Source organism: Pantoea sp. X-Soil-YNGN-844 (assembly GCF_059730595.1).
On the sequence record NZ_AP036008.1, the window covers coordinates 338,668 to 454,010 of the forward strand.

The 115,343-nt window shown below is 54.9% G+C and carries 102 protein-coding genes and 1 riboswitch (2 of these 103 only partly in view); of the genes, 47 read left to right on the forward strand and 55 right to left on the reverse strand.

The window, feature by feature from the left end:
- The 3 genes from AC6I8C_RS20415 to AC6I8C_RS20425 all read left to right on the forward strand — a co-directional run.
- Positions 1–1,076, forward strand: the 3' portion of a protein-coding gene (locus AC6I8C_RS20415) for a diaminobutyrate--2-oxoglutarate transaminase (protein ID WP_135910834.1). The gene continues 310 nt to the left of window position 1, outside the view; only the last 1,076 of its 1,386 coding nucleotides appear in the window; the start codon falls outside the window, past its left edge; the stop codon is at positions 1,074–1,076.
- Positions 1,077–1,090: 14 nt separating this feature from the next.
- A complete protein-coding gene (locus AC6I8C_RS20420) occupies positions 1,091–2,557 on the forward strand; it encodes a pyridoxal phosphate-dependent decarboxylase family protein (RefSeq protein ID WP_497823619.1) in 1,467 nt (488 codons plus the stop codon).
- Between the two features lie 704 nt (positions 2,558–3,261).
- The gene (locus tag AC6I8C_RS20425; protein WP_013196210.1) at positions 3,262–3,396 is read left to right on the forward strand and encodes a hypothetical protein; all 135 of its coding nucleotides are present in this window, start codon (positions 3,262–3,264) and stop codon (positions 3,394–3,396) included.
- Positions 3,397–3,509: 113 nt separating this feature from the next.
- On the opposite strand, the gene AC6I8C_RS20430 is transcribed toward AC6I8C_RS20425, so the two are convergent.
- The gene (locus AC6I8C_RS20430) at positions 3,510–4,823 is read right to left on the reverse strand and encodes an MFS transporter (RefSeq protein ID WP_497823620.1); all 1,314 of its coding nucleotides are present in this window, start codon (positions 4,821–4,823) and stop codon (positions 3,510–3,512) included.
- A 207-nt stretch (positions 4,824–5,030) separates the two neighbouring features.
- On the opposite strand from AC6I8C_RS20430, the gene AC6I8C_RS20435 reads away from it, so the two are divergent.
- Positions 5,031–5,342, forward strand: a complete 312-nt coding sequence (locus AC6I8C_RS20435) for a VF530 family protein (RefSeq protein ID WP_497823763.1) — start codon at positions 5,031–5,033, stop codon at positions 5,340–5,342.
- Positions 5,343–5,413: 71 nt separating this feature from the next.
- Here AC6I8C_RS20435 and mqo read toward each other — a convergent pair whose 3' ends face one another.
- Complete coding sequence (mqo, locus tag AC6I8C_RS20440) at positions 5,414–7,063, reverse strand: malate dehydrogenase (quinone) (protein WP_497823621.1); 1,650 nt, start codon at positions 7,061–7,063, stop codon at positions 5,414–5,416.
- 306 nt (positions 7,064–7,369) lie between these two features.
- Here mqo and AC6I8C_RS20445 point away from each other — a divergent pair, with 306 nt between their 5' ends.
- Positions 7,370–9,004 carry a sensor histidine kinase gene (locus AC6I8C_RS20445; RefSeq protein WP_497823622.1) on the forward strand — a complete coding sequence of 545 codons (1,635 nt, stop codon included), beginning with the start codon at positions 7,370–7,372 and terminating at the stop codon, positions 9,002–9,004.
- Positions 9,001–9,720 carry a two-component system response regulator DcuR gene (gene dcuR, locus AC6I8C_RS20450; RefSeq protein WP_497823623.1) on the forward strand — a complete coding sequence of 240 codons (720 nt, stop codon included), beginning with the start codon at positions 9,001–9,003 and terminating at the stop codon, positions 9,718–9,720. Before AC6I8C_RS20445 ends, dcuR begins: the two co-directional genes overlap by 4 nt.
- Here dcuR and AC6I8C_RS20455 read toward each other — a convergent pair.
- Together AC6I8C_RS20455 and AC6I8C_RS20460 are read right to left on the reverse strand one after the other, a co-directional pair.
- Positions 9,714–10,676, reverse strand: a complete 963-nt coding sequence (locus AC6I8C_RS20455; RefSeq protein ID WP_497823624.1) for an FAD:protein FMN transferase — start codon at positions 10,674–10,676, stop codon at positions 9,714–9,716. The two genes, dcuR and AC6I8C_RS20455, sit on opposite strands and share 7 nt — an antisense overlap.
- 62 nt (positions 10,677–10,738) lie before the next feature.
- Positions 10,739–13,519, reverse strand: a complete 2,781-nt coding sequence (locus AC6I8C_RS20460; protein WP_497823625.1) for a flavocytochrome c — start codon at positions 13,517–13,519, stop codon at positions 10,739–10,741.
- A gap of 589 nt (positions 13,520–14,108) precedes the next feature.
- Between AC6I8C_RS20460 and AC6I8C_RS20465 the strand changes: the two genes are divergently transcribed.
- The 4 genes from AC6I8C_RS20465 to AC6I8C_RS20480 all read left to right on the forward strand — a co-directional run bounded on the left by AC6I8C_RS20465 (position 14,109) and on the right by AC6I8C_RS20480 (position 18,327).
- Complete coding sequence (locus AC6I8C_RS20465) at positions 14,109–15,617, forward strand: anion permease (RefSeq protein ID WP_497823626.1); 1,509 nt, start codon at positions 14,109–14,111, stop codon at positions 15,615–15,617.
- Between the two features lie 156 nt (positions 15,618–15,773).
- The gene (gene fumA / locus AC6I8C_RS20470; RefSeq protein ID WP_135910840.1) at positions 15,774–17,420 is read left to right on the forward strand and encodes a class I fumarate hydratase FumA; all 1,647 of its coding nucleotides are present in this window, start codon (positions 15,774–15,776) and stop codon (positions 17,418–17,420) included.
- A gap of 249 nt (positions 17,421–17,669) precedes the next feature.
- A complete protein-coding gene (locus tag AC6I8C_RS20475; RefSeq protein ID WP_497823627.1) occupies positions 17,670–18,041 on the forward strand; it encodes a type II toxin-antitoxin system RelE/ParE family toxin in 372 nt (123 codons plus the stop codon).
- Positions 18,028–18,327 carry a helix-turn-helix domain-containing protein gene (locus AC6I8C_RS20480; protein ID WP_497823628.1) on the forward strand — a complete coding sequence of 100 codons (300 nt, stop codon included), beginning with the start codon at positions 18,028–18,030 and terminating at the stop codon, positions 18,325–18,327. Before AC6I8C_RS20475 ends, AC6I8C_RS20480 begins: the two co-directional genes overlap by 14 nt.
- 176 nt (positions 18,328–18,503) lie before the next feature.
- Here the strand turns inward: AC6I8C_RS20480 and AC6I8C_RS20485 are convergent, their stop codons facing one another.
- Entirely contained in the window at positions 18,504–19,160 is a 657-nt protein-coding gene (locus AC6I8C_RS20485) for an SDR family oxidoreductase (protein ID WP_497823629.1), read from the reverse strand.
- A gap of 86 nt (positions 19,161–19,246) precedes the next feature.
- Positions 19,247–20,314 carry an SDR family oxidoreductase gene (locus AC6I8C_RS20490; protein ID WP_497823630.1) on the reverse strand — a complete coding sequence of 356 codons (1,068 nt, stop codon included), beginning with the start codon at positions 20,312–20,314 and terminating at the stop codon, positions 19,247–19,249.
- 100 nt (positions 20,315–20,414) lie between these two features.
- On the opposite strand from AC6I8C_RS20490, the gene AC6I8C_RS20495 reads away from it, so the two are divergent.
- The 4 genes from AC6I8C_RS20495 (at position 20,415) to iolG (ending at position 25,020) form a co-directional block, all read left to right on the forward strand.
- Positions 20,415–21,317 carry a LysR family transcriptional regulator gene (locus tag AC6I8C_RS20495; RefSeq protein ID WP_107320384.1) on the forward strand — a complete coding sequence of 301 codons (903 nt, stop codon included), beginning with the start codon at positions 20,415–20,417 and terminating at the stop codon, positions 21,315–21,317.
- A 321-nt stretch (positions 21,318–21,638) separates the two neighbouring features.
- On the forward strand, positions 21,639–23,081 hold the full coding sequence (locus AC6I8C_RS20500) for a sugar porter family MFS transporter (protein ID WP_278498464.1): 1,443 nt from the start codon (positions 21,639–21,641) through the stop codon (positions 23,079–23,081).
- A gap of 91 nt (positions 23,082–23,172) precedes the next feature.
- Entirely contained in the window at positions 23,173–24,000 is an 828-nt protein-coding gene (locus AC6I8C_RS20505) for a TIM barrel protein (RefSeq protein ID WP_497823631.1), read from the forward strand.
- A gap of 9 nt (positions 24,001–24,009) precedes the next feature.
- Complete coding sequence (gene iolG / locus AC6I8C_RS20510; RefSeq protein WP_497823632.1) at positions 24,010–25,020, forward strand: bifunctional inositol 2-dehydrogenase/D-chiro-inositol 1-dehydrogenase; 1,011 nt, start codon at positions 24,010–24,012, stop codon at positions 25,018–25,020.
- A 135-nt stretch (positions 25,021–25,155) separates the two neighbouring features.
- Here iolG and yfiB read toward each other — a convergent pair whose 3' ends face one another.
- From yfiB to malT, 4 genes are all read right to left on the reverse strand, one after another.
- A complete protein-coding gene (gene yfiB, locus AC6I8C_RS20515) occupies positions 25,156–25,629 on the reverse strand; it encodes an outer membrane lipoprotein YfiB (protein ID WP_497823633.1) in 474 nt (157 codons plus the stop codon).
- A gap of 2 nt (positions 25,630–25,631) precedes the next feature.
- Entirely contained in the window at positions 25,632–26,840 is a 1,209-nt protein-coding gene (dgcN, locus tag AC6I8C_RS20520) for a diguanylate cyclase DgcN/YfiN (protein WP_497823634.1), read from the reverse strand.
- Between the two features lies 1 nt (position 26,841).
- Entirely contained in the window at positions 26,842–27,402 is a 561-nt protein-coding gene (gene yfiR / locus AC6I8C_RS20525; RefSeq protein WP_497823635.1) for a regulatory sequestration protein YfiR, read from the reverse strand.
- 363 nt (positions 27,403–27,765) lie between these two features.
- Positions 27,766–30,468 (reverse strand): HTH-type transcriptional regulator MalT, encoded by a 2,703-nt coding sequence (gene malT, locus AC6I8C_RS20530; protein WP_497823636.1) that lies wholly within the window; start codon positions 30,466–30,468, stop codon positions 27,766–27,768.
- 282 nt (positions 30,469–30,750) lie between these two features.
- Here malT and malP point away from each other — a divergent pair, with 282 nt between their 5' ends.
- On the forward strand, positions 30,751–33,153 hold the full coding sequence (gene malP / locus AC6I8C_RS20535; protein ID WP_497823637.1) for a maltodextrin phosphorylase: 2,403 nt from the start codon (positions 30,751–30,753) through the stop codon (positions 33,151–33,153).
- An 8-nt stretch (positions 33,154–33,161) separates the two neighbouring features.
- On the forward strand, positions 33,162–35,228 hold the full coding sequence (gene malQ, locus AC6I8C_RS20540; protein ID WP_497823638.1) for a 4-alpha-glucanotransferase: 2,067 nt from the start codon (positions 33,162–33,164) through the stop codon (positions 35,226–35,228).
- 162 nt (positions 35,229–35,390) lie between these two features.
- On the opposite strand, the gene AC6I8C_RS20545 is transcribed toward malQ, so the two are convergent.
- The 5 genes from AC6I8C_RS20545 to malK form a co-directional block, all read right to left on the reverse strand.
- A complete protein-coding gene (locus tag AC6I8C_RS20545) occupies positions 35,391–35,774 on the reverse strand; it encodes a type II toxin-antitoxin system death-on-curing family toxin (RefSeq protein ID WP_497823639.1) in 384 nt (127 codons plus the stop codon).
- Complete coding sequence (locus tag AC6I8C_RS20550) at positions 35,771–35,992, reverse strand: type II toxin-antitoxin system Phd/YefM family antitoxin (RefSeq protein ID WP_013196184.1); 222 nt, start codon at positions 35,990–35,992, stop codon at positions 35,771–35,773. The genes AC6I8C_RS20545 and AC6I8C_RS20550 overlap by 4 nt, the downstream gene beginning before the upstream one ends.
- A 194-nt stretch (positions 35,993–36,186) precedes the next feature.
- Positions 36,187–37,122: a maltose operon protein MalM gene (gene malM / locus AC6I8C_RS20555; RefSeq protein WP_497823640.1), complete on the reverse strand. Its 936-nt coding sequence runs from the start codon at positions 37,120–37,122 to the stop codon at positions 36,187–36,189.
- A 97-nt stretch (positions 37,123–37,219) separates the two neighbouring features.
- Positions 37,220–38,521 carry a maltoporin gene (locus AC6I8C_RS20560; protein ID WP_013196182.1) on the reverse strand — a complete coding sequence of 434 codons (1,302 nt, stop codon included), beginning with the start codon at positions 38,519–38,521 and terminating at the stop codon, positions 37,220–37,222.
- Positions 38,522–38,564: 43 nt separating this feature from the next.
- On the reverse strand, positions 38,565–39,674 hold the full coding sequence (gene malK, locus AC6I8C_RS20565; protein WP_150015485.1) for a maltose/maltodextrin ABC transporter ATP-binding protein MalK: 1,110 nt from the start codon (positions 39,672–39,674) through the stop codon (positions 38,565–38,567).
- A gap of 362 nt (positions 39,675–40,036) precedes the next feature.
- Between malK and malE the strand changes: the two genes are divergently transcribed.
- From malE to malG, 3 genes are read left to right on the forward strand one after another with little or no spacing between them, the layout of a single operon-like run.
- The gene (gene malE, locus AC6I8C_RS20570; protein WP_497823641.1) at positions 40,037–41,227 is read left to right on the forward strand and encodes a maltose/maltodextrin ABC transporter substrate-binding protein MalE; all 1,191 of its coding nucleotides are present in this window, start codon (positions 40,037–40,039) and stop codon (positions 41,225–41,227) included.
- Between the two features lie 58 nt (positions 41,228–41,285).
- Positions 41,286–42,812 (forward strand): maltose ABC transporter permease MalF, encoded by a 1,527-nt coding sequence (gene malF, locus AC6I8C_RS20575; protein WP_497823642.1) that lies wholly within the window; start codon positions 41,286–41,288, stop codon positions 42,810–42,812.
- Between the two features lie 32 nt (positions 42,813–42,844).
- Entirely contained in the window at positions 42,845–43,735 is an 891-nt protein-coding gene (malG, locus tag AC6I8C_RS20580; RefSeq protein ID WP_013196178.1) for a maltose ABC transporter permease MalG, read from the forward strand.
- Positions 43,736–43,820: 85 nt separating this feature from the next.
- On the opposite strand, the gene AC6I8C_RS20585 is transcribed toward malG, so the two are convergent.
- The 11 genes from AC6I8C_RS20585 to AC6I8C_RS20635 form a co-directional block, all read right to left on the reverse strand.
- The gene (locus tag AC6I8C_RS20585; RefSeq protein WP_497823643.1) at positions 43,821–44,429 is read right to left on the reverse strand and encodes a TetR/AcrR family transcriptional regulator; all 609 of its coding nucleotides are present in this window, start codon (positions 44,427–44,429) and stop codon (positions 43,821–43,823) included.
- Positions 44,404–45,021 (reverse strand): NAD(P)H-dependent oxidoreductase, encoded by a 618-nt coding sequence (locus AC6I8C_RS20590; RefSeq protein ID WP_497823644.1) that lies wholly within the window; start codon positions 45,019–45,021, stop codon positions 44,404–44,406. Before AC6I8C_RS20590 ends, AC6I8C_RS20585 begins: the two co-directional genes overlap by 26 nt.
- A 97-nt stretch (positions 45,022–45,118) precedes the next feature.
- Positions 45,119–46,189, reverse strand: coding sequence for an iron-containing alcohol dehydrogenase family protein (locus AC6I8C_RS20595; protein ID WP_497823645.1), 1,071 nt, complete (start codon positions 46,187–46,189; stop codon positions 45,119–45,121).
- 9 nt (positions 46,190–46,198) lie between these two features.
- Positions 46,199–46,867: a methionine ABC transporter permease gene (locus tag AC6I8C_RS20600; protein WP_013196174.1), complete on the reverse strand. Its 669-nt coding sequence runs from the start codon at positions 46,865–46,867 to the stop codon at positions 46,199–46,201.
- Positions 46,855–47,643, reverse strand: a complete 789-nt coding sequence (locus AC6I8C_RS20605) for a methionine ABC transporter ATP-binding protein (protein ID WP_497823646.1) — start codon at positions 47,641–47,643, stop codon at positions 46,855–46,857. The genes AC6I8C_RS20600 and AC6I8C_RS20605 overlap by 13 nt, the downstream gene beginning before the upstream one ends.
- Positions 47,636–48,439, reverse strand: a complete 804-nt coding sequence (locus tag AC6I8C_RS20610; protein WP_497823764.1) for a MetQ/NlpA family ABC transporter substrate-binding protein — start codon at positions 48,437–48,439, stop codon at positions 47,636–47,638. Before AC6I8C_RS20610 ends, AC6I8C_RS20605 begins: the two co-directional genes overlap by 8 nt.
- 34 nt (positions 48,440–48,473) lie before the next feature.
- Positions 48,474–49,493, reverse strand: coding sequence for an isopenicillin N synthase family dioxygenase (locus AC6I8C_RS20615; RefSeq protein WP_497823647.1), 1,020 nt, complete (start codon positions 49,491–49,493; stop codon positions 48,474–48,476).
- A 130-nt stretch (positions 49,494–49,623) separates the two neighbouring features.
- Positions 49,624–51,939: a molybdopterin-dependent oxidoreductase gene (locus AC6I8C_RS20620; protein WP_497823648.1), complete on the reverse strand. Its 2,316-nt coding sequence runs from the start codon at positions 51,937–51,939 to the stop codon at positions 49,624–49,626.
- Between the two features lie 3 nt (positions 51,940–51,942).
- Positions 51,943–52,611: a methionine ABC transporter permease gene (locus AC6I8C_RS20625; protein WP_497823649.1), complete on the reverse strand. Its 669-nt coding sequence runs from the start codon at positions 52,609–52,611 to the stop codon at positions 51,943–51,945.
- Positions 52,604–53,629, reverse strand: a complete 1,026-nt coding sequence (locus AC6I8C_RS20630; RefSeq protein ID WP_497823650.1) for a methionine ABC transporter ATP-binding protein — start codon at positions 53,627–53,629, stop codon at positions 52,604–52,606. The genes AC6I8C_RS20625 and AC6I8C_RS20630 overlap by 8 nt, the downstream gene beginning before the upstream one ends.
- Complete coding sequence (locus tag AC6I8C_RS20635) at positions 53,626–54,438, reverse strand: MetQ/NlpA family ABC transporter substrate-binding protein (protein ID WP_497823651.1); 813 nt, start codon at positions 54,436–54,438, stop codon at positions 53,626–53,628. The genes AC6I8C_RS20630 and AC6I8C_RS20635 overlap by 4 nt, the downstream gene beginning before the upstream one ends.
- 218 nt (positions 54,439–54,656) lie before the next feature.
- Here AC6I8C_RS20635 and AC6I8C_RS20640 point away from each other — a divergent pair, with 218 nt between their 5' ends.
- Positions 54,657–55,850: an aminotransferase class I/II-fold pyridoxal phosphate-dependent enzyme gene (locus tag AC6I8C_RS20640; protein WP_497823652.1), complete on the forward strand. Its 1,194-nt coding sequence runs from the start codon at positions 54,657–54,659 to the stop codon at positions 55,848–55,850.
- 295 nt (positions 55,851–56,145) lie between these two features.
- Positions 56,146–57,612 carry a glycine betaine/L-proline transporter ProP gene (gene proP / locus AC6I8C_RS20645; RefSeq protein WP_095708080.1) on the forward strand — a complete coding sequence of 489 codons (1,467 nt, stop codon included), beginning with the start codon at positions 56,146–56,148 and terminating at the stop codon, positions 57,610–57,612.
- Between the two features lie 53 nt (positions 57,613–57,665).
- Here the strand turns inward: proP and AC6I8C_RS20650 are convergent, their stop codons facing one another.
- Positions 57,666–58,253 carry a CGNR zinc finger domain-containing protein gene (locus tag AC6I8C_RS20650; protein ID WP_497823653.1) on the reverse strand — a complete coding sequence of 196 codons (588 nt, stop codon included), beginning with the start codon at positions 58,251–58,253 and terminating at the stop codon, positions 57,666–57,668.
- 177 nt (positions 58,254–58,430) lie between these two features.
- Between AC6I8C_RS20650 and AC6I8C_RS20655 the strand changes: the two genes are divergently transcribed.
- The gene (locus tag AC6I8C_RS20655; protein WP_497823654.1) at positions 58,431–59,297 is read left to right on the forward strand and encodes an alpha/beta fold hydrolase; all 867 of its coding nucleotides are present in this window, start codon (positions 58,431–58,433) and stop codon (positions 59,295–59,297) included.
- A 52-nt stretch (positions 59,298–59,349) separates the two neighbouring features.
- On the opposite strand, the gene AC6I8C_RS20660 is transcribed toward AC6I8C_RS20655, so the two are convergent.
- Positions 59,350–59,898 (reverse strand): YbhB/YbcL family Raf kinase inhibitor-like protein, encoded by a 549-nt coding sequence (locus tag AC6I8C_RS20660; protein WP_497823655.1) that lies wholly within the window; start codon positions 59,896–59,898, stop codon positions 59,350–59,352.
- Positions 59,899–60,142: 244 nt separating this feature from the next.
- Between AC6I8C_RS20660 and AC6I8C_RS20665 the strand changes: the two genes are divergently transcribed.
- Positions 60,143–61,021, forward strand: coding sequence for a LysR family transcriptional regulator (locus tag AC6I8C_RS20665; protein WP_013196161.1), 879 nt, complete (start codon positions 60,143–60,145; stop codon positions 61,019–61,021).
- A gap of 5 nt (positions 61,022–61,026) precedes the next feature.
- Here the strand turns inward: AC6I8C_RS20665 and AC6I8C_RS20670 are convergent, their stop codons facing one another.
- On the reverse strand, positions 61,027–62,664 hold the full coding sequence (locus AC6I8C_RS20670; protein ID WP_497823656.1) for a dihydroxyacetone kinase subunit DhaK: 1,638 nt from the start codon (positions 62,662–62,664) through the stop codon (positions 61,027–61,029).
- Positions 62,665–62,916: 252 nt separating this feature from the next.
- On the opposite strand from AC6I8C_RS20670, the gene fucO reads away from it, so the two are divergent.
- The 5 genes from fucO to glsB all read left to right on the forward strand — a co-directional run bounded on the left by fucO (position 62,917) and on the right by glsB (position 67,220).
- Positions 62,917–64,065: a lactaldehyde reductase gene (gene fucO, locus AC6I8C_RS20675; protein ID WP_061060854.1), complete on the forward strand. Its 1,149-nt coding sequence runs from the start codon at positions 62,917–62,919 to the stop codon at positions 64,063–64,065.
- Positions 64,066–64,385: 320 nt separating this feature from the next.
- The gene (locus AC6I8C_RS20680) at positions 64,386–64,559 is read left to right on the forward strand and encodes a GhoT/OrtT family toxin (RefSeq protein ID WP_008924737.1); all 174 of its coding nucleotides are present in this window, start codon (positions 64,386–64,388) and stop codon (positions 64,557–64,559) included.
- Between the two features lie 104 nt (positions 64,560–64,663).
- The gene (locus AC6I8C_RS20685; RefSeq protein ID WP_497823657.1) at positions 64,664–64,834 is read left to right on the forward strand and encodes a hypothetical protein; all 171 of its coding nucleotides are present in this window, start codon (positions 64,664–64,666) and stop codon (positions 64,832–64,834) included.
- A gap of 174 nt (positions 64,835–65,008) precedes the next feature.
- A complete protein-coding gene (locus AC6I8C_RS20690; protein ID WP_497823658.1) occupies positions 65,009–66,208 on the forward strand; it encodes a CynX/NimT family MFS transporter in 1,200 nt (399 codons plus the stop codon).
- Positions 66,209–66,299: 91 nt separating this feature from the next.
- Entirely contained in the window at positions 66,300–67,220 is a 921-nt protein-coding gene (gene glsB / locus AC6I8C_RS20695) for a glutaminase B (protein WP_497823659.1), read from the forward strand.
- A 137-nt stretch (positions 67,221–67,357) separates the two neighbouring features.
- Here glsB and AC6I8C_RS20700 read toward each other — a convergent pair whose 3' ends face one another.
- Together AC6I8C_RS20700 and AC6I8C_RS20705 are read right to left on the reverse strand one after the other, a co-directional pair.
- Positions 67,358–68,299 (reverse strand): Rpn family recombination-promoting nuclease/putative transposase, encoded by a 942-nt coding sequence (locus AC6I8C_RS20700; RefSeq protein WP_497823660.1) that lies wholly within the window; start codon positions 68,297–68,299, stop codon positions 67,358–67,360.
- 215 nt (positions 68,300–68,514) lie between these two features.
- A complete protein-coding gene (locus tag AC6I8C_RS20705) occupies positions 68,515–69,453 on the reverse strand; it encodes a D-2-hydroxyacid dehydrogenase (RefSeq protein WP_497823661.1) in 939 nt (312 codons plus the stop codon).
- Between the two features lie 218 nt (positions 69,454–69,671).
- On the opposite strand from AC6I8C_RS20705, the gene AC6I8C_RS20710 reads away from it, so the two are divergent.
- The 3 genes from AC6I8C_RS20710 (at position 69,672) to AC6I8C_RS20720 (ending at position 72,674) form a co-directional block, all read left to right on the forward strand.
- The gene (locus AC6I8C_RS20710) at positions 69,672–70,094 is read left to right on the forward strand and encodes a DUF2946 domain-containing protein (RefSeq protein WP_497823662.1); all 423 of its coding nucleotides are present in this window, start codon (positions 69,672–69,674) and stop codon (positions 70,092–70,094) included.
- Between the two features lie 45 nt (positions 70,095–70,139).
- On the forward strand, positions 70,140–71,870 hold the full coding sequence (locus AC6I8C_RS20715) for a DUF2534 family protein (RefSeq protein ID WP_497823663.1): 1,731 nt from the start codon (positions 70,140–70,142) through the stop codon (positions 71,868–71,870).
- A gap of 126 nt (positions 71,871–71,996) precedes the next feature.
- Positions 71,997–72,674 (forward strand): pirin family protein, encoded by a 678-nt coding sequence (locus AC6I8C_RS20720; RefSeq protein WP_497823664.1) that lies wholly within the window; start codon positions 71,997–71,999, stop codon positions 72,672–72,674.
- Positions 72,675–72,716: 42 nt separating this feature from the next.
- Here the strand turns inward: AC6I8C_RS20720 and AC6I8C_RS20725 are convergent, their stop codons facing one another.
- Entirely contained in the window at positions 72,717–72,944 is a 228-nt protein-coding gene (locus AC6I8C_RS20725) for a hypothetical protein (protein WP_033735577.1), read from the reverse strand.
- A 171-nt stretch (positions 72,945–73,115) separates the two neighbouring features.
- On the opposite strand from AC6I8C_RS20725, the gene AC6I8C_RS20730 reads away from it, so the two are divergent.
- From AC6I8C_RS20730 to crtB, 6 genes are all read left to right on the forward strand, one after another.
- Positions 73,116–73,646 carry a YtfJ family protein gene (locus AC6I8C_RS20730; RefSeq protein ID WP_497823765.1) on the forward strand — a complete coding sequence of 177 codons (531 nt, stop codon included), beginning with the start codon at positions 73,116–73,118 and terminating at the stop codon, positions 73,644–73,646.
- 219 nt (positions 73,647–73,865) lie between these two features.
- On the forward strand, positions 73,866–74,774 hold the full coding sequence (locus AC6I8C_RS20735) for a polyprenyl synthetase family protein (RefSeq protein ID WP_497823766.1): 909 nt from the start codon (positions 73,866–73,868) through the stop codon (positions 74,772–74,774).
- A gap of 9 nt (positions 74,775–74,783) precedes the next feature.
- Positions 74,784–76,079, forward strand: a complete 1,296-nt coding sequence (locus tag AC6I8C_RS20740; RefSeq protein WP_497823665.1) for a glycosyltransferase — start codon at positions 74,784–74,786, stop codon at positions 76,077–76,079.
- Entirely contained in the window at positions 76,066–77,226 is a 1,161-nt protein-coding gene (gene crtY / locus AC6I8C_RS20745; protein ID WP_497823666.1) for a lycopene beta-cyclase CrtY, read from the forward strand. The genes AC6I8C_RS20740 and crtY overlap by 14 nt, the downstream gene beginning before the upstream one ends.
- Positions 77,223–78,701, forward strand: coding sequence for a phytoene desaturase (locus AC6I8C_RS20750; protein WP_497823667.1), 1,479 nt, complete (start codon positions 77,223–77,225; stop codon positions 78,699–78,701). Before crtY ends, AC6I8C_RS20750 begins: the two co-directional genes overlap by 4 nt.
- Positions 78,698–79,627, forward strand: coding sequence for a 15-cis-phytoene synthase CrtB (crtB, locus tag AC6I8C_RS20755; RefSeq protein ID WP_497823668.1), 930 nt, complete (start codon positions 78,698–78,700; stop codon positions 79,625–79,627). The genes AC6I8C_RS20750 and crtB overlap by 4 nt, the downstream gene beginning before the upstream one ends.
- Here the strand turns inward: crtB and AC6I8C_RS20760 are convergent.
- The 6 genes from AC6I8C_RS20760 to AC6I8C_RS20785 all read right to left on the reverse strand — a co-directional run bounded on the left by AC6I8C_RS20760 (position 79,566) and on the right by AC6I8C_RS20785 (position 86,051).
- Positions 79,566–80,093, reverse strand: a complete 528-nt coding sequence (locus AC6I8C_RS20760) for a sterol desaturase family protein (protein WP_013196143.1) — start codon at positions 80,091–80,093, stop codon at positions 79,566–79,568. The genes crtB and AC6I8C_RS20760 overlap by 62 nt on opposite strands.
- A 210-nt stretch (positions 80,094–80,303) precedes the next feature.
- On the reverse strand, positions 80,304–81,413 hold the full coding sequence (locus tag AC6I8C_RS20765; protein ID WP_497823669.1) for a fimbrial protein: 1,110 nt from the start codon (positions 81,411–81,413) through the stop codon (positions 80,304–80,306).
- A gap of 16 nt (positions 81,414–81,429) precedes the next feature.
- Positions 81,430–83,880 (reverse strand): fimbria/pilus outer membrane usher protein, encoded by a 2,451-nt coding sequence (locus AC6I8C_RS20770; protein WP_497823670.1) that lies wholly within the window; start codon positions 83,878–83,880, stop codon positions 81,430–81,432.
- A 123-nt stretch (positions 83,881–84,003) separates the two neighbouring features.
- On the reverse strand, positions 84,004–84,672 hold the full coding sequence (locus AC6I8C_RS20775) for a fimbrial biogenesis chaperone (RefSeq protein WP_497823671.1): 669 nt from the start codon (positions 84,670–84,672) through the stop codon (positions 84,004–84,006).
- Positions 84,673–84,726: 54 nt separating this feature from the next.
- A complete protein-coding gene (locus tag AC6I8C_RS20780) occupies positions 84,727–85,317 on the reverse strand; it encodes a fimbrial protein (RefSeq protein WP_497823672.1) in 591 nt (196 codons plus the stop codon).
- A 464-nt stretch (positions 85,318–85,781) separates the two neighbouring features.
- Positions 85,782–86,051 (reverse strand): hypothetical protein, encoded by a 270-nt coding sequence (locus AC6I8C_RS20785; protein ID WP_150015387.1) that lies wholly within the window; start codon positions 86,049–86,051, stop codon positions 85,782–85,784.
- Positions 86,052–86,368: 317 nt separating this feature from the next.
- Here AC6I8C_RS20785 and AC6I8C_RS20790 point away from each other — a divergent pair, with 317 nt between their 5' ends.
- Positions 86,369–86,911 carry a DsbA family protein gene (locus AC6I8C_RS20790; RefSeq protein WP_497823673.1) on the forward strand — a complete coding sequence of 181 codons (543 nt, stop codon included), beginning with the start codon at positions 86,369–86,371 and terminating at the stop codon, positions 86,909–86,911.
- A gap of 223 nt (positions 86,912–87,134) precedes the next feature.
- Complete coding sequence (locus AC6I8C_RS20795) at positions 87,135–87,548, forward strand: ASCH domain-containing protein (protein WP_497823674.1); 414 nt, start codon at positions 87,135–87,137, stop codon at positions 87,546–87,548.
- Between the two features lie 9 nt (positions 87,549–87,557).
- Here the strand turns inward: AC6I8C_RS20795 and AC6I8C_RS20800 are convergent, their stop codons facing one another.
- The 7 genes from AC6I8C_RS20800 to AC6I8C_RS20830 form a co-directional block, all read right to left on the reverse strand.
- A complete protein-coding gene (locus tag AC6I8C_RS20800; RefSeq protein WP_497823675.1) occupies positions 87,558–88,526 on the reverse strand; it encodes a ThiF family adenylyltransferase in 969 nt (322 codons plus the stop codon).
- Between the two features lie 9 nt (positions 88,527–88,535).
- A complete protein-coding gene (locus AC6I8C_RS20805; RefSeq protein ID WP_497823676.1) occupies positions 88,536–89,291 on the reverse strand; it encodes a thiazole synthase in 756 nt (251 codons plus the stop codon).
- 2 nt (positions 89,292–89,293) lie between these two features.
- Complete coding sequence (gene thiS / locus AC6I8C_RS20810; RefSeq protein WP_497823677.1) at positions 89,294–89,491, reverse strand: sulfur carrier protein ThiS; 198 nt, start codon at positions 89,489–89,491, stop codon at positions 89,294–89,296.
- The gene (locus tag AC6I8C_RS20815) at positions 89,475–90,419 is read right to left on the reverse strand and encodes an FAD-dependent oxidoreductase (protein WP_497823678.1); all 945 of its coding nucleotides are present in this window, start codon (positions 90,417–90,419) and stop codon (positions 89,475–89,477) included. The genes thiS and AC6I8C_RS20815 overlap by 17 nt, the downstream gene beginning before the upstream one ends.
- A gap of 131 nt (positions 90,420–90,550) precedes the next feature.
- Positions 90,551–90,670: riboswitch (TPP riboswitch) on the reverse strand.
- Between the two features lie 146 nt (positions 90,671–90,816).
- Positions 90,817–91,131 (reverse strand): ArsR/SmtB family transcription factor, encoded by a 315-nt coding sequence (locus tag AC6I8C_RS20820; protein ID WP_497823679.1) that lies wholly within the window; start codon positions 91,129–91,131, stop codon positions 90,817–90,819.
- A gap of 16 nt (positions 91,132–91,147) precedes the next feature.
- Positions 91,148–92,266: an alkene reductase gene (locus AC6I8C_RS20825; RefSeq protein WP_497823680.1), complete on the reverse strand. Its 1,119-nt coding sequence runs from the start codon at positions 92,264–92,266 to the stop codon at positions 91,148–91,150.
- 207 nt (positions 92,267–92,473) lie between these two features.
- On the reverse strand, positions 92,474–93,202 hold the full coding sequence (locus tag AC6I8C_RS20830) for a hypothetical protein (protein WP_497823681.1): 729 nt from the start codon (positions 93,200–93,202) through the stop codon (positions 92,474–92,476).
- 439 nt (positions 93,203–93,641) lie between these two features.
- On the opposite strand from AC6I8C_RS20830, the gene AC6I8C_RS20835 reads away from it, so the two are divergent.
- Positions 93,642–94,190: a P-loop NTPase family protein gene (locus tag AC6I8C_RS20835; protein ID WP_497823682.1), complete on the forward strand. Its 549-nt coding sequence runs from the start codon at positions 93,642–93,644 to the stop codon at positions 94,188–94,190.
- 15 nt (positions 94,191–94,205) lie between these two features.
- On the opposite strand, the gene AC6I8C_RS20840 is transcribed toward AC6I8C_RS20835, so the two are convergent.
- Together AC6I8C_RS20840 and AC6I8C_RS20845 are read right to left on the reverse strand one after the other, a co-directional pair.
- The gene (locus AC6I8C_RS20840; protein ID WP_497823683.1) at positions 94,206–94,634 is read right to left on the reverse strand and encodes a GFA family protein; all 429 of its coding nucleotides are present in this window, start codon (positions 94,632–94,634) and stop codon (positions 94,206–94,208) included.
- Between the two features lie 131 nt (positions 94,635–94,765).
- Positions 94,766–95,395 carry a LysE family translocator gene (locus tag AC6I8C_RS20845; RefSeq protein ID WP_497823684.1) on the reverse strand — a complete coding sequence of 210 codons (630 nt, stop codon included), beginning with the start codon at positions 95,393–95,395 and terminating at the stop codon, positions 94,766–94,768.
- A 558-nt stretch (positions 95,396–95,953) separates the two neighbouring features.
- Here AC6I8C_RS20845 and AC6I8C_RS20850 point away from each other — a divergent pair.
- Positions 95,954–97,063, forward strand: a complete 1,110-nt coding sequence (locus AC6I8C_RS20850; protein ID WP_497823685.1) for an efflux RND transporter periplasmic adaptor subunit — start codon at positions 95,954–95,956, stop codon at positions 97,061–97,063.
- Positions 97,060–100,146, forward strand: a complete 3,087-nt coding sequence (locus AC6I8C_RS20855) for an efflux RND transporter permease subunit (protein ID WP_497823686.1) — start codon at positions 97,060–97,062, stop codon at positions 100,144–100,146. The genes AC6I8C_RS20850 and AC6I8C_RS20855 overlap by 4 nt, the downstream gene beginning before the upstream one ends.
- Positions 100,147–100,368: 222 nt before the next feature.
- Here AC6I8C_RS20855 and AC6I8C_RS20860 read toward each other — a convergent pair whose 3' ends face one another.
- The 3 genes from AC6I8C_RS20860 to AC6I8C_RS20870 form a co-directional block, all read right to left on the reverse strand.
- Positions 100,369–101,400: a methionine synthase gene (locus tag AC6I8C_RS20860; RefSeq protein WP_033735535.1), complete on the reverse strand. Its 1,032-nt coding sequence runs from the start codon at positions 101,398–101,400 to the stop codon at positions 100,369–100,371.
- A 27-nt stretch (positions 101,401–101,427) separates the two neighbouring features.
- The gene (locus AC6I8C_RS20865) at positions 101,428–102,408 is read right to left on the reverse strand and encodes a DUF1852 domain-containing protein (protein WP_497823687.1); all 981 of its coding nucleotides are present in this window, start codon (positions 102,406–102,408) and stop codon (positions 101,428–101,430) included.
- A 458-nt stretch (positions 102,409–102,866) separates the two neighbouring features.
- Positions 102,867–103,577 (reverse strand): IclR family transcriptional regulator, encoded by a 711-nt coding sequence (locus AC6I8C_RS20870; protein WP_013196119.1) that lies wholly within the window; start codon positions 103,575–103,577, stop codon positions 102,867–102,869.
- Positions 103,578–103,750: 173 nt separating this feature from the next.
- On the opposite strand from AC6I8C_RS20870, the gene AC6I8C_RS20875 reads away from it, so the two are divergent.
- Positions 103,751–104,443, forward strand: a complete 693-nt coding sequence (locus AC6I8C_RS20875) for an RraA family protein (protein WP_497823688.1) — start codon at positions 103,751–103,753, stop codon at positions 104,441–104,443.
- Entirely contained in the window at positions 104,443–105,390 is a 948-nt protein-coding gene (locus AC6I8C_RS20880; RefSeq protein WP_497823689.1) for a hydroxyacid dehydrogenase, read from the forward strand. Before AC6I8C_RS20875 ends, AC6I8C_RS20880 begins: the two co-directional genes overlap by 1 nt.
- Before the next feature lie 210 nt (positions 105,391–105,600).
- On the opposite strand, the gene AC6I8C_RS20885 is transcribed toward AC6I8C_RS20880, so the two are convergent.
- Entirely contained in the window at positions 105,601–106,401 is an 801-nt protein-coding gene (locus tag AC6I8C_RS20885) for an alpha/beta hydrolase (protein WP_497823767.1), read from the reverse strand.
- A 1,103-nt stretch (positions 106,402–107,504) separates the two neighbouring features.
- On the opposite strand from AC6I8C_RS20885, the gene AC6I8C_RS20890 reads away from it, so the two are divergent.
- Entirely contained in the window at positions 107,505–108,143 is a 639-nt protein-coding gene (locus AC6I8C_RS20890; protein ID WP_497823690.1) for an acyl-homoserine-lactone synthase, read from the forward strand.
- A 13-nt stretch (positions 108,144–108,156) separates the two neighbouring features.
- On the opposite strand, the gene AC6I8C_RS20895 is transcribed toward AC6I8C_RS20890, so the two are convergent.
- Together AC6I8C_RS20895 and AC6I8C_RS20900 are read right to left on the reverse strand one after the other, a co-directional pair.
- Positions 108,157–108,849: a LuxR family transcriptional regulator gene (locus AC6I8C_RS20895; RefSeq protein ID WP_497823691.1), complete on the reverse strand. Its 693-nt coding sequence runs from the start codon at positions 108,847–108,849 to the stop codon at positions 108,157–108,159.
- A 1,226-nt stretch (positions 108,850–110,075) separates the two neighbouring features.
- Positions 110,076–111,416 carry an MFS transporter gene (locus AC6I8C_RS20900; protein ID WP_033735529.1) on the reverse strand — a complete coding sequence of 447 codons (1,341 nt, stop codon included), beginning with the start codon at positions 111,414–111,416 and terminating at the stop codon, positions 110,076–110,078.
- A gap of 470 nt (positions 111,417–111,886) precedes the next feature.
- Here AC6I8C_RS20900 and AC6I8C_RS20905 point away from each other — a divergent pair, with 470 nt between their 5' ends.
- Positions 111,887–112,357 (forward strand): DUF1203 domain-containing protein, encoded by a 471-nt coding sequence (locus AC6I8C_RS20905; RefSeq protein WP_497823692.1) that lies wholly within the window; start codon positions 111,887–111,889, stop codon positions 112,355–112,357.
- 80 nt (positions 112,358–112,437) lie between these two features.
- Here AC6I8C_RS20905 and AC6I8C_RS20910 read toward each other — a convergent pair whose 3' ends face one another.
- The gene (locus AC6I8C_RS20910; protein WP_497823693.1) at positions 112,438–114,021 is read right to left on the reverse strand and encodes a methyl-accepting chemotaxis protein; all 1,584 of its coding nucleotides are present in this window, start codon (positions 114,019–114,021) and stop codon (positions 112,438–112,440) included.
- Between the two features lie 197 nt (positions 114,022–114,218).
- A complete protein-coding gene (locus tag AC6I8C_RS20915) occupies positions 114,219–114,692 on the reverse strand; it encodes an Lrp/AsnC family transcriptional regulator (protein WP_497823694.1) in 474 nt (157 codons plus the stop codon).
- Positions 114,693–114,961: 269 nt separating this feature from the next.
- Here AC6I8C_RS20915 and AC6I8C_RS20920 point away from each other — a divergent pair, with 269 nt between their 5' ends.
- Positions 114,962–115,343 carry the 5' portion of a LysE family translocator gene (locus AC6I8C_RS20920; RefSeq protein WP_497823695.1) on the forward strand. 245 nt of this gene lie beyond the right edge of the window, so 382 of the gene's 627 nt are visible here — the first part of the coding sequence; its start codon is at positions 114,962–114,964; its stop codon lies beyond the right edge, outside the window.

Genomic DNA, 115,343 nt, shown 5'->3' on the forward strand with positions numbered 1-115,343 from the left:
AGGATGAGTTCTCTGAGTACCTGCTCTCGTTATTACCGGGTCAGGGCAAAGAGTACTGCCTGCAGTTTACCGGCCCGTCCGGCGCAGATGCCGTTGAAGCGGCGCTGAAACTGGCGAAAAAGCACACCGGTCGTTCCGGTATCATCAGCTTCTCGGGTGCCTATCACGGTATGACCCACGGCGCGCTGTCGGTCACCGGCAACCTGTCACCGAAAGAAGCCGTAGACGGCATGATGCCGGAAGTGCAGTTCATGCCTTATCCGCACCTTTATCGCTGCCCGCTGGGCATTGGCGGTGAAGCGGGCGTGAAAGCGCTGACCTACTACTTCGAAAACCTGATTAATGATGTTGAAAGCGGCGTTCGCAAACCTGCGGCGGTGATTCTGGAAGCGGTTCAGGGTGAAGGCGGGGTTAACCCGGCACCGGCTGAGTGGCTGCAGCGCATCCGCAAAGTGACCAAAGAGCACGGCATTCTGCTGATCATCGACGAAGTCCAGGCGGGTATTGCCCGTACCGGTAAATTCTTCGCCTTTGAGCACGCGGGAATCGAGCCAGATATCATCGTGATGTCCAAAGCAGTCGGCGGCGGTCTGCCACTGGCGGTACTGGGCATTAAGAAAGAGTTCGATGCCTGGTCTCCGGGTCACCACACCGGCACCTTCCGTGGCAACCAGCTGGCGATGGCTACCGGCCTGACCACGCTGAAGCTGCTGAAAGACAACAACATCGCTGACAAAGTCGCGGCACAGGGCGAATGGCTGAAAGGCAAACTGGGCGAGCTGCAGCAGCGCTATCCGGTTATCGGCAACGTGCGTGGTCTGGGTCTGATGATCGGCATTGAGCTGGTGAAACCCGACGAGCCTGCTGACCACATGGGCAGCTTCCCGGCAGATGGTGAGCTTTCTGCGCTGGTACAGAAAAAATGTTTTGAGAACGGCCTGATTCTGGAGCGTGGCGGACGTCACGGCAGCGTATTACGTCTGCTGCCTTCCCTGCTGATCACAGATGCAGAACTGGACGTGTTCATGGATAAATTTGAAAACGCCCTGCTGTCCGCTGGCGTGAAAGCAGTTTAAGTGGAGTGAATGCAATGTCCCGGTTAAACCCGATTCTGGCGGCCTCAGCACAGAGTACCGAGGCCTACCAGCAGGCGATTGCCCAGAGTAGCGCGGCCGTCGTTAAGTGGCTGGAACAACCTGAGATGTATCAGGGAAAAACCGTCGCAGAACTGCGCGAGCGCATCACGCTGGACTTCAATCCTCAGGGCCTGGGTAACCAGGCCGCGATTGAACGCGCCATTGAGTACTTCCTCAAAGACAGCCTGTCGGTGCATCACCCGCAGTGTGTGGCGCACCTGCACTGTCCGAGCCTGGTCATCAGCCAGGCGGCGGAAGTGCTGATCAACGCCACCAACCAGAGCATGGATTCATGGGACCAGGCACCGTCTGCCACCCTGATTGAGATGAAGCTGATTGAGTGGCTGCGCACCCAGGTCGGTTATCAGCCTGGCGACGCGGGCGTCTTCACCAGCGGCGGCACCCAGAGCAACCTGATGGGTCTGATGCTGGCGCGTGACGCCTGGTTTGCGCGTCAGGGGCATTCTGTTCAGCAGGATGGCTTAACCGGCGATCTGAAGAAGATTAAAGTCTTCTGCTCAGAGAACGCGCACTTCTCCGTACAGAAGAACATGGCGCTGCTGGGTCTGGGCTATCAGTCCGTCACGCAGGTGAAATGTGATCAGTTTGCCCGCATGGATATGAATGACCTGCGTCAGAAGCTGGCCGCATCCAAAGCTAACGGCGAAAACATCCTGGCGATCGTTGCCACGGCGGGTACTACCGATGCCGGTGCAATCGATCCACTGCGTGAAATCGCGGCGCTGGCGGCGGCAGAGAACATCTGGGTGCACGTTGATGCGGCCTGGGGCGGCGCGCTGCTGCTTTCAGAGAAGTATCGTGACTATCTGGATGGCATTGAGCTGGTCGACTCCATTACGCTGGACTTCCACAAGCAGTTCTTCCAGACCATCAGCTGTGGTGCCTTCCTGCTGAAGGAAGCACGTCACTATGAGCTGATGCGCTACCAGGCGGCCTATCTGAACTCGGAGTTTGATGAAGCACAGGGCGTGCCGAATCTGGTCTCCAAATCGCTGCAGACCACCCGTCGTTTTGATGCACTGAAACTGTGGATGGGTCTGGAAGCGCTGGGTCAGAAGCAGTATGCCGAAATTATCGATCACGGTGTGACGCTGGCACAGCAGGTGGCACAGTACGTTGAAGAGCAGCCTGCACTGGAGCTGGTGATGAAACCGCAGCTCGCCAGCGTGCTGTTCCGCTATCGTCCGACGCATCTTGCGCACCTCAGCAGTGCGGATATCGCTCTGCTGAACCAGCGCATCGGGGATGCCCTGCTGGAGTCAGGCCGCGCTAACGTCGGCGTGACCGAGCATGATGGCGTGACCTGCCTGAAGATGACCCTGCTGAACCCAACGGTAACGCTGGAAGATATCAAGGTGTTGCTGACGCTGGTGGAAACGACGGCACAGCAGCTGGTGTAATTCATTACATCGGTTCACACCAAAGAGGCGCCTGCGGGCGCCTTTTTATTTTTCTGCCGCGCTCTTTGCTTTCAATATCATGGTGACCTGTTCATCCCTGATCACTCCGATCCGTTACCTGGCCTCTTCATCTCAGGTCCTGTAATGACTGATCCATTCGGTAAAAAAATCAAAGTTGAGGTAGTAATAATGAATGAACTGCGTGATCCCGAAATACGCAGCGTCTTAAAACAGCACCGCATTTAATTATTTATCGTGCGCAGACGCCCGATGTCACCCATTCACAGCAGGTCGAAAAACCTGGTGCCGGTATTATTGTCGCTAGCGTATTTGATAAGGTCGGCATTATACCCGCCGCATTATCATTACCTTTAGAAATGTCCCCAGGATGGCTGACAATGTGAAGATTCCGGTGCAGGCAGCCGTTGGCATGGGTGACGTGCGGAGTATACAGTCAGAGCTGGCCTCACGCGCAGAAGGTGTCAGGAAGAGAAACCGACGGGTATAATGATTCTGTTTAGCGCGCGTTTAATATAGAACCCGCACAGACTCTTTATTTCGTCTTATATGGATAAACCGCATCACGATCAAAAAATAACGTTTACCTTTCAGCCATAATAGACCAATATTCAAATTAACTCTTTGATTAAGCCACAATAACGGCTCTTCACCTGGGTTAGTTAATTCAACAGGAGTAATGGCTTATGCTGCTGCGTAAATTAATCATCATTATTATGGGCCTGATTATGGCGGCCGTGATTATCATTGCCGATAACCATGCTGATAAAGTCCGCTCGCGCGATCAGGTTTTCAGTTTATCGTCATCGCAGGATCGTTAATCTGTTCTTAATAACCAACGCCTGCACCCTCGCGGGCGTTCACGCTAACAGGCAGCCTGATGCACAGGCAGCCTGCCGCATTATCCTTTACCGCTCAATTCACCATCCAGAACTTAGCGCGACGGTGGCTCATCCAGCAGTCGCAGATGGTCGTTTTTATTCAGCGTCATCAGCGCAACAATACTGACCAGCGCAGTCGCCATCACATACCAGGCGGGGATATCAGGATTACCGGTCTGTTTAATCAACCCGGTGATGATCAATCCGGCACAGCCAGAAAATACTGCGTTAGAAAGCGAATAGGCCAGACCCAGTCCGGTATAACGCACCCGCGTCGGGAACATCTCTGACAGCATTGCAGGCCCCGGTCCGGCCAGCAACCCGACTACTCCGCCCGCGATAAACACCACCAGCGCTTTCAGCAGCAGTCCAGTGCTCTCTGCCTGAAGTATGTTAAGCAGCGGCAGAGAGAGCACCAGCAGCAATACCGCCGCCGTCACCATAACCGCACGGCGGCCAATCCTGTCGCTCAGCATCCCGGCCGGAATGATAGTGGCGGCAAAGCCGAGGTTCGATATCACCGCTATCAGCAACGCCTGGTTAAATCCGGTGTGCAGCGAGGCCTGCAAATACGTCGGCATGATCACCAGCCAGGTGTAACCGGCCGCCGACCACACCATCAGACGACAGATACCCAGCAGAATCGTTTTCAACGTGTCGCCCAGGCTGGCGCCAACTTTTGCCACGGGTTGTGACTGCTGCTGAATAAACGCCGGCGTCTCTTCCATCTGTACCCGCAGCCAGAGCGCCAGAACACCCAGCGGCAGCGCGACAAAGAACGGGATGCGCCAGCCCCAGCTCAGCATCTGCTCCGGCGTCAGCAGTACCGAGAGCAGCGCGACAATGCCCGCGCCTGCCAGTAATCCCAGCGCCACGGTAAAGGATTGCCACGCGCCATACAGACCCCGCTTACCTCGCGGCGCAAACTCGGTCATCAGTGAAACCGCCCCACCATACTCGCCCCCGGCAAACAGCCCCTGCAGAATACGCAGGCCGGTCACGATCAGCGGCGCCATGATGCCCAACTGGGCGTAGGTGGGCACCAGGCCGATCGCAGCTGTCGCCAGCGTCATCATAATCAATACAAAAATCAGTGTGGGTTTTCGCCCGATGCGATCGCCCATCCGGCCAAAAACAATCGCACCCAGTGGACGGAAGAAAAAAGCGATGGCGAACGACGCGTAGGTCAGCAGCAGCCCGGTCAGCGCAGACTCGCCTTCCAGCCGGAAAAAGTTCTGCGCAATCACCGTGGCCAGAAAGCCATAGACCGCGAACTCATACCATTCAATGAAATTACCGACCGAACCGGCAAGCAGAGCACGTTTGCGGCTGGCGGAAGAGAGCAGATTATCAGCAGGAGCAGACATGGCAGGCGATCCTTTTTAAAGCCTCATCAGTCGCTTATGATTAGCACAATCGCTGCTCATCTGCGCAAACGTCTGCCCGTCGCGTTACTTCAGGCACATAAATCTGCGGTTGCAGACCCCCACACGCTCTTTTTCACCTTCAGTTCTTGCACAACCGCTTTGCGATTGTCAGGATACGCGGCATTGAATGAATCAGGCGGATAGATGATGAACGCACACACCTCAAAAGATCCTCTGCATGGCATCACGCTGGAGATGCAGATAAACAGTTTAGTCGCGCAGTATGGCTGGGCAGAGCTGGCAAAACGGATCAACATTAACTGCTTTAAAAGCGATCCCAGCGTTAAATCGAGCCTGAAGTTTTTACGCCGTACGCCGTGGGCGCGGGCTGAAGTCGAAGCGCTCTATCTGGCCTCGTTAAACGCACAACCGGCAGCACGCGACGAAGCGGCTGAAGAAGCCGATCGGCCACCTGCTGAAGATCCGTGGGGCAAGTGGCGCGGGAACACGCCGGAGTAACATCGAAAACGAAGCAATAAAAAAGCCCGCGCAGGTAGACCTGGGCGGGCTTTTTTCACTTCCGGCTGCTGTTACAGCGCCATGTCGTGTTTCGCTGAAGGCGCAGCCTGCTGAGGCTGTGCTCCCGGCGCGTCTGCGGTTTTGCCTTCCATGTTGATCACGGGCGGCGTGGTCAGCTGCAGGGTCGCTGCGGTCTCATTCCAGACCTGCTGCAGCAACGGCACGTTATCATTCAGTTTCTGACCGTAGCCTGGGATCATTTTGTGGATCTTCGCCTGCCATTCCGGTGACTTAAACTCTTCCGGGAACAGTTTCTGCATAACGCTCAGAGAGATTGGCGCTGCGGTTGATGCACCAGGAGAAGCACCCAGCAGAGCCGCCACGGTTTTCTGCTGATCGGTCACAATTTCTGTACCCAGTTTCAGCACGCCACCTTTGTCAGCATCTTTCTTGATGATCTGCACACGCTGACCGGCCTGAATCAGTTTCCAGTCCTCTTTCTTCGCGTCCGGATAGTATTCCTGCAGCGCTTTGAAGCGATCTTCATCACTCAGCATCACCTGGCCAATCAGGTATTTCACCAGATCGAAGTTATCCATGCCCACATCGGTCATCGGCACGATGTTATGGGTGGTGGTGGTGCTCAGCAGATCAAACAGCGAACCATTTTTCAGGAACTTGGTTGAGAAGGTCGCAAACGGTCCAAACAGCACGACGCGTTTGCCATCCAGATAACGGGTATCCAGATGCGGAACGGACATCGGCGGTGCACCGGTTGACGCCTGGCCGTAGACTTTCGCCAGATGACGATCGGCGATAGCACTGTTTTCGGTGACCAGGAAAGAACCACCGACCGGGAAGCCTGCATAGTTATCGGCTTCCGGGATGCCGGTTTTCTGCAGTAATTTCAGCGCGCCGCCGCCTGCACCGATGAAGACATATTTCGCGTCAACCGCACGTTCGTTGCCGTTTTTGGCATCTTTAATCGTGACGTGCCAGGAGTTGTCGCCGTTACGTTTGAAGTCGGTCACTTCCGATGAGGTTTCCAGACGGAAGTTATCATTCTTCTTCAGGCTGCCGATCAGCTGACGGGTAATTTCACCGTAGTTAACGTCGGTACCCACTGGTGTCCAGGTGGCAGCCACTTTCTGCTGGGGATCACGACCTTCCATTACCAGCGGTGCCCACTGCGCGATCTGTTTGTGATCGGTAGAGAACTTCATCCCCTGGAACAGCGCAGTTTTCTGCAGTGCCGCATAGCGTTTGGTCAGGAAATCGACATTGTCGCCCCAGACAAAGCTCATGTGTGGCGTTGAGTTGATGAAAGAGCGCGGGTCGTGCATTACGCCCTCTTTAATCTGAGAGCTCCAGAACTGGCGAGAGACCATAAAGGCTTCGTTGATCTCCAGCGCTTTGGACACGTCGATCGAGCCGTCTTTACGCTCAGGCGTATAGTTCAGCTCCATGTTGGCAGAGTGACCGGTACCGGCGTTATTCCAGCCGTTAGAGGATTCCAGCGCCACGCCATCCAGCTTCTCGACCATGATCTGTTTCCAGCCAGGCTGCAGCTCTTCCAGCATGGTGCCCATAGAGGCGCTCATAATGCCGCCGCCAATTAACAGGACATCGGTTTTCTCTGGTGAGGTTTCAGCGTGGAGGGCTGAAGAAACTAACAAGGCCGCGAGGGAAAGGGTGGGAATAACTTTCTTTGAATTCATCATTTTAATCTACAGCTCAGACGGTACTGGTTAAAAAAAGTCCTTAAAGTTTAAAATAATGTTATTTATGAGTTAATGTGAAAATAGTTATAAAATTAAAAATACCAATTTAGCCTTATTTTAATTACAAAAGGCTTACCGAATTGCTCACATATTTTAACCACACATTAAGGGTGTCCTTTGAATTATACAATCCCCTAACCCAAATATTGTTATTGCGCTGTCGCCCGCGCGCAGACTGCTAAAACTGTACTGATGCGGTGAGTTAGCGTATGTTTCCAGCCGATCCCCCACCCGTGCTGAACATCGATGACAAGCCAACCACAGAACCGACATGCCGTGACGAAACGACCCATGAAACTCAGTACCCTGACCACCCTCATGATGACTGCGGTGATCGTTACCGTGCTGCTCGCTGTCCATCTGCTCTATTTCGTTCAGATTGATAACTTTGCCCAGTCGCATCTTAAAGATAAAGCGATGGCCGTGGCGCGAACGCTGGCAGACAGCCCGGAAGTGCAGCGCGGGTTAATGTTGCCAGACGGCAGCAGCCAGATTCAGCCGCTGGCGGAAGCCGCGCGCAAACGCAACGGCCTGCTTTTTGTGGTGGTGACGGATATGCGCGGCATTCGCTTTTCACATCCCAATGCCGCGGTGATCGGCAAACATTTTGTCGGCAATGACATCTATCCCACGCTGAGTGGCCGGGAAAATGTGGCGGTCAATCATGGCGTGCTGGTGGAGGCACTGCGGGTGTTTACGCCGGTCTATAACGCACAGCATCAGCAGATTGGCGTGGTGGCAATCGGCATTGCGCTGAATGATGTGGCGGCCCAGATTGCGAAGAGCCGCTGGAATATCGTCTGGACCGTCCTGTTTGGCGGTGTGGTCGGGTTACTGGGTATTCTGATTCTGGTCACCCGACTCAAGAAAATATTGCTGGGGCTGGAGCCGCACGAAATCTCCAGCCTGTTTGAACAGCGCCAGGCGATCCTGAATTCCATTAAAGAAGGGGTGATTGCGGTCGATGATCAGTCACGCGTTAGCCTGATTAACCACGCGGCTCAGCAGCTGCTGCATGAAACCACCCGCAGGATGCCGTTAAGCGGTGACCTGATTGCTGAGGAGAGCGTCATGCATCGCCATCAGCAGGATGCGCTGCATGCGGGTAAAGCCTGGCACGATCAGGAGCTGACGCTGGGTAATCGCATCCTGATCAGCAACACCGTTCCGGTGCGCAGTCGTGACCGCATTATCGGTGCGGTGACGACGTTCAGGGATAAGACCGAAATCAGCCAGCTGATGCAGCGTCTGGACGGCATGGTAAACTACGTAGATGCGTTACGTGAGCGGTCCCATGAGTTCATGAATAAGCTGCATGTGATTCTGGGCCTGCTGCATATGAAAAATTATGCACAGATGGAAGAGTACATTCTGAAAACCGCTAACGCCTATCAGACGGAGATCGGTTCGCTGCTGCAAAAGATCAAATCGCCGATCATTGCCGGTTTCCTGCTCAGTAAAATCAACCGGGTAACCGATGAAGGTCATCAGCTGATTATCGATGAGGCGAGTTTTCTGCCCGACTGTGGCAGCGAGGAACAGAGCGCGGTTCTGATTACCGTGCTGGGCAATTTAATTGAAAATGCCCTTGAGGCGCTGGACCCGGAAACCGAAGGGGAAATTCACCTCATGCTGCATTATCAGAACGGCTGGTTAGCCTGCGAAGTGAGTGACGACGGGCCAGGTATCGACAGCTCGCAGCTCAACGCTATTTTTGAGCGCGGCGTCTCGTCAAAAGGTGACGATCGCGGTGTCGGACTGTTTCTGGTTAAGCAGCAAACCGAAAGCCTGGGCGGTAATGTCAGTGTTGAGTCGGAACCCGGTGTATTTACCCAATTTTTAGTGCAACTTCCGTGGGAGAGAGGAATGATTACCCAATGATCAATGTGTTAGTTGTCGATGATGACGCCATGGTAGCCGAGCTGAATCGCTGTTATATCGGACAGATCCCAGGCTTCACCTGCTGCGGCACGGCCTCAACCTTACAGCAGGCCAAAGAGCGGCTGGCCGAGGCTGAACCACAGGTTGATCTGATCCTGCTGGATATCTATATGCAGCAGGAAAACGGTCTCGACCTGCTGCCGGAGCTGCGCAGCGCCGGACGCCCGGTTGACGTGATTATCATCTCGTCAGCGGCGGATGCCGCCACGATCAAGACCTCGCTCAACTATGGCGTGGTGGATTATCTGATTAAGCCTTTCCAGTTTGCCCGCTTTGAAGAGGCGCTGACCGGCTGGCGTCAGAAAAAATCGCTGATGGACAATCATCAGTTCTATCAGCAGTCGGACGTTGATCAGCTGTTGCATGGTAACCCGCCCGGTGCCAGCGAACAGAAACGCCTGCCGAAAGGATTAACGCCGCAGACGCTGCGTACCCTGAGCCTGTGGATCGACGCCCATCCGGGCACCGAGTTCTCTACCGACGAACTGGCGACCGAAGTGAATATTTCCCGCGTTTCGTGCCGTAAATACCTGATCTGGCTGGCGCAGATTAATATTCTGTTCACCAGCATTCATTATGGGGTCACGGGCCGTCCGGTTTACCGCTATCGCCTGCAGCCGGAGTATCACACCTTACTCAAACAATACTGTCAGTGAACCAGCCGGTAGTCCGTGTCGAGTAACTGAAACGAAAAGTGACGTTGTGACGAGCAGAAGATCTGCCTGTCACGGGTCACAAAGATAGCTTCAATGCCCGGTTTGTCGGCCAGGCAGGCGATGCCCTTTTCAACGCCCAGTCCATACAGCAGCGTCGTGTAGATGTCGCCATCCAGCGAGCGATCGGAAATCACGGTCACGCTCAGCAGCTCGTTATCCAGCGGATAACCGGTCTGTGGATCAAGGATGTGGTGATAACAGACCTCATCCAGCTCGAAATAGCGCTCATAGATACCGGACGTCACGACCGAGCGGTTATTTACACCGATGACACCGATCAGCGCATCGGCCTCACCAAACGGCTTTTTCAGACCGATTGCCCAGCCTGCCTCTTCAGGCGGCGCGCCCACCGTCTGAACATTGCCGCCCAGATTGATCAGCGCACTGCTGACCTGCTGCTGACGCAAAAAGGCCTGGACTACGTCGGCGATATAGCCTTTGGCGATGGCACCCAGGTCAATCTCCATTCCTGGCCGTGCCAGCATCACGCTGCGGGTGGCAGCATCAAGGATCACGTCCTGCGGATTAGTCAGCGTCATGCGCGCCTGAAGATCGGCTTCTGACGGAACGCTGTGGCCCTGAAAACCAATTTTCCAGCACTTCACCAGCGGACCGATAGCCAGATTAAACAGGCTGTCGGGCAGCAGGCTCACCGCATGCGCACAGGCGATCAAATCAAACACGGGCTGACTGACGACCACCGCATGCTCTCCTGCCGCGTGGTTAATCGCCATGACTTCCGATGCCGCGCGATTGACCGTGAAGAGATTCTCCTGCTGTTTGATCAGGCGAAAAACCTGCCTGGCCAGCATCTGGTTGTCTTCGAAGAGTTTGAGCAGGATAGGCGAACCCATTAATACAGCGGAGTAAGCATAGACACGCGCATCAGTTAACATAGGCGACTCTGCTTTAAAAGGAAAAACCGGCACCCGCAGGATGCGGATGCCGGAGACTGCCGTTAACGTCGGGCGTAGGCGGCGGCGTTACCGCCAGCCAGGATACCGAAGATGATGATATCTGCAACGGCGTTACCGCCAATACGGTTCGCGCCATGAATGCCGCCAACCACCTCGCCACACGCCCAGGCACCGTTAATTACCTGTTTCTGGCTGTCCAGCACCGCGGTGGTGGTGTCGATGGTGACGCCGCCCATAGTGTGGTGCACGCCCGGAGCGACACGAATCGCGTAGAATGGCGCTTCGCTCAGCGGATGACGCAGCGCAGTCTGGCGACCGAAATCTTCGTCTTTCTGCATAATGACGAAGTTGTTGTAACGGGCCAGCGTCGCTTCCAGCGTGTGATGCTCACTCATGTTAAGTTTCACCGCCAGTTCCGCCACGGTTGGCGCGCTGACCACAAAGCCTTTGGCGATATATTCATCAGCCGCTTTGTTGTTCATACGCACCTGCTCGTCAAACACAATCCAGGCACTCTTCTCTGGCAGCGCAATAATCTGCGCCGAGACTTTGTCACGGGTCTCCATTTCGTTGTAGAAACGCTTGCCAGCCTGACTGACCAGGATAGCACCGCCGCCACGAATCGATTCAGAGACCAGATAAGAGGTGGTCTGCTCAACCGTTGGGTGAATCTGGATTTCCTTCATATCCACGGTACCGGCACCAATTTTCTCCAGCATCGCAATACCGCTGCCGGTCGCACCTTTGTGGTTGGTGGTGACAAAGCCATCCAGTTCAGGACGGTATTTCACCACCAGCTCACGGTTCGCACTGAAGCCACCGGTTGCCACAATCACGCTTTTAGCGTTCAGGATACGGCTGTCGTTATATTCATCGACTACTTTCACGCCCGCGACTGCGCCATTCTCATAGAGGATCTCAGCAACCGAGGTTTCCAGCAGGACTTCGATGTTGCGGCTGTTGATGTTTTTCACCAGGCCGCTAATCAGGAAGCCACCCACCGCTGAGCGGTCAGCCGGGCGGTGCGTACGGTCGATGCTCATCCCGCCGGTAATGGTGATGTCGTTAAGCTCAATGCCTTTACCCGCCAGCCACTCTATCGCCTCAGGTGCCAGGTCAACAAACTCACGCAGCAGCACCGGATTGTTTTTGAACTGACCGCCCTTCAGCGTCTCTTCGTAAAACAGCTCTTTGCTGTCTTCGATGCCTTTCAGTTTCTGGAAACGGGTTTCAGCCGCGTTCATGCCCACAGATGCTTTGATGGTATTGCCGCCGATGGTCGGCATCTTCTCGATGATGACCACGCGTGCGCCTTCATCATGCGCCTGAATCGCGGCCGCCAGACCGGCACCGCCGCTGCCCACAACCACCACATCATAGTTCTGCGGTGCGTTAGGGTTACCACCCTCTTCAATCACATGCTCTTTACTGGAGGTGGTCAGCGCACGGGAAACCGCTTTTTTCAGCGCCTCACTCTGGGTGGTCGCGCCGGTAATCGCATCAACGTGGGGACTGTTAGCCACCAGAATGCGGTTACGCAGGCTTTCAAAGGTGGTGGTGAAGTCCACATCCAGCGTGTCGTCCGGCACCAGCGAGATGTCGGTAATACGGTCGGTATCCAGTGTGACGTTGATTTTCAGCTTCAGCGCTTCGGCTTCCACTTTCTCCTGGTAAACACCCGCTTTGTATTTGCGGCCCGATTCGCTCATGTCGCGGATCATCGCGTCAACCAGTGAGAAGCGCCACAGCGGTTCCGGGATCTGCAGCTCTTCGCGTTTATTGCTGTCGATGTAGAGTTCGAGATGTTCGTTATTGATGATGCGGTCAGCCCAGTTCGGATAGGCGATACAGGCTTTACCAATCGCTACCAGATCGTAGCCTTTTTCCAGCGCCAGCTCGGCGTCGGCTTTATTCACCACGCCGCCCACACCAATCACCGGCACTTTTGCCAGCACAGGCGAACGCATCGCAACGAATTTCTCGATCAGCGGCGTCGGGTCCTGCGTATCAACAATGGACGGGCGCAGCAGCTGACCGACAGAGAAGTGAACATAGTCGAGTCCGCGCGCAGCCAGTTTTTCCAGCAGATAGAGGGTGTCATCAAAGCGGATGCCAGGGACTTCGATCTCTTCCGGCGAGAAGCGATAGCCGATGATGAACGAATTATGGGCGAAGCGCTCCGCCATCTTGTGGGTGATTTCCAGCACTTCCAGCGGGAAGCGTGCGCGGTTATCGCGGCTGCCGCCCCACTTGTCATCGCGCTGGTTAGAATTCGGAGAATAGAACTGCTGAATCAGATAGGTGTTTGCACCATGAATTTCGACGCCGTCGAAACCGGCCTTGATAGCACGGTTCACCGCATCACCAAATTTGGTGATCATGGTTTCGACTTCTTCTGCGCTCAGCGCAAGGGGTTTAGTTGCCCCTTCACGCGGTGCGGCAATGGCGCTCGGCGCAACCGGTGTTTTCCCGCCGATCAGTTCCGGCTCGACCATGCGGCCACCGTGGTAGATCTGCAGAATGGCCGTAGAGCCTTCAGATTTAATCGCGTCCGCGATGCGTTTCAGACCGGGAATTTTGTTGTCGCTGTCGATAGCAATGGCACCCGGAAACGCCGGGCCGCGGTTATCAATGAAGCAGCACTCGACGATTACGGTTCCGATGCTGCCTGCACGTGCGCGGTAATATTCGACCAGTTCGCTGGTGACCGTTCCGTCATAAAAACCGGTACAGGTGGTCATAGGAGCCATCACCAGTCGGTTTTTCAGCACAGCGCCGCCAGGCAGGGTAAGGGGATTAAGGATGGGGGTGAGAGATTTCATTGCGATAAACTCCAAGATTTAAAAGTCTGGAAATTTTTTAGCGGACGCAAATTATCGCTTAATTAAGTGGTCCGATGTCATGCGTCTAATATACCCTTTTCTTTGCTTTCATAAGCGATAAATTTACTTTTTTAACTTTTAAACGATTCAGAGTTTTTATTTGCTGAATTCAGGAAGTGAAGTTATATTAATTGTTAACCATGGGTAATTAAAAATCAACCATTCATTTACATAAATAATTTATCCTTCATGATCAGGATGTTAAGATGGATGCTTCGGCTCAGGCCTTCCGTAGATTTGCCGATCAGCTTCACAAAACTGTCAGAATTTCGATGTCAGAAATATAAATAAAAAATAAATGTTAAAAATGGAGAATAATGAATAAATTTCTTTGATCTGGATCAAAATCTATATTTTCAAAAATCGCATCATATTTACATGGATTTAAATATGCTGCTCAATAGTCCAGCAGCAGATTAAAAAAATCAGTGCATCGCGGTTTATTCACACTATTAAGAATAAATAAGAAAGTCATCAGTGAAGGTCCGGGGCGCAAATCGCATTCTTCTCAACTTGCAGATAAAATACTATGAAACCACTCTCAGCTGTAACTGAACCCCCTAAAACCGCACCTGCGGCGGCGGGTAAAAAGAAAGCTATCATGCTGGCGCTTCCAGTCATCGTTGCCGTGTTGCTGTTGCTGGTGCCGACGCCGGCCGGTCTCGAACCCTATGCATGGCACTTCTTCGCCATCTTTGTCGGCGTGATTGTCGGATTAATCTTTGAACCGCTGCCGGGTGCCGTTATCGGCCTGACCGGCGTTGTGGCCATCGCCCTGTTCAGTCAGTTTGTCCTCTTCAGTCCGGCGGAACTGGCTGACCCGAAATTCAAAGTCGCCAGTGAGTCCTTCAAGTGGGCGGTCAGCGGTTTCGGCAACTCCACGGTCTGGCTCATCTTCGGTGCCTTTATGTTCGCCGCCGGATATGACAAGACGCAGTTTGGTCGTCGTCTGGCCCTGATTCTGGTGAAGTATCTGGGTCGCCGCAGCCTGACCCTGGGTTACGCCATTACCTTTGCTGACCTGCTTCTGGCACCGTTTACCCCCTCAAACACCGCGCGCAGTGGCGGTACTATCTATCCGATTATCGCTAACCTGCCTCCGCTTTACGGCTCTAAACCCAACGACCCGAGTGCCCGTAAGATCGGTTCGTATCTGATGTGGGTTGCCATCACCGCAGCCTGTATTACCAGCTCAATGTTTCTGTCAGCGCTGGCACCTAACCTGCTGGCACTGGCGCTGGTGAAAAGCATCATCGGTTTCGATATCTCATGGGGTATGTGGTTCCTGGCCTTCCTGCCGCTGGGTGTGCTGCTGATTCTGACTATGCCGCTGCTGGCTTACTGGTTCTATCCGCCTGAAGTCAAAATCAACGATGAAGTGCCGAAATGGGCTATCGCTGAACTGGAAAAACTGGGCCGCCTGACCCGTAACGAAATCCTGCTGCTGATGTTTGTGGTCTGTGCCCTGCTGATGTGGATCTTCGCCACCTCGTGGATTGAGCCTGCGATGGCTGCCCTGCTGGTGGTGGTACTGATGCTGTGGACCGGCGTCCTGAACTGGAACGACATTACCAGCAATAAACCGGCCTGGAACACCTTTGCCTGGTTCGCAACGCTGGTGGCGCTGGCTGATGGTCTGGCCCGTGTCGGCTTCATCGCCTGGTTAGGTAAAGAAGGCGGCATGCTGCTGCAGGGTTACGACCCGCAGATTTCAGCTGTGGTCTTGTTGATTGCCTTCTTCCTGCTGCACTACCTGTTTGCCAGTACCACCGCGCATACCACCGCCCTGTTACCGGCCATGCTGACCATTGCAGCCTCAATCCCGGGCATCAATATGCCGGTCTTCTGCCTGATGCTGTGTACCTCTCTGGGTGTGATGGGCATCATCACCCCTTACGGCACTGGCCCAAGCCCGATTTATTACGGCAGCGGTTATCTGCCGACTAAAGATTACTGGCGTCTGGGTACCATCTTCGGTGCCATCTTCCTGGTCTCCATGATGGTGATTGCTTATCCGTGGATGGTGTGGATGTTCTGACGGATACAACATGCAGATCAACGCGTTATAAGATACCATTCCTTCACTTCCCCGCCGCACCCGCAGCGGGGAAGCATAATAAACAATGAATTCGCCTATGATGTTGCGCCCCGCAGCCTGCCCGCGGAGGTTCAGCCGGTCATTAAGTGAGAAAAAATGTCGAACAAACCTTTTGTCTATCAGAACCCTTTTCCGCTGTCCCACGAAGATACTGAATACTATTTGCTGACTCGTGAGCATGTCTCGGTCGCCGAGTTTGAGGGTCAGGAGATCCTGAAAGTCGATCCGCAGGCGCTGACCCTGCTGAGCCAGCAGGCGTTCCATGACGCCTCTTTCATGTTGCGTCCGGCCCACCAGCAGCAGGTGGCTTCCATCCTTCATGACCCGGAAGCCAGCGACAATGACAAATATGTCGCCCTGCAGTTTTTAAGAAACTCTGAAATTGCCGCCAAGGGCGTGCTGCCAACCTGTCAGGATACCGGCACCGCGATCATCATGGGCAAAAAGGGCCAGCGCGTCTGGACCGGCGGCGGCGATGAGGCCGCGCTGTCACAGGGTATCTACAACACCTACATCGAAGACAACCTGCGCTATTCACAGAATGCCGCGCTGGACATGTACAAAGAGGTGAACACCGGCACTAACCTGCCGGCCCAGATCGACCTCTACAGCGTCGATGGCGATGAGTATAAATTCCTCTGTATCGCCAAAGGTGGCGGCTCCGCTAACAAAACCTATCTCTATCAGGAAACCAAAGCGCTGCTGAGTCCGGGCAAACTGAAGAATTACCTGGTAGATAAGATGCGTACTCTCGGCACCGCAGCCTGCCCGCCTTACCATATTGCGTTTGTTATCGGCGGCACCTCGGCTGAAAGCACCCTGAAAACCGTTAAGCTCGCCTCGACGCACTATTACGACGGTTTACCGACTGAAGGCAACGAGCACGGTCAGGCGTTCCGGGACGTTCAGCTTGAGCAGGAGTTGCTGGAAGCGGCGCAGCAGCTCGGCCTTGGCGCGCAGTTTGGCGGCAAATATTTCGCGCACGACATCCGCGTGGTGCGTCTGCCGCGTCACGGTGCCTCCTGCCCGATCGGCATGGGCGTCTCCTGCTCGGCTGACCGTAATATTAAAGCGAAGATCAACCGCGAAGGTATCTGGATTGAGAAACTGGAAGCCAACCCAGGCCGCCTGATCCCGGAAGCGCTGCGTCAGCAGGGCGAAGGTGAAGTGTTACAGGTTGATCTCAACCGTCCAATGGAGCAGATTCTGGCGCAGCTTTCTGCGTATCCGGTCTCTACCCGTCTGTCACTGACCGGCACCATTATCGTGGCGCGAGACATTGCTCATGCCAAACTCAAAGAGCGCATCGATAACGGCGAAGGATTACCGCAGTACATTAAAGATCATCCGGTCTATTACGCCGGTCCGGCCAAAACGCCTGAAGGTTATGCATCCGGTTCACTCGGCCCGACTACCGCAGGCCGCATGGACTCCTACGTTGATCTGCTGCAGGCTCACGGCGGCAGCAAGATCATGCTGGCAAAAGGTAACCGCAGCCAGCAGGTGACGGATGCCTGTCATAAACATGGCGGCTTCTATCTGGGCAGCATCGGTGGCCCGGCCGCGGTGCTGGCGCAGCAGAGCATCAAGAGTCTGGAATGCGTGGAGTATCCTGAGCTGGGAATGGAAGCGATCTGGAAAATCGAGGTGGAGAACTTCCCTGCGTTTATCCTGGTCGATGACAAAGGTAATGACTTCTTCCAGCATATTGAGCGCGCACACTGCGCGAAATGCGTGAAGTAAAAACTGCGTCAGATAAGAAAAAAGCCCCGTTTTTGGGGCTTTTTTTATGAGGAAAATCAGGCCACTTAGCTGTCAGAGAGATCCTGCACATACTGATCCTCGTGGTGCCAGGTCTGAAGCTCAAACTTGATTGTCAATCCAGACAAAATGGTTCTTTACCCACCAATTTTGCACTCATGATAATTTGCCATTATACCTCACAGGTTATAAGCTAATCATAGCTTGCAGGTTATAGATGGAGATGGATTAATGACATGGGAAGTCATCACAAGAACGCTGTTTGATGTCTGGTATGAAAAGCAGACCGACGATGTTCAGGAAGAGATTGCAGCCTACTTGCAGATACGTGAAGAGATTGGCCCTCAATTAGGGCGTCCGCATGTGGATCAGGTTAAAGCGTCTGAATATAAAAACATGAAAGAGTTGCGAGTACAGGTTGGCGGACATCCATTTCGCGCGTTCTTCGCCTTTGATCCTGAACGCAAGGCGATTGTCCTGTGTGCAGGAGATAAAAAAGGTGAAGATGAAAAACTGTTCTACAAACGTATGATTAAAATTGCAGATGCCGAGTTCACCTCGTATCTGGCATCACCGGAGATTAAAGACGATGGCAACGCTTAAAAAAATGATGGCTAAACGCTCCCCGCAGAGCCGTGCGCGTATAGAATCCCGTGCTGCTGAAATCCGTCAGGAGATCACACTTGCCAGACTGCGTGAGGAATTATCTGTTTCGCAGACGCATTTAGCTGAAGTTTTAGGCGTCAAACAACCTTCTGTTGCTAAAATAGAAAACGTTGATAACGATCCTAAGCTCTCAACGCTGAGGCGCTATATTGCCGGTCTGGGAGGAGAGCTGACTCTCGATGTCACGTTACCCGACGGCAAGCGTATTGCTCTGAGTCTTTAACAGACTCTGCTTCAGGCCGCATCCTCACTCCGCTACGGTGGGGTTGTTAATGGCTGCCCTCATAAAGTGACAAGCTGAGAATAACGACAGAAATGTCCTGAATTTAGAGAGTTAAAAATAGCCGGCGCTTACATTCATTTGCAGTCACTGAATGAAAGCGCCGCTATCGGACCCTGTTAACCGCGCTGCAACCGCTGCAACGCCACATCGATCTGCTCATCGCCTTTGGTGAGTTCGATGATTTGATACTTAATCGCCGGATTCTCAATCAGCCCGACCAGCGTCGCCGCCACATCTTCGCGCGGGATCTCACCATAGGGGATCGCAAGGTCTGCATGCACCCGGCCCGTACCAGCCTCATCGGTCAGCGTTCCCGGCCGCAGGATCACCCACTCCAGCTTGCTCGCCACCAGCTCCGCATCCGCCAGACGCTTCACCCGCATGTAGTTCTCAAATCCCTCAGACGACGTTTTACCGCGGCCTGCATCCGGAAAAGCGGATACCAGCATAAAACGCGACACGCCAGCCTGCTCTGCGGCGGTGACAGCCAGCTTCAGCCCTTCACCATCGATGGCATTGGTCAGCGCGATACCGGCACCGCCCGCACCCGCTGTAAAGACCGCCACGTCGTGACCGGTCATCAACGCTGCCAGCGCCGTCACGCTAAGCTGCTGAATATCGCCCGCGACAGGCTTAGCGCCTGCGGCCTGCAGGGTCTCAGCCTGTTCCGGCTTGCGGTGCAATGCCGTGACAGTGTGTCCTTTGCTGCTGAGCTGACGGGTCAGCTTTTGGCCCACCTTGCCTGCTGCGCCGATAATGAAACATGTCGCCATAGGATCTCCTCCATTCACTGATCAGGTGTCAGAGTATAGCTATCTGCCAGAAACGAAACAGGCGCCTGATGCGGCGCCTGCTGGGTTTATTCCGGAATCACTTTTTCCGCTTTCAGCTTATCAAACAGCTGCGTAAAGGAGTCCAGCGTACTGCGATAGCCGGTAAAGCCCGCTTTACGGCTCTTACTCATGTCGGTAAAAGCCTCCATCGGACGGCCCAGGTCGGCATCGGTATGCCACCATGAAGCCAGCTTGGTGACATCGGCCTCACGCAGCTGACGCTGTTCTGCAATCGCCCGCCATGCGCTCTCAGCTTCCTGCATGCGATTTTCCAGCGGCATCATCTGCGCCGGGTAGGCTGCGGCTTCAATGCCGAAGTAGTCAGCCAGTTTTGGCCACATCCAGTTCCAGCGGAACACATCGCCGTTGACTGCGTTGAAATCCTGATTAGCGGCGTTCGGTGACGTTGCCGCCCAGTGCAATTGCTCTGCCAGCAAACCTGCATCGGTCATATCCGCCACACCATTCCACTGCTCTGGCGAACCCGGGAAGATAAACGGCCAGCCCTTCTCTTTGCACAATGTTGCATAAACCGCCAGCGTCTGCCCCATGTTCATCGCGTTGCCTACGGCATAGCCGATGATGGTGTGCGGACGGTGCACGCTCCAGCGGTAGTCATACTTCTCTGCGCCCGCGAACACTTCATCTTCCTGCGCATAGTAGAAGTTATCGACCGGCTGACGCCCCTGCTCTTCACGGAACGGCGTAACCGGCACGGCACCTTTGCCGTACGCTTCAAACGGACCCAGGTAGTGTTTCAGCCCGGTCACCAGCGCGACGTGCGAACCTTTGAGACGATTGCCCAGTGCTTCAATCACGTTGCGAACCATGCCGCCGTTAACGCGGATGTTCTCTTTCTCATTTTCCTGACGCGCCCAGACGCTGAAAAACAGCGCGTCCGGTTTGACCTCTTTCAGTGCGTCACGCACAGCATCTGCATCGGTCAGATCGGCGGTCAGGCTGGTTGCGCCTTCAGGTACTGCACCACGTCCGCGTGACAGGCCACTGACCTGCCAGCCTTCCTGCTGTAATTTATCTGCCAGTGCGCGACCAATAACGCCGCTGATGCCCACAATCAAAGCGTGCTTTTTCATTTGATTTCTCCTCGTTTTGAGTAATGCTAAGCCTAATAGAGAATTCAGTTCTTATCTCTGGCATTTATTCACAGCATTCTCAACCTGAGTTCACTAATCGATGCACGATCATCGCCTCAAAGATATTCTGCCCTTTGTCGCCAGCGTGGAGTGCGGCAGCTTTACCGCCGCAGCTGAACGTCTGCACGTGACCGGTTCGGCGGTCAGCAAAAGCGTCAGCCGCCTGGAGACGCGCTTAGGCTCGCGGCTGCTGGAGCGCACCACGCGTAGCCTGAATCTGACCGACGCGGGCAGCGCCTATTATCAGACCTGTCTGCGGGTGCTGGAGGATCTGGCCGAAGCCGAGGCGGTACTGGCCGCCCAGCGCACCATTCCATCCGGCCGTCTGCGTCTGGCAGTACCCACCACCTTTGGACGCCTCAACGTCATGCCGGTGCTGATGCCCTTCTGCCAGCAAAATCCGGAGCTGGCACTGAGCCTGAGTTTGTCCGATCGCTTTGTTGACCTGTTTGAGGAAGGCGTGGATGTGGCAGTGCGGATCGGCGGTGCGCCCGACCTTCCCGCATCGCTAGGCTGGCGTAATATGGGTCGCGAAAAGATGCAGTTCTGTGCCTCTCCCGCCTATCTTGACCGCGAAGGCCGTCCTGAAAATGAAGCAGCGCTGCTGAACCATCCTGCCATTCTTTATGAGCGCGTGGATGGCACAACCAAACCCTGGCTGTTTACCACCGAAGATGGTCAGCCCCACTGGCGCGACGTGCCCTACCGGCTGGCGCTGGGCGACGTCGATGCTCAGCTTCAGGCAGTCATTGCCGGGCTGGGTGTCGCGCAGATGCCCTCCTGGCTGATTCAGCGCGCCGTGGCCGCCGGTGAACTGGAAATTATTATGCCGCAGTTACAACCCGACGGGCTGACGCTGAGCGTGGTGTGGCCACGCCGCAAACAGTTCCTGCCAAAAGTGGATGCATTATTGTCGGCACTCAACGCCCTCGCCATTCGCTGACACAGGCTTACTTCTGATTAGTACGGTTGGGAAATTTCATCCTGACCCTGTTCCTCTGTTCTTTTCGTCCCGGCATTCGTGCCCATTTTCCCCTGCCTGACATATCCGCAATCTTTTATCCCCACAATTAAACCCTTTAAGTTTAATGCCTTTATTTTTGATTTGATGGAATCCCATCAAAATAAAAAGCGCGGAAGGCTTGAACTCACATAATGAAAACTAAGTTTCAAATATAATTTAACCCGAAATAAAAATATCAGTAGGGTGATGGCTTCTTCATGTTCTGACGTTTTGTCTTTGTTGTTATTACCAGGAGTTTTCATGGAAAAAGAACTTTATATTTCGTCGAACCCGGCCTCCGGTCCAAATAGCGCCACCCGCACCGAGCCTTTTGTGAAGATTATTGCGCTGGTCGCTACCCTGGGTGGATTGCTATTTGGTTATGACACCGGCGTGGTCTCGGGCGCGCTACTGTTTATGCGCGGCGATTTGCATCTCACCCCGTTTACCACCGGGCTGGTCACCAGCTCCCTGCTGTTTGGTGCCGCCTTTGGCGCGCTGGCGGCCGGTCATCTGGCAGATGGCCTGGGCAGACGCCGCATCATCATTGCGCTGGCGCTGATCTTCGCCTTTGGCGCTATCGGCTCTGCCCTGGCGCCGGATGTGACCTGGATGATCGCCTCGCGCCTGTTCCTGGGCTTTGCCGTGGGCGGTGCCGCGGCCACCGTGCCGGTTTACATCGCAGAGATCGCCCCCGCCAATAAACGCGGCCAGCTGGTCACCCTGCAGGAGCTGATGATCGTCAGCGGTCAGCTGCTGGCGTATATCTCAAACGCCACCTTTAACGATATCTGGGGCGGCGAAAATACCTGGCGCTGGATGCTGGCGCTGTCGATAGTCCCCGCCGCTCTGCTCTGGATCGGCATGATATTTATGCCTGAAACCCCACGCTGGCATGTGATGAAAGGCCGCAGCCAGGCTGCGCGTGAGGTGCTGGAAAAAACGCGCGCCGCTGAAGATGTTGAGTGGGAACTGGAAGAGATTGAAGAAACCATTGAAGAGAACCGCCAGCGGGGTAAAGGCCGCCTGCGCGATCTCGCGACGCCCTGGCTGATGAAAATCTTCCTGCTGGGCGTCGGCATCGCTGCGATTCAGCAGCTGACCGGCGTCAATACCATCATGTATTACGCGCCGACCATGCTCACCGCCGCCGGGCTGAGCAACGATGCCGCGCTGTTCGCCACCATCGCCAACGGGGTAATTTCAGTGGTGATGACGCTGGCCGGCATCTGGTTAATCGGCAAAACGGGCCGTCGCCCGCTGGTGTTAATCGGACAGATGGGTTGCACCTGCTGCCTCTTCTTTATCGGGCTGGTCTGCTGGCTGATGCCGGAATATCTCAACGGCGCGGTAAACCTGGTTCGGGCTTATCTGGTGCTGGCGGGCATGCTGCTGTTTCTCTGCTTCCAGCAGGGCGCACTGTCACCGGTCACCTGGCTGCTGCTGTCGGAAATCTTCCCGGCCAGGATGCGCGGCATCTGTATGGGCGGCGCGGTCTTCTCGCTGTGGATTGCGAATTTTGCCATCTCCATGGCCTTCCCGCTGTTATTAGCCGCATTTGGTCTGGCTGGTGCCTTCTTTATATTCGCCGCAATCGGCATCGGCGGCTCTGTTTTTGTCGTGAAGTTTATTCCCGAGACCCGGGGAAGAAGTCTTGAGCAGGTCGAGCACTATTTCTATGCGCTCTATAACGGCAACAAATAACCCCTGCTCGCTGTGAATGAAATAAAAAATGTCATGAGGCATGACTACCCGATCGCCTTTAACACCGCACCCATAATTTAAGGAAACTGTTATGAGCCTGAATATTCCCAATGCGCGTTTTTGCGTCAATCGTAAAATAGCGCCCGGCCTGAGCATCCCGCAGTTTTTTAAGCTGGTCAGCCACCTCGGTATTCACAATGTCGAATTGCGCAATGATATGCCCGGCGGACGCGTCACCGACGATCTCAGCGGCGATGAGGTAAAAGCGCTGGCGCGTGAGTCAGGCATCCGGATTGTCACCATCAACGCGCTCTACCCGTTTAACCAGCTGAATGAAGAGGTGCTGCAACGCGCCCGCCAGCTGTTAAGCGATGCGCAGGCCGTCGGCGCAGAATCACTGGTGCTCTGCCCGCTCAATGACGGCACACCCTTCAGCGCCGCCGACACCATTAGCGCGCTGAAAACGCTGGCCCCGCTGTTCGCCGACGCAGGCATTCAGGGGCTGGTTGAGCCGCTCGGCTTTCCACAAAGCTCACTGCGTTCAGCAACCCAGGCGCAGACGCTCATCCGCGAAGCGGGCGTGCCGTTCCGCTTGCTGATCGACACCTTCCATCATCATCTGTTTGAGGATGCGGAGCAGACCTTTGAGCAGGAAATCGACATTCAGCAAATCGGTCTGGTTCACCTCTCCGGCGTCACCGACCCGCGCCCGATCAGCGAACTCACCGACGAAGAGCGCATCATGCTCACCGCAGATGACAGATTGCGCAGCAAACAACAGGTAGAGCGGCTGGAGAAGATGGGCTACACCGGCCTTTATGCCTTTGAGCCGTTCTCCTCCCTGATGAACAGCTGGCAGGAAGCGGACATCACCCGCGAAATTCGCAACAGCATCCAGCTGTTAAACCACTCAGCGTAAGGAATCATTATGACCATTAACATTGGTGTTATCGGCACCGGCGCAATCGGCCGCGAACATATCCGCCGTTGCAGTACCGTTTTACAGAATGCGCGCGTGGTGGCACTCAACGACATCAACCGCGAAAACTGCCAGCAGATTGTTGACGAACTGACGCCGGAAGCGCGCATTTATGACAATGCGATTGATCTGATCAACGACCCGCAGGTTAACGCGGTGCTGGTCACCTCCTGGGGTCCGACGCATGAAGCCTTTGTGCTGGCCTGTATTGAGGCGGGCAAAGCGGTGTTCTGCGAGAAGCCACTGGCCGTTACCGCGCAGGGCTGTATGAATATCGTGGAAGCGGAGATCAAAGCGGGACGTCAGCTGGTGCAGGTCGGCTTTATGCGTCCTTACGACAGTGGCTATCGTGCGCTGAAAGCGGTGATCGACAGCGGCGAGATTGGTGAGCCTTTAATGCTGCACTGCGCGCACCGCAACCCGGAAGTGGGCGACAGCTACACCACCGACATGGCGATCACCGACACGCTGATCCACGAACTCGATGTGCTGCGCTGGCTGCTGAATGATGACTATGCCAGCGTGCAGGTGATCTTCCCGCGTAAAACCCGTAAGGCATCGTCCCACCTGCGTGACCCGCAGATCGTGCTGCTGGAGACCGCCAAAGGCGCGCGCATTGATGTCGAAATTTTCGTGAACTGTGAATATGGTTACGACATTCAGTGTGAAGTGGTGGGTGAAAGCGGCATTGCGCGCCTGCCGGAGCCGGTATCGGTGCAACTGCGCAGCGCGGCAAAGCTCTCGACCACCATTCTGACGGACTGGAAAAAGCGCTTTATCGATGCCTATGACGTGGAGTTACAGGCCTTTATCAACAACGTCATCAGCGGTGAGATGACCGGTCCCTCCGCGTGGGATGGCTATGCCGCTGCCGTAGCCGCCGATGCCTGCGTTGCAGCGCAGACGTCCGGCGGGATCGTGCCGGTTACTATGTCAGCCAGACCAGCCTTCTATCGCTGACAGGAAAAGTGCACGGTGGAATTACACCGTGCACTTCCCTGTCCCGCCCCCTTTTCAGTAACGCTTCCCGCTATGGGTAATCTGCTGACCTGATATGTTAAATGCGGGCCGCAAAATTACGCGGACACTGAATAGTTACGGCGCGGTGATGACAATGGCCACGCGCCGGTTCTGCGCACGACCCTGCGCGCTATTGTTGCTGGCAACCGGTGAACTCATGCCCAGGCCACGCGTCACAATATTCTCACGCGGTATCGCCGCGCCTTCCGCCCACTGAGCCGCGACCGCGTTCGCTCTTTTTAGCGACAGCTGCTGGTTATAATCGGGTTTACCGTAATTATCGGTATGCCCATCAATGCGGACATGTTTAATACCGGTCGACGCCAGATTTTTCGCCATCCCCTGAATGGTGAGCTTGCTGGAGGGGGTCAGCTCTGATTCGTTTACACCAAACAGGATCTTATCGGATAAGCCTAACCCCCAGCCTTCCATATTTTGCGTGAATCCGGCATTTTTCATCGCTGCGATTTGCGCGTCACTGAAACGCGCTTTCGACTGACAACCGACCAGCGCCAGCGTAAGTAATAGCAGGGAAAGGTTTCTCTTCATATTTACGCCCTATTTTTTCGCTTATTTTTGTACATGTTCATATCGGCACGTTCGAGGATCGATTCAACCGTATCACCAGGCTGTGACCACGCGTAGCCAATGGTCACAGAGGTCGTAACCGGCATGCCCTCTGCAATAAGAATGTGTTCCCCGATGGTGTCGTCAATGCGCTGCATAAGCTGCTGTAACTGCGCTTCACTGGTCCGGCTGCTGACCAGCATGGCAAATTCATCCCCACCTAAACGCGCGACTAAATCCTGCTCAGACGCCAGCGATAAAAGACGCGAGCCTATCGCTTTTAATACTTCGTCTCCGGCGGCATGACCCCAGTTATCATTGATGCTCTTGAAGCGATCACCATCCAGAAACAGCAGCGCAAAGCGTTCGTGCTCTTGTGGCTGGTCAAGGCGCTGAGTCAGGCGAGCAGAGAAGGCGCTGCGGTTAGCAAGACCGGTCAGCGGATCGGACAGCGCTTTCGCTGCCAGCGAGCGATTATCACGAAGCAGCGACGCCTTGAGCGACTGCATCTCCATCAGCAGAGAGTTGAGGTCATCGGAAAAGAGCTGAAATTCCCTGATCGGGCCACCCGGAATACGCAGGGAAAAATCACCCGAGTGAATCACATAGTGAATCGAACTGGTAATGGTGCGGAGCGACGCAATAATACCCCGATGCAGAAATTCACTCAGCATCAGTGAAATAATCAGTACGCAGAGCATCCCGACAGAGAGGATCATGAATGAGTATTGAAGGAAACTCACCGCGCCGGTCACGGTGCCTTCCAGCGTCAGGGTGCCGACAACGACGTCAGCATGAATGATATTGACGTTAAGCGGTTTGAGGTAAATCCACTCACGCAGCAACCGTGAAAACCAGCCTGTCTGTTCCCGCTGTGCATTCCACTTAGCCAGAACAATGTTATCGCGGGTAACCAGCTTTGCAGAGTCATACATGCCCTCATTGCCAAACCGTTCAATTTTATTACGCGCATCGTAGCTGTCGGCAAATACGGTTGCCGCAGTGAGCGTGGTGCTCAGCGTCGAGCCGATTAAATCAAGATTACATTTCTCGTAGTTTTTAATAAAAATGAGCGACGTCGATGACAGCAACAGCCAGCACAACAGTAATATCACCGCCGAATTGATGGTGCTTATTTTCCGCAGTTTATTGCGGATGGATGATTTATCGTGCTTGAGTTTATCGAATTTCATTTCATTCACTTCCCTCGCGGGAGAGTAAAAGCACATCCGGATTCACTCTGACACCGCTTCTGGCAAGTGAATCGAGATTAACGGAAAAGTGCGTATGGTCCGGTTGAAAAATCAGGCAAAAAGCGGCACCCACGGTGCATTCCGCATTGTTCTCTGCCAGGGTAAGCACCGCTCTTCCCTTCAGCTGCTCAATCATGTCCACCTGCTGCTGCGGTGTCTGATCGCCGAAATATAGGGCGTCGCAGCGATGCGACGCGAGATCACCAGCACCCGCAAGATAGACAACGGTGAATGTCGCTGCTGCAGCGGCGCTGTTTTCCGGCAAAGAGAGATGGCGCGCTGAAGTAAAAACACATAATTCAGGCGGTTTATTTAAATTTTGCCAGTGGGTAAAACTGAGGATGCCGCTGACGATACGATTAGCCTTGTTATCCTTTATCCCGGCCAGCGCAACAGAGGGATGAAGACTCAGCAGAATAAGTAACATTAAGGCGATCTGGCAGATGCGGCGCAGCAGAAGCAGCACATCGACGTCATGATGAAGGTGATATTTATCGGTCATACTGCGTTCCAGTAATACTACGCACGGCAGGAGAGCTGAATAAGCACACAAATATTAACATAGCGCGGGTTACGCTTGCACACAGAATTTTCTTAGGTATAGATCATTCTGCTTATACTTTCAGACAGGCTTATTCACGGAATAGTCTTCGGTGGTAACGGCCTTTAACAGAGACAGCCGGCAGAGGATTAACGCATTTCACCGGCTATTTGTGGTGCGTAATTACGTCTCTCTTCCGGTGCAGCAATCCGCTCAGCTATTCTTTTTAAGGCACAGACTGGATAAAGAGGTCAGAATAAACGTGATGCTGATAATGCATCGCGCCAGCGATATTCCGCAATTAACCTATGCCCCTTAATACCCTCAGACATACCCCATCATTTTCAGCAGCGACTGCACCTGATTCATCGCTTCGCTGCGATGTGACACGCCCAGTTTCTGATAGAGATTGCGGATATGGGTTTTGATCGTGGTAGACGCCACCGCCAGCTCACCGGCAATCTGATCGTTGCTGTAGCCCGAATAGATTAACCCCAGCACCTGCCATTCGCGCTGCGTCAGCGGGCTGGTGCGGATCAGTTCCGGCACGTCAGGATGGTTAAGCAACCGGCTGACAAAGCCTTCATCGAAATGGGCGAACTTGTGACGGTGATATTTGTTGATCTCCAGCAGGATGCGGCGGGCGCGGTGGCTGTCCAGCTCATTCAGGGTATTAAGCTGTATCAGCTGCCGCAGTTGCTGCGCCATCATCTCGCCTTCAATGACAAAGTGGCTGATAAAGCCGGTGCTGCGCGCCAGTTTCAGCGCCTCGATCAGCACGCGCTGCGCCTCCGCCTTGCGGTCGGTCTGCCAGTAGATCTGATTCAGCAGCAGCAGATTACGGTTCAGGTCGCTCATCAGGCGCAGGGCGCGGGCGTTCTCATTCAGCTCCTCCAGCACCACTTCCGCCTGACTGACATCGCCCAACAGAATCTGCGCGCGGGCAATGTTCCGCCACTGGCCCTGCAGAAAATGGTTGTTGGCGAAGGCGGGTTTAGGTGTCTGCCGCATCCAGTCGCGGGCGTTCTGGCTTTCGCCGGTCATCTGCCAGTAAATCACCCGCACCTTGTCGGCATTGGCGATCCAGTCGCTGTGCCAGTAGCCGTTGTTCAGCAGGTTTTCCAGCCGGTTCAGATAGCTGCGGGCGTTATCGAGATTGCCGCGCGCCAGCGAGCACTGCACCAGTAATCCCAGACACTGGATCTGCTGCTGCGGCTGGTAACCGTTCAGCACCTTGATGCCTTCGCGCGCCGCCTGCTCTGCCTCTTCCAGACGCCCCCAGGCCCAAAGCAGCTGGGCACGTATGCGCAGCAGAAACTCATGCAGCGGGAACTGCGCCAGATGCTGCTCTTCCACCAGCACAAAGGCGCGGCTCTGGATCTCATAAGCCGCCTGCAAAAAGCCCTGCGCAAACAGAATTTCGCTCTGCTGAATCAGGCTCCAGAGCGCGTAGTGCCACACTTCATCGCGACGCGCCATCTGTTCGGTCTGCCGCATCAGTTTAAGTGAATCGTCCAGCTCGCCTTTGCAGTGCATCACCTCACCATGCACCGAGGTTGCCACAATGCGGCTGTAGTGACGGCTGGCTGGCAGGGTATCAAGCGCCACTTTCGCCAGCCGCTCCGCTTCATCAGTCTTGCCATCGTTGATCGCCACCTGAGCGCGCAGCGCATTAAATTCACCGCGCAGTGCCGCGTCAATCTCGCAGTGGCTGGCCTGCTCAAAACGCGCCAGCAGGCTGTCGACTTCTGAGAAGCGATGCTGAGTCTGCATCAGCCACGCCTGCAATAGCACCAGCATCGGGTTGTCGAGCATCATCTCCCACGGCAGCGCTTTTAAAGAGTTCTCCAGCAGCGGCAGCTCACTTTGATTAAACAGCGTCCAGGCGTGTTTCAGCAGCACGTCCCGCAGCATGGTAGCGTCACCCGACGCAAGCGCATGGTGAATCGCCTCGCCAGGAAAGCCCTGCGCCATCCAGCTCTCGGCTGCAGCCCGATGCAGCGCAGGCAGCTCTGCCGCCAGTTCCCACTGACAGCGCTGACGCAGGAAGTTGCCAAACAGCGGATGGTAGCTGAACCAGCAGCCGGAATCGTCCATGCGCTGCAGAAACAGTCCCTGGCGCTCTATCTCCTCCAGCCGCATCTGACCGTTCTCTTCGCGGGTCACGCAGGCGATCAGTTCATCGTTCATTGAGCGCAGCAGCGCGGTTTTCAGCAAGAAATGGCGGGTCGGCAGATCGACGTTATCCAGCACCTCTTCCACCAGATAGTCGGCGAGATGGCTGGCATTAATGCCGGAGAGACGCCGGGCGGAATGCTGCGCCGAACTGGCTCCCTGGCGTGCCGATAGTACAATCAGCTGCAGCGCCGTCGCCCAGCCCGCGACATCATCACAGAGGCGACTGCTCTCTTCGCTTTCCAGCGGGGCCGCCAGACGGCAGTCAAAAAACTGGCGCGCTTCCTGATGGGTGAAAGCCAGCTGCTGACTGCCCAGTTCGATCAGCTGTTCCCGCACCCGCAGGTTAGCGATACCGAGCTGCGGCAGGTTACGAGACATCAGAATCAGGGTCAGATTTTCAGGCTGATGGCGCAGGAAAAAGCGCATCGCGTCATGGATCACCGGATTGGTGATCAGATGGTAGTCATCAACGATCAGCCACAGCGGCTGCTGCCACTCCACCAGCTCGATAAACAGCTGGGAAAACAGCGCATTGAGATTCACATATTGCCGCTTCTGCGCCAGCAGCTCACTGCGGGGACAGCCGCCGTGTGTTGCCTGTTGCAGTGCCGCGATCAGGTAATCGGCGAAGCGTTCCGGCTGATTATCACCCTCATCTAAAGAAACCCAGCCCAGATCGCTTTTTCCCGCCGCCCACTGTGACACCAGTGTGGTTTTACCGTAGCCCGCCGGACTGGTCACCAGCACCAGCCGATAGTTACCGGCAGCGGTGAGCTTTTGCAGCAATCTCTCGCGGATCACGGTGCCTTCAAGACGCACCGGGCGACTGAGTTTGGCGGGTATTAACATGGGCGCGCGTTTCTCCATTTGTCGAGCGCATCATTATTTTACGCTTCGTAATTATTCCTTACACAGGTTCAGCATTTCGTCAGATGAATGCAAGCAAACCCATTAATTAAACTTTACAAAAGCGGGCGCAATCACACTCCTGCGACGATTTCGGATTAGCCTCATCCTCTCCACCCTCCCTATCCTCCTGCCCTAATTCTTTTCAGGAGGATGAGCAATGATTTCGGCGCGGGCAGACTGTCGCCACATTGACCCATTTTCTGTTTTTACAGGACATCAACCATGACACAGCCCGATTTCAACCCGACTCAGTTCCACGCGGCCCTGACCCGTCAGTGGCAGCGTTTTGGCCTGCGCGATGCGCAGGAGATGACCCACGCACAGTGGTGGCAGGCACTCAGCGGTGCGCTGGCCGATATGCTAGCCGCACAGCCTGCTCCCCCGGTCCCGACAGACCTGCGCCATGTTAATTATCTGTCGATGGAGTTTCTGATTGGCCGCCTGACCGGCAACAACCTGCTGAACCTGGGCTGGTATGACGCGGTTAACGACGCGCTCTCGGCCTGGAACATTTCACTGACCGACGTGCTGGAAAACGAAACGGATCCGGCGCTGGGAAACGGCGGCCTGGGTCGGCTGGCGGCCTGCTTCCTGGATTCCATGGCGAACGTGGGTCAGCCTGCGACGGGCTACGGTCTGAACTATCAGTACGGACTGTTCCGCCAGCGCTTTGAACAGGGCGCACAGATTGAAGGCCCGGATGACTGGCAGCGCGATCGTTACCCGTGGTTTAACCACAACGCCGCGCTGAATGTGCGGGTCGGGCTGGGCGGTAAAGTGGTGACCGTTGACGGGAATCCGCAATGGCAACCGGCGTTTGAACTGGTTGGTGAAGCCTGGGATCTGCCGGTGGTCGGTTATGAGAATGGTATCAGTCAGCCACTGCGTCTGTGGCAGGCGAAACATGCGCAGCCGTTTAATCTGGGTCGCTTCAATGACGGTGACTTTCTGCGCGCGGAACAACAGGGCATTGATGCAGAAAAACTGACCAAAGTGCTCTATCCCAATGACAATCACCAGAACGGTAAAAAGCTGCGTCTGATGCAGCAATATTTCCAGTGCGCCTGCGCGCTGGCTGACATTCTGCGTCGCCATCATCTGGCCGGACGCAGCATTGAAACCCTGGCCGATTACGAAGTGATCCAGCTGAACGACACCCATCCGACGCTGGCGATTCCGGAGCTGATGCGTCTGCTGCTGGACGAGCATCAGCTGAGCTGGGATCGCGCGTGGCAGATCACGCAGCACACCTTCGCCTACACCAACCACACCCTGATGCCGGAAGCGCTGGAGTGCTGGGATGTCCGGCTGGTGCGCAGCCTGTTGCCGCGCCATATGATGATTATCAACACCCTGAACGCGCAGCTGAAAACGGCTGTCACGGCGCGCTGGCCGGACAATGACGCAAAATGGGCAAAACTGGCGCTGGTGCATAACAACCAGCTGCGGATGGCCAATCTCTGCGTCACCAGCGGCTTTGCCGTTAACGGCGTGGCAGCGCTGCATTCGAAACTGGTGGTGCAGGATCTCTTCCCGGAGTATCACCAGCTGTGGCCGGAGAAATTCCATAACGTCACCAACGGCATTACGCCGCGCCGCTGGATTAATCAGTGCAACCCGGCGCTGAGTGCGCTGATCACCCGAACGCTGAACAAGCCGTGGCTGAACGATCTCGATGCCCTGCAGGGACTGGAAGCCTTTGCGGATGACGCCGCCTTCCGCGCGGACTATCGCGCCATCAAGCAGCAGAACAAACAGGCGCTGGTCGGCTGGATCAAAAACCGCACCGGTATCGAAATCGACCCGACCGCGCTGTTTGATGTGCAGATTAAGCGCCTGCATGAGTACAAACGTCAGCATCTGAGCCTGCTGCACATCATTGCGCTGTGGCAGACGCTGGTCACCGATCCGCAGGCGAATCGCGCGCCGCGCGTGGTGCTGTTTGGTGCCAAAGCCGCGCCGGGCTATGCGCTGGCAAAAAATATCATCTACGCCATCAACAAAGTGGCTGAGGTGATTAATCAGGATCCGCGTATTGGCGACCGGCTGAAAGTGGTGTTTATTCCCGATTACAATGTCTCCGTTGCCGAGCGGCTGATTCCCGCCGCCGATCTCTCTGAGCAGATCTCTACCGCCGGTAAAGAAGCCTCCGGCACCGGTAATATGAAGCTGGCGCTTAACGGTGCGCTGACCATCGGCACACTGGATGGCGCCAACGTTGAAATCGCTGAGCAGGTCGGCAACGAGAACATCTTTATCTTCGGGCATACCGTGGAACAGGTGAAGGCGTTAAAAGCAGAGGGCTATGCCCCGGCGCAGTGGCGCAAAAAAGATCCGCAGCTCAATCAGGTGCTACAGGCGCTGGAAGATGGCACCTTCAGCCAGGGCGACCTGCACGCGTTTGACGCGATGCTGCACAGCCTCGGTCCGGAAGGCGGCGATCCTTATCTGGTGCTGGCTGACTTCCAGCCCTACCTGGATGCGCAGGCGCAGGTGGAACTGTTGTGGAGCGATCAGGAGGCCTGGACGCGTGCCACCATCCTCAATACCGCGCGCTGTGGCATGTTCAGCTCCGATCGCGCGATCCGCGATTACCAGCAGCGCATCTGGCAAGCGAAACGCTAAGGAACGCCATGAAAGTTTTGGATGAATTTTCCCTTGCAGGCATCGCTGCTGAGTATATCAATGCACACGGCAAGCCACAGGCGATTCCGACCCTGACCCGCCAGCGGTTGCTGGCGGTGATGCAGCCTTCCCATCCGCTAAGCGCGCCGCTGCCACCGGCGGTTATTTTTCGCAGCGGCGAGTCGCTCAGCCTCTCGCCGCAGCTGAGCGACGATGCCCATTGGCATCTCATCAGCGAGGCGGGTGAGATTAGCTCTGGTCGCTGCCAGCCCGCCCAGCCGCTGCATCTGCCGCCGCTGCCCGAAGGCTATCATCAGCTGACGCTGCAACAGGGCGCGCAGCAGTGGTCATGCCGGGTGATTATTGCCCCCGCCCGCTGTTATGAACCGCCGGCACTGCTGGCGGGGGAATCCTTGTGGGGCGCCTGCGTGCAGCTCTATACCCTGCGCTCGGCCGGGAACTGGGGCATTGGCGACTTTGGCGATCTGCGCCGGATGCTGCCGGAGGTGTCCGCACGCGGCGGCGCGTTTATCGGCCTTAATCCTGTTCATGCGCTGTTTCCCTCCAGCCCGGAGAGCGCCAGTCCTTACAGCCCGTCGTCCCGGCGCTGGCTTAATGTGCTCTACATCGATGTGAGCGCCGTGCCTGATTTCCAACGGAGCGCCGCCGCGCAGGCCTGGTGGCAGTTGTCAGAGACGCAGCAGACGCTGGCGCAGGCTCGCGCAGCCGAATGGGTCGATTATGCGGCGGTGACGCGGCTGAAGATTCAGGCGCTGAGCCTGGCGTGGCCGCAGTTTACCCAGCGTGACGCCATCGATCCTGAGGTGCAGGCGTTTAATGCTTTTGTCAGGGAAGGCGGCGAGAGCCTGCTGCATCAGGCGCTGTTTGATGCGCTGCATGCGGATCAGATGGCGCAGGACAGCGGACGCTGGGGCTGGCCGGTCTGGCCGGAGGCGTTACAGCATCCCGGCAGCCCGGCGGTGCAGACGTTTTTAAATCAGCATCAGGATCAGGTGCGTTTCTGGCTCTGGCTGCAGTGGCTGGCCGCGCAGCAGTTTGAAAGCTGCTGGAACTGTTGCCAGCAGCAGCAGATGCCGATCGGACTCTACCGCGATCTGGCAGTAGGCGTCGCCCAGGGTGGCGCAGAGACCTGGAGCGAGCGCGATCTTTACTGCATGGCGGCCAGCATCGGTGCGCCACCCGATATTCTCGGCCCGCGCGGTCAGGACTGGGGATTGCCGCCCATGGATCCGCAGGTAATGCGTCAGCGCGCGTGGGAGCCGTGGATCGCCCTGCTACGCGCCAGTATGCGCCACTGCGGTGCGCTGCGTATCGATCATGTAATGGCGCTGATGCGGCTGTGGTGGATCCCGGCTGGCGAAAGCGCGATGCATGGGGCTTATGTGCACTATCCCATCGACGATCTGCTGGCGATTCTGGCGCTGGAAAGCCAGCGTCATCGCTGCATGGTGATTGGCGAAGATCTCGGCACCGTGCCAGAGGCGATAGTGGATAAACTGCGGGATGGCGGGGTTTACTCCTACAAAGTGCTCTGGTTCGAACAAACCTCAGAAGCCGGTTTTCGTCCGCCCGCCAGCTGGCCACGTCAGGCGATGGCTGTCGCCACCACGCACGATCTCCCGACGCTGCGCGGCTGGTGGCAAAGTGACGATCTGACGACCGGCGCGCAACTCGGTCTTTATCCCGACAAAGTGGTGCTGGCCGGGCTGTATCAGGATCGACTCCGGGCGAAACAGGCGCTGCTGAACAGTCTGCATCGGGTCGGTGCGCTGCCGAAACGTGCCGGACGCGATGCACGCCGCACCGGGATGAGTAAAGCACTGAACCAGGCGATGCAGCGCTATCTGGCGGACAGCCACAGCGCCCTGCTGGGTCTGCAACCGGAGGACTGGCTGGATATGGCCGCGCCGGTCAACATTCCCGGCACCAGCAACGAATACCCGAACTGGCGACGCAAGCTGAGCGTAACTGTTGAGGCGCTGTTCAGCGATGCGGAAACTGAGGTGTTGTTAAGGGATTTAACGACTCGCCGTAAGCGACTGCTGCGGGGTTAAGGCTGGAGTTAAGATTAAAAGAGAAAACCCCGAAATTTTCGGGGTTTGTTCATTTGATAGCAAATCCTGTCGTCATCATTTCCAGACGAAAACCTGCTCCCGGATTATTACTTTTAGTCTGAGAAAATTTCAAACATGCAGGGCTGACAACAAAAATGACTCTTACGGAGACAAAAACGATAATCGCCGCAATACAGCAGCAATGACCTCAGTCGTAGCATCACCAGTAGCGGCAGATACCGTTAATTCTTCGAGTTCATTATCTTCATCACGTATAGCTATGCCGTTACGATTCAAAAAAACCATCGTGACGAAAAATGCAGTTCGCTTATTACCATCATTAAAAATGTGTCCCCGGGATATAGCGATGAGGTAGATGGCGGCTAATACAAAAATATCTTCCACACCTTCATAATAGAGCTGGTTCTGTACCCTATAAATGATAGCTTCTGCTCTCTTGGGTTCTGGCATACCCTTGATACCTGGCAGAACAACCAGCAAACGATCATGAAAAGCTATCACCTCCTGGGCGCTAACCCATTTCATCGGTCAGCCAGTGCCTTCACCGTACGTGAATGTCGCCCCATAATGTCGGCAAATTCGGCATCCAGTTTTGCTTCCTGCCAGGCATTAAAATCGTCGCGACTGATAAGCACAGCAGAAGAACCATCGCGCCGGGTTATTTCTACAGGCTCACCGGCCGTTGCTGTGTCCATGACTTCAGCAATGTTTTGTCGGGCCTCAGTGGTGGTGTAACTACGCATATAGCCTCCTGAAATCAGATAATGAAATGTACATCAGTTACGTACAACTCGCAACTTCAGAGCATTATGTTTGCTCACCCGTGTTTATACAGATTGCTCAGCCAGACAACACCAGGGCAAGGGTGCGTGTCGCAACAAAAAAAGGTGCGCCAGAGCGCACCAGATGGAACAACATCAATAGCGTCGGGGCAGCATCACCCCTTGCCTTTAACACTACTGATAAAGGTTTGCCTCGCAGAGGTGGAACCCAGCCGCTCGGCTTCATCCAGCAGTTTCAGCGCCTTGTCGATGTTGCCGCTGTTCACTGCCTGGGTGATCTTCTGATTAAAGTAACGCTCGGTGTCGCTCATGATCGGTTCAGCACGGGCTTTTGGCGCGGCCGCGGCGGCCGGAGCAGGCGCTGCGCTGTAAGCCGTTGTCGCCGGTGCACTGTTACCCACTGTGACCGGGCCTGGCCCGGATGAGCCAAACAGCGGCCCGACCAGAATCGAGGAGCCGGAACTGGTCTGCATTTTCAGCTTAATCGTGCCTTCACGGCTGTGGCTGGCAACAGGATCGGGGATATCCGGTACGGCATGACCGGTGCCCTGGGCATAGGCTTTGGCCGGATCGAGCAGTGTGGTGGTCTGTGTCAGATCGCTGTCGGTGGTGAACACCAGCAGGTAAATCTTTTGCTGGCCCAGCGCTGGCGTGAGTTTCATCACGCCTTCCAGCCGATCCGCCGTCATCACACCCGGCTTCTGATAGGTAAAGTAGCGGCTGGGAAACCAGGCCGCCGGACGCAGATTTTCATCCAGCACCAGCACATTAGGCGCAAAAACCTGACCGTTCTCCACAAGGCTGCTCAGCGTCAGCGTCAGTTCGCCAATCGTGGCGGGCAGACTGTAGGCCGCGACCGGCCCGGCAATGTGCGGCGCGTTCAGCGTCTGGCCGCTGTTCGAAAGTGTAGTGGTCTGGGTCTGAGAGGCCGCCAGCGGCTGCCAGCTCAGGCGTTGTAACGTTTCGGGAGCCACGACAGGTGCAGCGGAGAGATCCTGCGGCACCAGATTAACATCGGCCAGGGCAGGCAGAGCGTGCCCTGTCAGCAGCACCGCACTCAGGCAGAGTGCAGCCAGTTTTTTCATTTTCATATGCGTACCTTATTGCAGGTCGCGGTGTGAACCAGGCAATGGCACACCACGACCAAAGAGATCCCTCAGGCGCGAGGCCGCGCCTGTCAGAAAAGGTTTACCACCAGATTTCCATCTGCGCGCCGAAGGTGACTTCGTCGTTGTTGCCACGACTGTTAGTCAGGATGCCGTTGCCGGTGGAGTCAGCAGAGGCGAAGGTAGTGAGATCGCCAGCGTTGTCTTTGCTGTAGCCCCACTTCTCATCCCATTTGGCGTAGGTTGCGAACAGACGCAGCGCCGGTCGGGACCAGATGCTGTCACCCGCCTGCCACTGCTGCGCCAGCGTCACTTTATACTGTCCATTGCGCTCGCCAGCCTGCTGCGATTTCACGTTGTCGTAGCCCAGTTCCAGCAACGTACTCATGATCGGCGTCCATTTGTACATCGGGCGCACACCGACGGTGTACCACTCGGTGCCGCGGTTGTTGTCCAGATCGATGTTCTGATACATGGCGACGTACATCAGGTCCCAGCGTTCCGCCAGCGAGATCGCGCCGTGATCGAGAATACGATACATGTCACCGTTGTTATTAAGGCTGGTGCCCTGCGGCACGCCTTTGCCCTGCGAGGTCAGCGCATCGGTTGCGTATTGCAGCACAAACTTGTTGTAGCCTTTCAGCATGCTCTGGGTATGTTCAGCCGTGAACATCCAGCCATCTTTCGACGCACCATCTTCAAGACGGTAGTCATCACGGGCATTGGCACGACCGTAATCGACACCCAGTTCCAGCACGCCATCCGTGTTAGTTTCCAGACCGGCCAGACGCACATCAAACACGTCGTTGGCGGTGCTGGTGGCGAAGTCACGGATACGATCGCTGGAGAAGGTGTAAGAGCCGCCAGCTTCAGACGAACGGGTTGCGGCGAAAGAGAGCTTACCAAAGCCGAGATCAACATCTTCCAGACCCGCGCCCGGACCGGAGATATCCCAGTAGTAGAAGTCGATCATATGAACGTCGTGACGCTGATAGAAACGCTTACCGGCCCAGATGGTGGAACCTGGCAGCGCGTCGATCAGGTTTTTACCTTTGACGTTGGCTTCGCGGAAGGCGGGTGAGGTCGCTTCCCAGTCATTCTGCTGCGCCACGGAGTAAGCCACGTTGGTGTCGAAATAGAAGCTTTTGTCGCCCTCTTTCCACACTTCCTGGCCTAATTTCAGTTCGGCGTAAGTTTCACATTCGTTACCCAGACGGTACTTACTTTGAGCGCCGGTGGCCTGGAAACATTGCTGTTCGCCACCGCTGCCGGTCCAGCCAATGCCGGAACGGGCGTAACCGGTAAAATCAACCGCCATCGTCGGGGCGGAGAGGGTTCCCACCGCGACGGCAACGGCAATGGGAAGTTTGCGCAGAGTTAACATTTTCTATCTCCTGAGGTCATTGCTTTTATTGTTTTTGGCAGGGCTATACACCCGGCTCCTGATACAGCCTGCGGCACGCGCTCCCGTCCTCGCGGAACAGGTGACAACGCTCGGGCGGCAGGCCAATACCGAGGATGGCGCCCTCTTTTACCAGCACGACGTCCTCCTGGCGGTAGACCAGGTTCTGACGGATAGCGGGAATCTCGATATGAATCTGTGTTTCATGCCCCAGCTGTTCCACCACCTGCACTTCCCCTTCCAGGGTAACGTCGGCGATATCGCTGGAGAGCAGATGTTCCGGGCGAATACCCAGTGACATATTGCTGCCAACCTGGACCCCGGCGCTGTCCACCGGCAGCCAGACCAGCTGCTGATTCGGCAGCCGCACCTGCACCTGATCGATGGCGGTGGCGGTCACTTTGACCGGCAGGAAATTCATTTTGGGTGAGCCGATAAACCCGGCGACAAAGCGGTTGGCGGGATAGTGATACAACTCAAGCGGCCTGCCGACCTGCGCAATGCGCCCGGCGTCCAGCACCACAATCTTGTCAGCCAGCGTCATCGCTTCGATCTGATCGTGGGTGACGTAAATCATGGTGCGCTTCAGGCGCTTATGCAGACGGGAGATCTCAATGCGCATCTGAACGCGCAGTGCCGCGTCGAGGTTCGACAGCGGTTCATCGAGCAGAAAGACGCGGGGTTCCGCCACCAGCGTGCGACCAATCGCCACGCGCTGACGCTGGCCGCCAGAGAGGGCTTTGGGACGGCGATCAAGCAGGTGAGCCAGCTGCAGAATCTCAGCGACCTGATTGACGCGCTGATGGATCTCCGCTTTTTTCACCCCGGCCAGCTTCAGGCCGAAAGACATATTCTCCGCCACCGACAGATGGGGATAGAGCGCATAAGACTGAAACACCATGCCGATGCCACGTTCGGCTGGCGGCACCTCATTCATGCGCCGGTCGCCGATTAACAGTTCGCCGCTGGTGATGGTTTCCAGTCCGGCAATCATGCGCAGCAGCGTCGATTTGCCACAGCCCGACGGGCCAACGAAAACAACAAATTCCCCTTCACGAATAGTGAGATCGATATCTTTCGACACCACCGTATCGCCCCAGGCTTTTGTGACATTGCGTAGCACAACGCTCGCCATGATCCCTTCCCTCTTAGCTGCACATTCGTGTCTGCCGGGCGGCAGACGGGTTCCGGGGCTCACTATGCGAGAGGAAACAGGGAGTAACATCCTCCGCCGCAACGCAATCTGCTGGGGGAGGAGGCGGGAGGAGGAGAAACGCGGGCTGACGCGGCAGGCCGCGCGGTGCCGCGCTTTTTTGTGATCGCTGACGCAGACCGGCAGGATTTTTTACCGCTTCAGCTCGCGCTTAAGGCGCTTTTTGCCAGTGCGATCACAGCGATTACGCCAGGGGCGTAGAGCGAAGGAGGATGAGATGCCGGTGTGGATACGCAAAATGATGCCGACAGAGCATTCACCACTTCCGCTAACAGGATGGATTTATGACGATGAAAACCGGAGCACGAATTCTGGCCCTTTCTGCCCTCTCTGCCGTGCTCTTTTCGGCAGGCGCGATGGCAAAAATCGAGGAAGGTAAACTGGTCATCTGGATCAACGGTGACAAAGGGTATAACGGCCTTGCCGAAGTAGGTAAGAAGTTTGAGCAGGAGACCGGTATCAAAGTCACGGTCGAACATCCTGACAAAATGGAAGAGAAGTATCCGCAGGTCGCAGCGACCGGCGATGGCCCGGACATTATCTTCTGGGCGCATGACCGTTTTGGCGGCTACGCGCAGTCGGGCCTGCTGGCAGAAGTGTCGCCGGATGCCAGCTTCCGCGAGAAGATTTTCCCGTTCACCTGGGACGCGGTGCGCTTCGACGGCAAGCTTATCGGCTATCCGATTTCCGTTGAGTCGCTGTCACTTATCTACAACAAAAAGCTGCTGCCGACTCCGCCAAAAACCTGGGAGGAGATGGCCGCGCTCGACAAGCAACTGCGGGCCAAGGGCAAAAGCGCCATCATGTTTAACCTGCAGGAGCCCTACTTCACCTGGCCGCTGCTGTCGGCGGGCGGGGCGTACGCCTTTAAGCTCAAAGACGGGCACTATGACGTGACGGATGTCGGCGTCGATAACGCCGGAGCGAAAGCGGGCATGCAGTTCCTGGTCGATCAGGTTAAAGCCAAAACCCTGAATGCGGACACCGATTACTCGATTGCCGAAGCCGCCTTCAACAAGGGCGAAACCGCCATGACCGTCAATGGTCCGTGGGCATGGGGCAATCTGGATAAGAGCGGCATCGACTATGGCGTTACAGAACTGCCGACGCTGAACGGGAAACCGTCCAAAGCCTTTGTCGGCGTACTGAGCGCCGGTATCAACGCCGCCAGTCCGAACAAAGAACTGGCGAAAGAGTTCCTGGAGAACTATCTGCTGACCGATTCCGGGCTGGAAACGGTTAACAAAGACAAGCCGCTGGGTGCCGTGGCGCTGAAATCTTACCAGCAGACGCTGGAGAAAGATCCGCGTATCGCCGCCACCATGAGCAACGCGAAACAGGGCGACATCATGCCAAACATCCCGCAGATGGCGGCCTTCTGGTACGCGATGCGCACCGCAACCCTGAACGCGCTGGGCGGACGTCAGAGCGTTGACGCCGCACTGAAAGATGCCCAGGCCCGTCTGAAGAAGTAATTCTCCCTTTTGCAGCCGGGGCAACCCGGCTTGAGTGATCGTTAAGGAAAACCGCATCATGTCAGGAAAACCGAAAACGCGCAGTCTGCTGCTGAAAAGCGTTCTCATCGGGCTCTGTTGTCTGCTGGTCGGCTATCTGCTGGTGCTGATGTACGCGCAGGGCGAATATCTGTTTGCGCTGCTGACGCTGATCCTCAGCGCGACCGGACTGTGGATTTTTGCCAACCGTCGTGCCTATGCGTGGCGCTATGTCTATCCCGGCGTCGCCGGCATGGCGCTGTTTGTGCTGTTCCCTCTCGCCTGCACTATCGCCATCGCCTTTACCAACTACAGCAGCAGTAACCAGCTTACCTTCGAGCGGGCGCAGCAGGTGCTGCTGAGCCGCACCTTCCAGTCGGGTGAGGCGGTGAATTTTTCACTCTTCCCGGCGGGCGATCGCTGGCAGCTGGTGCTGAACGATGGCAAAGACAATTTTGTCTCTCCGCCATTTGCATTTGGCGCAGATCAGACACTAAAAATGGCCCCCGCGGCACTCCCTGCAGCCGAACGTGCCACCTTCAGGGTGATCACAACCCACCGTCAGGCGCTGAGCCAGCTCCGCGCCGAGCTGCCGGATGGCCGTCAGCTGCGGATGAGTTCGCTGCGCCAGTTCTCCGGCACCCAGCCACTTTATCGGGCTGGCGCGCAGGACGAGCTGATTAACCAGCAGAGCGGCACGCATTACCGCGCCAATCCGCAGACCGGTTTTTATCAGGCCGTGAACGCAGACAATAACTGGGACAACGAAACGCTTAGTCCTGGTTTTACCGTGAATACCGGCTGGAAAAACTTCGTGCGGGTCTTTACCGATGAAGGGATTCAGAAGCCGTTCCTGGCGATATTTGGCTGGACGCTGCTCTTCTCGCTGATCACAGTGGTGCTGACCGTGGCTGTGGGCATGGTGCTGGCCTGTCTGGTGCAGTGGGAAGCGCTGCGCGGCAAAGCGGTCTATCGGGTGATGCTGATTCTGCCCTATGCCGTGCCGGCCTTTATCTCGATCCTGATTTTCAAGGGGCTGTTTAACCAGAGCTTTGGTGAGATCAACGTGATGCTGAGCGCGCTGTTTGGCGTGAAGCCTGCCTGGTTCAGCGATCCGACGCTGGCGCGCACCATGCTGATTATCGTCAACACCTGGCTCGGCTACCCCTACATGATGATCCTCTGCATGGGGCTGCTGAAAGCCATTCCCGACGACCTCTATGAAGCCTCGGCGATGGACGGTGCGGGACCGCTACAGAACTTCTTCCTGATTACGCTGCCGCTGCTGCTGAAGCCGCTGATGCCACTGATGATTGCCAGCTTTGCCTTTAACTTTAATAACTTTGTGCTGGTGCAGCTGCTGACCAACGGCGGGCCGGATCGCCTGGGCACTACCACGCCAGCCGGTTATACCGACCTGCTGGTGAACTACACCTGGCGTATCGCCTTCGAAGGCGGCGGCGGGCAGGACTTTGGTCTGGCGGCCGCCATTGCCACGCTGATCTTCCTGCTGGTGGGTGCGCTGGCGGTGATTAACCTGAAAGCCTCGCGGATGAAATTCGATTAATAGCCTGATGGACCAGGCGCTAAGGAGTTGTTATGGCTATGGTACAACCCAAATCGCAACGGCTGCGTCTGCTGACCACGCATCTGCTGCTGCTGTTATTTATCGCGGCGATTCTGTTTCCGCTGCTGATGGTGATCGCGATTTCACTGCGAGCCGGTAACTTCGCTACCGGCAGCCTGATCCCGGAGCAGATTTCCTGGGAGCACTGGCGGCTGGCGCTGGGCTTTAGCGTTGAACATGCCGACGGACGCGTGACGCCGCCGCCCTTCCCGGTGCTGCTGTGGTTATGGAATTCGATCAAAATTGCGGCTATCAGCGCGCTGGGCATCGTGGCGCTCTCCACCACCTGCGCCTATGCGTTTGCCCGTATGCGCTTTACCGGTCGCGCCAGCCTGCTGAAAGGGATGCTGATTTTCCAGATGTTCCCTGCGGTGCTGTCGCTGGTAGCGCTTTATGCGCTGTTTGATCGTCTCGGCCAGTATCTGCCCTTTATCGGGCTGAATACCCACGGTGGGGTGATCTTCGCCTATCTGGGCGGCATTGCGCTGCATGTCTGGACGATTAAGGGCTATTTCGAAACCATCGATGGGTCACTGGAAGAGGCCGCCGCGCTGGATGGCGCAACGCCGTGGCAGGCGTTCCGGCTGGTGCTGCTGCCGCTGTCGGTGCCAATTCTGGCGGTGGTGTTTATTCTGGCGTTTATCGCCGCGGTAACTGAAGTGCCGGTCGCCTCGCTGCTGCTGCGCGACGTCAACAGTTATACCCTGGCGGTGGGGATGCAGCAGTACCTCAATCCGCAGAACTACCTGTGGGGGGATTTTGCCGCGGCGGCGGTGCTCTCCGCGATTCCGATCACCCTGGTTTTCCTGCTGGCACAGCGCTGGCTGGTCAGCGGATTAACCGCGGGCGGGGTGAAAGGCTAAACGATCATCATTGTACGTTGCCACTGCTTACACAACGCCTGTTGTGGTTGAATGATTCGGCGGCCTGCGGGCCGCCTTTTTTATCCTAATCCGCTTCTGACGCCAGACTGCCCGCCACCAGCGCCATCACCATAGCCGCTATCGCCTGCTGACCTTCCGGCTTACTGATATCGCCGCGTGCCACTGCGCCTGCGATGGCATCCGCGCCCCCCAGCAGACCCCACATGCCGGCTTCCGCAATACCACTGCTGCCAGCAAAAGGCGCAAGCCAGCGCTGACAGCGGGCAATAAAGTCGAGCTGATAATGGCGTTTGACGGCGGCCAGTTCCGGTGAGGTACTGAGCGCGGACAACAGTTCGGGGATTTCGCGCCCCTCCGTCATCACACAGTCGACATAACAGGCCGCGAGCACGTCCGCTTTTTGTGGTAATTGCATCGGCGCGGCATCCATCGCCGCATTCATCCGCTCGCTCTGGCGGCGATCAAAATCGTCATACAACGCCGCCAGCAGCCCATGACGGGTAGTGAAATGATCATACACCACCGGTTTACTGACTCCCGCGGCGTCGCCGACCCGTGCCAGCGTCAGCGCCTCGCTGCCTTCCGTCTGCATTATCTGCCACGCGACGTCTGACAACTGCCTGCGTCGGGCCTCGCGTGACAAACGCTTACGGGGTGTTTTCTCTGCGGTCATGTTTTTCCTGATGGGCGAACAGACGCTGGCCCAGAGCCTGCGCCAGCTGATAGTGCGACTCAGGATAACCTTCATCGCCGATCAGTAACAGCTCACTGGTCACCACCGGCGCACCGCAATAGTCAAAGATGCCGTTTTCAATCTGATTACGCATGCTGGTGAAATAGCCGCGCCGCAGAAAGGTTCGGGTGTCCGCCGCGCCAATCGCCAGCAGATGCACAGGCAGATGGCCAAGGCGTTTAATTACCCGACCATCCTGTTCGCTGAAGGCCCAGTCCTGGATAAACACCCGGTCGATCCAGCCTTTGAGCTGTGCCGGGAATGACCACCAGTAAATCGGATAGACCAGTACCAGCGCATCGGCGCGGTCCAGTCGCTGCTGTTCCGCCAGCACATCGGGCGATGCCACAACCTGACCGTTGAAACGTCGATGATCATCGAGCGTGAAGCGTGGATCAAACCCTTCTGCCGCCAGATCGGCCTTTTCAACCGTATGGTGCCCTGTCGAGATTATGCCCTGCGCCAGCTGGTCCGCCACGTGGTGGGAATGCGCATCCTGCTTAGGATGGGAAGTCACTATGAGTGCATGCATCGTTGTCACCTTACCTGATTAGCCAATAAGCTACTAAAGGTAAGTTACTATTGGTAGGTTAGCAAGCAGCAACGTCTGTTCTTCTGACTAACCGCATTTACGGTTTAAACGCAGCCGTCGCCAGCAGAGCCTGCTCCAGTTGATGAGGGTCAAACGTAAAGGGAAGATGCGCCAGGCTGGCGGCGGGAAAGTGGATTTGCTGCGCGATTTGACGCACGGTGTCGGCGTCGATAGCCGCGGGCAGCGTCAGGGGCGAGTGGAAACGGCGCAGCAGCGACAGCAGTTCCGGCTCGACCTGTTTGCCCTGCTGTTCAATCCAGGACTGGATCAGCAGGCTGAAACCGACCTTTTCGCCGTGCAGCCAGTGATGCAGTTCCGGCTGGTGCGTCAGACGATCATGGATGACATGGGCAAAGCCGGGCGTCGCCATTGCGTCCTGAATACTGTTCGCCAGCCCCGCCAGCACAATATTGGCTTCAATCACCTTCTCCAGCGCTGGGGTCACCTGCTGCGCAAGGTTATCGGCCACCGCCGTTTCACCCCACTGTCTCAGCACCGTCACCGCCTGCCAGGCGGCGGCAACTTTAAGATTCAGCGCCATCCGGTGCGGCGTCTGTCGCTGATAAGGTTCAAACTCAAACCATTTTGCCAGCGCGTCAACAATACCAGACCGCAGGTAGCGGACGTCGCTATGGGCAATCACTTCGCTGTCCACCAGAATCCACTCCGGCATGGCGTTAAGGGGTTGACTGCGAAGATGCCCGCCCTGCTCGTTATAGATAATTGCCAGCGGAGACCAGGCGGCGCAGGTGGCAGCCAGCGTAGCGAAGTTGACCAGCCGCACATCCGGCAGGGCATCGTTGACCGCTTTGGCACAGTCCACCACCCGCCCGCCCCCGACAGCCAGAATCAGGGTGGCTCCGTGCGTCTGCACCTGCTCTTGCAGTGCAGCTATCGCCGCATCGGTGCATTCACCGGTCAGCATGTCGAGCTGCCAGCGGATACCTGCCTGTTCCAGGCTGATGGTCAGTGCCGGATTCACCGCCTGCCAGGCGTTTGGCGAGGTGAGGATATGAATATGCGAGGCCAGCGGCCGGATAATCTCACCCACTTCAGACCGGAGTCCTGGCCGTTGCAGATAGCCTTTTGGCGACATTACACGAAACATCGCTGCCCCTTAACGCCGATAAGCCAGCGAACGCACCAGGCGGTCACCGAGTTTCTGAATCAGCATCACCAGCGCCAGCAGCACCACAATGGTGGCCGCCATGATCTGGTTATCGAAGCGCTGATAGCCATAGCGAATAGCCAGATCGCCCAGTCCGCCACCGCCGACCACACCCGCCATCGCCGAGAAGCCAATCAGCATCACAATCGTCAGGGTAATGCCCGCCACCAGCGCAGGGAGTGCTTCCGGCAGCAATACGCGGCTGACAATATGCCATAACGTGCCGCCCATTGAGACCACTGCCTCAATGCGGCCGCGATCGACCTCATCCAGCGCGTTCTCTACAATGCGGGCAAAGAAGGGAAAGGCGCCCAGCGTAATCGGGACAATCGCGGCGGTGCTGCCGAGCGTGGTGCCGACCAGCAGGCGGGTAAAAGGGATCAGTGCGATCAGCAGCACCACAAACGGCAGCGCGCGCCCGGTATTAACCAGCGCATTGAGCAGCAGTGAAATCGCGCGGTTAGGCAGAATGCCCTGGGGACGGGTCAGGAACAGCAGCACGCCCACCGGTAAACCTATCGCAACCGTAAAGAGTGCCGCCAGCAGCACCATATATAACGTTTCGCCTGTGGCGTTCAACAGCAGTTCCTGAAACCGATCGCTACTCATGCTACGCATCGGGTTAATGCCTCTCGCTGATATTTTTCAATAAACGCCCGGTCCGCTTCGCCATCCTTCAGCAGCATTTTGCGCAGGCGTCCCTCTTCGCGTCCCATGATCTGGCTCAGCGTGCCGCTCTCGACCAGCTGCCCATTCTCCAGCAGCGCCGCACCGTCACAGATACGTTTTACTACCGCCATTTCATGCGTAATCAACACAACTGTGATATTGAGCTGCTGCTGAATATCGGCCAGCAAATCAAGAATCGAGGTGGTGGTTTCGGGGTCCAGCGCGCTGGTCGCCTCATCGCACAGCAGATAACGCGGTCGGGCGGCCAGCGCGCGGGCGATGCCGACGCGCTGTTTCTGTCCACCAGAGAGCTGCGACGACCAGGCGGCCGCAAAGGACTCCAGCCCCACCAGTTTCAGCAGCGAGGCGACCCGCTGGCGGCGCTCCGCCCTGGGCACACCGGCAATCTCCAGCGCCAGATCGACATTGTCCTGCACGTTACGGGAATGCAGCAGATTGAAGTGCTGGAAGATCATCCCCATCTGCTGGCGCTGCTGACGCAGCTGCGCCAGGCTCAATGTGGCGAGATCCTGACCATCTAACTCAATCCGCCCGCTGGAGGGACTCTCCAGCCGGTTCAGGCAGCGCAGCAGCGTACTTTTGCCCGCCCCGCTCCGGCCCAGGATACCAAAGATGGTGCCCTCTTCGATGGTCAGAGAGATATCGTCTAACGCTGGCGCAGGTGCGCCAGCGTAGTGTTTGCTGAGATGACTGAGCTTAATCATGCTGCTGGTCCGCGACCGGAATCACAGAGCCCTGATAGGTTTTACGGATGAACTCCGCCACCTGCGGCGAGCGCAGATCTTTCGCCAGCTGCACCACACGCGGATCTTTCGCCAGTTCAGGCGTGGTCACCAGCAGGTTGGCGTAAGGGTTATGCGCCGCGGACTCCAGCCCCAGTGCATCTTTCGCCGGATTCAGACCCGCTTCCAGGGCATAGTTGCCGTTGATAATGGCGGCATCAACGTCGTCCAGTGACCTTGGCAGCTGCGGTGATTCGATCTCAACAATTTTAATTTTCTTCGGGTTTTCACTGATATCTTTCGGCGTCACCAGCGTCGAACCCGCCTCGCCCTGCGCGTTAAGTTTAATCACCCCTTTGTCCTGCAACAGCCACAGCGCGCGGCTCAGGTTGGTGGTGTTGTTCGGCACGGCAATGCTCGCGCCCTCTGGCAACGCTGCCAGCGATTTCACCTTACGCGAGTAGATCCCCAGCGGCTCAATATGCACACTGGCGACCACGGCAAAGGTTTTACCCAGCGCTTTCTCCTGATCTTTTAAATAAGGCAGATGCTGGAAGTAGTTGGCATCGACATCCCCTGATGCCAGCAGTTCATTGGCATTCACGCCCCCGCTCAGCTCAACAATTTTGATATCCAGTTTTGGATCCAGAGTTTTGACATACTCAAGGATTTCCGCATGCGGCAGCGGATCGGCAGCCACGCGCAGTGGTGCAGCCTGTAAACTTTGGGCAATCAGCAGTGAAAGACCAGCCAGAACCAGAAAGCGCTTTTTAATCATCATCATTTATCTCTTATCGTTATCAGTCGTAGTTTTAGTGGGTGTTGTGTTCGGGATAGAAACGCTGGGCAACTTCCGGATGCGAACGCAGCCGGCCTTTGAGGTAGTTCCAGCCCACTTCACGCAGGAGCGGATTAAGCGGATCGCTGCTCGGTCCCTGCGCCAGCTCAGCCAGCTGCGGGGGAAGCTGATAGATTGGCACAACGGCGTCGAGCTGTGCGCCAAGGAAGAAGGCGATGGATAAGCGCTCATTGTTCTGCTGCGGCGACACCACGCGGTGTACCGTCGCGCGCAGATAGCCGTTGGTCGCCAGCTCCAGCAGTTCGCCAATGTTGACCACAAACGCGCCCGGCAAAGGTGAGGCATCGATCCAGTTGTCCGGCGTCACTTCAACCTGCAAGCCCGGCTGGTCGTCCTGTAATAGCATGGTCAGGAAACCCGAATCCTTGTGTGCACCTACACCCTGGCGTGATTCACCCTCAGTGCGGCCCGGATAGCGGATCAGTTTGATGTGTTCGTTGGGATAGTCGCCGTAAAGGTTATCGAAGGCGTTACGTGGCAGGTTCAGCGCTTCGGCAAAGGCGCGCAGTAGCTCCAGCGCCACGGCAGTCATCTGCTGCTGCCAGCGGGTCACCACCGTCTGCAATTCAGGCAAGGTTTCAGGCCACTGGTTCGGCCCCTGCATGCGTTGCCAGGTCGGGGAATCGGCAGTGACGGGCAGCGCTTCGCGCTCTGCGCCAATATCGAACTGCTCACGATAGTCGGGCTGGCTGCGGGTGATTTCCACGCCCGCCAGGTTGTAACCACGAAAATGCGGTGAGTTGGCCATGGCGACCGCCGTTTTGTCCGCCTGCGGCAGAGCAAAAAACGTCCGTGCGACCCGCTGAACCTCATCCAGTAATTCACGGTCGATACCGTGATTAATTAAGTAGAAGAAACCGACATCACGCGCGGCCTGGCTTAATTTTTCCAGAACCTGTCGCTGCTGCTGTTGATTACCTGACAATAATGCGAAATCAATGACCGGCAATTCTGATGGGGTTAACGCACTCATGATTAACACTCTGTTGGCATAGAATCGTTTTACCTTGCCATTTCAGTTATGCGTTAACTACCAACTAATCCTGCTATGGATATGCGGCGGATGGGAATATCCCACCGCCCCTTAAGTCCCCGCCCGCAGATTACTCTGTGGTCGGGATCACAAATTCCGGTGGCGACCACGCTGTGATTTCAGGCAGGGTCTCGTGATAAAGCGCAATCTCTACAAAACAGGTCTGCGCGCTGCACCCCTGGCCCAGTCGTGAACTGCCGCGATCCTGGGTCAGCACATTAGGGTTGCCATGTTTATCCAGCGGCTTGCCCTCCTGCTGTTCGAGCGGGTCATACCAGGCCCCGGTCGACATCTGCACCACCCCCGGCAGGATATCCTGCGTCAGATGCACGCCCGCCAGCAGCGCGCCGCGTTCATTGAACACTTTCACGATGCTGTTCTCCTCAATACCACGCGCAGCCGCATCCTCAGGGTGCATCCAGAGCGGCTCGCGCCCGGCAATTTTGGTGGCCCGGCTGACCCGGCCATGATCGTACTGGCTGTGTAGCCGGGTTCGCGGCTGGCTGGAGAGCAGATGCAACGGCCACTGCTGCTTCTCCTGCTGCTGAGCCTGATATTCCGGCGGATACCAGAAGGCAAAACCGGGTGCTTCTTCATAGTCAAAGTCAGCCACCCGCTGCGAAAAGAGCTCAATTTTTCCCGACGGTGTGCTGAGCGGGGCCGACTCCGGGTTATCGCGGAAGGCTTTGAGCAGGATCTGTGGTGTGTCAGGCGCGGGATATTCCACCATGCCCTGTGACCAGAAGGCCTCAAAGGGCGGCAGCTCAATGCCCTGCGCCGCTGCGCGTGGCCGGGAGTCTTCGTAGATGGCTTCAAGCCACTGGCGCTCATCGCATCCCTGAGTAAAGGCGTCAGCAAATCCGAGCCGCTGCGCCAGCTCAGCAAAGATGGCGTAATCCGATTTTGCCGCCCCAAACGGTGGCAGATGCTGCGGCATGGCGATAATAAAGCCGTCGTTGCTGGCGCTGCCAATATCCTCACGCTCCAGCGAGGTAGTGGCGGGCAGCACGATATCGGCAAATCTGGCCTGCGCCGTCCAGAACTGCTCATGCACAATCACGGTATCCGGCTGCTGCCATGCGCGTATCAGCTTGTTGATATCCTGATGATGATGGAAGACGTTTCCGCCAGCCCAGTAGACCAGCCGGATGTCGGGATAGGCCCGCTGCTGGCCGTTAAACGCGTAGAGACCGCCGGGATTAAGCAGCATGTCAGCGATACGTGCCACCGGTATAGTCTGCTGTACTACATTATGGCCGGCAGGCAGCCGGGGGCCGGAGAACTGTCGCCGGGCGGCACCCGCCAGATTGGTTGAGGCATAACCAAACCCCAGCCCGCCGCCGGGCGTGCCAATCTGCCCCAGTAGCGCAGTGGTGGCGACGGTGGCCCAGAACGCCTGCTCGCCCTGCCGCGCACGCTGCACTGACCAGGCAATATTGACCATCGTTTTGTGAGCCGCCATCTGTCGTGCTAACCCGCGGATCTGATCGGCGGCCAGCCCGGTCAGCGGCGCGGCCCATTCGGGCGTTTTGACGAGACCGTCATGCTCACCCTGCAGATAAGCCGCGTAGATTTCAAAACCCACGGTATAGCGCGACACAAAGGCCGCGTCATACAGGGACTCCGCAATCAATACCTGCCCGATGGCCAGCAACAATGCCGTATCAGAGCCGGGCTTTATCGCCAGCCACTCCGCGTCGGCCACCCCGGCGAGATCGTTTCTGACCGGACTGATGTTGATAAAACGGGTGCCATTCTGCCGCAGTGTGGTCAGCCAGTCGGCCAGCGCATGATCGTTAGCCCCACCGCCATTGACCTGGGCATTGCGCAGCGGCAATCCGCCAATCGCCACGAACAGTTCACAATGCTCCGCCAGTACCGGCCAGTGAGTATGGTGACGTTGTAACTCATCCAGATTACCGATGATGTGCGGCAGCGTGCGTTCACCGGCCGCAATACTGTAAGTATTGGTGCTGGCGGTGTAGCCGCCGTAGTGGTTAAAGAAGCGGTGCAGCTGGCTCTGGGCATGATGGAATCGTCCGGCGCTGGACCAGCCATATGAGCCGGCATAGATCGCTTCATTGCCGTGCCCGGTTTTCACCCGCGCCAGCTCGTCCGCCACCAGCTGCAGCGCCACTTCCCAGCTGACCTCGACAAACGGCTCTTTGCCGCGTCCGCTGCGTGAAGCGCTTCTGTTCTGCAGATAGCCGAGCCTGACAGCCGGATTTCTGACCCGGGTTTCACTCTGCACCGCGCCCGGCAGCGACTGCCCGATGGCAGAAGGATTACGGTCCCACGCCACCGGCCTGACCGACGTCAGAGTGTCACCGTCGGTGGTGACGTGATAGGTGCCCCAGTGCATTACCGCTAAATCATTCTTCTTCATGGTTTACTCGCGTCGGATACGGCGTGAAATACGCGTCCCCAGGGTTTGCAGAAGCTGGACAATAATAATGAGAACCAGCGCAGTCGAAATCGTGGCAAAGGCGTCAAAGCGCTGATAACCGTAGGTAATGGCGAGGTCACCGATGCCGCCGCCACCCACCGTGCCCGCCATCGCCGTGGCGCCCAGCAGTCCAATGGTGGCGGTGGTCAGCGCCAGCACCAGTGAAGAAGCGGCCTCCGGTAACATGAAATACCAGATAGTCTGCAGCGTGGTAGCCCCCATCGCGTTGGCTGACTCCAGAATGCCTTCGTCGACCTCCAGCAGGGCACTTTCCACCAGCCGCGAGATATAAGGCGCAATAAAGATCACCAGCGGCACAATGGCACCCGCCGTGCCAATCGTCGTGTTCACCAGCAGGCGCGTCAGCGGCAGGATAGTGATCAGCAGAATAATGAACGGCAGCGAACGGATGATATTCACAATGGGGTTCAGCAGCTGATGCACCAGACGCTGCGGCTGTATCCCGCCTGGACGGCAGACCACCAGAATAATGCCCAGCGGCAGCCCCAGCAGCGAACCAAAGCCCAGCGACAGCCCCACCATAATCAGCGTGTCCTGCATCGCCGTCAGGAACTGATCGCCGGTTACAGCCGTTTTAAAGAGTTCAGACATCACTGATTTTTACTCCGGTCGCGGTGAGAAACTGAATCGCCGCCTCGCGCTGCGCGGGTTCACCTTTAATCTGCACAATCATGAAACCCAGAATGGTGCGCTGCACCTCAGTCATGCTGGCGAACAGAATATTCACCTCCACCTCATAGTTACGGATCAGCTGATTGATCACCGGCTGCTGTGCCGTGCTGCCGACAAACTCCAGCCGCAACGCGTTGGCTGCCGGATGCTCGCTGAGCAACTGAAGCGTCTGCTGTGGCAGGCGATCGTGAATGACCGACTGCACAAAGCTGGCGCTCACCGCCTGCTGCGGTTCGGCGAACAGCGTCAGGACATCGCCCTGTTCAACAATGTGCCCGTGCGCCATCACCGCCATCCGGTTGCAGATCTTCTGCACTACCGACATCTCGTGGGTGATCAGCACAATGGTGATGCCGTAACGCTGATTGATTTCCTGTAACAACAGCAGAATCTGCACCGTGGTCTGAGGATCCAGCGCCGACGTCGCCTCATCGCACAGCAGAATGGCAGGATTGGTCGCCAGCGCGCGGGCAATCCCGACGCGCTGTTTCTGACCGCCGGAGAGTTCGTCCGGGTAGCTGTGGGCTTTGTCGCTGAGGTTCACAAACGCCAGCAGTTCCGCTACGCGGGTGGCGATAAAATCTTTACTCCGCCCCTGCAATATCAGCGGGATGGCCACGTTGTGAAATACGGTACGGGCATTGAGCAGATTAAAGTGCTGAAAGATCATCCCAATCTGCTTTTTGACTTCAATTAACCGCTTTTTGCTGATCCCCTGTAACGCTTCACCCTGCACCTCTACCGTGCCGGTCGTCGGCGTTTCCAGATGATTAATCAGGCGCAGCAGCGTGCTTTTTCCGGCACCGCTGGTGCCGATAACGCCAAAAATATCGCCCTGGTTGATGCGCAGATTAATATCCTGCAGCGCCTGCACTTCTGACCCGTTACGTGCGAAAGTTTTGCTGACCTGCTGAAACGCGATAGCCGCCTGACTCATTTGAAATAGTCTGGCAACAGATAGCCCGCATATTGCGCATTACCGGTGATATACGCTTTGAATTCCTTCGAGTGATAGCCGGCAATAATGTCACGGGCAAACTGAGCCTGCTTATTTTTACCCGCTACCGTTACTACGTTAATAAACTGGCTGGTTGGTGCCTCCAGTTTCAGCGCGGAATTGAGTTTCAGGCCACTGGAGACCGCGAAGTTACCCTGAATGACACCATAATCCACATCAGGTAGTGCACGCACCTGCTGGGCGTTATCCATCTCTTTCAGCACGATTTTGTAGGGGTTCTCCGTAATGTTTTTCTGCGAGAAGGTTGCGGCGTCGCTGTCAGGGCTGATTTTCAGCCAGCCGATACTCTGAAGTAGCAGCGCCGCACGATACTCATTGGAGGGCTGGTTCGGCACAGAGACCGTGCTGCCTGTCGTAGGCTGCGTTAGCGTTTTTGCGCGTTCAGAATAGAGCCCCATTGGCGGGGTCGGCACCTGCACAATACCGACGTTATCGATGCCAAGCCGATCGTTAACCGACTTCAGATAGACCGGATGCTGCATGATATTGGCGTCAATCGTGCCGCGATGCACAGCATCATTAACCTGAATGCCATCGCTGAAATCTTTATATTCCAGCGTATAACCCTGCTTAATTAACAGAGGTGCCACGCCTTTTTCAAACTGCTCTTTATACGGACCCGGATTAAAACCAATGCGTATTTTTTTCTGGTCTGCGGCTTGCGCAGCAGAGATAAAAATTGAAACAGCCGTCAGTGAAAAAATAATTCCCCGTGATGTAATGCGCATAGTACTTCCTGATTCATTATTGTGAGAGCAATCGATTTAATCACAGCCCTTACAATCAGGAACAGGCAAAACCGGTCCCGACTTTGGCTTATTTATGCTAACGATAGCCACAGGCTGAATATCCAGATAGCGGCAATCTTCAGCGTTATTTCTGCTAAAGAAATGAAACCCGGCTGTGTCATTCTTTTCCGCTTCACACTCTTTATTGCGGGACGGTTATGGCGGAGTTTGCAGCTTCAGATTTGGTCGCAGGGCTGGAAGAGAATCTTTTCAGCTTACTCGAGAAGCAGGCAGCAGAACTGGATGCATCGCAGTTACCGCTTATCGATCTCTCATCGGGCAGCCCACGTCAGCCTACGCCGCCTGCGGTCATCGCCTCCTTTCAGGCTGCGGCGGCGCAGCCTGAAAATCATGAGTATCCCTCCTTCTGGGGAAAGCCCGCCCTGCGTCAGGCTATCGCTGACTTTTACCAGCGTCACTATGGGGTCACGCTCAATCCCGATACCGAAGTTGCGCTGTTTCAGGGCGCGCACATTGGCGTCAACGGCTTTCCACGCGCCCTGCTCAACCCGGGCCAGGTGTTGATCTCCACCGATCCCTGTTATCCAATCTATCGCTCAGCAGCACGCCAGGCCGGTGCCGATTTTTATGGCATCCCGCTGGAGGCGCGTAACGCTTTCCTGCCCGATTTTACTCAAGTGCCGGATGAGATTGCCGAGCGCGCCGGTGGGATTATGCTCAACTATCCCCATAATCCCACCGGCGCACTGGCGACACCCGCGCTGTTCGCCGACGCGCTGGCTTTCGCCCGCCAGCACCATATTCCGCTGATCCATGACTTCGCCTACGCCACGCTGGGCAGTGAGTCGGGCGAACAGCCGCTGAGTCTGCTGGTCCAGCCCGATGCTAAAGAGTGGGGCGTGGAAATTTACACCCTGTCGAAAAGCGCGTTGATGGCAGGCTGGCGTGTGGGCTTTGCTGTGGGAAACGCCTCGATTATTACGGCTTTTAAAAAACTGCATACTCACAGCTACAGCACGGTGTCTGGTGCGGTGCAGGATGCCGCCATCACCGCCTTGTCGCTCTCTGCTGAGCAACTTAACCGTCTGGCTGATCCTTATCACCAGCGGCGTCGCGTGGTACTCGCCAGGCTGGCAGCGATGCACTGGCCGGTGCGCGCTCGTCAGGGCACCTTTTTCCTCTGGCTGCCTGCGCCACCCGGTTTTACCGGCGAGGAGTTCGCCAGCCTGTTACTGCGAGAGTGTCATCTGCTGGTGGCACCAGGTCACGGCTTTGGCCCCGCCGGGCGGGATTATATCCGTATCAGCCTGACCGCCAGCACGGAACAGCTGCTTCAGGCGCTGGATCGTATTGACGGCCTGAAGCTGATTAATGAGCGCAGGCGTAGCTGATGAAATCAGAGCCAGACAGCATCTGAGCCATAAACGCGGGATATGACCAAATGTTTATGAGCGTAAGCAGGCATGATTAAGTGCAGTGTGCTGGTTTTGTCAGCAAAGCCAGTTATTTCGGCTGAAAACTTGCAAAACCTTACATTCGTAGTCTAAGGTTTACCGGCTGCGGTTTCTGCCGCTTCACTTAAAAATTATTCGGCTTCTTATAGCTTTCATTTCCACGGTTTCTTCTGAACATTATTTGCGGCTGCGAAAGCTATAAGACTCCTTCATTGAAGTACCTGAGGAGAATATGGACACCAGAAACACATCGTCTGAACACCCAAAGAAACATTTCTGGAACAGGAAGCCCAAAGAGCTGACTGTTGACGACATTACCGTTATTGATAACGACATGCTGAAGCGCGCAGTTGGCGCAGCGGCGCTCGGTAACGCGATGGAATGGTTCGACTTTGGCGTATACAGCTATCTTGCCGTCATCATCGGCAAAGTCTTTTTCCCGGATGCCAACAACGCGGTGCAGCTGATTGCCACCTTTGGTACGTTTGCAGCGGCCTTCCTCGTGCGTCCGATTGGCGGCCTGGTGTTTGGCCCGCTGGGTGACCGCATCGGCCGTCAGAAAGTGCTGGCGATGACGATGATCATGATGTCGATCGGGACATTCTGCATCGGCCTGATCCCGGCCTATTCGTCGATAGGGATTATGGCCCCGATTCTGCTGCTGGTCGCGCGCCTGATTCAGGGCTTCTCGACCGGCGGTGAATATGGTGGTGCAGCGACCTTTATCGCGGAGTACTCCACCGACAAACGCCGTGGCTTTATGGGCAGCTTCCTTGAGTTCGGTACCATTGGCGGTTACCTGCTGGGGGCCAGCCTGGTCACGGTGATGACCACCGTGATGTCGAACGAGGCGATGATGTCCTGGGGCTGGCGCGTGCCGTTCTTTATTGCTGCGCCGCTGGGTCTTTTCGGCCTCTATGTCCGTCTGAAGCTGGAAGAGACGCCGGCATTCCAGCAGCACATGGAAAAGCAGGAAGCGCTGGAGCAGAGCAAACCGCGCCTGACACTGATGCAGATGCTGAGCAAGTATCGTGCGCCCATGCTGAAATGTATCGGTCTGGTGCTGCTGTTCAACGTCTCCAACTACATGCTGACCTCGTATATGCCGAGTTACCTCACCGGCGTACTGGGACTGCCAGAGCTGAGTGGTCTGCTGCTAGTGATGGTGGCGATGTTCGTGATGATGCCGCTGACGCTGCTGTGGGGGCGCTGGACCGATCGCATTGGTCGTCGTCCGGTGATTGGCTTTGGTGCAGTAGGCCTGATTCTGCTCGCCATTCCGAGCTTTATGCTGATCGGGTCAGGTAACATGTGGGCGGTATTTGGCGGCCTGCTGATTCTGGGCGTGCTGCACACCTGTTTCAGCGGCACCATGCCTTCGACGCTGCCAGCGCTGTTTACGACGGATATTCGTTACAGCGCACTGGCTATCGGCTTTAACCTGTCGGTGTCGCTGTTCGGCGGTACCACACCGCTGATTACCGCGTGGCTAGTGGATACCACTAAAAACAACATGATGCCCGCTTATTACATGATGGGCGCAGGCGTGATTGGCCTGCTGACCATTCTGACGGTACGTGAAACGGCGCGTCAGCCGCTGACTGGCTCCTCACCTGCGGTAGCAACCAAAGCGGAAGCCCATCGACTGATTGATAAGCTGCGTAAACGGCAAAAGCCCGCCACGACCGCGGCTAAATAACGCTTCTGACACCCTGCTCTGCAGGGTGTTTTTTTATCTGGCACACGCACACTCTATCCACCCGATTTTACTGCCCTGAAACGCGCGACTTTCGCCCGATTGCCACACAGCGCCATGCTGCACCAGCGGCGGCGATGCCCTTTGGTGCGATCGTAAAACCACAGGGTGCAGTCGGGATGTTCACAGGTACGGACTCTGCTGAAGTCTTCCTGCGTAAGCAGCATTGCAGCCTGTTCTGCAACCTGTCCCAGCCGTTGCTTCACGTTCTGGCTGGCGTAAACGCGCCTGATAGTCAGCGAACCCGACTTCCCTCTCAGTTGCAGGTGACTTGTCGCCTGGCCCAGCCAGGCATTCAGCGCCTCAGTACTCACATTCTCACCTGCTTTATGCTGCTGCACAGCGTCACGAACGATCTGACGTAACTGACATGCGGCCTGCACCAGCGCGCCCGGCTCATACTGCGGCGCAGATCCGTCGGTTAGCAGTCCGGCCTGTTGCAGCCAGGCTTCAACATCGCGATCGCTTTGCCAGAAATCGTGTGGCCGCCCCTCTGCGATAGCTTCGGTGTTGATAAAATCCAGCGCCGGATGATCGGCCAGAAACCACGGCCCCTGGCCGGAGTGTGATTGCGTTTCTGCCATGATGTCGCCCTCATTATTGAAATCTTCTGACGCTACTGTAACCGATAAAAAAGCAGGTGAGTAGTTACAGACTGCCTGATGTAACCACTAGATATCAATTTGACAGGTTACATTATCGCTGCATAATAAGCCTTTGTAACCCTATAAATACCATTTAACCAGTTACAGGAAAATATCATGCACACACACTCCGTTTCTTATCGTTATCAGCAGGCCGACGGCGTTAATGTTTTCTATCGTGAAGCGGGCGATCCATCACTGCCAGTGTTGCTACTGCTGCACGGTTTTCCCACCTCTTCTCATCAGTTTCGCAATCTCATCCCGCTTCTGTCCGATAAGTTCCATATCATCGCGCCCGATCTGCCTGGCTTTGGTTTTACTGACGTCCCCGCCGAACGTAACTATTCATGGACTTTCGACGCGCTCGGCCAGACGCTGACCGCGTTTGTCGATGCAATCGGGCTGAAACGCTACGCAATGTATGTTTTCGACTATGGCGCTCCCGCAGGTCTGCGGCTGGCGCTGGCCTACCCGGATCGCGTCAGCGGACTGATATCGCAAAACGGTAATGCCTATCTGGAGGGACTGGGAGACGCCTGGGCACCGGTTCGCGCATACTGGGCGGAACCCAGCGAGGAAAACGGTGAGGTGATCCGCGACGCCATCCTGACAGCCGAAGGGGTTAAATGGCAGTATCTGCATGGGGTCAGCGATCCGCAGCAGATCGCCCCGGAAAGTTATACTCTGGACACGCTGCTGATGGAGCGTCCCGGAAACAAAGATATTCAGCAGGCACTGTTCCTTGATTACGCCAGCAATCTCAAACGCTACCCGGAATTTCAGGCATTCTTTCGCCAGCAGCAGCTCCCGACGCTGGTGATCTGGGGCAAACACGATCCTTTCTTTATTCCACCCGGCGCCGTGGCCTGGCAGCGCGATAATCCGCAGGCGGTGGTCGAGCTGCTGGATAGCGGTCACTTCGCGCTGGAGACCCATACCGATCACATCGCGATGCGCATCCGTGAGATGTTCAGCGGCGACTGACCCGCTGCGCGCAGAGGCAGGCTACAGGTCGCTGCCTCTGAAAACTCAACGCTTATTCATTGCTGAAGCGGCCAACCGTGCTGGCCGCGCCCAGGGCGTGACCTTTCAGCTGGGCCACCAGCTCTGCCTGAGTTAACCCCGCCTTCAGCTGGCCCACCGGCAAATCAGTGGCGATCAGCACAAAGTTATAGTGATGCAGGCCGCTGCCTTTCGGTGGACAAGGCCCGTAATAGTGCAGTGTCCCGGGGGTATTTTTTCCGCCGGTATAGTCCTTGCCCTCTGTCAGCGCGCCCTGCGCAAACGACGAACGGCTGGCCGGAATGTTATAGGCCACCATATGTGTCACGCCCAGCCCTTTGGCCCCGACCGGATCGGTCATAAGCAGAGCCAGACTACGAGTGCCCGCCGGAATCGCAGACCAGTTAAGCTCGGGAGAAATATTCTCACCGGTGCAGGAAGGATTACTTTTATTGGCACCGGCAAACTTTTTGTCCAGTAGCGCATTATCGCTGAAATCCTGTGATTGCAGCGTAAACACCGACGCTGCCAGCGCGGTTATTGGCAAAACGGCAAGCAACGTTGCACAGAATAATTTTTTCACCAGCCACTCCTTATCAGGTTAGTTCCGGATGCATTGCATCACTGCCTGCTTACTATAACGGCTTTAACACGATTAGCCCGGCTGACCGGCCGTTTAAATATTGCGAAACGGCAGATCTATGATCGCTGTCGCGCTGGCTGAGGGTGCTGACGCGTTGCCCTGAGACGCATTACCCGATATAAGTTAACGCCTGCGGCTGAGTTTTCGCCTGAAACCCCGTCACTGTCACCGATAAGTGGACACTATGCAGATTGAAGATCTCCGGATTTACATCGCCGTGATACATGCTGGTAACTTCACTGCAGCCGCTGAGCAGCTGATGTTATCGAAACAGTATGTCAGCCGCCGCATGGCCGCGCTGGAAGCGTCGTTAGGCGTACGTCTGCTGATACGTAACACCCGCAAGCTGTCAGTGACGGATGCGGGTCTGCTGTTTGCGCAGCATGCTCAGCGCATTCTGGATGAGATTCAGGAAGCCGAACTGGCAGTGTCGGAGCAGCAGCAGACGCTGCGCGGCACTTTCCGCATCAATCTGCCGATGTCGTTTGGCATGAGCCACCTGTCACCGCTGATTGCGGAGTTTCTGAGTCATCATCCGGCACTGCAGTTTCAGATTGAGCTGGCGGATCGCTATGTTGATGTAATTGGCGAAGGCGTCGATATGGCAATCCGTATTGGCACCCTGGCCGATTCCACGCTGATTGCCCGCCCGCTGGGCGAACTGAAGCGGGTGATCTGCTGCAGTCCTGACTACCTGAAACGGGCTGGCACGCCTCAACATCCGGATGAGTTATTGCAACACGCCTGTCTGCGCTATGGACGGGAGGGACAGAATGGCTGGGAACTGCAGGTTAATGGCAAAGCGAAGTGGCTGGCGGTTCAGGGCCCTATGGTAAGTAACAATGGCGAAGTGCTGCGTGATGCCGCCCTGGCGGGACTCGGACTGGTCTTGCTACCCGCTTTTATCGTTGAGTCAGCCCTTCAAAGAGGTGAACTGGTGACGGTGCTGGACGGCTGCCAGCCGCCACCGCTCTCCCTGAATGCGGTTTACCCGCAGCACCGTCAGCGCAGCGAAGTAAACCGCCAATTACTGGCCTTTTTACAGACGCGTTTAGCGCCGTAACTGAGCTAAAGCGTTTTTAATGCCGCAAAAACGCTGGCGACTGCAACCGCACCGGGATCGGGCACGCCATTCAGGTTCGCGCTGTTGAGATAAGATGATCGGCCCGCCTTTGCTTTTCCCATGCTGGCGGTTGCATCACTGCCGTGCTGCGCCGCATCTGCTGCGGCTGCCAGCGATTTGCCCGCCACCAGCGCCTCAATCGCGGGCTGGAGCGCATCAATCAGTGTACGATCGCCCGGTTTAGCCCCGCCATACTGCTTCATTTTTTCCAGACCCTGTTGTAAAGCGATCGGTAAGTCATCTCCATCCGACAAATGCTGCGCGGCGGCGGTGAAGAAGATAGCCATCAACACGCCGCTGGAACCACCCATAACCGTGGCCAGTCGCTCACCCGTTACCGCGAGCAGGTCGGGCAGAACATTCAGCGGCAGCTGGTTATCGGCGCATTCACGCTGGATTTGACGCGCACCAGCAGCAAAGGTCGACCCGGTATCCCCGTCACCCACCTGCGCATCGAGTTTGTTAAGCACGCTTTCACTGGCGATCAGCGTTTCACAGATGCGGTTCACAAAGGCAGCGACCCCCGGGTTTTCGGAGGGTTGCACCGGATCCGCTGTCGCCTCCCGGGTTGCATTAACCGGCTGCAGTGATGTGATCTCAACCGCCGGAACCCAGCCGGTCACGTCGACCGGGGCGCAGATCGCCGCTTCGAACAGCGGCGTCAGCGTCATGCAGGTGACGGAAAAGCCTTTCATGTCCAGTGCGGTCATCAGCGGTGCCGGACCTATCAGATAACGGCTTCCGTGGCTGAGCGGCGACTCAATCAGATCGCGTGTGACCAGACTCATCTCCAGCGCCGACATCCCGCCAAGATTATTCACCAGCAGCGCGCAGGGCTGATCCTTGCCTGGCATCACCTTTTCCAGCAGATGCTGCACAATCTGCTGGCTGTTCTGAGTCGGCAGGACGTCAACGCCCGGCTCGCCGTGAATCCCCAGCCCCATTTCCACACTGCCGTCGGGCACCCGCTGGCCGGTCTGTTCATCCGGCAGATGACAGCTGGAAAGCGCTACCCCCATGGTGGCGATAGCACGACTGGCGGCCTCTGCGGCCTCAGTTACCGCCGCCAGATCATCACCCCGCTCGGCGACAAAACCTGCCACTTTATGCACCAGCAACGTGCCTGCCACGCCGCGTGGCTGAGGATTATCCGGTAAGGCCACATCATCACCAACAATCACCATATTGACGCTGAATCCTGCATTGCGGGCCTTTTCAGCCGCCAGCCCAAAGTTGAGTCGGTCGCCGGTGTAGTTTTTCACAATCAGCAGACATCCCGCGTCACCGGTAAGGTTGATGATGGCGTTATAAACCGCATCAACGCTGGGTGAGGCAAACACATCGCCACAGACGGCCGCCGTCAGCATCCCTTTGCCGATGAAGCCGACATGGGCGGGCTCATGGCCGGAACCGCCACCGGAGATCAGTGCGACCTGCTGTTTTTTCCAGTCTCTGCGCATCACGATGCGAATGTGGGGATCGACCTGCAGCCGCACCAGATTGCGCCACGGACTGGCGTAAATCATGCCATCTAACGCGCTGTCGACGAGATCATCCTTCTTATTCATTACGAATCGGGTCATGTCTTCATTCCTCATGGGCGGACGGGTTTGTGATAAAGAAGTGTTGCACACAACGGACGATGGGCATAATTCACCGCCTCTCATCGCAACCCCATCAGACGAAAGTCGTGTCTGAATGAAATGCGCGCATCACTTTTTACTAATTCATTGATTTTTATCAAATGCCCTTACCTGAAACTGAGAGGTTATGCGCAGAACCTGCACAGCGGATCACGGATCGTAGAAAACCATTTCTTAACAGAGGATGTTTTGATGACCCAACGTATGATTCTGAATGAAACCGCCTGGTTTGGTGCTGGCGCATTACGTCATTTGCCTGAAGAGGTACAGCGTCGCGGGATGCGTAAAGCGCTTATTGTCACTGATAAAGCGCTGGTTGCAGCAGGCGCGCTGAAGCGGGTCACTGACCTGCTGGAACAGCATCAGCTTGCCTGGGCGGTTTATGATGAGGTCGTACCGAATCCGACTATCCGGGTGGTGCAGCAGGGCGTTGCCGTGTTCAGGGAGTCAGGTGCTGACTACCTTATCGCCATCGGCGGTGGCTCACCGCAGGACACCAGCAAAGCGATCGGCATTATTATCAACAACCCTGAATTCGAAGATGTTCGCAGCCTGGAAGGCGTCAGCCCAACCCGTCATCCGTGCGTGCCCATCATCGCCATTCCGACCACGGCAGGCACCGCGGCAGAAGTCACCATTAACTATGTCATTACCGACGAAGAGAATCGTCGCAAGTTTGTCTGCGTCGATCCGCATGACATTCCAAAAGTGGCGATTATTGATGCGGAGATGATGGCGAGCATGCCCGCCTCGCTGAAAGCTGCCACCGGTATTGATGCATTAACTCACGCGATTGAAGGGTACATTACGCGCGGTGCCTGGCCCCTGACTGACATGCTGCACCTCAAAGCCATTGAAATTATCAGCCAGTCACTGCGCGAATCGGTGGCGGGAAATATTGATGCAGTAGAACAGATGGCGCTGGGGCAGTATGTGGCCGGGATGGGCTTCTCCAATGTCGGACTTGGTCTGGTGCATGGTATGGCGCATCCGCTGGGTGCCTTTTATAACGTGCCGCACGGCGTGGCGAACGCCATCCTGCTGCCACAGGTGATGGCGTGGAATGCCCCGTCAACAGGCGAAAAATATCGCGATATCGCTCGCGCCATGGGTGTGAAACAGGTCGACACGCTGACGCTGGATCAGGCGCGGGAAGCGGCTGTCGCTGCGGTTCGTCAGCTCTGCCGCGATGTGGGCATTCCCCGTTCGTTGCGTGAGGTCGGCTTGCAAGAGGCAGATATTCCTGCACTGGCGCAGGCGGCACTGGATGATGTCTGCACCGGCGGCAACCCACGCACGCCGGATCTTGAAGCGGTAATGGCGCTCTATCGTCAGAGTTAAAACACCTCCGCTGTGTCGTTATGCACTGCAATATCAGGCCCGCCCACCATCGCGGGCTTTTTTACGTCATGGCCACGATCAGTCAGCAGTCGTTCGCCAGGGGGTGTTCGGACAGGATCGCGGCATCAGCAAAGGTCCGACCCGCATTTTCCGGCACGGTTTCAGCCTGAAATCGCCTGTTATCTTCATGCAAGTCAGAGAGCAAATCAGCCGCATTAACCGATAATTTCTTTAGATGCTAAACCCTGATTCACTTGATCTGGATCACAAAACTCCGCATCATGCGCAGCGAAAACCATAATGACGCTGCGGAGATATCAATGACACTGTACCAGGGTATGCTAATTTTCTATGCCGTTGTTGCACTGGTCGCGACGCTGATCACCTTCTTCATCGCCAAAGATAAGCTGAGCATCAAACTGCTGAGCGCCTTTCTGGTGGGTGCCACCTGGCCGATGAGTTTTCCTGTGGCGCTGATGTTTGCGCTGTTTTAATTGACAATATCCCCTTAGCGACCACACTCAGGTAAGACGTCCCTGACCTGCCAACCGCCGATCACCGACGTGACCTTGCTCATGACGGTTAATAAGGAGCGGATATGCGCGTAGTCAGTGTGATGATTCTGGTTTATCTTCTCAGTGCCTGTAGTGCCCCGTGGCACGCTGAAAAACCGGTTCCCGCGGCCGAAACCCGGCAGCAGACCTGCCAGCCCGGCTCTAATCCCAGCCAGAACGACTGCGGTCACTTCCCCGAGCCCGAGTTCCACTAATCAGCGATACAGCGATCGCTGTGGCGAGATCGCATTTACGCTATTTCATAACATAACAAGGCTTTACAGGCCGCTAACCGGTCAGTAAAGTAGCGCCCAGACATCAATTCTGATGCGTAAGCGTTAACGTCAACCAACGCCCCCGCAGCACTGCTGCATGTGATGATCCCTGCCATGATGCCTGTACAACAGCAAGCTAAACCCCTCGCTGCGTTTTCCAGCGCCAGCTTTTTTTTGTTCGTCCTGCTGCTCACCGCAGCGAATCTTCGGGCACCGATTACCGCCATCGGCCCGGTGCTGCAGGATATCCGCCAGACTTTTGGCCTCAGCGCCAGCGAAGCAGGCCTGTTTAATTTTATTCCACTGATGCTCTTTGCCCTGCTCGCCCCTCCTGCCGCCTGGCTGGGAAACCGGGTCGGGCTGGCGCGCAGTTTGTGGGGCGCACTGTGCCTGATTACTGCCGGTTCACTGTTGCGCTGGTTGCCTGCTGAAGCGGCATTATGGAGCGGAACGCTGCTGCTGAGCGCAGGCATTGCCGCTGCAAACGTCCTGCTGCCGCCGCTGATTAAGCGCGATTTCACCGCCCATACCGCCAGATACATTGGCCTTTATGCCGCCACCATGTCGATTACTGCCAGCCTCGCGTCCGGCATTGCCGTGCCGCTGAGCCAGCTCTCAACGGCGGGCTGGCGACTCTCACTGGTTGTCTGGGCGCTGCCGGGACTGGTTGCGCTGCTCGCCTGGCTGCCGCTTTTACGTCAGCGGCAGTCAACTTTAGCGCCAGCTGACGAATCGCGTGCACATCATCATGTGTGGCGCTCAGCCGGTGGCTGGCAAATCGCCCTGTTCATGGCACTGCAATCGCTGGCGTTTTATACCCTGATCGACTGGTTTGCCGTATTTGCTCAGGATAATGGCTTCACTCAGGCGCAGGCAGGCTGGCTGCTGTTCTGGTATCAGGCAATTGCGATCGTTGCTAACCTGGGCTGTATGGTTGCGCTGAAGCGGGTAAAAGATGCCCGGCTCACCGCATTCATTGCTTCCTCGGGTATTTTCCTCGGTATGTCAGGACTGCTGCTTAATCCGCAATGGGCGGTGATCTGGCTGACACTGGCCGGACTGGGCGCCGGGGCTTCACTGGTGCTCTGCCTCTCGCTGTTTAATCTGCGCGCCACGCATCATCGTCAGGCCTCACAACTTTCAGGCATGGCGCAATGTGTGGGTTATGCGCTGGCAGCCCTGGGCCCGCTGTTTTTTGGCATTCTCCATGAGCAGAGCGGTAACTGGACGCTGCCCTTCAGCGTGCTGGCACTGCTGAGCCTGTTACAGATGGCATTGGCTCCGCTGGCAGCACAGCCAAAACCCATCAGCTGAAAATGCGGCTCAGCGACTCATAACAGATGACTGGCCGGGCGAAAATGCATAGCGCATTGCCGGTCAGCGAAAACCGACGGGAGAAAAGTGCGTGTCTGAACTGAATAATGCTCTGCTGCAGGAGGTCCTGGATCAGGTGCGTCCGCTGGTCCATCAGGGAAAAGTCGCTGACTATATCCCCGCGCTGGCCGATGTCGCGGCCGACAATCTCGCCATAGCCGTTTGCCTGCGTGACGGCACCCTCTTTCAGGCGGGCGATGCGGAGACGCGCTTTTCGATTCAGTCGATATCCAAAGCGCTATCGCTGACCGTGGCGCTGACCCGCTATGACGACAGTGAAATCTGGCAGCGGGTGGGCAAGGAGCCATCAGGCCAGCCATTTAATTCCCTGGTGCAGCTGGAGCTGGAACAGGGCAAGCCGCGTAATCCGTTTATTAATGCCGGGGCGCTGGTAATCTGCGATCTTCTGGAAACCCGCCTGACCGCGCCGCGCCAGCGAATGCTGGAAATTGTGCGCCAGCTGAGCCTGCAGCCCGATATCAATTATGATCGCCACGTTGCCCGCTCTGAATTTGAACATTCAGCCCGCAACGCCGCGATCGCCTGGCTGATGAAGTCGTTTGGTAATTTCGATAACGATGTCACCAGCGTCATGCAGACCTATTTCCACTATTGCTCTCTATCGATGAACTGCGTTGAACTGGCTCGCACCTTCGTCTATCTGGCTAATCAGGGTAAAACACTGGATGGCAGCCAGATGATTACACCGCGTCAGGCACGGCAGATTAACGCACTGATGATCACCAGCGGGATGTATGATGGCGCAGGCGAATTCGCGTGGCGGGTCGGGATGCCTGCGAAGTCGGGCGTAGGTGGCGGAATTATTGCCGTCATCCCTGGCGAAATGAGCATTGCCGTCTGGTCACCCGGGCTGGATAGCGCAGGTAATTCGCTGGCAGGTACCGCTGTGCTCGAATTGCTGACGGAAAAGCTGGGGCGCTCGATATTTTGATTCTGAGCGCGCAAATAACAGGCTCACCGTGATGAAAAGCGATGGTTTTCCCATGATTCCGGCAAGCTGATTTTATATCTTGAGTGCAGTACGCTGGCGATTTGAGTCGTCAGCGTTAATCAGCGCTCAAAAAATTCTTAGCGCGTAATCTGTGGCAGCTCATCTTCTGTAAGACCAGTCATCTGCATGACGGTATTGCAATCCATCCCACTCTTTAGCATGGTACGGGCAATTCTGAGTTGCATGCTTTTCCTTCCTTGTTGAAGCCCGATCTCTTTGCCTTCTATGCGACCTTGTGCAATGCCTTTCTCAAGCCCTATCTGCTCAAGCTGTTGTGCGATAGTCATAAGTGCGTTCTCGTGTTGGGGCACACGCTGTGCCAGCTCCTGTACAAAGGTTTTAGCGTCTGATACTTCGCCCGCCTGCACAATGTAGTTTACCAGTGATATCACCTGCGATGAAGAGTGATCGCCTGCCATCAAAATGGATACCAGCCTGTCCATCAGTTCTGCCAGATCACGCTGTCGGATATGTTTCTGCAACAGGGTCAGTGCCGCCATGCTGCGGTGTTGCATGATCTCATCGTCAGGAATCGTCGTGACATCGACCAGCGGAAAACTGTGGCTGTAAAGCCTGTCCGCCAGCAACGGGTCGTCGAACTCATCCAGCCACCGGGTCGAATAAGGATAGGGAGTGCGTTTGCCCACGTAAAACAGTATGGGTATCACCAGCGGCAATCTCTTATGCCCAGCGTCAAGATGGCGCTGCATGGCAGCCACTGCATAGCGCATCAGCCGAAATGCCATATGTTTGTCAGGTGATGACTGGTGCTCAATGAGTACATGTATATATCCATTGCCGGCGGCAGTTTTAAGACTGTAAAGCACATCGCTGAAGTACTGCCGAAGGTCATCCTCGACAAACGACCCCGACTCCAGCTTCAATGTGCTGAGATCGCAGCATTCGCGCAGTTCTGGCGGCAGGTGCAGCGCCATGAAATCCCGGGCAATATCCGGCTGAGTCAGAAATTGCCGGAATGTTGCATCATGAGGCGTGGGCGTGCTGTTGTTTTTTTTCACTGACCAGAATCCTTTCTGTTCCTGAAGCGCTGACAACGGCTGATTCAGCCAGTAAATGGCGCTAAATCCTGTAGCGCACGAATGTTTAAAGTACGGATGGAAATAACGAAATGAATACTCTGATGATTGAACCCCGTAAAACGCTTTTCCTGAATTCTACGAGGTTGCTCTGAATATCAATGAATGGCGGGCCATAAAAAGCCATTCCGCCCAGCTTAGCTCACCACATTAATCGGCTCACCCTGAATAAAGGCCGCGATATTGGCCATCACGCCAGTTACCAGATTTTCTACACCGCTGCGGCTCGCCCAGGCAATGTGCGGCGTCAGCAGCAGATTGGGCAAATCTGCCAGTAGCGGGTTATCTGCAGAAGGTGGTTCGCTGCTCAGGACATCCAGCGCCGCGCCGCCAATCAGCCCCTGCTTTAATGCCTCAGCAAGATCGGCCTCGTTAATCAGTCCACCGCGCGCGGTATTAATCAGCAGCGCATGCGGTTTCATTTTCGCCAGCGCCTCACGGTCAATCATCTGACGGGTGCTGTCACTCAACGGGCAGTGCAGCGAAATAATATCGCTGGTGGCCAGCATCTGCTCAAAGCTGACATAGCCCTCACGCACGCTGTCGCTGCCTTTGCGCTCCGCGTACTGCACCTGCATTCCCAGCGCCTGGGCCAGCCTGCCGGCCGCCTGCCCGATATCACCTCTACCCGCGATACCCAGCGTGGCGCCGCCAATATCCCCTATCGGCTGACGATGCAGACAGAAGTGCTGCGCCTGCGGCCAGTCGATGCGGGTATTAACGGCATAGGCCATTATCTGACGACGCAGGGCGAAAATGGCGGCGATCACCGCCTCAGACACGCTCTGGGTAGAGTAGCCGGGCACATTACTGACCACGATGCCGCGGTCACGGCACGCGTTGAGGTCAATACAGTCATAACCTGTCGCCGCAACACAGATAAAGCGCAGTTCGGGAAGCTGCGCCAGGGTATCGGCACGCAACGGCACCTTATTGGTAATCGCAACCGTCGCGCCCGAAAGCGCAGAGACAATGTCACTGACAGGTGTCTGTGCGCGAATCTTCCAGTCAGCCTGTTGTTGCCCGATCGGCAGAGAGACAGGCAGCGTGTCACCATCCAGCATTACAATTTTCATCTTCAATCCTTTTTGGGTTTGGTTTAATGCAACCCACTCATCAATGTTATTTGTATGTATTTAACGAGTAACATCTAAGTTAAATGATGCTGGAATTAAAGTGAATATGTTCAAAGAGTGCGAATTTTTTCGGAACAGATGCCACTTTATTTAACCCTTTTATCCCCTTCGCGTTACACTGCCGCCCGTAATTTTCACCCCTTACGCCCGTTGAAATCATGCACAAATCTTCACTCAGACATCGACTCACTGCCGGTATTGCGATACTGGCCGTGCTGCTGTTGTTTGTTGCCCCGATGATTTCAAAAAATCTGGCTGAGCATCACGAAACGATGCAACGTGCATCTGCCATGAGCGCAGAGATGCCGATGATGCATCATCATAGCGAGATGATGTCGATGGCGGACCATGGGATGATGATGGATCCTGGTTTGGCCTGTGGCTACTGCGATTTACTGGTGCATGTACCGCTGATGCTCTGGGTGTTTATCCCGTTCATCTGGTGGATGAGCGTGATCACCCGCGCCCCGCCGCCCTCTGCGATTAATCCGCCCCCGTGGCGATGGATGTTGCGTCTCCACCGACCACGAGCGCCACCTGCTTTCGCGTCACACTCACTGCTTTCTGATTCGATTGTGTGACAACGTCACCCAGTCGCCTTTGTCTTTTGAAAAGTGTGGAATGCTATGTCCTCTTCTCAGGAAATTATCCCTGCACCGCGCGGCACGCTGTTTAATCTTTTTCGCCGCCTGCATTTTTACATCGGCCTGTTTATCGCGCCGTTTATTTTTGTCGCCGCTCTTACCGGCACGCTCTACGTTCTGACGCCGCAGCTGGAACAGGCGATCTACCAAGATGCCCTGACCAGCGATGCACAGGGCCAGGCGCAGCCATTGTCAGCCCAGATTGCTGCCGCACGTGCGCGAGCGGGTGAGTCAGCACGTATCTATGCCGTGCGTCCCGCGCCGGGTCCGCAGGATACAACCCGCGTACAGTTTGCTGAGCCTCAGCTTGGCCCATCGGAATCGCGATCGCTGTTTATCGATCCCTACACCCTGCAGGTGAAAGGCGATATGACGGTCTATGGCACCAGCGGTGTGCTACCGCTGCGCATGTGGCTGGATCAGCTGCATCGCGGCCTGCTGCTAGGCGATTTTGGCCGTAACTACAGCGAACTGGCAGCCTCCTGGCTGTGGGTCGCCGCGCTGGGCGGGATCGTTTTATGGTCCGGCACCCGGCCACAGCGCACCCGCAGAAAAGTGCGCAGCGGTTTTGCGGCAACGCGTCACTGGCACGTTACGCTGGGCCTGCTGCTGGCTATCGGGCTGGTCTTCTTTTCGGTAACCGGACTGACCTGGTCACAGTGGGCAGGCAACAACATTGAAAAGATGCGCAGCGACTTTGGCTGGAAAACGCCGCAGGTTAATACCGCACTGAACGGTGACGCGCCCGTCGAAGCCGCCGATCCGCATGCCGATCATCGCGGTGCGATGATCGGCATGACGATGTCCGGCATGACCATGCCAGCCAGAACCGCCGCGCCAGTGGTTCCTAATCAACCTAATGCCAGCTGGGATGAGGCACTGGCAGCAGCACGTCAGGCCGGACTGCACGCCGCGAAACTGGAGCTGCGTCAGCCTATGAACGCAGAACAGGCCTGGACAGTTTCGGAGATTGATCGCAGCTGGCCAAGCCAGGTCGATGCGGTTTCCATCAATCCGGCTGATTTCAGCGTGGTCGACCGCGTTGAGTTCGCCAGCTTCCCGCTGGTGGCAAAACTGACCCGCTGGGGCGTGGATGCGCATATGGGTGTACTGTTTGGTCTGCCTAACCAGCTGATTCTGGCCCTGTTCGGATTTGGACTCTGTGCGATGATTGTGCTGGGCTACCGCATGTGGTGGATTCGCCGTCCGGCGGTTCCCCAGCTCAGCCCCTCGCAGACGCTGTTGTCCGCCTGGCTTGCACTGCCGCGCTATGCACAGGGCACCAGCCTGATAGTGATTCTGGCGCTGGGTTATGCGCTGCCTGTTATGGGCATCAGCCTGGTTGTGCTGATCCTGCTGGATATTCAGCGCTGGCGCAGCGCGCAGCGTGCGTCGGTCATCCGGGAAGAAATTGCGCCAGATAAGCAGTCGCCGCTGGCTATCGTCCAGTCACGCTTCGCCGGAAAGCGCAAAGAGATGCGCTATTTTCTCCGCAGCGTCACGGTGCTGGCGCTGATTGTGATTTCAGTGATGGCGAATGCGATGATTGGCGGCGTGATTGACCAGTATCAGATCCCATTCAGCCACTGGTCACTGACCATGTATATCACCCAGGCGATGATGATCCTGCTCTACTCCACGGTCTTTACCGGGCTGTTGTCGATCCCACTCTGGTATTTCTTCCTGGGTGAGAGCGACGAACAGGGCAAATAAGCCGATGGCGCCCCGCGTGTTTATTTAGTCAAAATAACTGACGAAGCCGGGCAAATCATCCGGCTTCTCATTCTGCGCCTGAGGTCTATGATCGTTGTTATGCCTTCCTTTATCTGAGAACAAATCATGAACATTGTGCGAGCTAATCCTGAACAACTCTTTGAGTACGGTCCTTTTACCGTTCGTCGTCAGCGACCTGGCGAGGCGCTTAGCCCGTTGCTCACGGTTGACCTGATGTCGCTGAAACTGGATGCCCGGATCCCGATGCAGCAGCATCAGGATGAAGAAGTGTTCACCTACCTGTGGCGCGGTTCAATGCAGCATCAGGACAGCAACGGCGAGCGTACCCAGCTTTCTGCGAAGAAGGTGATGGTGGTGAATGCCGGTGAGGGTGTTCAGTACGAAGAGTCAGTGCCGCTGTATGAAGCGGAACTGTTGCAGGCCGTTATCCGGCCTTCGCAGCCGGGCGGTGAAGCGATGACTCAGGTGCTGGAGCGCGATCAGGGCATCATGACTAACGGCTGGACCGAACTGGCCGGGCCGGAAGAGTCTGACGCCCCGCTGGAACTGCGCCAGGAAGTCTATATCTACGATACGCTGCTGGAGCGTAATCAGACGGTGGACGTGCCCTCGATGGCGGGCTTTGTGGCTTATCTGACCGTGCTGGAAGGGATTATTCGCATTGGCGATCAGCGACTCAGTCGTGGCGATGCGGTGAGCGGGCTGGATAGCAGCATGGAGATCACGGGCGACAGGGATGCCAATCTGGTCTGCTTCCTGGTCAGGGCAGACAAGGTTGCATAACATAGCGCGGGACGTTTCCCGCGCTTTTTTGTTCCACACAGATTAAAGCGTATGGCGTTGCTGCATCGCCTGTACCCGCTTATAGGCATGATCAAACTGACGTACATCGTCGCGCAGCCAGTGGCGCTGTGTCAGCGGTGCATCATCCAGCGCCTGCGGCAGCGGCACACCCGCAAGCGATCCACGGCAGCAAAAGGCACGTGCCAGCGTCGGTGTAGCGATGCCAATGTAGCGGGCAAACTCGGGCAAGGTCATCAGTGCTGTACTCATTTTCTACCTCCTGTTAACAAAATATTCCCTGCATTTTCAGCCCAAATCTTTACTGCTTTTATTGATCTGAAACATAGATGTGGTACTAATCTTCTGCCTGCTGATGAGATAGCTCGCCTCGCCTGCCGTAAAACGAAAAGAAGTGAGGAACCCGTGCGCCATTATGGATTGATGATTGCCCTGCTGTTTTCCGGTTTTGCCACGGCTCACACGCTGACCACAGGCCAGCCAGTCCCGCCCGTCTATGTTGCCGATAAAGGGGAAATGCTCCTCAATAAGGGCGATATAAATTATCAGCGCTGGAATAGTCAGACACTGACCGGAAAAGTGCGTCTGGTGATTCATGTGGCAGGCCGGCTATCCGCGAAAGATCAGAGTGAGCCCCTAATCAAAGCCATTCAGCAGGCCCAACTGCCGCGCGACCGCTTCCAGACTACCACCATCGTCAATACCGACGATGCCCTGCCCGGCAGTGCCATTTTTGTGGTGCGCAGCATCGCCTCCAGCAAAAAAGCGGCACCCTGGCAGCAATTTATTATCGACAGCAGTGGCGTCACTGCCCATAGCTGGCATCTTCAGCCGGAAAGCGCGTCCGTCGTGGTGATTGATCCGGAAGGGATTGTGCGCTTCGCTAAAGATGGCGCATTATCAGATGAGGATGTCGCCAGCGTGATGAAACAGCTGCGCGCATTGCTGGGCTGATTCAGGCAATATAGTGGTCAGGATGGCACGTCAAAACGCGGAATGCTGCTGAATTCGCCGACATTTTTATCGCTGTAAGCTACGCTTAGTTGTAATGGATTTACCCGCCGTTCTTTGAAAACCTGCCAACTATGCTGTGGCAGTCGGGGACGATTATTGAAGATGGCATCGAATCATTTCGACCTGCTGTGACTTCCTCTGTAGATAAGGACAGCCATGATGACGGTCTGTGCAGAACAACACGTCAATTTCAGCCACAGTGATGCAGCCAGCCTGTTGAACGACATTGAGCAACGGCTTGATAAGCTTTTACCGGTTGAGAGTGAACGTGATTTAGTCGGTGCGGCAATGCGCGAGGGTGCGCTGGCACCGGGAAAGCGTATTCGCCCGCTGCTGCTGCTGCTGGCCGCGCGCGATCTCGGCTGTAGCGCCACCCCTGCCGGGCTGCTGGATCTCGCCTGCGCGGTTGAGATGGTGCACGCCGCCTCCCTGATTCTGGATGACATGCCCTGCATGGATGATGCACAGCTGCGTCGCGGACGACCAACCATTCACTGCCAGTATGGTGAACATGTCGCGATTCTGGCCGCAGTGGCGCTGCTGAGTAAGGCGTTTGGCGTGGTTGCAATGGCTGAAGGCTTAACGGCGGCCGCCAGAGCCGATGCGGTCGCGGAGCTATCCCACGCGGTCGGCATGCAGGGTCTGGTTCAGGGTCAGTTCAAGGATCTTTCAGAAGGCGATAAGCCACGCAGTGCCGACGCGATTCTGATGACCAATCATTACAAAACCAGCACCCTGTTCTGCGCCTCGATGCAGATGGCCTCTATTGTGGCGGAAACCCCAAAAGAGGCGCGTGAACAGCTGCACCGCTTCTCGCTTAATCTCGGTCAGGCCTTTCAGCTGCTGGACGATCTCACCGACGGCATGGCGGATACCGGCAAAGATGCCCATCAGGATGACGGGAAATCGACGCTGGTCAATCTGCTGGGGCCACAGGCGGTTGAAACGCGACTGCGCGATCACCTGCGCTGTGCCAGCGAGCATCTGCTTTCGGCCTGCCAGGACGGTTATGCCACTCATCATTTTGTTCAGGCCTGGTTTGAGAAAAAACTCGCTGCCGTCAGTTAAGGATGCTGCATGAGTCACTTCGCGGTCATTGCACCGCCCTTCTATAGCCATGTGCAGGCGCTTACGCATCTGAGCCAGGCCTTAATCGCACGCGGACACCAGATTACCTTTCTCCAGCAGACGGATGTCAGCGCACTACTGACTGACAGCCGGATCGGCTTTTTCCCGCTGGGTCTCGCCTCGCATCCGGCAGGCAGTCTGGCGCACACCCTGCAGCTGGCGGCGCATCCTCTTGGCCCGTCGATGCTTAAGTTAATCAATGAGATGGCCCGCAGTACAGAGATGCTCTGCCGTGAACTGCCGGTGGTGCTGAAGACGCTGGCGATTGATGGCGTGATCGTCGATCAGATGGAGCCATCCGGTGCATTGGCAGCAGAGTCTCTGAACCTGCCCTACGTCTCTGTGGCCTGTGCGCTGCCACTTAACCGTGAACCCGATTTTCCGCTGGCCGTGATGCCGTTTGACTATGCAAACACCGATCAGGCACGCGAACGCTATCGCGCCAGTGAAAAGATTTATGACTGGCTGATGCGCCGTCACGATCGCGTTATCGCCCGTAACGCCCATGCGATGGGATTAACACCACGGGAAAAGCTGCATCACTGCTTTTCACCCCTGGCGCAGATCAGCCAGCTGATGCCGGAACTTGATTTTCCCCGCCAGGCGCTGCCCGACCATTTTCATTCGGTCGGTCCGCTGCGTGCAGCGGTAACAGCGCCTGCCGCGTCGCAGCCACGCTACTTTCCGCACGGCGACAGACCGCGCATTTTTGCTTCACTTGGCACGCTGCAGGGACATCGGTACGGCCTGTTTAAAACCATCGTTCGCGCGTGTCACGAGATCGACGCGCAGTTGCTGCTGGCGCACTGCGGTCGCCTGTCACCGTTTCAGGCGGAAAAACTGGCGCAGTTCAGCCATGTTCAGGTGGTCGATTTTGCCGATCAGGCTGCTGCACTGGCGCAGGCCGATCTGGCGATTACCCACGGCGGCATGAATACCGTGCTGGATGCCGTTAACCATCTGACGCCATTGCTGGTGATTCCGCTGGCCTTTGATCAGCCAGGCGTCGCGGCCAGAGTGGTCTGGCACGGTATCGGACGTCGCGCTTCACGCTTCACCACCAGCCACGCGATGGCCCGTCAGCTTCAGACCCTGCTGGCTGATGAAAGCTACGGCCAGCAGATGAAAACGCTGCGCACTGCGCTCTGTCAGGCGGGCGGCACAACGTTGGCGGCGGATATCGTCGAGCAGGCGATGCAGACCCGCAAACCGGTCATCACCAGGAGAGATTATGCCGCGGTATGATCTGATTCTGGTGGGCGCAGGGCTGGCTAATGGCTTAATCGCCCTGCGTTTACGCCAGCAGCGCCCTTCACTGCGCATTCTGCTGATTGATGCAGAAAGTGAGCCTGGCGCGCATCATACCTGGTCGTTTCATGCGGACGATCTCACTGACACGCAGCATCACTGGATTGCTCCGCTGGTGGTTCACCACTGGCCCGGTTATGAGGTGCGCTTTCCGCAACGAAACCGTTCCCTTAACAGCGGCTATTTTTGTGTCACCGCTGAGCGCTTCGCGGAGGTCATTCGCGACCGGTTTGCGCCGGATCTGCTGCTGAACACTCGCGTGGCGAGCATTGCTTCACGCTCGGTCACGCTGGAGGATGGCCGGGTACTGGAAACTGACGCAGTGATCGATGGACGCGGCTATCAGCCCGATGGTGCGCTGCGCATGGGCTTCCAGGCGTTTGTGGGTCAGGAGTGGCAGCTCAGTGCGCCCCACGGCCTGACCGCGCCGATCATCATGGACGCGACCGTGGATCAGCAGTCAGGCTATCGCTTTGTCTACAGCCTGCCCTTTTCGGCGGATACGCTGCTGATTGAAGATACCCACTATATTGATAACGCCACGCTGGAAGGCGATCGTGCCCGTCAGAATATCCGTGACTATGCCGCTCAGCAGGGCTGGCAATTAAAGCAGCTATTGCGTGAAGAACAGGGTGCGTTGCCGATTACGCTGACTGGCGACGTGGAGGCCTTCTGGCAGACACGCGATCTGCCCTGCAGCGGTCTGCGTGCCGGGTTATTCCATCCTACCACCGGCTACTCGCTGCCGCTGGCGGTCGCACTGGCTGACCGGCTGGCGCAGATGCAGTCGTTCACCTCAGAGACCCTGCACGCCACCATTGAGCAGTTTGCCGGTCACACCTGGCAGCAGCAGCGCTTCTTCCGCATGCTGAACCGGATGCTGTTTCTGGCGGGTCCGGCTGACCAGCGCTGGCAGGTTATGCAACGTTTTTACGGCCTTCCCGAAGGTCTGATTGCCCGTTTTTATGCGGGAAAACTCACTGTGTCTGATCGGCTGCGCATCTTAAGCGGCAAGCCGCCGGTTCCCGTACTGGCTGCGCTACAGGCTATTATGACTCCTCACCGTCAACAGGCGATGCAATGAACAGAACGACAGTAATTGGTGCAGGCTTTGGTGGTCTGGCGCTGGCCATTCGCCTTCAGGCGTCAGGGATCCCTACGCGACTGCTGGAGCAGCGTGACAAGCCTGGCGGCCGCGCTTATGTCTTCGAAGATCAGGGCTTTACCTTTGATGCCGGCCCCACGGTGATTACCGATCCCAGCGCTATTGAAGAGCTGTTCACCCTCGCAGGCAAAAAGCTCTCTGACTATGTCGAACTCCTGCCGGTGAAGCCTTTTTATCGCCTCTGCTGGGAGTCCGGCAGGGTATTCAGTTATGACAACGATCAGCCCGCGCTGGAGGCGCAGATCAGCGCATTTAATCCGCGCGACGTTGAAGGCTATCGTCGCTTTCTGGCCTATTCCCGAGCGGTGTTTGCGGAAGGTTATCTGAAGCTTGGGACCGTGCCGTTTCTGTCGTTCCGCGACATGCTGCGTGCCGCGCCTCAGCTGGCTAAACTGCAGGCGTGGCGCAGCGTCTATAGCAAAGTGGCGAGCTATATTGAAGATGAGCATCTGCGTCAGGCATTTTCCTTCCATTCGCTGCTGGTAGGCGGAAACCCGTTTGCCACCTCGTCAATCTATACCCTGATTCATGCGCTGGAACGTGAATGGGGCGTCTGGTTCCCGCGTGGCGGTACGGGCGCTTTGGTACAGGGCATGGTGAAGCTGTTTGAAGATCTGGGCGGCGAAGTGGAGCTGAATGCCAGCGTTGCCCGGCTGGAGACGCAGGAAAATAAAATCACCGCTGTGCACCTGAAAGATGGCCGGGTATTCCCGACCCGCGCGGTGGCCTCTAATGCGGACGTGGTTCATACCTACCGCGAACTGCTGAGTCAGCATCCGGCCGCAGTGGCCAGGGGAAAATCCCTGCAGAACAAGCGCATGAGCAACTCGCTGTTTGTGCTCTATTTTGGCCTTAATCATCATCACGATCAGCTCGCGCATCACACGGTCTGCTTTGGCCCGCGCTACCGTGAACTGATTGATGAGATCTTTAACAAAGATGCCCTGGCAGAGGACTTCTCGCTTTACCTTCACGCGCCCTGCGTGACCGATCCGTCACTGGCACCCGAAGGCTGCGGCAGTTATTACGTGCTGGCACCGGTGCCGCACCTCGGCACCGCCGATATCGACTGGGCCGTGGAAGGACCACGCCTGCGCGATCGCATCTTCGACTATCTGGAACAGCACTACATGCCGGGCCTGCGCAGTCAGCTGGTGACGCACCGCATGTTCACGCCGTTTGATTTCCGCGATGAACTGAATGCGTATCAGGGCTCGGCGTTTTCGGTCGAGCCGATTCTGACGCAAAGCGCCTGGTTCCGGCCCCACAACCGCGATAAAAATATTAATAATCTCTATCTGGTCGGCGCGGGCACCCATCCTGGCGCGGGCATTCCAGGGGTGATTGGTTCGGCCAAAGCCACCGCAGGATTGATGCTGGAGGATCTGGCTTGAATAGTCCGTCACTGCTCGATCATGCTGTTGAAACCATGGAAGTGGGTTCGAAAAGCTTTGCCACGGCATCAAAACTGTTTGATGCCAAAACCCGACGCAGTGTGCTGATGCTCTACTCGTGGTGTCGTCACTGTGATGATGTGATTGACGATCAGGTGCTGGGATTCAGCAACGATACGCCGTCACTGCAATCCGCCGAACAGCGCCTGGCGCAGCTGGAGATGAAAACCCGCCAGGCCTACGCCGGATCGCAGATGCATGAGCCTGCCTTTGCCGCCTTTCAGGAGGTCGCGATGGCGCACGATATTCTGCCGGCTTACGCTTTTGATCATCTGGCAGGCTTTGCGATGGATGTCCATGAGACCCGCTATCAGACGCTGGATGATACTCTGCGCTATTGCTATCACGTGGCGGGCGTGGTGGGCCTGATGATGGCGCAGATTATGGGCGTGCGCGACAATGCGACGCTGGATCGCGCCTGCGATCTCGGTCTGGCGTTTCAGCTGACCAATATTGCCCGCGATATCGTTGAAGATGCTGAAACGGGACGCTGTTATCTGCCCGCAGAGTGGCTGGCTGAAGAGGGACTGACGCGGGAGACGCTGGCCGACCCGCGCAATCGTCAGGCACTCAGCCGCGTTGCCCGCCGGCTGGTGGAGACGGCAGAGCCCTATTATCGATCGGCATCGGCTGGGTTACCCGGTTTACCGCTGCGTTCAGCGTGGGCCATTGCAACAGCAAAACAGGTCTATCGTAAGATTGGGATGAAAGTGGTTGAGGCGGGTGCACAGGCGTGGGATCAACGTCAGTCCACCAGCACGCCAGAGAAACTGGTCATGCTGGTGGCGGCATCCGGTCAGGCGGTTACTTCCCGGATGGCGCGTCCTGCTCCGCGCCCGGCTTATCTCTGGCAGCGCCCCGTTTAACGCCGTGACGTTCCCTGAGCGTCGCCTGCAGTTTTGACAGCGGCGGCGCGTAGAGAAAACCAAACGAAACACAGTCCTCTTTGCCGCGTACGGCATGATGCAGGCGGTGTGCCATATAAAGCCGGCGCAGATAACCCCGGCGTGGCACATAGCGGAATGGCCAGCGCTGATGGACCAGACCGTCATGGACGATAAAATAGAGCAGGCCATAGAGCGTCATCCCTGCGCCGATCCACTGCAACGGCCAGATGCCCGTGCTGCCCAGATAAATAAGTAAAATCGACAGGCCCGCGAACACCACCGCATAGAGGTCGTTAACCTCGAACCAGCCCTTATGTGGTTCATGATGTGACAGATGCCAGCCCCAACCCCAGCCATGCATGATGTATTTGTGCGCCAGCGCAGCCGTTATCTCCATGCCGATAACGGTGACCAGAACAATCAGGGCATTCCAAATCCACAACATAGCTTCTCCCGAACATGCATCCTGCAAAGTGGCGCAGAGGGGTAATTTTAACAGAGATTAGGGGAAACCGTGGGCCGGGGTTGCCGGGTTTTAACGATTGCTGCAGGAGACGCGCCGGATAGCGATGCTAAGCAGGGGAAATGTGCAGGGTAGAAGAGACATGCAGCCAGCATCACGCGACATTAGCCGGTGATGCACAGCCTGTGCCTGTTAATTATAAACGAGATTGAACGTCACCGTGCCGTCCGCTTTTCCCGCCATCACCTGCTCGTCAGTCTGAATATATTGCGCGTTAAACGCCATCGACGCCGCCTGATTGGGAGAAGAGACTGTCGTCAGCACCGGTAGTTGGTCGGTCGAGACATTCAGCGGCACGCGCTGACCTTCCGGAACCTGCAGACCCGGCCCATAAGTCAGAGCAATGCCCACGCCGGACGCTGAGTTGCTCTGCGGCGTCAGGCTGATGGCATCTTTATCGCCTGATGTAGCCATCCCAAAGAAGCCGACTTTGACGGCTGCGCTGTGCTCACACATCACCTGAATCTGAAAGCCTTTTTCGCTTCCTGCCCGGCTGCCGATGCCAGTGAACTCCGCCTTACTCACTTTTCCCATATCCACATTAATGGCGGACTGGGAAGTGACAACAGCACAGCTGCCATACTGCACGGTAAAGCTGGAGAGGAAAATCTGCGGCTTGTCATTGATCGGCTGGCTGCTGGCGGCACTGTCGCCCACCTTCATGCTGGCATTGCCTATGTTTACTTCACCAACGCTCGCTGGCTGATTGCCAGGATTCAGCGGTGAACGCTGCCCCGGGATTTTATAGAACACGACATAGGACTGAAGCGTAATGTCGTGGGCGGAATTGAACTGCGGGCTGGTCTGGGAGTTACAAATCGAGCTGGTTTTGCCCTTACCGGTGGTATCAGCGAAACCGCCGCCGCAATAAGACGGCTCTTTGAAACCAATAGCGAATCCGATGCTCTCAATGCCTGGAACACGGTATATCGGCGTATTGTGTCCGCCCACAATATTGGTTTGCAAGCCGGACTCTTCAGCATTAATCTCAAATCCCATATCTTTGTAGTTATAGCCCTGCTCGCCGCTGTTTTTATTACAGGTAAAGGCATTGGCACTCTGCAGCGGCATCTGTGCTGAAATGGGGGTGCCATCAGCCGCGCCCGGCACATAATTGACGTTATGCACCTGAACCACCACCTGGCTGACGCCCTGACAGGACTCCTGCCCCAGTGCAGGTAAAGCACATAATGTCGGGATAATCATCATCATCCCTTTCGCTAAACGCAGAACTGATTTCATCTTACATTCCTGTGAATTACTGGCAAACCGCAGAGACCAGTCTGACCGGATTGGTGCCGCTGACGGCAGGCAGGCGGAACGGCGCGCGGCAGCTTTTCTCCACCCCCTCTTCCTGCCATTTCACCTCGATAACACCCTGAGCGGGTACACCATTCAGATAAAGTTCGCCTTTTTCAGCGACGATACCGCTCGTGCTGCCCTCTTTACCCTCAGCGTCGCGGGCAATCTGACCTGCCGCGCCAAATGGCGGGAAGGCATCCTGCCAGGTTAGCGTGAACAGCACCCGGTTACCCACATGGGTGGCATAGTCTGCCATCACAATCGCTCCGCGGGTCGGGATGGCCGTTTGCCCATCCAGTTCCACATCAACGTTGTCAGGCAGCGTGTCAGTTGCCAGTTCGATAGCGTTTTCATGGTAAGGCGAAAGAGAAGGCACAATCGCATAGCCGCGACTATCGGTGACCACATTGCTGCTGCTCTGAATGCCCACATCGGCCGTATCCGGCACACGAACGATCGCGAAGGTATCGCCCAGCGGCTGGCTCAGCGTAATGCCGTGTGCATGCGCGACGATGCCGCCCGACAGACCATAGTTAAACTGCGTGCTGTGCCGATCGTGACTGACTCCGGCACTGACGCTGCCGCGACTGCCGCGATAATCCAGCGAGCCGTTGCTGTTCACATTCTGTCCCTGGCTGTCGTGGCCCTGCTGCAGGTTGTAGTGCAGGTTATTGTCCTGCAACGCGCTGCCCGACAGGCTGACCTGCTGCGAGACATCCCCATCGTTGCTGGCATTCATGCTGTAGCTGACGGAGCTGTCTGGCAGCAGCGCGCTGAAGGGAATGGAGACATTAAAAGAGACAGCGCGGTCAGCCTTTCGGGCGCTGGTCGAGTCGGTGTAAAACCAGGCGACGCCCCAGGAAATGGCTTTGTAATTGCTGTAAAAGCCCAGATGCAGGGTGCGATCTTCACTATTTGATCGCCAGTAGCGCTGCACATAGGCAGAAGCGCTAAGGCTGCCATAATCACCCATCCCCTGCGAGATCGAAATCTCCGAGCGACTGCGCTTGTTAGCCACGTAGCTTGCCGGGCTGGTCATCGCGTTGGCTTCGCTGAAGGCATAGAAGCCGCTGGAGGAGTAGCGATAGCTTGCCATGCTGAAGGTGGTATTCGTCGAGGCGAAATTTTTCTGATACTGTGCGCGGACTGACTGACCACTGCTACTCTGACCCTCCGGTAAGCGGGTTTTGGCTACCGTCACATCGGTTCCCAGCGAACCAAAATCGCCCAGACTTTTACCCAGACCGATCGCTACAGCGTGATAATTCTGCGCCATCTGAACACCACCAAAGGCGGTAAAGTCATGCGGCAGTCCGTAAAACAGCGTGGATTGCACAAACTCAGGCGAACGCAGATTGTTACTGCCTGAGTAATGATAACGACCGCCGCTGACGCTGTACTTCAGATGCCCCTCACGCAGCATAAAGGGCACCGCAGAATAAGGCTGGGTGAAGGTACGCACCGACCCATCGCTTTCATGGATAGTGATGTCGAGGTCACCGCTCTGCGCAGTGGGATAGAGATCTTTGATTTCAAATGCACCCGGTGCGACCACGGTTTCATAAATCACGTAGCCATGCTGACTCACCGTTACCCGTGCGTTGCTGTGGGCGATGCCGTGGATCACCGGGGCAAAGCCGCGCTGGCTCTCAGGAAGCATGGTGTCATCAGACATAATCTGTGCACCGCGAAACTGCACGCTGTCAAAAACATCGCCGGAGGTGTAGGTATCCCCTACCCTGAACTGGCTTTTCAGTGTCTTAAGATCCCGCTCCAGATAGGTGGTCTGGGATTGCCAGTGGCTGACCAGATCGTAGCGCCAGGTGGCCGTGTTACGCAGTCGCCATGCGCCAAAATTGGCTCCGCTGCGCAGGCTGAGCAGCGTTGAATTCCACCGGTCGCTCTCATTACGACTGCTGCTTCCAGTGAGGTTATAGTTTACAAAAGCAGCCGATACGCCCTCATCCCAGCTCGCAGGATCGACATAATCGCGATCTTTCACCAGCAGTGCGATCTGTGGAATCGAGAGGTTTAACTGCTGGTGTGCAAAATCAAAGTCGGCCGCAGCATCGGGTATGAATTCACTCAACTCGTCAATGGTCTCACCGTTCTTTAAGCGGCTGAAGGCGGAAAAGCCATCAACGTTGACGCCCATTGCGGAAAGCTCTGCAACCGTCAGTTGCGGAACCAGCCCGTTTCTGCCCTGCACAAAAGTCACATCGCGGCTATCAATCACCCGGTTGTTGAGCAACAGCGTGACATGATAGGTACCCGGTTGCTGGCCGCCTTCACGGGCGAAATAGTGAAGATCGGCGGCGTTATGCTGATCGGATGAAAATTCCAGCGCCGCAGGATTAAAGTAGTCATCCGCGCGGGCACCACGCAGCGGGCAGAACATGAGCAGCATCAGACCCGGAACGCCTGCAAGCCAGGGAGAGGCATAAAACGATTTCGCGTGCCTTTTCTTGCCTGTCTCAGCCTGTGGAGTGACTTTCACTGTTAGTGCCCCGGATTCAAATCAAAAAAACAGTTAGCGCGTACGTTGTTCGGTGATGCCGCCGTAATCGTTAATCGCAGACCAGGTCACTGCGCCGGAATCGGCGACGGTCCACTGACGATCCTCACCCGGGCCAATCATGCCTGGGTCCTGAATTGTGTGATGATTAACGCTGAGCGAATAAAAAGAGACAAAGTAAGGGGTTGGGTTATGCGCAATAAGCTGCCTGCCTTCATGGCGAAACGAGAGTTGTTGCCAGGCGTCAGCCGGATTTCCCGCCAGGCCTTTAGGCCGGTAAAAAAGCTTAAATTTCGATTTGATATTAACCTGCAGCTGATTACTTTTATCGCGTGGCGCAGGCGAAATAGATTTAACATTCAGCCAGAACACGGATTCACGATCTTTCGGCAGCGGCATTCCCAGATAATTTATTCTTAGCAGATTCTCTTTTCCCGCATCGAGACGGAACAGCGGTGGCGTAACAATAAAAGGCACCCGAGCCGGGTTGTCTGAATGATAATTCTCGATCCAGGATTCAATCAGGTAGGGAATATTTTTATCCTGATTAGTGACCGATAGCGTTGCCTCCTTTTTTCCTTCCGAAAAAATAACACGTGTCCCTCCCATCACAACACCTGCATGAGCAGCCATGCTCAGTATACACGCAGAGAAAAGCGAAATAAGTCTTATTACCTTTAACATAGTCATTTACGCCGTTGGTATTTGAGAGGGAAGCAGGGTTGCCCCTGCTTTTAATCAGTTATAAACCATCACAAAATTTGAAACTGAGTTGGCAGGACCGACTGCAATTTCAGCACCATCACTTTTATAATCGGCAAAGAAATTGAGATCAGCAGAGCCGCCTTTTGTGTTCTCTACGAGGCTGACCGGTTTAGAGATGGCACCGATAGCAATTGGCGTGCTGCGGTCAGCTTCGTAAAGTTTGATGCCCACGCCGGTTGCGCCACCGTCGGCTACTTTCAGCAGCGTATTGTCACCGGTATCTTTATCACCATCGAACAGCACAGCTACGGTATTAACCGATGAAGGGCAATCCTTAACAGAAATAGTGAATGGTGTTTCCGTGGTTTCGCTGCGGCTCTCGAAATAGGATTTCGCCCACTTACCTAAATCAACGGTCTGGCTTTTACTGGCAGTAGAAACGTCACAGGAAACATCGGTAATTTCACCGGTAAATTTCACTTCGCCACCTGCACCCTGAGTGCCGGCTGACGCTCCCGGATTTGTATTCATCGGTGAGGGGCCATCTGTTGCTGCTGCTAATGCCGATCCGGAAATCATAAGGCCAGCCAGTGCCACTGGCAGAATACGTTTTCTGATATTCATCAAACCTGTCTCTTTTCAATACATGCAAAGTGACTGGAATCAGCCACCTGATGGATAGATATGCATTTATACAATGCGCCAACATAACAACCCGGTGTTTATTATGTTGCCAGCATATTAATGACGCATAACTATATAAAAGATAAACAGACGATTTCATTGTCCCTACAGGAAATATAACGACCCCTTTTATTGTTCTGGATCAAACTGTGACAATTTAAGAAAAGTATTAACTGAACTTTTTACTGCACTCATCAGATATTATATTCACTTCTGTAGCGCATTCTATTTACATTGAAAAAATACAGATTCCAGAATGAGAATATACTTAAAGATTAATCACAATAAAGTCATGGATGGACGTCCTGAATAGTAGCCCGCCACGATCATTACGAGGCTCAGATCCCTGCTCCAAAACTAACCTGAGATGAATGTCTGGCTCGCCCGTCGCCGGTCTTGAAAACTCAAAGCCGATCATGATCCATCGGCGTGCGAAAAGCGTGACGTGCGGCAACCATCAACTGACTGGCTGTTACGGTGGTGGGAAGTCGAAGCAGAATTTTACTCGCCTGCCAGTAACAGAGCACCATGACCTCATCCTCCTCTTTTTCAGCCAGCTCATGCAGCCGGGCACGCAGTGATAACACGTCAATACTCTGCTGATCATCCAGCATGTCAGAGATTGTCTTGTTAATGACGCGATGGAGAATTTTCCAGGTAAGATCGGTATGCAAAATTAACCTCTTCTAACGCTTATCGGCCCCAGGCAGACGATTAGCATGCAGTTAACAGAACTGGCGTTCTCATTCGGGCGAGCTAATTCTGCAGCTAACTATAGCTGCTCGCAAGCGACGTTGCAGGGCCAGCAGTTGAGAATGCCAAAGCCGATAATTCTAACGATTAATGGCTCTGGCTGTCGCCTGTTACGCGCGTCTCAGCTGCTGACTGCTGTTTTTTGTAACAATTACGGCTGATTCTCAACTGGCTGATGTGATGCGGATTTGCCAGGGTAATGACACTTCCCGTTCCGTTTACCCTTAAGGAGTTTTTGATGAGTCAGCATGCTGATGTCCTGATCTGGGGCCACGGTCCCGCAATCTTTGAAATCTTTCTGGAACCCACCTGCCCTTTTTCGGTACGCGCGTTCAATAAATTCGACGCGTTACTGGCGCACGTGGGTGAAGAGAAGATGACCCTGAAGATTCGCCTGCAATCACAGCCGTGGCACCTCTACTCCGGCGTGATTGTGCGTTATATCCTTGCCGCCGCCAGCGACAGTAAAGAGGCGGCGAAGACGGTGATGCAGGCCGTCGCCGATCATCGCGAAGAGTTTGAGTTTACCGATCACTGTTCCGGCCCGAATCGCGATGCGACGCCGAACCAGATTCTGGCCCGCCTGAAAGAGTACAGCGGCGTGGATGCCAGCGCCGCATTTGATCAGCCCGATCTGCAGAATGCGATTAAATGGCACTGCAAATATGCCCGCCAGAATGGTATCCATGTTTCACCCACCTTTATGGTGAACGGTCTGGTGCAACCTGACATCAGCAGCGGTGACGACATTGAACACTGGGCGAGCTTTCTGATGCGTTAGTTTTTGTGCGCGGCCGTAGCTGGCCGCGCCAGACTCTATCTCTCCTCTGCAATCCCGCACGCACGCAAACCCAATTTCCTGAAAATTAAGCCTGTTTTCCCATGAGCAGGCCGGGTAAGCTGTAGCGCTATCAGCAGCATTTACACCGCTGCACCATCATCTTAACGGCGACGCTGACCTGCATTTATGCCGGTCAGACGCTTATTTTATTAAGGATTTTCGGATGTCGATGACGCTGGAACAACTGCAGGACAAATATCCGGGTGCCTTCACAGATGCATTCGGTGATTCCCCGGAATTAGCCAGCGAGCTGGCGACGCTGATTATTGCCGGAAAGAAAGTTGCAAGCTGCGGTTCGTTGCAGAGCTGGCAGGATCAGGAAGTCCTGCCACAGCCGGGCGGCTACACCATTGTTCTGAACGGCGAAAAACGGCCCGTCTGCGTGATCCGCACCACCGGACTGTTCCTGACGCGTTTTGACCGCGTCACGCCAGAGATGGCGATGCTGGAGGGTGAAGGCGATCTCAGCCTCGACCACTGGCGGCAGGAGCATCAGCGCTACTTTGAACGTGAAGGCTATTTCCATAAGGAAATGGAGCTGATTTTCGAGACGTTCCAGCTGGTCGAGGTTGTATAGACCGGCAGGCTACAGCGTGTTTGCCGCCATCAGCGCCATCCGCGTGATCCCCCGTGCGGCAAGGTTCTCTGCCGCCTGAGCTGCACGCATGCCACTGGCACACACCAGCACCACGCGCCGATCGGACGGCGGCTGCCAGGACGCTATCTGCGGCGGCAGAATGCGTAGCACCCGTTCGGCCACACTGACCGGCGCTTCTTCGGGACTGCGCAGTTCCACAATGCAATCGTCCTCACTGAGCATCGGCTTATCGATAAACGGGATACCCGGCGCGTCGGATTCAGGCGCGTCATCAAAGCGGAATTGCCTGACGTGCCAGTCCACAAAGTCGCAGTGGATCATGCAGCCGAGCGGCGACGGCGTCAGTTTCAGTAACACGCTCAGCACCATCTGCGCCTGCATCGCGCCCAGCGTCGCCACCGCAGGCCCCATCACGCCAGCCGTGTTGCAGTTACCCGAAGCCATCGGCAGCTGAGGAAACAGCGCACGATAACCGGGCGCACCGCCGCAGAATCCACCGACGTAACCTTTACGACCCAGCACCGAGGCGCAGATCAGCGGCAGACCACGTGGAGAGCAGGCGTCGGAGAGTTGATAGGTGATGGCGAAGTTATCCGCCGCATCTACCACCAGATCGATTCCCTCCAGGGCCTGCGGCAGCTGACTGGCACTGAGCGGGTATGAATGCGCCTCGACATGGCAGTCAGGATTTCGCTGCGCCAGCGCGCGCTGCGCGCAGATTGCTTTCGGCTGACCCACATCGTCGACATTAAACAACGTCTGCCGGTGGAGGTTATGCAGCTCGACCCGATCGCCATCGTAAAGACGAATAAACCCGACGCCCGCGCCTGCCAGTAACGGCAGCAGCGTCGCGCTAAGGCCGCCCGCGCCCACTACCAGCACACGTGCCCCGCTCAGCCACTGCTGTCCCGCTGCGCCAATCTCCGGCAACATAGTCTGTCGCTGATAACGCTCCATTGCCGCTCCTTAAAACTCTGCCAGACCGAAAATGGGCGTAGAGGCAGACGCCATGTCGCGCTGCTCCATCAATCCCGCATGAAACGCCTCGTGCCCGCCGTGAATCGCGGCCGCAAATGCCCCGGCCATGCGCACCGGATCGCGCGCTTTTGCCACCGCCGTGTTAAGCAGCACGCCATCAAAACCCATCTCCATCGCCTGCGACGCCTGGCCTGGCGCACCGATGCCCGCATCAATAATCAGCGGCACATCTTTAAACCACGCACGCATGGCGCGCAGCCCTTCGATGTTGCGCAGCCCCTGGCCGGAACCAATTGGCGCGCCCCAGGGCATCAGCACTTCACAACCCGCTTCCAGCAGCTTCTCGCCGACAATCAGATCTTCGGTGGTGTAGGGAAAAACCTGGAAGCCGTCAGCGCAGAGGATCCGGGCGGCTTCAACCAGCGCAAAGGGATCGGGCTGCAGCGTGTCGGCATGACCAATGACTTCCAGCTTGATCCACGGCGTATCGAACAGTTCACGCGCCATCTGCGCCGTCGTCACTGCCTCTTTCACCGTATGGCAGCCCGCGGTATTCGGCAGAATGCGTTTGTTGAGCTGTTGCAGCAGCGTGCGAAAGGCACCGCCTTCACTGCCTTCACGACGCAGGCTGACGGTAATAATCTCCGCACCTGATGCGTCGATCGCCTGATGCAGAATGTCGGGTGACGGATATCCGGCGGTGCCAAGCAGAAAACGGGATTGCGGAATGAATTGATAGAACATGGTTAACCTCCCTGCATCGGTGACAGGATTTCCAGCTGGCTGCCCGCTTCAAGCTGCTGGCTGGCATAACGGCTGCGCGGCACAAACTCACCATTCAGTGCGGTGGCGACGGTGCGCGGGTCGATCTGCTGCTCCGCCATAAGCTCTGCCAGCGTGCCAGCATCGGTTTCAATCGTGCGACCATTAAGTTGAACTCGCATGAGTCATCTCCTGTGTGAGTTGCAGCATGAGTTTTTCAGCCATGATCGGCGCCAGCAAAAAGCCGTGGCGGTAAAGCCCATTGAGTGAGAAACGGCCATTTTCATAGCGGACTTCCGGCAGGTTCTGTCGGTAGGCGGGACGCAGACCGGTGCCGCTCTCCACAATGCGCGCTTCAGCCAGCGCCGGATGCAGACTGTAAGCCGCGCTCAGCAACTCCATCATCGCCCTGGCGCTGATCGGGCTGCTGTCGTGACTTTCGACCATGGTGGCTCCGAGCATGAAGTGGCCTCCGGCACGCGGCACCAGATAGCAGGGAAAGCGCGGATGCAGCAGACGGACCGGACGGGAGAGCTGAACGTCATGCGTGTGCAGGATCAGCATTTCGCCCCGAACGGCGCGCAGAGCGGGCTGCTGATCAAGAGCGTGGATGCCGCGGCAGTCGATGATTTTGCCGCCGGGTTTGCCGCTGTGAATGGGTACGCCAGCCTCCTGCAGTGTGATGCGCAGTTGCTGCAGTGCGCGGCGCGGATCAAGATGCGTCTCTGCAGCAAAGAACAGGCCACGCGCAAAGCGATTTTCCAGCGCCGGTTCGATGTCACCGGGCGCGACCCACTGATGCTGCTGCGTCATGCTGGCGAAGCGCGTCAGTTCGCGGCTATCACGCGGCGGCGCAACCACCAGCGTGCCCTGCTTCTCCACGCCGTCGACGCGTTTCGCCCACCATCCGGCAGCGTGCTGGCCCCATTCGATGACCTGGGGCGGCGCGCTTTCTGCTTCGCACCAGGGCGCAAGCATGCCCCCCGCCCAGTGCGAGGCGGCACGACAGTCAGGCTGCGTAATGACTTCAACGGCTTCTCCCCGTTCCAGCAGTAGCGTGGCGACACACAGCCCGGCAACGCCGCTGCCGAGCACCGACCAGCGGCTCATGGTGTCCACCGGAGAGGAAGAGAGTGATTAAGAATGAGATGTTTCACTTTGGCCTCGTTATCGGTTAACGAAGACCCGTGATACAGAGGGAATAGGCAAAGACGTCGCGAACACGCGCCTGCGGCAAGTATCGGATGCGATACCCGTCTTCCTACGCCAGTATCAACTGGGTCAGGTTCTAAGGGTCGCTAAGCCGCGCACTGCGCTATTAGCCTCTCAGTCTCTCTGGCGAGACTCCCCTGACGGCTTTAGTTGTAAGTTAAGCGGGCAGCTTCGTCAAGCCGCGTGCGTGAAGACAAGTCAGAAATCCGGGGGATAGGTGCAGGCGTTCACTGTAAGTGCAAAGACTCAGCATTCGCAGATGAGATAACAGAGAAGTGCTGAAACGGCAGGCGCCCTAAAGCGCCTGCAGCGATTGTGTCACCACGTCGGTTATTTCACGAATACGTGGTTCAGCGCGGCGATAATAGGTCCACTTCCCGACTTTACTGGCTTCAACCAGTCCCGCATTGTGCAGAGCTTTCATACATAACGAAGTAGCGGGCTGTGATAAGCCCGCCTTGTCCTGGATGAGGGTGGCACAGACGCCATACTGAGCGAAGGGATAGAGCTGAGAATAGCCCGCAAACGCTTCGTCAGGATTTTTAAGCCACTTCAGCACTGCCACCCGGGTTGGGTTGGACAGTAACTTCAGGGCATTTTCGGGGGACATGCCGCCTCACATAAGATCAGGATTGAAAAACAGGATAGTCAGTATAGCCTTTCTCAGTGCCGCCATACAGCGAGGCGTGATCAACGGGATTCAGCGGATGACCTGCTTTAATACGTGCCGGCAAATCGGGATTCGCAATAAACGAGCGGCCAAAACCCGCCAGATCGCCCCAGCCTTTATCCAGCATACGCTGTGCTTTTTCCGCCGTGTAGCGACCAGAATAGATGATCGGAGAGCGGAATGTTTCACGCAGCGCAACCCGGAAACTCTCTGGCATATCCGGGCTATTATCCCAGTCCGCTTCGGCAATAGAGAGATAGCCAACTTCCAGCTCATTCAGCAGCTGCGCGGCGTGGATATAGGTCGCATGGGGATCGCGTTCAACCAGGCCAAGATAGACGCGCTCTTCGTCGGTACTCGAAAACAATGGCGCAAACCGCACGCCAACACGGTGGCTGCCAAATACCGCGCTGACCGCCTCAACAACTTCACGCAGGAAGCGCAGACGATTATCTGCTGAGCCGCCATATTCATCCGTGCGGAAGTTAGTGTGCTCCGAAATAAACTGGTTAATCAGATAACCGTTGGCAGAATGCAGTTCCACACCGTCAAAACCCGCCTCTTTTGCATTTTCTGCCGCACGTCGGTAAAGCGCCACGATCTCTTTTACTTCCGCGTTGGTCAGTGCCCGTGGTTCGCTGGGTGCAGTTAATATCCCCGCACCGGGTCCGGTTTCGATAAACACCCGGACGTTATCGGCGGCGATGGCTGAAGGGGCGACCGGTGCCTGTTTACCCGGCTGAAGTTCATTGTGAGAGACGCGACCAACGTGCCAGAGCTGGCAGAAAATCGTAGCGCCTTCCTGATGTACCGCCTCTGTGACCTTTTTCCAGCCGGCGATCTGGGCGTCGCTGTGGATCCCCGGCGTCCATGCATAACCCTGCCCGCGAGGTTCAATCTGGGTGCCTTCGGTGATCATCAGTCCCGCGCTGGCACGCTGACGGTAATACTCCACCATCAACTCGCCGGGAATATTGCCCGGCTGCTCACTGCGGCATCGCGTCAGTGGCGGCAATACAATGCGGTTACGAAGCGTGAGATCGCCCAGGTTCAGGGGGGTAAACAGTGACGGCATGACAAAAATTCCTCTGATGTGTAAGAGGCGCCATTATATTTACACATTTAAATTTGTAAATGTGTAATGAGTACTTTTTGTTTCAAGCCGGGTTTATGAGAGTGTTTCATCTGACTAAAGTGTCCCATCGTAGTAATCCTGCAGACGCGGCTCTCAGACTGGCCTTTATTGCCACGAGAGAGCCGTCAGCCGCAGGATCATCACTGTTTAAGCGATGTATTTATCAGCGAACGTCTGCCACTGCTGGCGATAAACCTCCAGCTGTTTAAGGGCGTCATCGATTGAGGGTTGTGCTTTGTTGCCGGGATTCGGCGTGGAACGAATCACATCGGCAAACACGCTGAAGATGGCGTTCATGTCACTACCCGATTTTGTCGCTTCGAACATTCTGGTCAGCTCATTCTGTGGCCGCGCGGTGCCGCTCTTTACCTGGTTAAGATAATCACGTGCATCCGCAACGATTTCACGGGTGCCATATTGATGCGCGATATCCAGCATCTGCTGTGCGCCCAGCAGCGTGCGCTCTTCGCGGAATGCCACTTTACTGTCGGTCATCTCATCAACAATGCCTGTCGCCTGCTCCCGCTTGTCCTCCGGAACATATTTCTCAATAAGTTTGTGCAGTTTCACCTGCGTTAACGTTATTGCCATCGCTTCAGAGGTATCGCTGTTATCGTATTGATTTTGCCCCACCTGTCCTTCAGCGAGCACCTGATGAAGTGCGCCCGCAAACTCATCCATACTGGCCTGGGTGTTATCTGTCGTCATGTCCACCAGGGGCCGGAATGTCCTTGCATCCCAGTTAGTGTAGGGATCATTGAAAAGCGCATAGCCAAGGTTAAACGTGGGTCCCTGATTAGCGGATCGACTTGCCAGCAGACCTTTCAGATTTACAACCTGCTGTTCAGCGGAGACAGGTTCAGCAACGACCTGCATCAGGCGGTCTCTTGCCGCCTGAGAGATGATAACTACAGAGTCGGGAAGCGTTTTTCTAGTAATAGATTCGGTGTTGACGCCTGAAGATGGTTTGCTTGCGCCGGAAGCAGCATAGCTATTTGCCACGCCGTCTGTAAGTCCATTGATTAACACCATAATGCCCTCTACGGTTTGATTAATTGAGTAATTAATCGGCAGGATGTAACAAATCTTTACCGTAAAAAATACAATCCGTGAGGTGGATAGGCTTCTTTGAAAATCAGATCATCAGATACGCTTTGACATGACTATGATTCATAATGCCTTCAGAAGCCCTTATTTGCGCCTCCCGCAAGTCAACATATTCCAGTTGAGATTTAAACCTTGCAAGTTGCATAGAAAAGCATCATGTCAGCAGGCCGTTATTCATTAAAGGCGGGGCAAATTCAAAGGAAATATAGTGAATAGTGCACTTACTTTAGAGGCGCTCGGACCACGCATTTGTATTATGGGTCCTTCAAACAGCGGTAAATCTACCTTAGCTGAGGCTATTTCCCGCAAAACGAATTTACCTGTTGTTCATCTTGATCAACTTCACCATCTTCCGAACAGTCAATGGATTCCAAGAGCACCGGAAGCATTTCGCGATTTGCATGCAGATGCAGTGAGTCAGGAAAAATGGGTGATGGAGGGGAATTATACAAAGTGTATTGAGGAACGATTTGCTCATGCCACGGGATTGATTCTTCTGGATGTAAAAGTGACCGTGGCACTGCTGCGTTATATTCGCAGGTGTTATTCATCGACACCGCGAATAGGTGGGCTCGGGATGAGCAGAGAGTCCGTAACCCTGGCGATGCTGAAATATATTATCCGTACTGCCCCGCAGAATCGTAAGTACCATCAGACGCTTTACGACCAGGTCAGCTTGCCAAAAGTTCTGCTTGATTCTCCGCACAAGATTAAAGCCTGTTCTGGATACTGGGGCTTAAAGTTAAAAAATAAGTAACCTACACCGCTGCGATTAATCAACGAGCTTCAGGTTCGTCAGCAGTGCATCCAGCGACGCTACTGGCCCCGCATGATTAGTCTCTGAACGGGTATGGTCCCACGGCATAGCGTCATCGGTACAATAATCTCCTATGCAGTGCATCGCGACTGCGGTATTCAGTAAGCCGATCGGAAGCCAGATGTAAGGCCGCTCGCGCAACCGGTTTGGAACGGCAGAACCACAGGTGGCGCAAAAGTCAGTGCGATAACCTGTCGGTTTACGCCACGACGCGATCTTGCTTTCGCCTGCTATCCAGGCAAAATCACGCTCTTTTATCAGCGTTGCCAGGTTATAACCGGTTCCGGTCTGCTTTCTGCACAGAGAGCAGTGACAACGATAATAGAGCGTGGGGGTAACCGAAATCTCAAAAACAACGGTTTCACACAGACATGAGCCTTTCATTTTTAGCCTTTTGAATCAGGATCCTGGGTTGGGCTATCGGAGTTGCATCGCAAGCTGCCGTTTCGACTCATCACCTGTTCGTTCCGGGTGATGAGTCAAAACGGATGAAGCTCCGCCATCATTAGACGTAATTAATTGCGGCTGAAGACCAGTTTCAATCCTGCCAGCGCAAAGCAACAGGCTAACAGTACATCCAGCCCGCGACGAATGCGGCGGTAAAAAGCGCTCATTACAGCCGTCGAGAACAGCAAAGCATAGCCACCGAATACAACCATACAGATCGCCGCACAGCCGCAGATGATCATCGGTAACGTCGAGGCGACCGCATCCGGTTTAAGGGCAAATGACATAATCGCCACCCAGGTCAGAATCGCTTTGGGGTTGCCGATATGCATCAGGATACCCTGACGGAACAGGCTGCCATAGGCGATCCGGGCATCGCTGGTTTTAAATTCACTGGCTTCCGTGCGGCGTAACGCAGATTTCCCGGCTTTAAACGCCAGCCAGAGCAGATATAATCCGCCGCCAATTTTTAACGCAATCAGCAGTTGAGCAAAGGTTGTCAGCACGGTCAGCACACCGCAGGCTGCCAGCAGCGCCCAGATCATTGAACCACTCACGACACCCGCAGCCAGCGCCAGCGCGGCACCTCTGCCCTTTTTCATCGCTGTCCCCATTATCGCCATATTGCTCGGTCCAGGGCTGGCCGTAGCGACAAAATAGGTCGTGAAAATCAGGATTAACTCGTGTGAAAGCGCCATATTTTCCTCTGCGATGCGGGGTTATCAATATGTTATATCCGCTGGCAAAGAAATTTACTATTCATTCACATATTGCAGGTTTTACGAATGAGGCTTAATAAAAAACGGCAGGCAGCAGGTATGGCGGCGATGGGCTGTCCTTACAGAGTGGCAGGTGCGCGTTAATGGCTACTCAGGCGTCGCTTTCCGCGAATGCTGGAGCAACATCGATCAGCCTGACATCACCCACAATCAGTGACCCAATCAAATAATGGTCACGTCCTGTCAATCAGGGTCACTGACGTTAAGGGGGCAAACTATGCCGATGCCGATCTCCTGAGCATTCACAAATGCACTGTGCCTGCCGCCCAAAAAATGCAAGGCGTCCAGGAACCGCTCTCTTTCCCCTCCTCCCCTGATATCACCCCTCTTCAGTTGCCATGACCCTTTTAACAACCCCTTCACGATGACATATCTTGCTCTGTTCATGACAAAAATTCCGCCATTTGTGACCATTGACTTATTTGGTCACAAGAATGAGAATGCGCAAACTATCCTGTTACCGCTTTAAGGGAACTCATGCTCAGGCTTAAATCCGCCACCCTTGCTGTTTACGTGTTGCCGCTGGCCCTGGTGGCCTGCGGTGAACCCTCCACCCGCGACGATCCCCGTACCCAGGCTCCTCTGGTGCGGACTGCAACCGTGGTAAGCGCGAGAGATCGAACCCACGCTTTTACCGGGGTTGTGGTCGCCCGGATTCAAAGCGATCTCAGTTTCAGAGTACAGGGCAAAATCCTTGAACGTCTGGTGGATACCGGTCAGACGGTTAAACGCGGTCAGCCGCTGATGCGTCTGGATCCGATTGACCTGACGCTGCAGTCTCAGGCTCAGCAACAGGTTGTGGAGGCAGCGCGGGCACGGGCTAAGCAAGCAACGCAGGATGAAGCGCGCTATCGCGGCCTTGTCGCGACGGGTGCCGTGTCGGCATCAGCCTACGACCAGATAAAGGCCGCCGCCGATACATCCAGAGCCGATCTCAAAGCCGCACAGGCCCAGGCCAGCGTCGCGCAGAATGCAACGGGTTATGCGGTGCTGCTGGCCGACGCCGATGGCGTTGTCGTGGATACGCTGGCAGAACCGGGTCAGGTGGTCAGTGCCGGACAGGCCGTTATCCGCCTCGCCAGAGTCGGTCAGCGCGAGGCCATTGTGCAATTACCAGAGACGCTCAGGCCTGCGCCGGACAGCGATGCTCAGGCTACGCTTTATGGCTCCGGCGATAAACAGGTGCCCGCCAGATTACGCCTGCTATCCGATGCCGCTGATCCGGTGACGCGAACCTTTGAAGCGAGATATGTCCTGCAAGGTTCACTGGCTAATGCACCGCTCGGCTCGACCGTCACGCTTAACATCGCGGAAAACGCCAGCAAAGCTTCGGTCATGAACGTGCCCTTAGCCGCGCTCTACGATCCGGGGAAAGGGCTGGGCGTCTGGGGCATTTCAGGTCAGCCCACAACCGTCTCATGGCGACCGGTGCAGGTGATCAACCTTGGGGATGACAATGCCGGCGTTGTCGGAAACCTCAAGCCGGGTGAGCAGGTCGTTGCGCTTGGCGCGCACCTGCTTCATGAGGGTGAAAAAGTGCGCACGGCACCGCAAGGCAACGAGCGCAGCGCGGGGAGTCATCCATGAGCAAGGAACGTTTCAATCTCTCGGCGCTGGCTGTGCGCGAGCGCTCGATTACCCTCTTCCTGATCATTCTGATTACTGTCGCCGGTATCCTGTCGTTCTTCGAACTGGGGCGAGCGGAAGACCCGCCTTTTACCGTCAAGCAGATGACCCTTATCACAGCCTGGCCGGGTGCTACAGCGCAGGAGATGCAGGATCAGGTTGCTGAGCCGCTGGAGAAGCGGCTGCAGGAGCTTAAGTGGTACGACCGCAGTGAGACCTATACCCGTCCGGGTCTGGCGTTTACCATGCTGTCATTGCAGGACAGCACGCCGCCTTCACAGGTACAGGAAGAGTTCTATCAGGCGCGCAAGAAAGTCGGTGATGCAGCCAGCAGCCTGCCCGCGGGCGTCATCGGACCGATGGTTAATGACGAGTTCTCTGATGTGACTTTTGCCTTATTTGCGCTTAAGGCCAAAGGTGAGCCGCAGCGTCTGCTGGCAAGGGATGCTGAATCCCTGCGCCAGCAGCTTCTGCATGTGCCCGGCGTTAAAAAGGTCAACATTATTGGTGAGCAGAGTGAGCGAATTTTTATCTCGTTCTCTCATGACAGGCTGGCCACGCTCGGCATTTCCCCCCAGGATATCTTTTCTGCCCTGAACAGTCAGAACGTGCTGACCCCGGCCGGTTCGATAGATGCCAGCGGCCCCCAGATCTTTATCCGTCTTGATGGCGCCTTCGACACCCTGGAGAAGATTCGCCAGACGCCTGTCGTGGCCGGAGGCAGAACACTTCGCCTTTCAGACGTCGCGACGGTGGAGCGAGGCTATGAAGATCCGGCGACCTTTATCGTGCGTAATCAGGGCGAACCGGCGCTGTTGTTAGGCGTCGTTATGCGTGATGGCTGGAATGGTCTTGATCTCGGTAAGGCACTGGACGAGGAAACGGCCAGAATTAATGACGGCATGCCGCTGGGTATGACGCTGACGAAAGTCACCGATCAGGCTATCAATATCAGTTCAGCCGTAGACGAATTCATGATCAAGTTTTTTGTCGCCCTGCTGGTGGTCATGGTGGTCTGCTTTGTCAGTATGGGCTGGCGGGTAGGTGTGGTGGTCGCCGCAGCCGTGCCACTGACGCTGGCTATCGTGTTTGTTGTGATGGAGGCTTCCGGCAAGAATTTCGATCGCATCACGCTGGGTTCGCTGATCCTTGCCCTGGGTTTGCTGGTCGATGACGCCATCATCGCGATTGAAATGATGGTGGTCAAAATGGAAGAAGGCTATGACCGCATCAAAGCTTCTGCCTATGCCTGGAGTCATACGGCGGCACCGATGCTGGCGGGAACGCTGGTTACCGCTGTGGGCTTTATGCCCAACGGTTTTGCACAGTCTACCGCCGGTGAGTACACCAGCAATATGTTCTGGATTGTCGGTATCGCCCTGATCGCCTCGTGGATAGTCGCGGTGGTCTTTACGCCTTATCTTGGCGTGAAAATGCTGCCGGAGATCAAAACGGTGGCGGGAGGACATACCGCGATTTATAACACCCGCCATTACAACCGATTCCGTTATATTCTGGGCCGCGTCATTGCAGGTAAATGGCTGGTAGCCGGTTCGGTAGTTGCCCTTTTTACGCTTGCCGTGCTCGGCATGGGGATAGTTAACGCACAATTTTTCCCCACCTCTGACCGCCCGGAAATGCTGGTCGAAGTCCAGATGCCTTATGGCACCGCTATTGAGGAGACCAGCAACGCGACGGCAAAAATCGAAGCCTGGCTGCAGAAGCAGCCGGAGGCAAAAATCGTCACATCGTATATCGGACAAGGGTCACCGCGTTTTTATCTGGCCATGGCTCCCGAGCTGCCCGACCCCTCGTTTGCGAAAATTGTTGTGCTGACGGACAGCCAGGAAGCGCGCGAAGCACTTAAGCAGCGGTTACGCGAAGCGGCAGCTCATGGACTTGCAGCAGAGGCGCGCATCCGCGTGACTCAACTGGTGTTTGGTCCCTACTCGCCCTATCCGGTGGCATATCGCATCATGGGGCCGGATGCCGACACGTTGCGCACCATCGCAGCCGACGTAGAGGCAGTGCTACAGGCCAGTCCGCTGATGAGAACAGTTAATACAGATTGGGGTCCAAAGGTGCCGACGCTGCATTTCACGCTTAATCAGGATCGCCTGCAGGCCGTGGGGCTGACAACGAATGCGGTGGCAGAGCAGCTTCAGTTCCTGCTTTCTGGCGTTCCGATTACCTCAGTGCGTGAAGACATCCGCTCCGTGCAGGTTATGGGACGCGCAGCGGGTAACATCCGCCTCGATCCAGCCAGAATAGCGGGCTTTACCCTGGTCGGTTCCTCAGGTCAGCGTATTCCGCTCTCTCAGATAGGCGACGTTGACGTACGCATGGAAGATCCGATTCTGCGTCGCCGCGATCGCACCCCGACGCTGACGGTGCGCGGTGATATTGCTGAGCATCTGCAGCCGCCGGATGTCTCAAAGCAGATGCTCAACGCGTTGCAGCCCATCATCGATTCACTGCCAGCGGGCTACTGCATTGAACAGGCGGGCTCGATTGAAGAATCTGGTAAAGCGACTAAAGCAATGGCACCGCTGTTCCCGATTATGATCGCCATGACGCTGCTGATTATCATTCTGCAGGTGCGTTCGATGTCGGCGATGGTGATGGTCTTTCTGACGTCGCCTCTGGGACTAGTTGGTGTGGTGCCGACGCTACTTCTCTTTAACCAGCCGTTTGGCATCAATGCACTGGTTGGACTGATAGCGCTATCGGGCATCCTGATGCGTAACACGCTCATCCTGATAGGGCAGATTCACCATAATGAACATGAAGGACTCTCGCCTTTTGATGCGGTGGTGGAAGCAACGGTACAACGTGCGCGTCCGGTGCTGCTGACGGCAATGGCTGCCATTCTGGCCTTCATTCCGCTGACGCACTCCGTATTCTGGGGAACGCTGGCCTATACCCTGATTGGCGGTACGTTAGGCGGTACCCTGATTACGCTGGTATTCCTGCCGGCAATGTACGCGATCTGGTTCAGAATCCGCCCGGATCAACCCCGCTCCGCTGACGAAACGCTGAGCTGAACGCAATCCGCAATGGGCGTGATCGCAGACCAGGTGATTCACGCCCGACAGCATAGCGGATTACGTTACTGAGGTTTCAGAACAGGAAATTTGATCGTGATTTAAAAGGAGTGTGATGAAGAACCTACAGAAAAGGATAGCGGGACAGATAAAGCAAAAGTAAGGGCAGCTCAGTCCGGCTTCCAGGCATCTGAAGTCGGACTGAGGCTGCTCAGGGAAAGATTATTTTCCCAGAATTTCTCTGCGGACAATCTCGGCACCCGCACTCAACGCATGCAGTTTGCCATTGGCAACCTGACGCGGCAGAGGAATCATGCCGCAGTTGGTTGAAGGATAGAGATTTTCAGCATCCACGAACTGCAGCGCTTTGCGCAGGGTGTTTGCGACTGCTTCCGGCGTCTCAATCTCATGAGTCGCCACGTCGATAGCACCGACCATGACTTTTTTACCGCGAATCAGCTCGATCAGATCCATCGGCACGCGCGAGTTCTGGCACTCCAGTGAAACGATGTCGATAGCCGAACGCTGCAGTTTCGGGAAGACTTCTTCGTACTGACGCCACTCTGTGCCCAGCGTTTTCTTCCAGTCGGTATTCGCTTTAATGCCGTAGCCGTAGCAGATGTGAACGGCGGTTTCACACTTCAGCCCTTCGATGGCTCGCTCTAACGCGGCGATACCCCAGTCATTCACTTCATCGAAGAAGACGTTAAAGGCTGGTTCGTCGAACTGAATAATATCAACGCCCGCGGCTTCTAACTCTTTCGCTTCCTGGTTGAGGATTTTTGCAAATTCCCAGGCCAGCTTTTCACGACTTTTATAGTGATTGTCATAGAGGGTATCGATCATCGTCATCGGACCCGGCAACGCCCACTTAATAGGACGATCGGTCAGCTTGCGCAGGATTTTTGCATCTTCAACAAACACCGGCTTCTGACGTGAGACTTCACCCACCACGGTCGGCACGCTGGCGTCATAACGATTACGGATGCGGACCACTTCACGCTTCTCAAAATCCACGCCGCTGAGATGTTCAATAAACGTCGTCACAAAGTGCTGACGGGTCTGCTCACCATCACTGACGATATCAATGCCGGCGCGAACCTGGTCGTCCAGACAGAGACGCAGTGCATCTCTTTTACCGTCAACTAACTCTTCATCCTGCAGTTTCCAGGGTGACCAGAGCACCTCTGGCTGCGCGATCCAGGACGGTTTAGGCAGGCTGCCCGCAGTGGATGTCGGTAATAAAGTTTTCATAGCAGGTGACCTTTTGTTTTTAATTAATCAAAGAACGAATTCAGCAGACCATTGTGCGAGAAGTGTCTGATTCGGCTTGATGAAATGCGCCTCAGTAAACTTACCCTGCTCAACGGCCAGACGGCTGCGCTCTTCGCGATCGTAAACGATGCGGGTTAATGAATAATCCTGATGCTGCAGCGTTGGCTGATAGCACTGTCCGGCTGCAGAATTCGCGTTGTAAATTTCCGGGCGATAGATCTTCTGGAACGTTTCCATGGTGCTGATCGTGCTGATCAGCTCAAGATTGGTGTAATCGCTGAGCAGGTCGCCGTGGAAGTAGAAGGCCAGCGGCGCAACACTGCCCTGCGGCATAAAGAAACGCACTTTCAGGCCCATTTTTCCAAAATAAAAATCAGTCAGCGAAGGCGCATCCTGCTGGTATTCGATGCCCAGCACCGGATGCATATTACCGATGCGCACATAGGTATTTTTGCTCGACACACTCAGGCAGATGACCGGAGACTTATTGAAGTTTTCTTTATAGGCCGCTGAGTTGACGAAGCTTTTAAAAATGTTGCCGTGCAGCTGGCCGAAATCATCCGGCAGACTGAATTCAGTCTGGCCTTTATTGTGCTCTGTCAGCACCACGCTGAAATCATAATCACGCACGTAGGATGAGAAGTTATTGCCGACAATCCCCTCGAAACGTTCACCGGTTTTGTGATCGACGATATGGGTTTTCAGAATCTCAATCGCCGGGAACGATTCGTCGTTGCTGCCTGGACGAAGATTCAGCTCAGCAGAAATAATCTCAAGTTCGACAGCGTAACGGTCGCTTTTTGGGTTATCCCAGTGCGCCAGCGCGTTGAACCGGTTGTCGATCATCGCCAGCGCGTTATGCAGGTTTTCCTGGCGTTTTTCGCCACGCGCCAGATTCGCGAAGTTAGTCGTCGCCCGCGTATTTTTCGAAGGGTTATAGTTTTCGTCGAAACGAATGCGCTTGAGGGTAAAGGCTAAGTTGTTCATCGCTATCGGGTATCCTGGTCGCTGATATGATTTGTTGCTTCAGGGTTATGCAGCTTTGCTATCCCTTAACACGCCGTCATATGACTCAAAGTTATTAACAATTCTTACTTTATGCCTCAACATCCGGTTGAAAAAAAGTGATTAAATTTCAACGAACATGAAGTAAATTCATGTTGAGTCGGGAAAGTGGGGGGGTTTTCATGAGGCCAGCGTGCCTTCAAACATCTGACGTTAAATCAGGATCTTTAAAGGCGTACCGGAAGCAAATAATTATGATAAATATCAATAAATTAAAATCACCCCACCACAGCGGCGGGGCTTTTGACGGTTTAGTACTCAGACACGCCAGACATCATTTTATTCACCTTAACGGAAATCAATCGATTCCAGCCTGTAAAAAATTGCTGCTCTGTACGAGCACGGCGCTGACATGGGATCACCAGTGCCCTGCACATCTGCTAAATCTTGTAAAAATTATCGCATGTCACTTTATGCGCGCCTGATTTAACCGAAAGCCGGCTGGCCGCTTCTTTCATCAGTTTCCCCAGTCCGCTTTCACACTTCGCCTGCGTCAGACGTGACGATGGCCCGGTCAGTGCCAGCGCAGCGAGCAGCCTGTCACCTTCCCCAAACACCGGTACGGAAAATGCCGCAATGTGCGGATCGCGCATCCCGGAGGTAAACAGCGGTAGTTCAGGTACAGCCTCAAACAGGGGTTCGTTCTTTCCCCAGTAGCGAAGCACCTGTCCGATGGCAGAGTTATCCAGCGGCAGAAAGGTGCCGGGCAGACGCGTTTCACGCAGTCCTTCAGAAGGCTCAGCTCTGAACAGACAGAGTCGCTGATCGTTTTCTATCACATACCATGAGGCGCTTTCGCCCGTCGCGGTCGCCAGAGCGTGAAGCTCAGGCTGAACAATGCTGGCCAGATGAAAGGATTGCTCATAGAGCTTGCCCAGATAGAGCAGCCTCGGCCCCAGGGTATAGACGCCATTGTCGCGGCGAATCACATAATTCATGCGCTCAAGTGAGTTCATCAGGCGATAGACCGTCGTTTTGTGGTAACCCGACAGCTGCGCCAGCGCGGTAAGCGTCAGCGACTCCTCGCCAGGTTTAAAACAATCCAGCAGCGCCAGCGCTTTTTCTACGGCAATTACGCCTTCATTCCCCATTCGTACGTCCTCCTGTATGCGACGGCAGGCAGTTTACCGCGCAATTTGTGATTCACATCGTATTTACATCACAAATGAGTGCTTAACACTGGTGCGATGCGAATTAACATCGATATAGTAGTTTTATATTGTACAACTAAGTTGTACCTGGTAAAACGAAAGAGGAATGATCTATGCCACATGCAGAGAATACCTTCATCAATCGCGACATTATCCGTGTCGCACCAGAACTTGTTAAACAGGCGGCTCAGTTTCAGGCTGCAATACTGGCTGATGTCGCCGGTCGACGCGGAACGCTGCATGGTCGCGTCAAACCGGTTGCCTCCACGATGAAAGTCGCTGGTCCCGCTATCACCGTCGAGGTGCGGCCAGGCGATAATCTGGCGATCCATGCCGCACTGGCTATCGCCCAGCCAGGCGACGTGATTGTGGTTGATGGCAAAGGCGATATCAGCTGTGCCTTAATCGGAGAGATTATGTCGACCCAGGCTGAAGCCTCCGGCATCGCGGGGATCATCATCGATGGCGCGGTGCGTGACGCCGATGCACTGAGCGCGAACGGCTTCCCGGTGTTTGCCGCGGGCCTGAATCCCTGCGGCCCGACCAAGTCTGTTGCGGGACGGGTCAACTATCCGGTTTCTGTCGCGGGTGCTGCCATTCAGCCGGGCGACCTGGTCATCGGTGATATTGATGGCGTAGTGATTCTGCCGCGTGAAGAGATCCCTGCTCTGCTCGAGCTGGCGCAGAAAAAACTGGATTTCGAGACCGGGCGTATTGCGGCCATTCGTGATGGCGACCTTCGCGCGCCGTGGCTGGAGAAAGCCCTTCTTACCGCTGGCATGCTTTCGAATGGGGAGACGCTCTGATGACAACCCAGCTTCCCGTCATTCTGGTCACGGCCAGCGATCTGGCTCCGCAGGCGGTCAGCCTGCTGAACGCGTTCAGCCTGGTTTATGCAGGTAAACAGCCCGACGAAGATACCCTGTTCAGACTCTGCCAGCAGCATAATCCGGTGGCGATAATTGTCCGTTACGGAAAAATTAATGCCCGCATCATGGATGCTGCGCCTGCCCTGCGCGTGATTTCCAAACACGGCAGCGGCATTGACGTTATCGATCAACAGGCAGCCGCGGCACGCGATATCCGCGTTCAGTCTGCGCCGGGTGCCAACGCAGCCGCTGTAGCCGAGCATACCTGGGCGATGATTTTAGCCTGTGCGAAATCCGTGATAACGTTGGATCAGCGCATGCGTCAGGGGCACTGGGACAAATCCACCCATAAATCTGTGGAGCTGGAAGGCAGAACGCTGGGTCTGGTGGGGCTTGGTGCAATTGGTGGTCGCGTTGCCCGCATTGGGCGGGCGTTTGGCATGAAGGTGCTCGCCTATGATCCTTTTGCAAAGACCTTTCCTGATGAGTGTGAGTCCGCTTCACTTGACGACCTGCTGCAGCAGGCGGACATCATTTCTCTGCACTGTCCGCTGACCGAACAGACCCGCCAGATGATCAATGCAGAGAAACTGGCGTTGTTTAAAAAAGGCGCCATTCTGGTAAATACGGCACGCGGCGGTCTTATTGATGACGATGCGCTTTTAGCGGCGCTGAATGATGGCACCGTCGCCTGGGCCGCACTAGACAGTTTCCCCACTGAACCTCTGACGGCGCCGCATATCTGGCAGCATGTTGAAAATGTGATTCTGTCGCCACACATTGGCGGCGTCAGTGACAACTCCTACGTGAAGATGGGTACGGTGGCGGCCAGTAATATTCTGAACGTTCTGGAGTCCGTGAAAAACGAAAGTGCGGTATCCTGAGCCATCTCTGTAGCCGGCTGGATAAGATTTATCGCTATTCAGTCGGCATTTTTATGGGTTTGAGTCTCTGCAATCACTAAAGGCGCTGAAGAGGCTATCATCGAGGCACGTGGGTTATGAATAATGCGTGTCTGCTTTTAGTAAGCAGCTGAAGTCAGACTGATGAGAAAGGCTTTCTCATTGTTTAAATCATCACATCCGTTCTGAGCCTCATATTCCTGAAGGCAGGCGTGCGAAATGCATTTTCATGCTGTCGGTCAGCTCAAAAATGCAATCGAGATGCCTGCATTTTTTCACGACCTGACTGCTTAAATGTGAATTGCCGCAACTGCTGAAAAACTCAGTCATTCGTTTCACATCAAACAGCTCATCCTGTTCAGCAAGCAGAATTGTGACCGGAAAAGAGAGCTTTTTTAGTTGCCCTGAAGGATTTTTTGGTGTCAGAGCATTTGCCATGTTTACGCTGTACACCCCAACAAAATCAGGTCTTAAGCGAATAACCTCACTGGGGAAATTAAGCCTCACACCAGCGCGATGCCCTCCTGTAAAATCCGCACTCAGTGCGTTAAAGATAAAAGCCCAGCGGTTAACTGACGCAAAAGGAGTAGACAACTTCTTGTGTAAAGCTTGCGGTGTAAAAGGCCCCAGTTCAGGCGACAGCAGGAGCAGACTGTCAACTTTTCGCGATAAGACATGTCGGGTAAAGTAATTAATCAGCATGCCGCCCCCGCTGGAGTGGCCGAGCACGTGAATCCGCGCATTCTTGTAAATGTTGCGGGCATAATCAATGATAGTATCCACATCCTGCCATATTTGTTCAGGGCTTAATGCATCTCCTCTGAGTCCACCTGAACGACCGTGTCCGCGAATATCTGTGAGACACACGCAGACGGATAAAGCGCAGCTCAGTTGCCGTGCAGGAATATCGTAACCTGCATCAGAATTGACTCCACCACCGTGGTATACGATCAGGACTTCATTTACCCATTTTTCAGGCTCGTAAATCCTGATATATAACCCGTTGACGTCAACTTCGCGGACTTTTTCCGGATGAGGTGTTAAGTCGTCGAGCTGCTAGTAGCGCTCACTGAAGTGCATGAAGTCAATCACGTCACAAATTCCTTTTTTAATGAGTTCCACAGGCTGAGAGTCTGAATCATTTAGCATGCCCTGATTTTATGGCACGTGACAGTTTTAACGAAAATGCCTGTTGAAACTGAGAGTTAGCTATCAAATTCGATCCTGCCGCGAGCCATTCACTCTGGGCAGGCTAATCTCAGTACGGGTCACTGCCGGGAATAACGATAAAAGGATGCCACATCCAGATGAAAAACAATAAACCGCCTCATGAGGGATAACTATCAGAGCCTGAATTATTTTCCTCGTTAACGAGTCATGGTTTTTAAGCATGATATTAAGTTACGCTTAATTTAGCTGGTGAGCCAACGCAGTATGAATTTGATGGAAACGTCGATGGCCGCATTAAGGATGAATACCTGTAAGAAAATAGGTCCAGAGATATTTTTCATGTGCGGAAAATAGTGAATAATTGTCAGCAGGCTGATAATTTTTGCAGAGCCGGGTGATCTCAGAATCGCCGAAAGCGTTCTTAAAACCTGGCAAATTATATAAACTGAAAATCAGAAGTTAAAAATTCTATATTACCAACTGATCATTACTTATAATATCGCTGGCAGGTTAACCGCTGAAGTGCTTTAAGGCAGACTGACTGCATTGGCTATCAAATGAACAGCAATGTTGCTCGCTCAATGCGTAATTTTACATTCATTATTTGACTGGATTAACTGAACAGGAAATTTTGCCCCTTAAAAAATCAAGGGGCAATAAATTAATGATGGTTATTTGACTTTTTTCGTATTCTGGTATTTTTATTATTTGAATGCTTTTTGCACTCTGTACGCGAGACTTTGAATATCACATAATCTCGTCTGGTTTTCCCTGGTGTTGCATTGGTCTTTGACCGCCTGATCGCCGGGCAATGAAAGTGCTCAGTGGTCAGGTACATTTTTATTATAAGACCTGTACGATATAATAAAAGCTGTCCTAAAGGGCAGGGGCAATAGTTTCATCATGTGATTATTGAGGGCGAGTAAATGAGTTCTGCTGTTGATTTTTTTTTGCGTGATTATGATCAATTGTCGGTTGAACAGGCGAATGAGTTATACCGGCTCAGAAGAAAAACATTTCGGGATCGACTCGACTGGGAAGTCGAATGCATTGACGGTATGGAAAAGGACCTTTTTGACAACAAAAACACAACTTACTTACTGGGTGTGCACGACGGACAGTTGCTATGCGGTGCACGATTCATAGACTCTACCCAGCCGACGATGATGAGCGAAATTTTCCATAAGTACTTTTCAGGTGTTTGTCGTCTTCCTACCGATATTCCCTGCTGTGAAATTACTCGCCTTTTTTTAGACAAAGAAAGACGTGATGCTGCAAAACTGGATGGTTTACCCGCCAGTAAAGCATTATTTATTGCAATGATTATTTTTTGCATGAAGAAGAAGTATTCAGGGATGTACGCAGTAGTCAGTCGCGGCATGTATGCCATATTTCGCCACGCCAACTGGAAAACAGAGGTAATACAAAAAGGGATTTCCGAAAAGGGAGAAGATATCTACTACATTTTTATGCCTGCTAACAGTGACGTCATTGAGGATATCATCATCAAGGATAAACACTCTGACTGGCTTCGTGAGAATCTACAGCACTTACGCCATCTTTAAATTATTGTCTGGCTCAGTTTTCCAGTAAGCGGAGTTCTGCGCCAAGTTTTATCGCGTGTCTTGCGTTATTAACACCGAGTTTTTTCATTACATTACCCATATGGAATTTTACCGTGCGCTCTGCAATAGATAAAATAATAGCAATCTCAGCATATGTTTTGCCGTCGCTGACCCACTTAAGAATCTGTCGCTCACGCGGTGATAAAAAGGCATTCTTTTTCTGCTGATGTTGACTATACAGATTGAGCGTCTTCTGATGCAGATGAATAAGGAAACTCATGAATTTTGCACGATGTTTATCAATATCAAAATCGAATTCCTCTTTCCCTATAACAGATAACACAACCAGATTATTCAGGTAGTCATGCAGAGGAAATGTCTGTCCCCGATAAATGTTATATTGAAAACTTTCGTTGAAAATTCTGGTGAGATTGTAACCTTCTGACAAGATAACTTCATTCTCCCAAAAGTAGTCTTCAACGCAGCGCAAACCACGGATAATGACGGGATCGATAAACTGATATTTTCTTTCAAGGTAAACATCAAACCACGCCGGATTATTATTGATAATCTGCATCTGCGAAGGGTCTTTCTTATTCATAATAGCGTATGCATAGATGACACCCTGGTAATCCTCAAAGAACGCATCCAGTTCATCCTTGATTAACGAATTTATCTTTTGGTCGTTGTAGTAGGTATCCTTCACGTCAGTTGCTACCTTCAGGTTTAGTGGCTTACAAGTATAATTGGGTTCATAAACTACATTGAATCGTCTGTTCACCCAACTCACATATCTGAAGGACGACATCATACAGCAATATTCCACTCATTTCTGCCTTAAGAAAGCGAGGACTGGATGGGCTCATGGGATTGCTGGCAGTTATCGGGACGTTGACAGAACACCATGGTCGATGGATATAGCCGAATAAGTGTTGAGGGTTCGGGATAATGCAGGCCTGTCTGAAGCGACAACAGCAACCTTTCTGGTAAATCCTAAGTAAGGAAATGTCGCAGGATAGTGTACGGATAATAGTTTTAAGAACCGTAACCATTTGATAATCAGCAATTGTTTTGTGCATATACATCATTTCTTTACGCATTATCATTCCATCCCCGGTTTCAGGCATTCTCTGTAGGGTGTAAACGCCTGTTAATGTCAGTTGAAGACACCATACGCTGTGTTGATCTGTTTCATAGCATGTATACATGCTTCAGGACGTTAATGCCTGTAGCCCGCATATTAACCAGCGCCCGACTGGTCAGGATGAACAGAGCGATTAACGTTGTGGTTTTGTTATGCCTGATTGTGGCGAACATAACTCAGCAGGCGTGTTATTCTGCCAGACTGACAAAATGAGTTTTTTCAGAGCGTTGTATCAGAACGGTTCCCTGATGTTCGGATATGGCTCTGTCTTCAACTGGCGGGGGATTTGGATCATGAATTTTCCAGCAGATATTGACGCCTGGCACACGCTTTTTAAGCAAAGTGCTTCCTGGATTGCATCCTGTTTTTCTGATCCTAAGCTACTGCTGAACTTTTTTGTTAACCCTTGCCAACTTTGTAAAACAAGAATTATATAAATTGCCCCATCAAATATATCTATTTCCTGATCGCTATAATATTAACGCTTCAGCCCAAAGGAGTTTGTTTCTTCGCTCCAGCCTGATGCAGGCTTTGAGCGTTAGCTTTTACATGGTGCGAGGCTTTAAATTCACTTGTATGGTCACATCACCGCTTAAAGTGAGAACCTGAAACACAAAGCCTGATCTCGTATCTGCTGAATGAGTCTATCGACGTTTTAATATCTTTGGAGGAACGTTTATAAGATATGCCCTGAGTTTTCTGGCAGTTAAAACAGTGTTCTTGTGGCAGTAAAAGCTGAAAGGACTCACCTGCAGACGCAATGCTCAGCATCTGCAGGTGCTATTACGTTATTTACTGACTGGTGAAGCGTGAGTGTCAACTTCGATGTTTAACGCTTTTTTGCGCCCCATGACCAGCACCGCAATACCGCCAATGCCACAGAGAATAGCCAGAGGCATCATCGCCAGCGTATGGCTGCCGGTCGCCTGATTAATGATGCCGTAAACGTTGACCATTAATCCTCCACCTATCAGGTTCGCCATCGCACCGATAGCGGCCAGACCTGCAGCAGCGGTAGTGGATGACATCCATCCTGACGCCAGCGCCCAGAAAGGCCCTTTCATTGAGTAGGCACCGATTAATACCAGTGACAGGATGACGACACTGCCGGTCAGGCTGTTGGTGATAAAGGCGGAGAGCAGACCACCCGCAATCAGGAACAGCGTTAACGCGGTATGCCAGCGACGCTCGCCGCTCCGGTCAGAACTTCTTCCCCATACAATCATCAGAATGGATGCCAGACCGTAAGGAATCGCATTGACTAAACCGGTGGTGAAGTTATCCAGCCCGAACGATTTCAGCAGTTGCGGAGACCAGACGCTCAGGGTTGATCCCGCCGCAGAAGCCCCCGCATAAATCAGTGCCATCACCCAGATATGCTTGTGACGCAGTAACTGCCATAGCGAGATATGACCAATCGCTTTTTTCTTCTCGTTTTCTGCCTGAATAGTCGTGCTTAGCCAAGCTTTTTGTTCCTGATTTAACCAGCTGGCATCGGTCGGACGATTACTGAGTAAGAAGAAAGCGGCAATCCCCAGAATCACCGCCGGAATACCTTCCAGGATGAATAACCAGTGCCAGCCACGCATGCCTAACCAGCCGTCGAGCGACAAAATCAGACCGGAAACAGGCGATCCTATAAAGTTTGCCGCCGGGATTGCCACCATGAAGGTCGCAATCACACGCGCACGGTACTTGCCCGGGATCCAGTAAGTCAGATAAAGAATTACGCCAGGGAAAAATCCTGCTTCGGCTGCACCCAGTAAAAAGCGCAATACATAGAGCGTATTGGCACTTTCAACAAAAGCAGTACAGACCGAAATAATGCCCCACGACACCATGATGCGAGAGATCCAGATCTTTGCCCCAATTTTCTGCATGGCAAGGTTACTGGGAACTTCAAACAGGAAGTAACCCACGAAAAACAGGCTGCTTGCAAAACCAAATACGGCTTTCGACAACCCTAAATCTTCGTTCATCTGTAACGAAGCCATTCCAATGTTGCCGCGATCGATGATGGCAATCAGATAACAGACAATCAGAAAGGGCAAAATGCGCCAGACCACTTTCTTAACGGTCTGCTGCTCAATATCAGCAGAGAATGTCGTGATGTGCTGTTTTTCAGACATGATGATCCTCACAATTTTGTCATCGGCTTATGGGCAGTGGAGAAACCGGATGGTTGTACTCTGTAAAACAGTAATGTACTGAGTAAAACCATTATCACGATAAAATCTTACCCCTGCCTGAGGATGTAATGAGGTTGTGTGATTTGTCACAAAAAAGTACATAGCAGTTTTGTTTTATGTGACGGATATGTCGTTAACGGAGTGGCGTTCAGGGAATTTTTTACATGTGTTCAGAGAGGCGCGATGGGCAGAAAGGTGAAGGCAATTTGACGGCAGTCGCGGATGGAGAGGCATCAACAGCCGTAAAAGTTTGTCATGAGAGAGGTTGTCAAAGCTGGTTGAGAGGGGAACACATCCAGTGCAACTCCCTGACCGTTTCGTTCCCAAAAATCCCTGACCGAAAACGGCGAGTCTCGCCACACGATATCCGATAACGTCATTCTTCACTGCTGAAAACGACAGGCGATATCATGAATTTTAAAATCTCAGGCCTGGATGCCGGGCCATTTACTCATCTTTTTGGACAGAGCGATCGCTATCTGAAAAAACACAACGCAATACGTCAAAAGGTGGAGTGCTATCCTGGTTATCCCGACAGAGTCTCATTGTGTGATATTCCTGCGGGTGAAACCGCCCTTCTGATCAATCATATTTATCAGCCTGCAGACAAACCCTATTTTGGTACGCATGCGATCTATATCTGGGAGGGATGCACCCGACAAGGCATTTACGTTAATGAATTACCTGAAGTCCTGCACAACAGAGTGCTGTCGTTACGTGCTTATGATGAAAAACACTTTTTAATAGCGGCAGACATAGCTGAGGGGAAACTTACTAAAAATCTCTTAGGACGTTTATTTAGCGATTCACAGGTGAGTTATATCCAGATACACAATGCGAAACGAGGATGCTATTCCTGTTGCGCTGTGCGTTGTAAATGAATATTCAGAACCGGGCTTCTATTTACGCTGAAAACTGTCAGGGCAAGATATCGTGAAGCACCCTGCCCTGACATCAAAGATTAAGCACGTGCAGGATTAATTTTAAACACGCTTACGCTGGCAAGCAGCATTTCAGCCTGCGCCTGTAAAGCCTGCGCCGCAGCGGTGGACTGCTGAGAAAGCGCGGCGTTTTGCTGCGTGGCTGCGTCCATATGGGTGACCGCCAGATTAACCTGATCGATACCGACACTCTGCTCATTACTGGCCGACGAAACGTTTTCAATCAGCTCACTGACCTGATGAATGCGAAAAATAATCTCTTCCATTGTCGTACCGGCATGTTTAACCAGTTCGTTGCCCTGCCCGATTGAATTCACAGAACGTTCGATCAGGATACGCACATCTTTCGCCGCTTTTGCTGAGCGCTGTGCCAAAGCACGGACTTCCGCCGCGACTACTGCAAAACCACGACCTTCGGCGCCCGCACGCGCCGCTTCGACCGCAGCATTCAGCGCCAGAATATTGGTCTGGAAAGCGATACCATCAATGACTGTAATGATCTGGTTAATTTCGTTTGAGAACTGCTGGATTTCGCTCATGGTGTGGACGACTTTTTCCACCACGTTGCCGCCCTGACCCGCAATGGAGCGGGCATCATGTGCAATGCTGCTGGCATGAGAAGCGTTCTGCGCGTTATTTTTCACCACCGAGGTCAGTTCCTCCATGGAGGCTGCAGTTTCTTCAAGCGCGCCTGCCTGCGCTTCATTACGCGAGGAGAGTTCCTGGCTGCCTTGGGCAATCTGAACAGATGCTGAGGCGATGTTCTCCGTGCCGGTGCGAACACCAGAGACGATGGAAGTCAGGCTGATATTCATTTCTCGCAACGCTGTCATCAGCTCTGCGGTTTCGTCGCGTCCACTGGGGCGAATCACAGTCTGCAGATCGCCTGAAGCAACAGTGCGCGCAATATTGACGGCTTCACGTAATGGATAAGTAATGCTGCGGATTAACCAGACGGTAATTAATACACCGGAAAGCAAAATACCCGCCATCGCCACCCACAAGATCATGCGGGTTTCACGGTACTGGGCCAGGTTCTGCGCTGCCAGCTGCTGATTGAGGCTTTGGGCATGGGCCAGCGTAAGATGGACCACGTTATCAATCATTTTGGTCGGCTCACGATCGATGCCATTGACCTGGCTGTCAACCAGCTGGGCGCTGGCGAGGTTTTGGATGTCGTAGTTTTGCAGCGCAACCAGGTATTTTTGTCTGAGCTGAGCGTGTAGCTCGATCGTCTGTTTCACCTGGGTCGTATCCATCCCCAGTTCGGGTTGCAGTATCAGCAGTTGATGGAGTAGCGCCTGAGTTTTATCACTCTGCGCCAGAAAGGCCGCTTTGTATTTTTCAAAAACACGCATGCCCTGTGTGCCGCGTAACAGGGTGTTTTTCCACTCCTGTACCTGAATTTTAAACTGAACCTGTGCATTACGTGCAGTATCAATGCTCTCCGCGACACGCGTTTCGCTTGCCATGATGTCGGTATTTTTCTGCAAAGCCTGAGTATTCAGGGTAATGCCTCGCAAACCGACAAGCAGGGTCGCCAGTAGCAGGATGGCGGCCATCACACTGAGTCTTTGCCCTATCGTAAAATGATTAAGTTTCATATTTTTTTCCGTGGTGAAAACAATAATGCACCGGCAAATCCCGGTACAAGAGTTATCGACCCGGTAAAGCATGGACTTTATGGCTGAGCAGGTCCTGAGGGCTTTATTTATGCAGTAAAATTCTTCTAATGCTGATGTAACTGACATCTGGACTATTAACTAAAAATTTAGCCGCGGCCTGTCCCGGCGGCGTTAGTCTACTCAGCGATTTTCTTAATAGGATAAGAAACGAGGGGTTTGATCTCTTTAAGCACAAACATGCTCTGCATTTCTTTAATGCCTGGCAATCTGCGTACCACTGACATTGCGAAATCAGCATAGGAGTCCAGATCCGATGCTACAACCTGTAGCAGAAAGTCGGCATCTCCACCGATGCTATAGCAGGCCACCACGTCCTCCAGCGCAGTCACTTCTTCTTCGAATTTTCTGGCCTCGGCCTCACTATGACTGTCAATGACGACCCGAATGAAAACCATCACGCCCAGACCGATTTTCTTGCGGTCAAGAACAGCTCGATAGCCCTGAATCACTTCTTCTTCCTCAAGCCTGCGCACTTTGCGCCAGCAGGGAGAAGCTGAGAGGTTTATCTTTTCTGCCAGAACCTGGTTAGTGACGCGAGCATCGTCCTGTAAAATCTCGAGAATTTTCATATCTGTCGGACTTAGGGCCATAGGCGGAAATTCCTTTCTTTATAGTACTGATAAAGGGTAATTATTACCTTAAATTTAGTATTGAGTAAATGACATAGGTAACAATTTTCCCGCTTAATGCGACATAATATATTTACTTTTTCAAAGTGTTATTACGAATAGCAAAAGTGGAAAACTGAATTCAGATTGAGTGTATGTCGTGATCTTATTTTAAATAAATCACGGAAAGGCCATTTTTTTAAAGCATTAAACCTCCTCTCTCTGCAAATAATATTATGGAAGGAAGAATTATGTCAGATATTGCGCTGATAATATCTTATATGACTGCACTCGGTTTAGCTGCCGCAATTCCGGGGCCGGGAATGACCGCATTAGTCGCTCGCAGCCTGAGTGGTGGTGCGGTAGCTGGCTTTACCATGCTGGCTGGCCTTATTCTCGGGGATTTAATTTATTTATCTGTTGCGGTGTTTGGCCTGGCAGTGATGTCTCATAGCTATACCGCCGTCTTAAAGATGATTAACTGGGCTGCCTCACTCTATTTATTCATGCTTGCATGGCAATTCTGGTGCCACCAGCCTCGGGCAATAAATATTGACCAGAAAGCGACAAAACGAGAACTGGCGTCAGCCTGGTTTTCAGGGCTGACCATCACGCTTGGGAATCCTAAAACCA

Bases quoted from the DNA above. Each gene is read 5' to 3' on its own strand.
- AC6I8C_RS20705 (WP_497823661.1), bottom strand. From the start codon at position 69,453: ATGAAAATTGTAATGCTGGATGGTGACACGCTGCCTGTCTCTCTGCCG.
- AC6I8C_RS20840 (WP_497823683.1), bottom strand. From the start codon at position 94,634: ATGAAAGGCTCATGTCTGTGTGAAACCGTTGTTTTTGAGATTTCGGTT.
- AC6I8C_RS20680 (WP_008924737.1), top strand. From the start codon at position 64,386: ATGACACTGTACCAGGGTATGCTAATTTTCTATGCCGTTGTTGCACTG.
- malF (WP_497823642.1), top strand. From the start codon at position 41,286: ATGTCAGGAAAACCGAAAACGCGCAGTCTGCTGCTGAAAAGCGTTCTC.
- AC6I8C_RS20615 (WP_497823647.1), bottom strand. From the start codon at position 49,493: ATGAGTGCGTTAACCCCATCAGAATTGCCGGTCATTGATTTCGCATTA.
- AC6I8C_RS20490 (WP_497823630.1), bottom strand. From the start codon at position 20,314: ATGAAAAAGCACGCTTTGATTGTGGGCATCAGCGGCGTTATTGGTCGC.
- AC6I8C_RS20460 (WP_497823625.1), bottom strand. From the start codon at position 13,519: ATGAAATCTCTCACCCCCATCCTTAATCCCCTTACCCTGCCTGGCGGC.
- dcuR (WP_497823623.1), top strand. From the start codon at position 9,001: ATGATCAATGTGTTAGTTGTCGATGATGACGCCATGGTAGCCGAGCTG.
- fucO (WP_061060854.1), top strand. From the start codon at position 62,917: ATGACCCAACGTATGATTCTGAATGAAACCGCCTGGTTTGGTGCTGGC.
- AC6I8C_RS20630 (WP_497823650.1), bottom strand. From the start codon at position 53,629: ATGAGTCAGGCGGCTATCGCGTTTCAGCAGGTCAGCAAAACTTTCGCA.
- AC6I8C_RS20820 (WP_497823679.1), bottom strand. From the start codon at position 91,131: ATGTCCCCCGAAAATGCCCTGAAGTTACTGTCCAACCCAACCCGGGTG.
- AC6I8C_RS20715 (WP_497823663.1), top strand. From the start codon at position 70,140: ATGTCCTCTTCTCAGGAAATTATCCCTGCACCGCGCGGCACGCTGTTT.
- AC6I8C_RS20445 (WP_497823622.1), top strand. From the start codon at position 7,370: ATGACAAGCCAACCACAGAACCGACATGCCGTGACGAAACGACCCATG.
- AC6I8C_RS20855 (WP_497823686.1), top strand. From the start codon at position 97,060: ATGAGCAAGGAACGTTTCAATCTCTCGGCGCTGGCTGTGCGCGAGCGC.
- dgcN (WP_497823634.1), bottom strand. From the start codon at position 26,840: ATGAAATTCGATAAACTCAAGCACGATAAATCATCCATCCGCAATAAA.
- AC6I8C_RS20610 (WP_497823764.1), bottom strand. From the start codon at position 48,439: ATGATTAAAAAGCGCTTTCTGGTTCTGGCTGGTCTTTCACTGCTGATT.
- AC6I8C_RS20650 (WP_497823653.1), bottom strand. From the start codon at position 58,253: ATGGCAGAAACGCAATCACACTCCGGCCAGGGGCCGTGGTTTCTGGCC.
- proP (WP_095708080.1), top strand. From the start codon at position 56,146: ATGGACACCAGAAACACATCGTCTGAACACCCAAAGAAACATTTCTGG.
- AC6I8C_RS20435 (WP_497823763.1), top strand. From the start codon at position 5,031: ATGAACGCACACACCTCAAAAGATCCTCTGCATGGCATCACGCTGGAG.
- AC6I8C_RS20910 (WP_497823693.1), bottom strand. From the start codon at position 114,021: ATGAAACTTAATCATTTTACGATAGGGCAAAGACTCAGTGTGATGGCC.
- AC6I8C_RS20485 (WP_497823629.1), bottom strand. From the start codon at position 19,160: ATGGCGACATGTTTCATTATCGGCGCAGCAGGCAAGGTGGGCCAAAAG.
- AC6I8C_RS20475 (WP_497823627.1), top strand. From the start codon at position 17,670: ATGACATGGGAAGTCATCACAAGAACGCTGTTTGATGTCTGGTATGAA.
- AC6I8C_RS20420 (WP_497823619.1), top strand. From the start codon at position 1,091: ATGTCCCGGTTAAACCCGATTCTGGCGGCCTCAGCACAGAGTACCGAG.
- AC6I8C_RS20560 (WP_013196182.1), bottom strand. From the start codon at position 38,521: ATGTTAACTCTGCGCAAACTTCCCATTGCCGTTGCCGTCGCGGTGGGA.
- yfiB (WP_497823633.1), bottom strand. From the start codon at position 25,629: ATGAAGAGAAACCTTTCCCTGCTATTACTTACGCTGGCGCTGGTCGGT.
- AC6I8C_RS20790 (WP_497823673.1), top strand. From the start codon at position 86,369: ATGAGTCAGCATGCTGATGTCCTGATCTGGGGCCACGGTCCCGCAATC.
- AC6I8C_RS20890 (WP_497823690.1), top strand. From the start codon at position 107,505: ATGAGTTCTGCTGTTGATTTTTTTTTGCGTGATTATGATCAATTGTCG.
- AC6I8C_RS20865 (WP_497823687.1), bottom strand. From the start codon at position 102,408: ATGAACAACTTAGCCTTTACCCTCAAGCGCATTCGTTTCGACGAAAAC.
- AC6I8C_RS20465 (WP_497823626.1), top strand. From the start codon at position 14,109: ATGAAACCACTCTCAGCTGTAACTGAACCCCCTAAAACCGCACCTGCG.
- AC6I8C_RS20655 (WP_497823654.1), top strand. From the start codon at position 58,431: ATGCACACACACTCCGTTTCTTATCGTTATCAGCAGGCCGACGGCGTT.
- AC6I8C_RS20875 (WP_497823688.1), top strand. From the start codon at position 103,751: ATGCCACATGCAGAGAATACCTTCATCAATCGCGACATTATCCGTGTC.
- AC6I8C_RS20685 (WP_497823657.1), top strand. From the start codon at position 64,664: ATGCGCGTAGTCAGTGTGATGATTCTGGTTTATCTTCTCAGTGCCTGT.
- malP (WP_497823637.1), top strand. From the start codon at position 30,751: ATGACACAGCCCGATTTCAACCCGACTCAGTTCCACGCGGCCCTGACC.
- AC6I8C_RS20495 (WP_107320384.1), top strand. From the start codon at position 20,415: ATGCACGATCATCGCCTCAAAGATATTCTGCCCTTTGTCGCCAGCGTG.
- AC6I8C_RS20830 (WP_497823681.1), bottom strand. From the start codon at position 93,202: ATGCAGGTCGTTGCTGAACCTGTCTCCGCTGAACAGCAGGTTGTAAAT.
- AC6I8C_RS20775 (WP_497823671.1), bottom strand. From the start codon at position 84,672: ATGTTAAAGGTAATAAGACTTATTTCGCTTTTCTCTGCGTGTATACTG.
- AC6I8C_RS20780 (WP_497823672.1), bottom strand. From the start codon at position 85,317: ATGAATATCAGAAAACGTATTCTGCCAGTGGCACTGGCTGGCCTTATG.
- AC6I8C_RS20590 (WP_497823644.1), bottom strand. From the start codon at position 45,021: ATGCATGCACTCATAGTGACTTCCCATCCTAAGCAGGATGCGCATTCC.
- mqo (WP_497823621.1), bottom strand. From the start codon at position 7,063: ATGATGAATTCAAAGAAAGTTATTCCCACCCTTTCCCTCGCGGCCTTG.
- AC6I8C_RS20805 (WP_497823676.1), bottom strand. From the start codon at position 89,291: ATGTTCTATCAATTCATTCCGCAATCCCGTTTTCTGCTTGGCACCGCC.
- malG (WP_013196178.1), top strand. From the start codon at position 42,845: ATGGCTATGGTACAACCCAAATCGCAACGGCTGCGTCTGCTGACCACG.
- yfiR (WP_497823635.1), bottom strand. From the start codon at position 27,402: ATGACCGATAAATATCACCTTCATCATGACGTCGATGTGCTGCTTCTG.
- AC6I8C_RS20845 (WP_497823684.1), bottom strand. From the start codon at position 95,395: ATGGCGCTTTCACACGAGTTAATCCTGATTTTCACGACCTATTTTGTC.
- AC6I8C_RS20500 (WP_278498464.1), top strand. From the start codon at position 21,639: ATGGAAAAAGAACTTTATATTTCGTCGAACCCGGCCTCCGGTCCAAAT.
- AC6I8C_RS20635 (WP_497823651.1), bottom strand. From the start codon at position 54,438: ATGCGCATTACATCACGGGGAATTATTTTTTCACTGACGGCTGTTTCA.
- AC6I8C_RS20585 (WP_497823643.1), bottom strand. From the start codon at position 44,429: ATGACCGCAGAGAAAACACCCCGTAAGCGTTTGTCACGCGAGGCCCGA.
- AC6I8C_RS20750 (WP_497823667.1), top strand. From the start codon at position 77,223: ATGAACAGAACGACAGTAATTGGTGCAGGCTTTGGTGGTCTGGCGCTG.
- AC6I8C_RS20430 (WP_497823620.1), bottom strand. From the start codon at position 4,823: ATGTCTGCTCCTGCTGATAATCTGCTCTCTTCCGCCAGCCGCAAACGT.
- AC6I8C_RS20760 (WP_013196143.1), bottom strand. From the start codon at position 80,093: ATGTTGTGGATTTGGAATGCCCTGATTGTTCTGGTCACCGTTATCGGC.
- fumA (WP_135910840.1), top strand. From the start codon at position 15,774: ATGTCGAACAAACCTTTTGTCTATCAGAACCCTTTTCCGCTGTCCCAC.
- AC6I8C_RS20850 (WP_497823685.1), top strand. From the start codon at position 95,954: ATGCTCAGGCTTAAATCCGCCACCCTTGCTGTTTACGTGTTGCCGCTG.
- AC6I8C_RS20550 (WP_013196184.1), bottom strand. From the start codon at position 35,992: ATGCGTAGTTACACCACCACTGAGGCCCGACAAAACATTGCTGAAGTC.
- AC6I8C_RS20710 (WP_497823662.1), top strand. From the start codon at position 69,672: ATGCACAAATCTTCACTCAGACATCGACTCACTGCCGGTATTGCGATA.
- AC6I8C_RS20730 (WP_497823765.1), top strand. From the start codon at position 73,116: ATGATTGCCCTGCTGTTTTCCGGTTTTGCCACGGCTCACACGCTGACC.
- AC6I8C_RS20605 (WP_497823646.1), bottom strand. From the start codon at position 47,643: ATGATTAAGCTCAGTCATCTCAGCAAACACTACGCTGGCGCACCTGCG.
- AC6I8C_RS20600 (WP_013196174.1), bottom strand. From the start codon at position 46,867: ATGCGTAGCATGAGTAGCGATCGGTTTCAGGAACTGCTGTTGAACGCC.
- malQ (WP_497823638.1), top strand. From the start codon at position 33,162: ATGAAAGTTTTGGATGAATTTTCCCTTGCAGGCATCGCTGCTGAGTAT.
- AC6I8C_RS20505 (WP_497823631.1), top strand. From the start codon at position 23,173: ATGAGCCTGAATATTCCCAATGCGCGTTTTTGCGTCAATCGTAAAATA.
- AC6I8C_RS20455 (WP_497823624.1), bottom strand. From the start codon at position 10,676: ATGTTAACTGATGCGCGTGTCTATGCTTACTCCGCTGTATTAATGGGT.
- malE (WP_497823641.1), top strand. From the start codon at position 40,037: ATGACGATGAAAACCGGAGCACGAATTCTGGCCCTTTCTGCCCTCTCT.
- AC6I8C_RS20860 (WP_033735535.1), bottom strand. From the start codon at position 101,400: ATGAAAACTTTATTACCGACATCCACTGCGGGCAGCCTGCCTAAACCG.
- AC6I8C_RS20545 (WP_497823639.1), bottom strand. From the start codon at position 35,774: ATGAAATGGGTTAGCGCCCAGGAGGTGATAGCTTTTCATGATCGTTTG.
- AC6I8C_RS20870 (WP_013196119.1), bottom strand. From the start codon at position 103,577: ATGGGGAATGAAGGCGTAATTGCCGTAGAAAAAGCGCTGGCGCTGCTG.
- AC6I8C_RS20915 (WP_497823694.1), bottom strand. From the start codon at position 114,692: ATGGCCCTAAGTCCGACAGATATGAAAATTCTCGAGATTTTACAGGAC.
- malM (WP_497823640.1), bottom strand. From the start codon at position 37,122: ATGAAAATGAAAAAACTGGCTGCACTCTGCCTGAGTGCGGTGCTGCTG.
- AC6I8C_RS20670 (WP_497823656.1), bottom strand. From the start codon at position 62,664: ATGACCCGATTCGTAATGAATAAGAAGGATGATCTCGTCGACAGCGCG.
- AC6I8C_RS20725 (WP_033735577.1), bottom strand. From the start codon at position 72,944: ATGAGTACAGCACTGATGACCTTGCCCGAGTTTGCCCGCTACATTGGC.
- AC6I8C_RS20735 (WP_497823766.1), top strand. From the start codon at position 73,866: ATGACGGTCTGTGCAGAACAACACGTCAATTTCAGCCACAGTGATGCA.
- malT (WP_497823636.1), bottom strand. From the start codon at position 30,468: ATGTTAATACCCGCCAAACTCAGTCGCCCGGTGCGTCTTGAAGGCACC.
- AC6I8C_RS20425 (WP_013196210.1), top strand. From the start codon at position 3,262: ATGCTGCTGCGTAAATTAATCATCATTATTATGGGCCTGATTATGGCG.
- AC6I8C_RS20825 (WP_497823680.1), bottom strand. From the start codon at position 92,266: ATGCCGTCACTGTTTACCCCCCTGAACCTGGGCGATCTCACGCTTCGT.
- thiS (WP_497823677.1), bottom strand. From the start codon at position 89,491: ATGCGAGTTCAACTTAATGGTCGCACGATTGAAACCGATGCTGGCACG.
- AC6I8C_RS20770 (WP_497823670.1), bottom strand. From the start codon at position 83,880: ATGCTGCTCATGTTCTGCCCGCTGCGTGGTGCCCGCGCGGATGACTAC.
- AC6I8C_RS20900 (WP_033735529.1), bottom strand. From the start codon at position 111,416: ATGTCTGAAAAACAGCACATCACGACATTCTCTGCTGATATTGAGCAG.
- AC6I8C_RS20720 (WP_497823664.1), top strand. From the start codon at position 71,997: ATGAACATTGTGCGAGCTAATCCTGAACAACTCTTTGAGTACGGTCCT.
- AC6I8C_RS20765 (WP_497823669.1), bottom strand. From the start codon at position 81,413: ATGAAATCAGTTCTGCGTTTAGCGAAAGGGATGATGATGATTATCCCG.
- AC6I8C_RS20880 (WP_497823689.1), top strand. From the start codon at position 104,443: ATGACAACCCAGCTTCCCGTCATTCTGGTCACGGCCAGCGATCTGGCT.
- crtY (WP_497823666.1), top strand. From the start codon at position 76,066: ATGCCGCGGTATGATCTGATTCTGGTGGGCGCAGGGCTGGCTAATGGC.
- AC6I8C_RS20690 (WP_497823658.1), top strand. From the start codon at position 65,009: ATGATGCCTGTACAACAGCAAGCTAAACCCCTCGCTGCGTTTTCCAGC.
- malK (WP_150015485.1), bottom strand. From the start codon at position 39,674: ATGGCGAGCGTTGTGCTACGCAATGTCACAAAAGCCTGGGGCGATACG.
- AC6I8C_RS20620 (WP_497823648.1), bottom strand. From the start codon at position 51,939: ATGAAGAAGAATGATTTAGCGGTAATGCACTGGGGCACCTATCACGTC.
- AC6I8C_RS20795 (WP_497823674.1), top strand. From the start codon at position 87,135: ATGTCGATGACGCTGGAACAACTGCAGGACAAATATCCGGGTGCCTTC.
- AC6I8C_RS20800 (WP_497823675.1), bottom strand. From the start codon at position 88,526: ATGGAGCGTTATCAGCGACAGACTATGTTGCCGGAGATTGGCGCAGCG.
- AC6I8C_RS20480 (WP_497823628.1), top strand. From the start codon at position 18,028: ATGGCAACGCTTAAAAAAATGATGGCTAAACGCTCCCCGCAGAGCCGT.
- AC6I8C_RS20905 (WP_497823692.1), top strand. From the start codon at position 111,887: ATGAATTTTAAAATCTCAGGCCTGGATGCCGGGCCATTTACTCATCTT.
- AC6I8C_RS20815 (WP_497823678.1), bottom strand. From the start codon at position 90,419: ATGAGCCGCTGGTCGGTGCTCGGCAGCGGCGTTGCCGGGCTGTGTGTC.
- AC6I8C_RS20625 (WP_497823649.1), bottom strand. From the start codon at position 52,611: ATGTCTGAACTCTTTAAAACGGCTGTAACCGGCGATCAGTTCCTGACG.
- AC6I8C_RS20665 (WP_013196161.1), top strand. From the start codon at position 60,143: ATGCAGATTGAAGATCTCCGGATTTACATCGCCGTGATACATGCTGGT.
- iolG (WP_497823632.1), top strand. From the start codon at position 24,010: ATGACCATTAACATTGGTGTTATCGGCACCGGCGCAATCGGCCGCGAA.
- AC6I8C_RS20740 (WP_497823665.1), top strand. From the start codon at position 74,784: ATGAGTCACTTCGCGGTCATTGCACCGCCCTTCTATAGCCATGTGCAG.
- AC6I8C_RS20640 (WP_497823652.1), top strand. From the start codon at position 54,657: ATGGCGGAGTTTGCAGCTTCAGATTTGGTCGCAGGGCTGGAAGAGAAT.
- AC6I8C_RS20595 (WP_497823645.1), bottom strand. From the start codon at position 46,189: ATGTTTCGTGTAATGTCGCCAAAAGGCTATCTGCAACGGCCAGGACTC.